Source organism: Thiorhodovibrio frisius, assembly GCF_033954835.1.
GTDB classification, from domain to species: Bacteria; Pseudomonadota; Gammaproteobacteria; order Chromatiales; family Chromatiaceae; genus Thiorhodovibrio; species Thiorhodovibrio frisius.
This window is the reverse complement of record NZ_CP121471.1, coordinates 4,974,806-5,090,148: the sequence shown is the minus strand read 5'-3', so window position 1 is coordinate 5,090,148 and position 115,343 is coordinate 4,974,806. Positions and strand designations below refer to the sequence as shown.

Here is a 115,343-nt window from a genome sequence, read left to right as displayed (position 1 = left end):
AAGATCGACAACATCGGCGAGATTCCGCCGAGTCGCTGGGACTGGCGTCTTTATTTCGACGCCGATCCAAGCACCCGCGACAAGGTCTACTCCAAATGGGGAGCTTTTCTCGATGAGGTCCCTTTCGACCCGGCCCGCTTCGGCATACCGCCCAAGTCCCTACCATCGATTGATCCGATTCAGCTGTTAAGCTTGGAGGCCGTGCGGCGCGCGCTCGCGGATGGGGGTTACGCCGACGGCGACTTTGACCGCGCCAACACCTCCGTCATTCTTGGTTTTAGCGGAGGTCTGGGCGAGCTGGGCGAGCATTATGCGACCCGTGCCGAATTGACCGGGCGTCTGCAAGGCCTGCCCGATGCGGTGTTGGACGCTTTGCCCGAATGGACCGCAGACTCCTTCCCGGGGTTGCTGCCCAATGTTGCCGCTGGGCGCGTCGCCAACCGCTTCGACTTGGGCGGAGCGAACTTTACCGTCGATGCCGCTTGCGCCTCTTCGCTAACCGCCATTGATGTTGCCGTCAGCCAACTCGACAGCGGCCGTTGCAATCTGGCCATTGCTGGCGGCGTGGATACCAAGCTCTCACCTTTCGCTTACCTATGCTTTTCCAAGACACCGGCATTGACGCCGCAGGACCGCGCCCGCCCATTCGATGCGGACACTGACGGCATCCTGCTCGGTGAAGGCGTTGCCATGGTCGTTCTGAAACGCCTTGCCGATGCAGAAGCAGATGGCGACCGAATCTATGCCGTTATTAAAGCCAGCGCCAGCTCGAGCGACGGTAAGGCATTGGGTCTGACTGCCCCGCGCGCCAGCGGCCAACGCCTGGCCTTCGACCGCGCTTACCGCAAGGCCGGTATCAACCCAGCCACACTCGGCCTATACGAAGCCCACGGCACTGGAACCCGGCTTGGTGACGAAACCGAGCTTGGGAGTATTACCAAATTATTGTCGGAGCATCAGGCGCGCGTACACGGCTGTGCTCTCGGGTCGGTTAAGGCGCTGATTGGCCATACCAAAAGCACTGCCGGTGTGGCTGCGCTAATCAAAGCCTCGCTCGCGCTCTACCATCGGGCGATCCCACCGCAACCCGGCGTGCGCCAGCCGATGGCCAGCCTGCGCGAACCGACCAGTCCGGTGTATCTGGCGCGCGAACCCATCCCCTGGCTGCGCAACGGCAGCGAGCCGTGCCGCGCCGGTGTCAGCGCCTTCGGCTTTGGCGGCACCAACTGTCACGCGGTGCTCGAGGAATATCAAGGTGCTCTGCAGCCGCCGCGCCTGGGCGGCGAGCGCTGGCCCTGCGAATTAATTCTCTTCGCTGAAGGTTCGCGCGATGCGCTCCTCAAGCGCATTGAAACCCTGCAAAGCAGACTGCAAGACCAAAGCTTCGATCTGCTAGCTCTTGCAATCGAGCACGCGGATCGAGTCGCCCGTGACCAAATGCCCTGGCGCCTGGCTGTGGTCGCAAACGACCAATCCAGCTTATCCAACGCCCTTTCTCAAGCCACTGCCGCACTAAACCAGCCAGGAAAGCCACTATCGCCGCACATCCGACTGACCGGTCCCGACGGTCCGATCATCGCGCGTGAGCCGCATCAAATCGCCTTTTTGTTTCCCGGCCAGGGCGCGCAATATCCCGGAATGGGCCGCGAGGCAGCCCTATGGTTCGAGCCCTTCCGCAGCGCATGCGAGCTGGCCGAAGGGCTGTTCGCGAACGAGTTGCCGCAGCGCTTGAGCCATTACCTCTGGCCACGCGGACAATACGATGATGATCAGCAGGCTCTAGCTGCCTTGACCGCAACAGAGATCGCACAGCCAGCCCTCGGCGCCGTCGAACTCGGTTATTTGGATTTGCTCGCAGCCCTTGGCCTGGTGCCCGACATGGTTGGTGGCCATAGTTATGGGGAGTTCATCGCCCTGGCTGCTGCAGGAGCTCTCATGCCGGCTGATATTTTGCGCCTGTCGCGTGCTCGCGGCCTCGCGATGGCCGGTGCGAAGGGCGATGGCGCCATGGCAGCGGTCCAGGCCAGTCGCGACTCGCTCGAGCCCTTGCTCGCAGGAAGCGCACTCGTGCTCGCAAATCACAATGCGCCCGAACAGTCCGTCCTCTCGGGGCCGCAGGCGGAGCTTGAAACGCTGCTCGAGCAACTTGCGCAGAAGGGCATGAAAACCCGCAGGCTACCGGTTGCCGGCGCCTTCCACTCGCCGCTGATCGCCGACTCGCAAGGCCCGCTGACCGCTGCGCTCGATCAGGTCAGCCTGGTAGCTCCGCGCATCCCTGTTTACTCGAACATTGACGCCCGTCCCTATCCGAGCGAACCCGATGCGGTGCGTGCGCAGCTCAAGCAGCACCTGCTGAGCCCGGTCGGATTTGTTGACCAGATTCAGGCTATGTACGCTGCGGGCGCGCGCATTTTTATCGAAGCCGGCCCACGCGCTATTCTGACCGGTTTAACCTCTCAAATTTTGGCTGGCACCCCACATTTGGCTGTGGCCATGGACGGAACCGGCGGCGGTCTTCGCGGCATTATGTGTACGCTTGGTGCGCTATTTGTCGAAGACGTCAATATCAACACCGAGGCGCTCTTTGCCGGTCGCCGGCCTGTCGCTCAGGAAACCATCAGGGCCGGCTGGATGGTCAGTGGCGGCGGAGTGCGCCGACGCGACGAGCCAGTCAGGATACCGATACCAGTAGATTTAGCGGCGCTGGCAGGAACCAAAATCGACAGTTCCGGCCCTCCCATTACCAATGAATATCAACACGACATGAACGCTTCGACAGCGAGCCCTGACGGTGAAACAGGGGGACGCGCATCTGCCACCGACCGACCCGGCGCGCACCAGGCAGACGCCTCCTCTGTTCTCGCAGCCTATCAGTCCTATCAAGCCACCATGCAGCAGTTTCTGACACTGCAAGAGCGGGTGATGAATCAGTTTCTTACCGGAACCGCGACGGAACTGCCCATGCCGGTGGTTCCCGATCTTGACGGCCCCGGGGAGGTGCTCCATTTTGACGAGCGCAGCGACGTTGCCGCATCAGGCAATGCACGTGGAAAATCACTCAGTTCCGCTGCGATGGCTCCAAGCATGCAGAGCATGGACAGGCGCTTTGCCGACACAAGCCAGGCTCCGGCGCCCGGTGCTGGTTCCGCTCCAACGCCCGTGCCAGACGATGGTACAGGTAGCGAGGCGGTGCTTGATCGCGCTGGATTGCTCGCTCGCGTGACCGACGTGGTCAGCAACTGCACGGGCTATCCTCCAGATATGCTCGGGCCGGACCAGTCACTCGAGGCCGAGTTGGGCATCGACTCCATTAAGCGGGTCGAGATCATCTCCAGTGTCGAAAAAGCCATGCCGCAGGCTCTTGCCGCAGCCATGCGCGCCAGCATGGATCAGATCGCCCGTGCCGCGAACCTAAATCAGCTCGTCGATACACTTTGGGGCTTGCTGACTTCGAGCTCACTTTCTTCGCACTGCGATGAAACGGAAAGTGATCCAGCTGCCCATCAAACACCGGGGAATCGCCAGGAAACCGCACTCGAGCATGATCGCCTGCTGACTATCATGGTCAGTGTCGTCAGCGATTGCACCGGCTATCCGCCGGAGATGCTCGGACCGGACCAGGCACTTGAGGCCGAGTTTGGCATTGACTCCATCAAACGGGTGGAGATCATCGCAGGTATCGAGAAGGCTTTACCGACCGACCTCGCCACTGCGATGCGCGCGCAGATGGATCAAATCAGTCGGTGCGCCACCCTTAACGCGCTTGCCGACGCCCTCTTGACCCTGCAAGCGGAAACTACCCTGCCGGAAAATACAAGCAAGCCTGCTGAACAAGAATTTCTTCAGCAACGGCCTTCCGGACAGCGAGAGAGCGAATCCGCGCGCGTGCCGGTGGAAACTCGGTCGCAGACATTAGGCCGCTATAGTATGCGCGCCATACCAGCTCCGCGACCTGAACCAAGCCCGGGATCAATTCTCGGCCAGGTGCTTATCACTGAAGACGGTCTTGGCGTCGCCAGCCTCTTGGCCGAGCAGCTGAGCGCTCGCAATATTCCGGCGAGTATCCTCAAATTCGAGGATGTCGCCTCGGAACAGGCATTGCGGGAAACACTCGATCAGGCTCGTGCCAACGCCGGTCCTTTTGGCGCGCTAGTCCATCTAGCTGGACTTGAAAGGATGGGGCTGCCCGAGACTCTGGCCAACTGGCAACGCGAGAGCAGGCGGCATATCAAACAGCTTTTCGCCTTGCTAAGCTCGAGCGCTGCGGAGTTGCGCGCACAGCAAGCCCCGGTGCTCAGTGCTTCCCTGCTTGGCGGTGCCTTCGGTCGCGATGGGCATTGCGGCCCCGGTCTGCCGCTCGCAGCAGCTGCTGTGGGACTGCTAAAGACCGCGCGCATCGAATGGCCAGAGCTGCGTACCCGGGCGATTGACTTCCCTGACGACAAACCGGAGCGCCTTGTCGAATGGCTGCTCGACGAGCTGCTCGCCAGCGATGACGCCGACGAAATTGGCTACGCCAAAGGCACGCGAGCGCTGTTTGAGGCCAGGTTAGATCCCCTCCATACATCGATAGATCCCCAGCCCCACAGATTGGCGGGATTGGAACCCTCGTCGCAATGGGTGGTTCTCGCGCTTGGCGGCGCGCGCGGGATTACGGCCGAAGTCCTGCGTGAGCTTCTGCGCCCCGGCATGAGCTTGGTGCTTGTCGGGCGCAGCCGGCTGGAGCCGGAATCGCTGGCAACACGAGGAGTCGAAGACGATAACGTCCTGCGCGCGGCACTGATCGAGCAAGTCCGCGCGACCGCCACTTCGCCCACACCGGTAGAGATTGATCGACGCCTGAAGCAACTCAAGCGCTCACGCGAGATCGCACGGAACATTGCGGATTTCGAGGAAGCCGGCGCGCGTGTTGAGTACCAGCCAATCGATGCGCGCGATCCGACAGCTTTGGTCACGCTGATCGAAAAAACCTACCAGCGCCATGGCCGCATTGATGCCCTGCTGCAGGGAGTCGGCATCATTGAGGACAAGTTGCTCCAAGACAAGCAGCCTGAGTCCTTTTCCCGCGTCTTCGACACCAAGGTCGACAGCACCTATCTGCTATGCCGTCATCTGCGCCCGGAGTCCCTCAAGCTGGCGCTGCTGTTCGCATCAGTCGCCGGACGAACCGGAAACCGCGGGCAGGCCGACTACGCCAGCGCCAATGAGGCGGTGAATCGCCTTGCCTGGTGGATGCGTGAGCAATGGCCAAAAACGCGCGTGCTAGCGATCAACTGGGGTCCATGGGCGATGACGGGTATGGCCTCCGAGGCGGTCAATCGCCAGTTCCGCGAACGTGGAGTGACCCCTATTCCACCAGCGTCTGGCCGTCGCTTCGTGCGCGACGAGCTTGCCTTTGGCGATCCAGCGCAGGTGGAGTTGATCGCCGGAATCTTCGAGGGACAGGGAGCGCCTGACACCGCTGTCCCCGCTCAGGCCGGTGGTCCGGTGCAACCATTGCTTGGCCTGCAACGTCCAGAACACCAGGCTGATGGCAGCATGAGGCTCGCTTATCGGTTTGATCTCGCGCGTGATCGCTACCTGGACGACCATCGCCTCGATGGCGTTCCAGTTGTGCCAGCCGCCGTCGCCATGGAGCTCATGGCCGAATGCGTCGCCGCCGGCTGGCCAAAGCATCTGGTGACCGGTATCCGCGATTTGCGTGTCCTGAACGGCATTAGACTCGAAAATGACCAGCCGCGCGTGCTGGAAGTCTGGACCCAGGCGCAGGAATCGCCAGCAGAAGGCATGCATGAAGTGGACGCAGAGCTTCGCGATACCGGAAACGACCGGCTCCATTATCGCGCGACGGTAATGCTCAACGCACCAGATGAGCGCAATGCAAACGTGCCAACAAGCACGCTAAAAGATTGTCATCATCTAACCGCCTCTGCGGCCTATGCGGAGCATTGTTTCCATGGCCCTCTCTTTCAATGTCTTCACGGTGACCTCCACATTGCCCCTGATGGTGTCGATGGGTCTCTGCGACCGAGCAACCCCAGCGCATGGATCGCAGATGCCGACCCACAGGCTCGCTGGCTGTTCGACCCCGGTATCGTGGATGCCCTGCTACAGACAGTCATTCTTTGGGCAAGACTGCACCATCAGCGATATCCCCTGCCTACGGGCTTTCGCCTGGTGAGCCGCGCAGCCGGTGACATTCTCGACGCCGAGCAACCCCTGCGCCTGACCAACCGGATCATCCAGGCGGGCCCGAGTGGCAGCGAGCAAAACTTCGAAGTCCGCGACAGCCAAGGGCGCTTGATCCTTGCGCTCGACGGCGTCGGCGCCAGTTACAGCGAGGCGCTCAATCGGCTAGCGCCTAGCCTTCATAGTCCCGCCGCGCCGGAGGACAACGCCTGATGTGTCAAGGAATAGCAACAGCCCAAGATGGTGAGAGTCGCCCTGGGGAGAAGCGCACTGGAAAGACGGCGTTATGAGTACAGGCCCAACGAAAGCCCCTGATATTGCTATCATCGGCCTGTCCGGAATTTTCCCAGGCAGCGCCAATACCCGCGCATTCTGGAACAACATCTTAGCCAAGCGCGATCTTATTGCCGACGCCCCTGAAGAATGGTCCAGGCCTTGGTACGACCCTAGTAGCGCACAAACCGGTTTGGATGCAGCCCGAATTAGAACCCGAAAGGTCGGTCTGATCGGGGATCTCGCCACATTCAATCCACTCGAATTCGGAATCCCACCAAATTCAATCGAAGGCGACCCGGCACACTTCATGGCGCTTCAGCTTGCCGGCGATGCGTTGCGTGATGCGGACTATTACCAGCGCCCCTTCAACCGCGAACGCACGGGCGTCATTGTCGGCCACGGCTCCAGTCCCAATCGTGGCGACATCCTCGGTACGCAATACGGGATGATTCTCGATCAGACACTGAGCATTATCGAGAAGATCATGCCTGAATTGGATGCTGATCGGATTGACTATCTCCGTTCCGAGCTCAAACGCAGCCTGCCGAACCTTGAGGTAGAGCATGCGCCAACCTTGGTTTCCAATGTCATCAGCGGGCGCATTTCAAACCGGCTGGACTTGATGGGGCCTAGCTACCTGGTCGACTCGGCCTGTTCATCAAGCCTGATTGCACTCGATCTCGGCATCCAAGACCTGCGTTCAGGCCGCTGTGACATGGTGTTGGTTGGTGGTGTCCAGGCATCGATGCCGGCGCAAATCTACATGCTTTTTCAGCTGCTTGGCGCCCTGGCTGAAACCGATATCCGCCCATTCGACGCGCGCGCGAATGGCACGCTCCTTGGTGAAGGAGCGGGGTTCGCAGTAATAAAGCGTCTCGCGGACGCCGTTCGCGACGATGATCGAATTTATGCCATCGTCAAAGGCGTCGGAGTCGCGAGCGACGGCAAAGCGATGGGATTATTAGCGCCGCGTCTCGAGGGAGAAGTCATGGCAATCCGGCGCGCTTATCAACAGACCGGAGTCTCATTTGAGTCCATTGGCCTGATCGAGGCTCATGGTACGGGTATCCCATTGGGAGACCGAACAGAAATTGCGGCCTTGAGGCAGGTTTTCGGCTCGCGCCGAGGCCGTTTGCCCTCCTGCGCGCTGGGGTCCGTCAAGTCCATGATCGGGCACTGCATTCCAGCTGCCGGCATGGCGAGCCTGATAAAGATCTCGATGGCGTTGCATGAAAAAATCCTTCCTCCCACGCTGTGTGAAGAAATCAATCCCGAACTCGGCCTAAGCCAAACGCCGTTTTACATTAATACCGAGACCCGCCCCTGGGTCCATGGCGGCTCGCTCCCAAGGCGCGCCGGCATTAACGCCTTCGGTTTCGGCGGCATTAACTCGCACGCCATCCTGGAGGAAGACCGCCCGCCAACCCCTTTGCCCCCTCCTGGTCTTGGACGGTGGCTGCTGCGAGATCAGCAGCGCACTGAGGCGATGCGGGCGGCAGGCCCAGTCACACGGGCTGGCAGCGGACGCTGGCCGAGCGAGCTGGTTTTGCTCGCGGCCCAATCCCGCGACGGCGTCCTGGTACAAATCGATGCCATGCTAGACCGCCTAAAAAGATCTTCGCAGCCGGACCTACCCGCGCTTGCAAAAGAGTGCTGGGACAACATCGGCGAAGGCCCAGCACGCGCGGCAGTCATCGCCTCAGACACATCTGATCTCCGCGCCAAGCTCGAGCAACTTCAAAACAAGTTGCCTGGACTAAAAAAAGCTAACCTCAGTTCGCGCCAAGGTATTTATTACGCCGAGCGTGAGCAACCCATGGGTCGTGTGGCATTCATGTTTACGAGCGAGGGTGCGCAATACCCCAATATGCTGGCCGATCTCGCCGTTCATATTCCGTCAATTCGACGGTGGTTTGATTTTCTCGATCACGTCTACCCCCGCGAGCCGCCGCCGAGTAACTTTGTATTTCCCCCGCCGACCACCTTGAATAAGGCCGATTCCGACTGGGCTCTCGACAGGCTTTACGCTGGCGACCTGGCTCCGGAAAGCGTTTCTATGGCCAGTCACGCCATGTACGAACTGCTTCGCGACCTTGGCTTGACTTGCGATGTAATGATAGGTCACAGTGCCGGTGAGCACATTGCTCTGATCGCTAGTGGCCGATCCCAAATTCTGTCGGCAGAGCAGTTTCGCGACGAACTCCGCGCGATGAATCAACTCCATCAACAAATGGAAAGCACGGGATTACTCCAGACAGGACACCTATTGTCCGTTGGAGCCCTTAGTCAGGAAGCGCTCACTGAAATACTCGATGAGTTTCACGACAGCGTCTACCTAGTCGCAGATAACTGTGCCAATCAAGCGCTCGTCTTTGTTGCTGACGGGGTTACTGATGGGGTTACTGGCGGGAATTACGAAACTGTATACGCCCGCATCGCTGACCTCGGCGGGATCATTGCCAAGCTCCCTTTCGACCGCCCCTATCACACCCCACTATTCGCTGAGGGTGCAGCAGCCATCCGCGAATTTTACGCAAAACATGTCGCCGTCGGTCAGGGTGACATCTCGATCTATAGCTGTAGCACGGCAGCCCCTTATCCCGCCGATGATCAGGCGATTCTGGACACCGCCGCCGAACAATGGACCAAGCCCGTGCGTTTTCGCGAGACGATTGAGGCACTCTATCGAGACGGTGTGCGGCTGTTTGTTGAAGTCGGCGCCTCAAATTCCCTGACCGCTTTCGTCGACAATATACTGAAAGACCGCGATCATATTGCCGTCTCGACAAATACCCGCGGGTCTGCGGCACTTGGGCAACTGCAGCGAATGCTGGGCCAACTTTTTGTAGAAGGGCTCCCTCTAGCACTGGACCCACTCTATGCCGACCGGATGAAAACGGGCGCTCAAGGAACCGACTCAGGTACGTCCTCGATTCAGCTCCGCAGCGAGTTACCGCAACTTTCCGTTGACGAGCAACTTGCCCAGAATATTCGAGCCTGGCGGACGGATATTGACTGCCAAAAAAATCAAAAGAATCCGCCAGAAACCCCCACCCCTGCCTGCTTCAGTCAAGCATCTCAGCCGGACGATCAAGTGTCAGCCTCTGATGTCGCTCTTAGACAACACTTCAAATTGATGCAGCAATTTCTAACTGGCCAAGAACGCATCATCGATGCACTCAGACATCATCCAGATTTCAAACTTAACAAGGAAAGGAACAGCCCAGACCTCGCCAATCACACTAGAAAAGACTAGAGGATGGTAAGACTGCTGCCACTAATCATCTTGACGATCATATGGAATTGGAAAAGGCCCAGCTTCAAGGCCTCTCACATTCCATTTTAACTCTGAGTCCGATTAAGTCGCATTTCCTTTACTGCGGCGCGGCACCCGGTGGAAAACTCATTTCTCCTCGCACGGTAGCATTCTTTGAGCATTCCCCAATCTCCAATCGCCTGCGGACAAAGACGCTGGGCATCGGAGTTGCAGGCACGCCTGAGATCCTCGCGCGAGGATCTGAATGCTGAAGTCGGGGCCGAGGATGTATTATTCTCCCCCCCAGGCGTGTGCGGGGATCCGGTGCTCTCTTGACCATCGAGTAGTATTGACAAAAAGTCGTGATCCAACCAACTTGCTCCCTTTGAGTTTCCGGTTCGCAGAATGATCAATTTTCGCGATGGAATCACAAAGAGTCGCTGCCCTCCCTGTCCGGCGGCCATTATCAGGTCCGATGGCCCAGCGTGATATATGTAACCGTTGTCTAAACGATTTTGAATCCAAGCCATACCAGCTAATTGGCCTTCGCCCGAAGGGAAGGGCCGGTTAAGCCAAACCGTCAGGCCGTAAGCAGGATTGGCCGAGCTACCGCGGAACATCTGGTCGAGATAAGCTGGTTCGATCAATGTGCGACCTTGCCATACCCCCCGATTTGCAATCAATTGACCGAGCTTAACCCACTGTCTTGGCGCGAGATGAGCGCCCGATGGCATCCTTGGATTACCTGCCGCATCTTTTACCCAATGGCCAACCTCGAGACCAATCGGATCCAACAGGCGCGAATGCAGGTAGGCCAGGGGGTCGGGATCTCGACCTTGCGCAGCAAGCTTGCGCTTCAGCCAAGCACCGAAAACAAAAAGATGACTCGGCCCATAGGCAAAGGTGGTGCCCGGTTCTGCGACCGCTGGCACGCGTAATGCCAACGCAAACTTGTCTCCGGACTCGGGGTTGCCTTGCAACTCTTTTGTCGCTGGATCCAATCCACTGGTGAAATGCAGCAATTGACGTACGGTAATGCGTGATTTCCGCGGGTCGGATTGCCATTCTTGGATGGTGTCGGCAACCCGTTCGTCAAGATCGATCAGCCCGTCCTGTGCTGCCGCGACAGCCAAAAGTCCCCAAAATGTCTTGGTGCCGCTTGCTAACCTGTGGGGCTGATCAATGCCCGCAGCTTGGCCAAAATTCTCGAACAGTACCCGGCCGTCCGCTGCAACAACGACAACCGCATCTCCTCCACTCGCGCGCGAGAGTTCCGCAGCTCGCGCCATGTTGGCCGCGCTAGGAAATTTGATAGACGACCGCGATCTGTCATCACGGATGGCAGAATCGGACGCGGGGCCCGCTGGATAATGGCTGCGGACAACATTGGATTGCGCCTGCGCGTTTTGACCATAAAACTGCTGGCCTTCAAGTGACGCGGCTCCTCCATTGCTTACCATTCTGCCAGAAGCATTCGGCTCGTCTGAAAAATCCGGCACCGTGCTGACCGAGCCGGCTGGGTCGCGCCCATAGCCGCTAACAGAACCGGCCGTCACGATAGGAGCCATTTCATTGCCCGAATCGCGACCAGTGCCTCCCTCTCCACCGCAACGCAACGGATCCAGCGCACAGCATCCGTTCAAGCTGGACAGGACAGTCAAAACGAGCAGTACTGCGAAGATATCGCGGCGCCTAATGTCTGACAGCAAGAAATGATTCACGGTTAATCCCTCAACGACTCCGGCGATATTAAAAAAACAGCTTTCCCTCGGCCATTGGACCGAGTGCATCAGCCGGGACCAAGATGAACAGAAATCAACTTAATTGAATCTTGCCGTGCAGATTAATTGCCACCGCAGCTCAACTAGCTTGGACTGCGCGCGTCAATTCTCGGCACTTTTCGACTCACGTCGACCTTCGAGTGCCTCCGATGCCGCTTTCTTGGCTGTTCGCGCCAAATTTTCCCAGCGCGATTCATCCACCTCGTCTCCTAGAAATTCCAGATCATCGAGCCCTTCGATTTCGACCTCTTGCCCGCTCGTCAGCACGGCGCCACGGTATTCCTCCATCGCTTCCTTGTGGAGACCTTTCTCTGTATAAATATCTCCCCAGAGCTTGTGAAGAAGAGCCGAAAATTGGTCGGACTCGGGCACTGCACTCAGCACGGTTTCGGCCTCGTCCAAGTGTCCCGCACAAATACAAGCCTCCGCCAGTCCGAGGCGAATGCCGAGTTTCTTAGCGTCGGGGTCGAGGTCTATTGCCTTTCGATATGCCCGCAGAGCCGGGTCGAATTCCTTTGCGAGCAGATGCAGACGGCCATTGATGGCGTGCGCTTCCGGATCCGTTGGACGAATGCGCAAAGCAGCTTTCGCCTGCGCCATGGCGTCGCTCTGGCGCCCGAGCTTCTGCAAGATCAAAGCAAGACGCTTGCGGAGCCCGACCATTCGTGGATTAAAGCTTAACGCACGAAACCAGGCGTCAACCGCCTGGTTGGCTTGATCGCTTCGCTGATAAACGAAGCCTAGAGCGGCATGTCCGATAGCGGAGCGCTCATTAACCCGCAGAACGTTTAAGAAAGCTTCGCGTGCTTTTTCGAGTTCGCCCTGCTGAAAATAGATCCGTCCACTTCGCAGGTAGGGTTGCACATGGGTCGGGTCTAGTTCTATAGCGGTCTTGAAGTGTTCAAGTGCTTCATCTAGTAGGTGATCACGGGACTTTATGCGACCAAGCGCAAAATGCACGAAAGCATTTGCCTGGTCATCCCGAACGAGAGCCTCAAACTCTTTGCGTGCTTCATCAAAGCGCTTCTCTGCCAACAGCTTCCTTCCCCGTTTGATGCTCGCCTCGGTCGCAGGAGAAGGGGTCAGACGCTTGATCGACGGTACGAAATTGCTGCTCATGGATGACTACCAATAATGGAAAGCTGATACGGTACGGGGACAGCTTCTAGAGTCTTTTTTTCTTTTAAACGCGTGTCTTCTGATCCTTCAGCTGCACAAAAAAACCGCGCTCACCCCAACGGATGAGCGCGGTTTCTTGGGCCAACAGATGGATGCCAGCTCAAATCTCGCCAGTCACCCAGTAGTCGACGCGCTTGCCGTTGTTCTCAATGTACTTATCGACGGCTTCTTCATAGGAGCTTTCTTGGGCATCGTACATGCTTGCCTGTAGGTCGTCGAGTGGAATTTGCATGCGCGAGAGGAAGCTCGCGGCTTCGATTTCGTCCTGATAAAAACCCTTGCGAGCCATTGCCATGACCCGCTCGTAACTGCCGAGCACGCCCTTGGGGTCTTCGAGGTAGCGCAGATCATAGGCGCCGAACATCCAGTGTGGGCTCCAGCCAGTGACCACGATCCACTCGTTGCGATCCACGGCGCGCTTCAGGGCGGCGGTCATGGCGGCGCCTGAGGAGATCTGCAGTTCGTAGTCCAGGTCATAGTCTTCGATGGCCTGCTTGGACAAGCGGGTCAGGCCAGCACCTGGGTCGATGCCGGTGATGGTGCCGTCGAGCTTTTCTTTGACCTCGTTTTTTTTCAGATCTTCAATCGAGCTCAGTTCATCCTCCGGAATGTAGTTGGGCACCACCCAGCCGAGTTGGGCCTCGGTGTAGAGGATGCCGAGCGGCACCACGTCATTGCAGACCTTTTCCACGTAGTCGGCATGGGTGCCAGGCTGCCAGGACATCAGCATCACGTCGATGTCACCATTGGCGACTCCCTGGTATTGGGGCGCGATGTCGGTCTGAATCAGCTCGACATCGTAGCCCATGCGGTCTTCGAGAATTTTGGCCGCCAGTTTGGTGACGAACTCGGCATCGGACCAGGCGGTCCAGCCAATTTTGATCGTGTCTTTCGCCAAGGCACCAGCGCTCAGGCCAGCGGTCAGCGCCAGCGCGAGCACGACTTTAAGAGTGTTTTTCATCATAGGGACTCCTTATCGGTTTTGGGATCGAAGGTCCGCCAGCGCGAGATAAAAGCTGCGCGTGGCCGACTCAAGAGGCGGCGCCTGCCATCATGGAGACGCCGGTGGGAAAAGTGTTTGGTTAAAAAATCAGCGAGTGGGACGGCCCGTTGGCAGCCGTGAACGGCGCGCGCTCAGGATTCGACTGCTTACCGTGAATCGCGTGGATTCATTCTTCGGGTTGGCCAGGGCCATGAGCGTTAGGTGCCAGCAGTTCCAGTACCTGCTTGGGTGCCAGCTTGAGTATCGGGGCGCCGCCCCGCCCAGTTGCGCAGCCGCTGCACCAACCCGGGGCCGGAGCGGCTGCGAATACTGCCGTAGCTCTGGGTAATACGGTCGAGCAAAATGGCCAGCAGCACCACACCAAGCCCGCCTTCGAACCCCAGACCGACGTTCAGCCGCTGAATGCCGGTCAGTACCGTATTGCCCAGCCCGCCGGCGCCGATCATGGAGGCGATGACGACCATCGACAGTGCCAGCATGATGGTCTGATTGATGCCGGCCATGATTGAGGGCATCGCCAAGGGCAATTGCACCTTAAACAGCAACTGCGAGCTGGTGCAGCCAAAGGCCTTGCCCGCTTCGACATGCTCGACACTGACTTGGCGAATACCGAGATTGGTCAGGCGCACCGCCGGTGGCATGGCAAAGATCAGGGTCGCGATGGCGCCCGGCACCTTGCCGAGACCAAAGAAAATGGCCGCCGGAATCAGATAAACGAACGGCGGCATGGTCTGCATCAAATCCAGAATCGGCCGGGCAATCATCTCGACCTTGTCGTTGCGCGCCATCGCAATGCCAATCGGAATACCGATAGCCAGCGCCACCAGACTGGAGGCGATCACCAGGGCGAGGGTGACGACGGTTTCGTCCCAAATGTCCATTCCAAACAGCAGCACCATGGCGCCGACGGCAAAGAGCCCGAAGCGCCAGCCGACGCGCCAGGTCGCCAGCAGCACGATCAACGCCGCAAGCAACAGCGGTGGAAAGACCAGCAGCAGGTTCTCGAAGGCATCGATGATCAAATCCAGACCATCGGCGATCGCATCAAGCAGCGGGGTCAGATTGTCCTGAATCCAATCGACGCCGGCCTCGACCCAGTCGCCAATCGGTATTTCGAAATTCATGCCAGATTCAGCCATCCCGGATTCAGCTATTCCAGTTTTCGTTATGCCAGATTTCGGTATCCCAGATTCGGGGATCAGGTTGTCTTATCGAGGGTTTGCAGCAGAATGGTTTTGTCGATGATGCCGCGATACTGGCCATGATCATCGACCACGGGAATCGGGTGCTCGGTGGTCGCGACGCGAGACAGCACCTCGGACAGATCCATCTCCGCCGGTGCGGGCTCCACATTCGGGATAAAGGCTTGATCCCAATGGGTGCCGTCGCCTTTCGCCGCGGCAGCAAGCGTGTTGACGCTGACCATGCCGCGATAACGATTTTCGCGATCCGTCACCACTCCCAGCGCGCGGCCGTGGTCTTGCAGCTGCGCCAGTGCGGCGCGCACATTGACGCCGGTGCGCTCGAAAACGATCAGCGCCCGATTGGAAGCAATGTCGCCGGCACTGAACACCTTGCTGACATCCACACCGTAAAAGAACGAGCGCACATAGTCGTTGGCCGGACGAGTGACGATTTCCTCCGGCGTGCCGATCTGCACCACCCGGCCGCCCTCCATGATGGCGATGCGATCGCCGATGCGAATCGCTTCGTCGAGGTCATGGGAGATAAACACGATGGTATGCGGCTTTTTGTCCTGCAAGCTGACCAGTTCATCCTGCATCTCCGTGCGAATCAGCGGGTCCAGCGCAGAAAATGCCTCGTCCATCAGTAGGATGGGTGCCTCGGTAGCCAATGCCCTGGCTAGACCAACGCGCTGGCGCATGCCACCGGAGAGCTCATCGGGATAGCTGTCGGCATAGGGCTCAAGGCCCACCGTTGCCAGGGCTTTCAACGCCTGTTCGCGCTGCTCTGACGCCGGGATGCCGGCGACATCCAGACCGAAGGCGGCATTCTCGGCTACCGTCTTGTGCGGCAATAGCGCGAAAGACTGAAACACCATGCTCATCTGGTGACGGCGCATATTGATGAGGTCTTGCTTGCTCATCGCGGTGATGTCGACGCCGTCGAGCAGGATGCGACCACGGGTCGGCTCGATCAGGCGATTGATCATACGCACTAGGGTGGACTTACCCGAGCCCGACAGCCCCATGACCACGAAGACCTCGCCCTCGCGGATGCTGAAGCTCGCCTGCTGCACCCCGACTGTGGTGCCGGTGCGGTTGAAAATCTCATCCTTCTCAAGCCCTTGATGGAGCAGCGCAATGGCTTCATCGGGAGCCGGGCCAAAAATTTTGTAAAGGTCTTCGATGACGAGCTTGTCAGTCATGCGGGAATCATGCTTATCAGCCGTGCGAAGCCGCGCATCAGGCCGGCGATCCTGGCGGCAATTCATGAATTGGAGCCAAACAATCGATGCGGAACAGTTCGCGTGGCCCTCTCGCAACCAGGCTTACAACCAGGCGCGAAAACAGGGCCGCGACTAGGCGCAGTGGATGCCAAGCCGCGCTGCCAAACCGGACTATGAATGTCGCAGACTCTAGGTCTGGCCGGATACAGCGTTGAGCACAGAATAATATCTGGATGGCTAAACTTGTGTTAACGCCAACAAAGAAAGGCGCGAGTGCCGTCTGCTAATTGATAGTGCAATGCTCATGCAGGCCACCAAGCCATTCACCCTAACAGCTCCACCGAGAGGATTCAACCGCCGGCCGGGATCACCTGAGCGATGCAACTGGGCGTGATGCACCCGAGCCGCCACATCCCTTCAAATCACTTACGGGTACCTAATGGAATGTGATTTGCATCACATTTGGGCTTTCCTGAGCAAGGTCTTACTCCAATTCGCTAGCCAGCCTCGAATGGTCCGCGCGTAAAGCACTTATTCCCCTACAAAGAGTATTGAAACTCATGGCCGCTTCGACTCAGCCGCAGATTCATCCAGAAAGCGCAAGCCTTGATTCCCTGATGCCGCACATGCCCCAAGTTAGGGCGTACAGCACCAGTTTGGACGCCCTTGCCGAGCGCTGGAATCTGCTCACACTGCTCGGGCAGATGAGCAATATCGGCATGGACATGACCGAGACGCGCGAGGGCTTTCAGAATTTGACCAAGGAGCTGCTGCATCATCTGGGCACGGAGAATCTCAAGAAAACCGTCGCTGAGATGCAAGCCAAGGCGCAGGTGGCGGTGGATATCGTCATCCGCAATCTATTTGAGCGCACCGCCGATATTGGCTTTTTGGCGACGGACGATGACTTTCGTGACTTCATCTCGATGCTCGCGGTGGAACCCAACCCACCGATACCGGACGGGTCCGACGCGGACATCGGGCTCGAGGCCCCAGCCAATCCATCCGCCAGCTACGAGGCGATCAAGACCCGCTTCCGCGAATATGTCGCCAAATACTCCGTCTATGACAACATTATTCTGTTAAGCCCCAGCGGGCAGGTGCTTGCCCAGCTTGATGAGGCCAATCCGGTCAGTCAGTCGCAAGATCCCTTGATTCGCGAGGCGATCGAAACCAGCCGCGACTATGTCGAGGTCTATCGCGCCTCCGACCTCGACCCGCGCCGCGAGCGCAGCCTGATCTACGCCTACCGCATCACCGAGAACAACTCGCCCAAATCACGGGTGCTCGGTGTGCTCTGTCTGATGTTTCGCTTCGAGGACGAGATGGCGGGTGTGTTCCAGCACCTGATCACCGCCGAGGATTGGGAGGTGCTGATGCTGCTCGACCCAGACGGGCGCGTCATTGCCAGCAGCGACGAGCACCATATCCCGGTGGGCGCGCGCATGCAGGCGCAGCCAGAGATCCCCTATTGCATCGCGCGCTTTAGCGGGCGCGAGTATCTGGCCACTACTTGTGCCACCCAAGGCTATCAAGGCTATGCCGGCCCCGGCTGGTTCGGCCATGTGATGGTGCCACTGACCTATGCCTTCGAGAAAAACCTGGAAGGCGGTGCGGATCAGATCGACGCGACAATTCTCGATGCCGTGATGCGCCGCTCCAATCTGTTCTCCGAGGCGCTGCGCAACATTCCGCGCCAAGCGGACAAAATCCAGAAAGAGCTGGATGTCACCGTATGGAATGGCAATGTGCGCATCGCCAATACTAAGTCAGGAGAAAACAGCTTCTCCAAGACCTTGCTTGGGGAGATCAGCAAGACGGGTGCGCGCACCAAAGAAGTATTCGAGGAGTCTATCGGTGATCTCAACCAGACCGTGGTCTCGTCCATTCTCGCCGATGTGCAGTTCCGCGCTTCGCTCGCCATCGACATCATGGACCGCAACCTCTACGAGCGCGCCAACGACTGTCGCTGGTGGGCGTTGACCTCCTATTTCCGCAAGAATCTAATCGATGATCACATTGGCGACGACCAACGCGGTGCCCTTGAGAGCATTCTGAGCTACATCAACAATCTCTATACGGTTTACACAAATCTGTTCCTCTACGACCGGCTCGGTACCATTGTGGCGGTGTCCAACCCCGATTTTCGCCAGGCCATAGGCACCAAACTCGGGGAGTCCTGGGTGCTGGAAACCCTGGCCATTCGCGACTCTCAGGTCTACAGCGTCTCGCCCTTTGCGCGCACCTGGCTTTACAACGACCGTCATACCTATATTTACGGCGCCTCAGTCACGGCCATCGACAATCCGCAGCAGATTGTCGGCGGTATCGGCATTGTGTTCGATTCTGAGCCCCAATTTTCTGCCATGCTGCGCGATGCTCTGCCAAAGAGCGAGCGCGGGGACATCCTCGACGGCTGTTTTGCGGTTTTTGCCGAGCCTGACCGGCGCGTCATCGCCTCCACCCACAGCCAACTCGCACCGGGCGACAGCCTGGAACTGGACCCGGCATTCTTCGCCCTGAAGCCGGGGGCTGGCGTGTCCAATATTGTCGAATATCAAGGCGCCTACTTTGTGGTCGGCGCCCGCGCGTCGCGCGGCTATCGCGAATATAAAAGCCCCGGAGACCACTACCATAATGATGTGATTGCTTTGGTGTTCATGAAGATCGGCACAGTCGCCGATAACAAAGTCGCGCCAAGCGATGGGCGTCGCGCCAGTGACCGCGCCCGCAGCGAACAGCCTATCTACCCGCTGCCCTCAGGTAACGAACTCACGACTGATATCTCCACCTTCCTGATCGGCGGTCGGCTGTTTGGCATCGAGTCCTGCGATGTCATCTGCTCCATCAACGACCAGCAGGTCACCCCACTGGTGTGCGCCAATCCGGGCTTCATCGGCGTGTTTTCTTTTGGCGGACAGACTGTCGGTGTCATTTCCATCCGCGAGCTGCTGGGCCTGAGTGACCACAGCTATCATTCAGAGAGCGACGGCATCCTGCTGGTGAAGGTCAAACCCCGTGCCGGAGTGAAGGAAGAGGAGGGCATTCTTGGCATCGTCATCGACCGCATCATGGATAGCCCCGAGATTCCCAACCGCAGTATCTCCCGCTACGGCTCGGAGCTGGCCGGTAAGTCCGTGCTGACAAAGGCCGTGGTGCGCCCCGACAGCGGCAACGAGCGCGCGACCATGCTCTCCATTCTGGATGTTGAGGGGCTCGAGGAACGCGTGGTCCGCACGCGCGCCAATGGTGGCGCCTCGGAGGTGGCGCTGCTCGGCCGCGACCCGGCGCACTAGCCGCCCTCATCCGCGACACCGCGAGCGGGGGTCAAATCGGCGCCCTTTGTTCAGCGCGAAATTGTTATCCTTAGCGGGTAACCCCCTTAGTGCTGACTGCGGACAACCCATGAGTTTTTCTCGCAATGCCGAACTGGTGGTCGAACCGCCTGCGGGTGACGAGGCCGCCCGACCACGCTGGGAGATTCCCGACCTGTTCGACTTCGACTACTATGTCGAGGCCGACGAGCACAGCAAGAGCGACACTCTGGCCGGACGCCAGTCGCTCGCCAAGCGGGATCGGGCGCTCTACCTGGACCACATCAAACCGCGCATCCAACGCCCGGAGCATACTCCGGCGCATCGCCGCCAGGCGCTGCGCCTGTGGCTAGCCGAGCGCCGCCGCGCTGAAGACCCGTCTCTGCGTGCTCTGCTTCCGGGTGCCTCCTTTGCGCGCGGCCAGCGCCTGGTCACTGTGCTGCTAATGGTGCTGGGCCTGATCACCGGCGGCACCATCGCCTCGGCCCTGTTGCAGTACGAAGGCGACCATGCGGTGAATGTGTCCTGGTACGTTTTCGTGCTGGTCATCCTGCAACTTGGCCTGGCCGGCTTTACCCTCGGCGGCTGGCTAATGCGGCGCAGCAAGTCCATGCAGCAGGCGCTGCGTGATGTGTCGCTGCTTGCACAGCTCATCCGGCCACTGTTCGCGCGCGTTGCCCATTGGGTGCAGCGCCATCGCTTGGGACAGATGCCGCCCGAGGTGCGCGACCGCGCCCAGGCGCGCCAGGGTTTGCTGCAAGCGCATTTCTCGCTTTACGGCCCGGCCTCCTACCTGCCTATGCTGGTGCCGGTGCAGGCCTTTGGCATCGCCTTTAATATCGGCGCCATTGTCACCACTGTGCTGCTGCTGTGGTTCACCGATCTGGCTTTCGGCTGGGGCTCGGCGCTCAATGTCGACCCGGCGGTCACCTATCACTTAACCCGCGTGGTCGCTCTGCCCTGGAGCTGGCTTTTTGGCGAGGGCGTCGGCTACCCGACCCTGGCCGAGGTGGCCGGCACCCGCATTCATCTGAAAGACCCGCTGTTCCTGTCAAATGCCGAGCATTTGCGCGCCTGGCGCTGGTTTCTGGTGTGCGCCGTGATGACCTATGGGCTGATGCCGCGCCTGCTGCTGTTGGGGCTTTCCGCTTTTATTCAGAGGCACGCGCTCGACCGTCTGCCCTTCACCCATCAGCGTACCCAGGCGCTCTATACCCGCCTGGTCACGCCCGATCTGGACACCGGTCTTGGTCAGACCGGCAGTGGTCCAGAAATGCCCATCCCCGGGCCGCTGAAGCCGGTCACCACGGCGCGCGCGGCGCCGCGCGGCGCGGAAACGTCCGCTGCTGCCCCGGCGCAAGCGGAGCCTGCGGAGCAGCCCAGCCAGTCGGAGCGGACCGCGACCGCAGCGCCTGCCAATCCGCCGCTGCTCGCTGAGAGAACCGCGCACAAGACCACCGCCGATCCAGCCACCGGTAGCCCGACTGCCGAGCCGACAGCCGCTCGCGAGCAGGCGCCAAGCCCGCAAAGAGCGCCACAGCAAGAGCCGAGCAACCTGGAGAAAGCGCCAGCTCAGCCGACACCCAAGTCTGAGCCGACGCAATCCCCGACACCGGCTCTTAGGCCCAAATCAGAGCCCAAATCAGAGCCCAAATCAGAGCCTAAACCGGAACCAACACCAGAGCCGACTCCGCCACCCGTTGCCAGCCCGCTGGCAAAGGCGGCAGCCCAAACCCGCATCGCCCCCGATGCCTGTGTGCTGTTGCTGCACGTTGATGTCGCCGATGTGCTGGAAGACGCCGATCATCCTCGCTTACAGCAGCGTCTGCGCCAGGCCTGCGGCTGGCGCGTGGGGGCCTCGGCCACCTTTGGCGGCGGCACCGCCATGGCGGATCAGGCCATCGCGCTGATCGAAGACTGCCAGTGGGAAGCCCCGCCACCGCGCGTCGCCCTGCTTGATGACGGTTCTCAGCCGCCCATCACCGAGCGGCTGCGTTTCCTGCGTCGGGTGCGGGCGGCGGTTGGAGATCAAGCCCAGATTGTCGTCAGCCTGATTGGCGACCCGGAAGGCGATGATCCACTGCCACCTGTTACCCCCTTTGACTTCGGCGACTGGGAGCGCAAGATCGAGCAACTCGCCGACCCCTATCTGCGTCTGACCATGCTCACCCCCGCGCCTGACAACACGGATAAATCCGCCACCACGGAGGCCGCTGACAGTGCTGCGGCCACACCCAGGGAGGACCACTGATGGCACGGGAAGATATCCCCACCCTGGCGATCATGGGGCATCCCAATGCCGGTAAATCCTCGGTGGTTGCTACTCTGACCGAGAACGACCGCATCAAGATCGACAAACGCGCCGGCACCACGACCTCCTCCGACCACTATCCGGTGGTGGTTGATGGCAAGCCCGTGATCGCTTTTATCGACACCCCAGGATTTCAGAACCCAAGCGATATTCTTGAGTGGTTCCAGACGCATGAGCAGGATGGCGACCTGGCGCGTGCCTTTGTCGCTGCCTTTCGCCATGATCCCATGTATAGCCACGATGTCGCCCTGCTCGAGCCCGTGGCCGAGGGTGCTGGCATTATTCTGGTGGTCGATGGCTCCAAGCGCATCAAGGAGAAAGATCGCACCGAGATGGAACTGCTGCGCCTGAGCGCGCGCCCGCGCATGGCGATTCTGAACAACCTGAGCAACAATCAGAAATTCATGGCGTCCTGGCAGGATGCACTGGCCAAGTCGTTTAACTCAGTGCGCGAGTTCAACGCCCACCGCGCCACCTATGCCGAGCGGATCAAACTGCTCAATGCGCTCAAGAGCATCGACCAGCGCTGGGAGCCGCAGCTTGAGGACACCATCGAGGCATTTAGTCACGACTGGGAGCGTCGTATCGATGCCAGCGTGACATCCATTATCGGCCTCCTGAAAGAGGCGCTTACCTACCGGGTGAATCGGGTAGTGCGCGTCAGTGAACTCCAGTCAGAGGCGGATCGCCAGGACATCCAGGCCCGGCTGCAACAGGCGTTTCAGGACGGGCTGCGCAAGCTCGAGGCCGACACCCAGGCCGAGGTGCGGGCGCATTTTCGCCACAACGTCTGGAACCTGCCGCCCGACTCCCTGCTGCAGAAAGACCTCTTCTCGGACGAAGTCGGCAAGGCGCTGGGTCTGAATCGGCTGCAGATGGCGCTCGCTGGCGCCGCCGCTGGTGCCACCACCGGCGTTGGCATTGACCTGTCGCTCGCCGGCGGCAGCCTGGGCGCCGGGTTGCTGATTGGCGCCACTGCAGGCAGCTTGTTAGGGGCGCTCAGCGGCGCGGCACTGGCGAAAGTCGACATTCAGCGCACCTTGGGAGTAGAGCGCTTCTCCCTCGGTCCCGTCAGTAGTCAGCGCTTTCCCTTCATCCTGCTTGACCGCATCCTGCTGTACTGCGCGCGCGCCATGAATTGGTCACACGGGCGCAAGGCTGCCGATGACAGTGCCCACAACCGAGTTCCCGAGCGAGCACTGAAGAAAAAACGCGGCTTCACCGAAGAACTCACTTCCGATCAACTCAAAACCCTGTCAAAGTTCTTTGCTGACACCCGCAAGGGCAAAGACAGCAAGTTCGAGGATGATAGCCGCCAGATTCTCGCCGAACTGCTTCGTGGGCTGTCCTCAAGCGAGATCGACAGCCGCGCGGAGCTCTGAGGCGATTCCGCCGCCAGCGCACCCAGGGCGATGCCGATGTCATCACGAACGTTTTGGTATTAGTAGCCGCTGTCAACAATCGCCTGGCCGCAGACATAGAGCTTTACTCCAGCATCCTTTAGCTTGCCGAGTAATTCGACATTCGGATTCACGCTGCCAAAGCGCGCCTTGTAGGCTTGATCCTTCAGCACCGCGCGACATGCCAACCAACTGGTTTCTGGCAGCAGCTTCAATTTCACGCCAAAAAAGCGTCATCCCAATGATGCGAAAAATGGCGATTGGGTTTAATGTTGAGGACTCGCGCCAGATCGCTCTGGAGTCTCGCCCAGGCGACTGGCTAGATCATGGCATCTCAAGCGACAGGAGCATTTTATGGATCGTCAGCAAGCCGCCAAGTTCATGCTCGACTGTCTGCGCATGATGATGGCCCGCAAGGGCTCCGACCTCTTCGTCAGCGCTGACTTTCCGCCCGCCTGCAAAATCGATGGCAAACTCACGCCGCTGAGTGAAAAACCCCTGAGCGCTGAGCAGACTGGCGTGTTGGTGCGTTCCATCATGAACGACTACCAGCTTAAGGAATACGACGCCAACAAGGAATGCAACTTCGCCATCAGCCCGCCTGGCATCGGGCGTTTCCGCGTCAATGCTTTCGTGCAACAGGGGCGCTCCGGCGTTGTGCTGCGCACTATCCCGACCGAAATTCCCGAGATCGACGCACTTGGCCTGCCACCGGTGCTCAAGGATCTGGTGCTCACCAAGCGCGGCATGATTCTGCTGGTAGGCGGCACCGGCTCGGGCAAATCCACCAGCCTGGCCGCGATGCTCGGCTACCGCAACGAGAAGACCCATGGCCATATCATCACCATCGAGGACCCGGTGGAGTTCGTGCATCAGCACCGAAACTGCCTGATCACCCAGCGTGAGGTGGGCGTGGATACCGACTCCTGGGACAACGCTCTGGTTAATACTCTGCGTCAGGCGCCCAATGTGATTCTGATCGGCGAGATTCGCCAGCGCGAGACCATGGAGCATGCAATCAACTTCTCCGAGACCGGCCATTTGTGCCTGTCTACACTGCATGCCAACAACGCCAACCAGGCACTGGACCGCATCATCAATTTGTTTCCTGAGGAACGCCGCTCACAGTTGCTGATGGATCTGTCGCTCAATCTAAAAGCCGTCATTTCCCAGCGTCTGCTGCCGCGCATTGGCGGAGGAAGGGTGGCGGCGATTGAGGTCATGATCAACAGCCCGCTGATTCAGGATCTGATCTTCAAAGGCAAGGTGCATGAAATCAAAGCCATCATGAAGCGCTCGCGCGAGCTTGGCATGCAGACCTTCGACATGGCCTTGTTTGATCTCTACGAGGCCGGACTGATCACGCTCGAAGACGGTCTGCGCAATGCTGATTCCATGAACGAGCTGCGCCTGAAAATCAAGCTTGAAAGTGCCGATGCCACCGAGGGCGATGCCTTTGGCGACACTGATGGTCTCAGGCTGGTCGGCGAGGACGAGGAAGACCTGCCCCCCGGCGAACTGGGCAATAAACCGGCGGCGGACGATGCATCTGAGAGCGCGTTCGACCTTGACAGCTTCGACCTGGCCGAGGCCTCGCTCGATTTGGAATCGGAGTTCAAGCAATAATAGGCGCTGCTCGACGGTCGCACATTGCAAGGGCTGACGCGCATAGCCTCGGCCGCCCCGGAGAATTAATCTGCTGTTTTTGCGGTAACCAACCGGACCACTTATGGATATCACCCCTTACCTGAAATTGATGGTGCAAAAGCGCGCATCGGATTTGTTCTTTACTGCCGGCACCCAAGTCAAGATCAAAATCGACGGCGTCATCCAGTCAATCGGCGATACCGTTTTTGAGCCTGGAATGTGCACTGCGGCCATTCACTCAGTGCTGACAAAAGAGCAGATTGATTTCTTCGAGAATCACCGTGAAATCGATTTTGGCATTGGCTTGTCTGGGCATGGGCGCTTCCGCATTAACGCCTTTCACCAGCGGGGCACCCCCGCCATGGTTATTCGCTTCCTGACCAGCAAGATACCCACCATTGATGAGCTTGGACTACCGGAGATTCTCAAGCGACTAGTGATGCATAGACGCGGCATCATCCTGATGGTGGGCGCTACCGGATCAGGTAAATCGACCACCCTTGCGGCCATGATTGATCACAGGAATAGCACGAAACCCGGGCATATTCTGACCATTGAGGATCCCATTGAGTATATTCACGCGCACAAGCAATCCATCATTAACCAGCGCGAATTGGGTATCGACACCAAGGACTATGCCACTGCGCTAAAAAGCTCCTTGCGCGAAGCACCGGATGTGATTCTGATCGGCGAGATCCGCACCCGCGAGACCATGGAAGCGGCCATTGAACTCTCAGGTACTGGCCATCTGGCCATCTCTACCCTGCATGCGAACAATGCCTATCAGACCATGGAACGCATCATTAATATGTTCCCGATGGAAATGCACAAAACGCTGTTCATGGATTTGTCTCTAAACTTGCGTGCCATCATCTCCCAGCGCCTGGTGCGCACTGTGGAGGGCAAGCGGGTCGCGGCCATCGAGATTTTGATGAATACCCCGCACATCAGCGATTTGATCCGCGAGGGGCGCGTGGATGAAATGCGTCAGGCGATGGCAGAAAGCAAAGAAGAAGGCATGGTGACCTTCGACGAGGCGTTGCTCAAGCTCTACCGCGATGGACGTATTTCGCTGGATGAATGCCTCGGCAATGCCGATTCGGCGGCGAATCTGGAGGCGCGGATTAACTTTGGTTAGGCGGTGTTCTGCCGAGGGCAGGGGGCAAGGACGCGGACAACTGAATTAAGTCGGCTTAGAGTACCGCCGTTAGCGCGGCCAGAAATGCCTGGTTTTCGTCCGCAGAGCCCACGGTGACGCGCAGGCAGTCGCGTAGTTGTGGATGGGCGCCGTCAAGGTTCTTGATAAGTACGCCTTGGCTTTTGAGCCCCTCAAATACCCGTCCGGCTGAGCCCACCGGCATCCGCAGCAGGAGAAAATTGGCCTCGCTTGGATACACCTGCAAGGCATTCATTGCCATTAAAGCCGCAGCCAGGCGCTCGCGCTCGGTTCGGATCATCTGGGTCTGAGCATCGAAGACCTCGGCATGGCGCAGCGCAAAAACCGCGCTGGTCTGGGTCAGCACATTGATGTTGTACGGCAACCGGGTTTTGTCGATTTCGCCGATCCATTCCGCTGGGCCGGCCAGATAGCCGAGGCGCAGCCCGGCAAGGCCCATTTTGGACACCGTGCGCAGCACCAACAGATTGGGCCAGTCGCCTAGGCGCGACAGAAAGCTGTGATCGGTGAAGGGCGCGTAGGCCTCGTCGACCACGACCAGCCCCGGGCTGGCCTCGATAATGCGCGCGATGCTGTCGGCCTCGAACAGATTGCCGGTGGGGTTGTTGGGGTAGGCGAGAAAGGTCAGGATCGGCCGGTGTTTTTCGATGGCGGCCAGTGCGGCATCCAGATCGAGTGCAAAATCCTCGGCGCGCAGGGGTACGCCGACATAGTCAAGTCCGGCGAAGGTCGCGATCATGCGATACATGACGAAGCCGGGATCAAACGACAGCAGCTTGCGTCCAGGCTCGGTGAGGGCCAGCGCCAGCATCTGGATGAGTTCGTCGGAGCCATTGCCGAGCACCAGCCCCATGTCGGCGGGTATGCCCATGGTGGCGCGCAGCGTGGTCTGTAGCAAGCTCGCCCGAGGATCGGGATAGCGATTCAGTGCCTGCTCTCCCAGCGCGGCCAGCCAGGGTTGGCGTAGCTTGTCCGGCATGGCAAAGGGGTTTTCCATCGCGTCGAGCTTGATCAGGCCGGTGGCGTCCGGCACATGATAGGCGCGTAGCGCGCGGATGGCTGGACGTACCAGCGCATCCACAGTCGGCGTCATGGATTTATGGGCCGGGCTGCCAGTCATGGAGCTTCCTGTGATTGAATTGCCGCTGATTGCGCTGCCAGTCATTGAACTGTCAGTGATTGGATGATCAGTCATCGCCAGGTGTTTCCGTCAGGGAGCATTGCCGCGCAGCTCGGCCGAGCGTGCGTGCGCCGTCAGCCCCTCGCCGCGCGCCAGGTCGCTGGCGGTGCCGGCCAGTCTGGCGGCGCCGGTCGGCGAGGCCATAATCAGGCTGGAGCGTTTCTGGAAGTCATAGACGCCCAGCGGCGATGAAAAGCGCGCGGTGCGCGAGGTCGGCAGTACATGGTTTGGTCCGGCGCAATAGTCGCCGAGGGCTTCGGCGGTGTGGCGGCCCATGAAAATTGCTCCGGCGTGGCGAACCTTTTCGGCCAGTGCCATCGGGTCTGCAACCGAGAGTTCGAGATGTTCAGGCGCGATACGGTTGGCAACCATCACCGCATCGTCCTGGTCGCGCGCCAGAATGAGCGCCCCGCGCGTGGTCAGTGCCGTGGTAATGATCTCCCGGCGTTCCATGGTTGGCAGTAACCGCTCAATGCTGGCCAACACCCGTTCGAGATAGGCCGCATCCCAGCTCACCAGAATGGATTGGGCGTCTTCATCGTGTTCTGCCTGCGAGAAGAGATCCATGGCGATCCAGTCGGGATCGGTCTGGCTATCGCACAGAATCAGGATTTCGGAGGGGCCTGCAACCATGTCGATGCCAACCTGCCCGAACACCGCGCGCTTGGCGGTGGCGACATAGATGTTGCCGGGGCCAACCACCTTGTCGACTGCCGGCACCGTCTCGGTGCCATAGGCCAGCGCGGCGATTGCCTGGGCGCCACCCAGGGCAAAGACCCGATCGACTCCGGCAATGGCGGCTGCGGCTAGTACGAGTTCGTTCAACTCCCCGCGCGGAGTGGGCACGACCATGATGAGCTCACCAACGCCCGCGACCTTGGCCGGTATTGCGTTCATCAGTACCGAGGACGGATAGGCCGCCTTGCCGCCCGGCACATAGAGGCCCACCCGGTCGAGCGGGGTGATCTTTTGCCCCAGCAGGGTGCCATCGGTATCTTTGAAGTCCCAGCTTTGCAGACGCTGATGTTCGGCATAAGTGCGGATGCGCGAGGCGGCCAGATCAAGGGCCTCACGCTGAGCGGCGGGGATTGCGGTGAGCGCTTGGCGCAAACGCTCCAGCGGCAATTCCAGTGCGGCGCCATTGGCGGGTTGCCAGCCGTCGAAGCGGGCGGTGTAGTCGCATAGCGCGACATCGCCCTGGGAGCGCACCTGTTGGATGATCTCGTCGACGCGCTGTTGCACGGCCGTGTCCGAGACCGAATCCCAGGCCAGCAGGGCATCAAGGCGGGCGTTGAAGTCCGAATCCGTGGTGGACAGGCGTTGGATGTTGAGCATTGTATTTTTTGCGGGTGGCCAGCGGTGGCCAGCAGTGGTTAGCAGAATCTTTGCGGCCTTTGTGACGAAGATTGAGTTTGTTGCCGGGTTTTATCGAGGCGATTTGTACTCGGCCCGAAACAGAAAACGCATAGGCTTTAGCGAGAATTCGCCTCTACGAATCAGCCTCAACAGCGGTGCGGATGTCGTTGATGAGTTGCATGACCCACTCGTGTTTCATCTTCCAGGATGCCTTGTTGACGATCAGGCGCGAACTGATGTCGCAGATGTGTTCGAGTGGTACGAGACCATTGGCTTTGAGCGTGTTGCCGCTTTCGACCAGATCAACAATGAGGTCAGACAGACCGACTAGAGGCGCGAGTTCCATGGAGCCGTAGAGCTTGATGATCTCAACCTGCTTGCCCTGGGTGGCGAAATAGCGCTCGGCGCAGCGGACATATTTGGTGGCGATGCGCAGTCGTCCCGGTCGCTGACGCACTGCTTCGGGCATGCCGGCGACCATCATGCGACAGCGTGCGATGCGCAAGTCGAGCGGTTCGTACAGGCCATCACCGCCATGTTCAAGCAGCACGTCCTTGCCGGCGATTCCGATATCGGCCGCGCCATATTGCACATAGGTGGGCACGTCGCTGGCGCGAATGATCACCAGCTTGACCTCGGGCCTGTTGGTGTCGAGGATCAGCTTGCGACTGGTCTCGGGGTCTTCTTGCGGCTGCACGCCAGCGGCGGCTAGCAGCGGCAGGGATTGCTCGAAGATGCGCCCTTTGGAGAGCGCGATGGTCAGTTGTTGGTTCAACCCTGGCTGACTCCCGGATGCTGGACGGCTGGTCGCTATCATCCCGTCAGGCCGCAGCGGCTGTCTCAAGCTTGGCGGACACCCGCCGCACCGTTGCACCCAGGGAGGATAATTTCTCTTCGATATTATCGTAGCCGCGGTCGATATGGTAAATCCGGTCGATCAGGGTTTCGCCCTCGGCGACCAGCGCGGCCAGGACCAGACTCGCCGATGCGCGCAGATCGGTGGCCATGACCGGGGCTGCTGTCAGGTGCTCCACCCCACGACAAATGGCCAGATTGCCTTCAAGACGGATATCCGCCCCCATGCGCTGCATCTCGAGCACATGCATGAAGCGGTTCTCAAACACGGTTTCTGTGATTGTTCCAGTGCCCTCGGCGATGGCGTTGAGTGCACAGAACTGCGCCTGCATGTCGGTTGGAAAAGCCGGGTAGGGCGCGGTATGGACATCGACAGCACGGGGGCGTCGGCCACGCATGTCGAGGTCGATCCAGTCCTCGCCCGTGTCAATTTTGGCGCCCGCCTCTTGCAGCTTGGCCAGCACCGCATCAAGCAGATCGGCGCGGGTGGCGCGCACCCGCACATGCCCGCGGGTCATGGCAGCGGCGACCAGATAGGTACCGGTTTCGATCCGATCAGGCAGTACCGAGTAGTCAGTGCCACTGAGATGTTCGACACCCTCGATAACCAGGGTGCCCGTGCCCGCGCCGCTGATACGCGCGCCCATATTATTGAGAAAATTAGCAAGATCAAGCACTTCTGGTTCGCGCGCGGCATTCTCGAGTACGGTTTGACCTTGCGCCAAGGCCGCTGCCATCATCAAGTTTTCGGTGCCTGTCACTGTGACCTGATCCATGATGAAACGCGCCCCACGCAGCCGTCCGGCGCGCGCCCGCACATAGCCGTTGCGGACTTCAATCTCGGCGCCCATGGCGCGCAGCCCGTCGATATGCAGATTGACCGGTCGCGAGCCGATGGCGCAGCCACCAGGCAATGACACCTCGGCCTCGCCAAAGCGCGCGAGCAGCGGCCCCAGCACCAGAATGGACGCCCGCATGGTTTTGACCAAATCATAGGGCGCGGCGTAAACACTCACCTTGCTAGCGTCTGCGTGAATGCGCATGCGGTCATCCACGGTTAGTCGCACACCCATGCGCCCGAGCAACTCCATGGTGGTGGTGATGTCGCGCAGATGCGGCACATTCGATAACACACAGGGCGTCTCGGCCAACAGGGTGGCCGCCAGGATCGGCAGGGCAGCATTTTTGGCCCCGGCTGCGCGTACCTCGCCTTGGAGAACCGGGCCCCCGGTAATTAGCAGTTTATCCATCTTGTCGTGGTCGGTCGTCGTTCGCCCTAGGTTGGGATTCTGGAGGATGGGTCTGGCGTTGGAATCCCGCTTTGTTACTTGGGCTCTGGTAGTTGGTGATCTGAATTCAGGCTCCGGCGGGGCCGGTCTCGCCCGGCGATTTCGGGAACTCGAGCAGTTCGGCGAGGTTGGAAAATTTGGCGATGCGCACCATGGACTCAGGCCAGTTGATGATCCGCAGCTGGGATCCGCGCGAATTGGCGCGCGCGAGCCAGTCGAGCATCAGCGCCACAGCGGCGCTGCGGGCCTGAGTGACGCCTGCCAGATCGAGTTCCAGTAGCGCCGGTTCCGGTGTTGCTTGATCGCGCCGTCGCGGGAACAGTCGCCTGGACTCGCGCGCGAGATTGGCCACTGTGTGCAGGTTTAGCTCACCTTCGAGCCGAAAACGCCCATCGCCGAGTTCGAGCAGTTGCGCCACAATCCGCTCCCGGCTCAGGTTGCGGTGCGGCTTTTGGCGCGCAATTCCTTAATCAGGCCGTCGATGCCATCGCGACCGATAATGGAGCGGAACTGGCCACGATAGTTGGAAATCAGGCTGACATTTTCGATTACTACGTCGTAGACCTTCCAGGTTCCACGCTTGTTGTGCAGCCGGTAGTCGACCGGAATGGCAGCCGCACCAGGTGCGCGCACCTGGGTCGGGACTATGACCGTGCCCTCGCGCGTGCCGGGCTTGGCGGTCTGGTAGACGATCTCCTGACCTGAGTATTTCAGCAAGGCTGTTGCATAGGTACGCACCAGGACCTCACGAAAGGCATCGACCAGGGCTTGGCGCTGCGCCGGCGTCGCCTTTCGCCAGTCGCTCCCGACGGCCGATTGGGTAATGAGCTCGAAGTCAAAATGCGGTGCCAGATTGCGCCCGACCAGTTCGTAGATCAGCTGCGGCCGGCGATCAATCTCCGCCCGCCTTGCCTCGAGCGTTGAGAGCATTGACTCCGCAGTGTTGCGCACCAGATCGGACGGTGATTGCGCCGCCAAGGAGGCCGCAGACACTGCCGTCATCAAGAGCACGCCCAAGGCGAAAAACTGTCTTCGTTTCATGTCAAGTCTCCGTGAATCAAAACCCTGACCACCCGGCCCCTTGTTTCTCGTCTCTCGCCCGTCAATCCACACCTTCTTCGGCTTTGCTGAGCAGGAAGCGCCCGATCATCTGCTCGAGCACCAGGGCGGATTGCGTGTGTTCTAGCTTGTCGCCATCGGCCAAGGCGTCCATGCTTCCGCCCGGGTCCAGTCCGATGTACTTCTCGCCCAGCAGGCCAGCGGTGAAAATATTGGCGAAGGTGTCGGTGGGAATCTCGTTGAATTGCTCCTCGATCAGCATGGTCACCACGGCTTGAAAGCGCTGCTGGTCGTAGACGATGGATTCGACCCGCCCGACACGCACGCCGGACATGCTCACGGGTGCGCGCACCTTAAGGCTGCCGACGTTGTCGAAGTAGGCAATGATGCGATAACCGTCGCCACCAGTCAGTTGGCTCAGGTTGCTGACGTGCATCGCCAAAAAGAACAGCGCCACCAGGCCGGCAACCATGAAGGCGCCGACCGCGATCTCGAGCATACGCGTTTTGACCATCATTTAGTCTCCGAACATCAGGGCCGTGAGAACGAAATCCAGCGCCAGTACCGCCAGGGCAGCGTTGACAACGGTACGAGTGGTGGAGCGGCTGATTCCGGTTGCCGTTGGGCTCGCGTCATAGCCCTCGAAGAGCGCGATCCAGGTCACGACAAAACCGAAGACCAGGCTTTTGATGACGCCGTTGAGCACGTCCCCCTCGAAGTCGATCTTTGCCTGCATCTGACTCCAGAAGGCACCGGAATCGACGCCGAGAAGGCCAACGCCAACAAAGTAGCCTCCCAGTACCCCGACCGCACTAAACAGGGCGGCAAGCAGCGGCATGGACAGAAAACCGCCAAGCAGCCGCGGGCTCAGCACCCGCTTGACCGGATCGACGGCCATCATCTCAAGCCCCGAGAGCTGCTCGGTGGTTTTCATCAGTCCGATTTCGGCAGTCAGGGCCGAGCCTGCGCGCCCCGCGACCAGCAGGGCTGTGACCACGGGACCAAGCTCGCGTACCAGGGAGGCAGCCACCATGACCCCAAGGCTTTCCGCTGCGCCGAATTGCGAGAGCACATAATAACCCTGTAGCCCGAGCACCATGCCGACAAATAGCCCGGAGACCACCACAATCAGCACCGAGAGCACGCCAATTGCAAAAAGTTGCACGAGCAAAAGTTGCGGGCGCGGCAACAGAGACGGCATCCCGGCCAGCATGCCGAGCAGCAAAAGATGGGCGCGCCCGAAGCGCGCGACCCTGTCGAGCACAGCCCGCCCCACGGCGGCGAGCGCGTTCAAGGGGGCGTTCAGAGGACCGTCGGTCATCGCCGGGGCGCCTCCAGAAAGGCATCAACCGCATCGGCGGCGGGGTAATGGAAGTGCACAGGTCCGTCCGGCAACCCGTCGACGAACTGCCGCACCCAGGATGAGGACTCACGCGCGATGTCCTCCGGAGTGCCTTGACTGATCAGACGCCCATTGGCAATGAGATAAGCGTAATCGGCGATGCTCAGCGTCTCGCGCACATCGTGTGATACCACCAGACTGGTCATGGCGCTGGCATCGTTGAGTTGGCGGATCAGGCTGACCAGCACTCCCATAGAGATCGGGTCCTGCCCGGTGAAGGGCTCGTCGTACATGATCATCATGGGGTCGAGTGCGACCGCTCGCGCCAGAGCCACCCGGCGGGCCATGCCGCCGGATAGGGCGCTTGGCATCACCCGTGCCGCGCCGCGCAGCCCGACAGCTTCGAGCTTCATGAGCACCAAACGTCGCAGTATTGATTCGGGCAGCCGGTAATGCTCGCGCAGCGGGTAGGCGACATTCTCGAACACATCCAGATCCGTTAAGAGCGCCCCGCTTTGAAACAGCATGCCGATGCGGATGCGCAACTGGAAGAGCGCGTTTCGACTCAGCGCGCCGATGTCCAGCCCGTCGACCTCAATGGTGCCCGCGTCGGGCCGCAGCAGCCCGCCGATCAGCTTCAGCAAGGTTGTCTTGCCAGCACCGCTTGGGCCCATGATGGCAGTGACCTTGCCACGCTCGATGTCAAGGTCGAGCTGATCGAAAATGACCTGCTCGCCACGCTGGAAGCTCAGTCCCCGCACCCGCACCAGCGGCTCGGAGCGTTCCGACTCGCTGGCCTCCGGGGTTGGATCAGGGGTTGGATCGGGGGCCATATCGGGCGTCAAGCGAGGACGATAGGGAGAAATGGAGGCCGCCGTCATGTCACGCGATCAGGGGCCAGCGGGAGTATTGGTGGAAGTTCCCTTGCAGCAAACTTGCGCGATTGACAGGATTGGGCATGAGAACCTGCGAGGAGAATCTGGATTGGATTATCGCTGTAGCGAACGAGTGTTCTGTTTTGGACCGGGCAGCGGTCACGGGATCCCGGCGGTAAGGATGCCGTTGTGGAGCCTCTCGGCAGCTTTGAATGAAGAGGCGCTATTGTCTGGGCTTGCTGCAGGTACGTCAAGCGAAGGCGAGCGCATGCAGCGCAATGCTGACGCAGTGAGCGTCAGTGGCTATGATAACAGGGGTGGCGTTTGGCCTGTTTCATTGCCATTCCAGCAAGAGGCGTTGCCCAAAAAGCCTGTACCCCAACAAAAAGCACTGTGCCCAAAATACAATTTGCGCCAGAAACTGGCTGCCACACAAGCACCTGCTCACTTAGCAGCCCCGCATCCAGGAGAGTCAGCCGATGCAAGATGCAATCGAACGGGCAAAAGCCATCCGTGTCGTCATTTTCGACGTTGATGGCGTCTTGACCGATGGCCGCCTGATCATCGGCGACGATGGACAGGAGTACAAAGCCTTTCATTCACGCGATGGGCACGGTATGGCTATGCTCCAGCAGACCGGCGTCAGCTTGGCGGTCATTACTGGGCGTCAATCTCAGGTGGTGCGGTTGCGTATGGAAAGTCTCGGCGTGCGCCATGTCTATCAGGGGCGGCGCGATAAAACGCCAGCCTATGAAGAACTTAAGGCGCGTTTGGAGCTTGCCGACAGCGCCTTTGCTTATGTCGGCGACGATGTGATTGACCTCCCCATTCTGTCTCAGGTCGGGCTTGGCGTCGCGGTTGCGGATGCCCATCCGCTGGTCAAGGCGCATTGCCACTGGCAGACGGAAAACCCCGGCGGCCGCGGCGCGGCGCGCGAGGTCTGCGAGTTCATCATGCGCGCCCAGGATACCCTCGAGCCCATGCTCGCTCGTTATCTCCCACCTCTTAAGGCGGTTTAGGCCGTGGCGATACTCGGTCTCCTGGTTCCAGCCACCCCGGAGGAGCAAAGCTGCTGTTTCAGGAGAGTGCTTATGATCCCGGCCACCTTAACCCTGGTCATTAAAGCGGCTGTTTCGGGGTAAGCATCCATGTTCGCCCAACCCCGTCAGTTGTTACTCGCCGCAGTGTTCGTGTTGCTCGGGCTGCTCGGGCTGTGGTTTGCCCAGCCCAGTCAACAACCGGCCTCGCCCGCTGGTTTGCAAGACGGCCGGCGTCCCGACTATGTCGTCGACGGTGTGCGCGCGCTGGAACTCGATATTCATGGACAGCCCGCCCGTCGACTTAGGGCCGAACAATTGCGTCATTACCCGGATGACGACAGTAACGAACTCGACCAGCCTCGCCTGCGGCTTTACGATGACCAGGCTCCGCCCTGGCATATCCGCTCCGAGCGCGGCTGGATCTCCGCCGGGAATGAGCGAATCGTGCTGAGTGGTGAAGTCCGTGCACGACGCGCCGCCGCGTCCGACCAGGAGGCCATCGCATTCGCGACCAGCTGGATCGAGGTCTTTCCGGATGATGAGCGCGCCGAAACTGATCGTTTCATCGAACTCGACCGCGGGGCAGACCGCATGACCGCCATTGACGGCATGCGCTTCTGGTACAGTGAGCCGATGCGCGGCGAGTTTGTTGGACGCGTGCGTTCCAGATTGGTAACAAGCGAGACGCCAGCCCCGCCACCCGCCGACCAACGTCATGACTGAATCGATTGCTGCCATGAGACTCAAGCATATTCCTGGCCCCAGCCTGGCCCTGACCCTGCTCTGTCTGACAATACTGACTGGCGCACCGGTCTTCGCGCTCGACAGCGACCAGGAGCAGCCGCTGTTTATCGAAGCCGATGCCGTCGAATTCGACGACAATACCGCGCAAAGCTGGTACTTCGGTAATGTCGATATTCAGCAGGGCACCCTGCGCATTCTTGCCGACCAGGTCGAAGTCCAGCACCGTGAAAACCGCCAGCCGCGCATTATTATTGCTGTGGGCGATCCGGCACGCTACCGACAGATACCCGAGGGCGAGACCGAACCGGTTTTGGGGCGATCGCAACGAATGGAATACGATGCGGATCGCGACGAAATCACCTTGATTGATCGCGCCGTGTTGATCCAAGGTCAGGATCGCTTTGCCAATGACCGCATCGTATACAATCGCACCACCGCGCGCGTCACCGCCGGCGCCAATGCGCAGGGCAACGAGCGCGTCAAAATCACCATCACGCCAAAGGAATGACTCCCGGTTCGCACACTCAGGCCGCTCTGGCCTTGCAGGCCGAAGGTCTGGCCAAGAGCTATCGCCGTCGCAGGGTTGTCGATGGTGTTGATATCACCGTCAGGGCTGGTGAAGTTGTCGGTTTGCTCGGTCCCAACGGTGCCGGCAAGACCACCAGCTTCTACATGATCGTCGGTCTGGTGAGCGCTGATTCCGGGCGCATTTTGCTTGCCGGCGAGGATGTCACCCTCGCGCCCATGCACGCACGCGCCCGGCGCGGCCTGAGCTACCTGGCCCAGGAGCCATCCATCTTCCGCAAGCTGAGCGCAACAAACAACCTGATGGCGGTGCTCGAAACCCGCCCAGAACTCGACGACCACCAGCGCCGCCAGTATTGCGAGGCGCTGCTCGATGAGCTTGGCATTGCGCATATCGCCCAATCTCTGGCTCTCAGTTTGTCGGGAGGCGAGCGCCGCCGCCTGGAAATTGCCCGCGCACTTGCCGTCGAGCCGAAAGTCATGTTGCTTGACGAGCCCTTTGCCGGGGTCGACCCGATCGCAGTGGTCGACATTAAAAAAATTATCACCCATTTGAGCGAGCGCGGTATTGGCGTGCTGGTCACCGATCATAACGTGCGAGAAACCCTCGATATTTGTGATCGCGCCTACATCATCAGCGATGGGCAGGTGATTGCCGAAGGTGAGCCCTCGGCCTTGCTCAGCAACACCCAGGTGCGCGCGGTCTATCTTGGCGAGCATTTCCGGCTTTGACGCTCGGCTTTGCGTCGACTTGGCAAAGATCAGCTACAATCAAATTTGCCCTATGCAAATTTCATTCATTGTCCAAGCATCTGTCTATGCCCATCCCGCCGGAGTCCCGCTGCCCGCAGCAGTTCCGTTGAAGGCGTCGCGATGAAGCAGACCATTCAACTGCGCCTCGGCCAGCAGCTGACGATGACGCCGCAGCTGCAGCAAGCGATTAAGCTGCTGCAGCTCTCGACCCTGGATCTCCAGCAGGAAATCCAGCAGGCGCTTGAGTCCAACCTGATGCTCGAGAACGCCGATGACGACCTGCCGGAGCCAGGCACCCGCGAAGACCGCCTGAATCAGGATGAGGCCAGCGCGCAGCGTCTCGAAGAGGCGCGACTCGATAGCTCGTTGCGCCCCGAGCGCGACGGCATGCCCGACGAGTTGCCCACCGACAGCGAATGGACCGACACTTTCGCCGATACCTCCGACAGCTACGCGCCAAGCAGCGGTGCCCAATCCGGTGCTCAATCTGGCAGCCAGTCCGGCGACAGCAATGATTTCGACCTCTTCGCCCAGCGCTCGCGCCCGCAGACGCTGCATGACTACATCGACTGGCAGCTCAACCTGACCCGTTTCGGCGCGCGCGACCAAGCCGTTGCCGAGGCGCTGATCGACGCCATTGACGCCGACGGCTACCTGCATCTGGACCTGAGCGAATTGCCCGCGATTCTGAACGACCCGGAACTTGAGCCGGACGAGATTGAAGCCGTGCTCCATCGCATCCAGAGCTTCGATCCGCCGGGTCTCGCGGCACGCGACCTGCGCGAATGCCTGATCCTGCAACTGCGTCAGCTGACCGATCACCAGCCGCGACGCGACCATGCCCTGAGCATCTGCGAGCACCATTTCGATGCTCTGGGGCGCAACGATCTGGACGCCATGCGCCGTGGCACCAAGCTCAGCGACGATGACTTGGGCCAGGCACTGACGCTGATCCGCTCCCTGAACCCGCGCCCAGGGTCGGCCGTGACCGAGGTGCAACCGGAATACATCAAGCCCGACGTGCTGGTGCGCCGTCGCCACGGCCGCTGGACAGTGGAGCTTAACCCGGATACCACGCCGCGAATTCGCGTCAACGAGAGTTACAGGCAGCTCATTCGGCGTGCCGATAAGGCCGCCGACAATCAGTGCCTGAAATCCCATCTGCAAGAGGCGCAGTGGTTTATCAAAAGCCTGCTGAGTCGCAATGACACCGTGCTGCGGGTAGCGACCAAAATTGTCGAGCTGCAGCAGGACTTTTTCGATTTTGGCGAAGAGGCCATGCGCCCGCTGGTGCTGCGCGACATCGCCGAGACGCTGGAGCTGCATGAATCCACCGTCTCGCGCGTGACAACGCAGAAATACATGCACACCCCCAGGGGCACCTTCGAGTTCAAATATTTCTTTTCAAGTCACGTCAACACCACTTCAGGGGGTGAGTGTTCATCGACCGCCATCCGCGCCTTTATCCGCAAACTGGTCGCCGCAGAGACGCCTAATAAGCCTCTGAGTGACAACAAAATTGCCGAGGTTCTGTCGGATCAGGGCATCAAGGTGGCACGACGAACAGTCGCCAAATACCGCGAAGCCATGGGCATCCCGCCCTCGAACGAGCGCAAGCGGCTCGCATGACGCCAGAGGTTTTCATTACAGAGGGTTTTCATACCAGGGTTCTTTTGTGATGAAATTCCCCAGTCATTGCACCGGCCATCGCCGCGTTCGACCATTCAGGAGTCATAACCTATGCAAATCAAGCTCACCGGGCATCATGTCGACATTACCGAACCACTCAAAGACTATGTCGATAGTAAATTTTCCCGCCTGGAGCGCCATTTCGACCATGTCATCAACGCCAACGTCATCCTGAGTGTCGAGAAGCTCCGCCAGAAGGCGGAAGCCACCCTGCTCGTCAATGGCGCCAACGTTCATGCCGATGCGACGCACGAGGACATGTACGCCGCCATTGACGGGCTGATCGATAAGCTCGACCGTCAGGTGCTCAAGTACAAGGAAAAGCGCCAAAGTCATCGCGCGCCCGGTGCCAAAGTGGCCAGCGCCGAACTTGCCGCTACCGACGAGGCAGCATCGGAAGCGCTTGAGGAGGACTGAGGTCAAACGCATTGCTTGACCCGTTGTCCAAATAACGAACCTACCGACATCCTTCACTGATGACCCATACCGGAGCCGGTCATGCTGGCTCCGGTTTTTGTTTCGTCCACCGGAGAGCCAGCGCACATGTTTCCCCCGCAACTTATCGTCGAGCACCGGGTGCTCGCCGGGGCCAGCATCAGCAGTAAGAAGCGGCTGCTTGAAACCTTGGCCGAGCTGTTGGTTGGCGAGCAGCCCCAGCTCAGCCGCGAGGCGGTATTCGACCGCCTGCTCGAGCGCGAACGCCTCGGCAGCACCGGCCTCGGTCATGGCGTGGCGCTGCCCCATGCGCGCGTGGCGGAGATCACGGACGCCATTGGCGCTTTCATCCAGATCGCCGAGCCCGTCCCCTTCGATGCCATCGACGACCAACCGATTGACCTGGCCTTTGCGCTACTGGTGCCTGAGGGCGCCAACGAGACCCATCTGCAACTATTGGCCAAGCTGGCGGAACTCTTCAACCAGGATCATCTCCGACAGCGCCTGCGCAGCGCCGAGAGCCCACAGGCACTGCTCGACATTCTCACCCAGGCATCTCTGTCGGCATCCAACGGAGTCGCGTGAAAGCTATCGACTCCCTGCAGCGACTTGTCGACAGCCTGAGCAAGCCGCTCAAGCTGCGCTGGGTGCTTGAGCCTCCGCCAGAGCCCATTCCTCTCACTAATCCGCCCCAATCACCGCGCCAGCGGTTGGTGGGCTCCATGAACTGCATCCGCCCGAACCGGGTGCAAATTATCGGCCCGGCCGAATCCGCCTACTTAGGCGATCTGCACCCGGACGCCCGCGCCGACATGATGACGCGGGTTTTTACCGCCCAACCCATTGCGGTCATCTTCTCTGACGGGCTGGAACCTGACCCGGAATTTCGCGCACTTGCAGAGCGGGAACAGACGCCCCTGCTGGGCTCGGGCCTGAACGACCAGGACCTTGTCGAGCACCTGCAACATGTGCTGACCTACGCCTTTGCTGAGCGCATCACCTTGCATGGCGTCTTTCTCGAGGTGCTTGGCATGGGCGTGCTGCTGGTCGGCGACCCCGGCATCGGCAAGAGTGAACTGGCGCTTGAGCTGATCGCGCGCGGCCACCGACTGATCGCCGATGACGCGCCTGAATTCGCTCGGGTTGCGCCGGAGATCATTGAGGGACGCTGCCCGCCCCTGCTGCGCGATTTTCTCGAAGTGCGCGGCCTTGGTGTGCTCAATATTCGCGCCATGTTCGGCGAGAGCGCAGTGCGCGAGACAGACCACCTGAAACTGGTCATCAGCATGCGGATCTACAACAGCAGCGAACTGGCCGGCGTCGACCGCCTGCTCGGCAGCCTGTCCGCGCGCACCATTCTCGGCATCGCAGTGCCGGAAATCACCATTCCAGTGGCACCCGGGCGCAATCTCGCGGTGTTGCTCGAGACCGCCGTGCGCAGTCAAATTCTGCGCATTCGAGGCTATGATGCCGGAGCCGACCTGGCCGAGCGTCAGGCGGAACTCTTGGCCGCCGATGCGCCGGCCTGGGAGGCCGAGTACAGCACCCGCGAGGCCTGGACCTGAATCCTGCGCCCCTGATTCCAGCACCTGACTCCAAGATAGGCCTATCCAACCATGGACTTCATTATCGTCAGTGGACTCTCAGGCGCGGGCAAGAGCGTGGCGCTCAATACGCTCGAAGATATCGGCTATAACTGTATCGATAACCTGCCGCTGTTCCTGCTAAGCGAGCTGGCTCTGGGGTTACTCCAGAGCGAACCGGTCCTGTGCCCGGAGTGCGTTGGCACCGCCGTTGGCATCGATGCACGCAGCAACCCGGACGATCTGCGCCAGCTACCACAGGTGTTGGTGTCGCTCGGCAAACAGGGCATCATCCCACGGCTGATTTTTCTCGAGGCCCAGACCGAACGGCTGATGACGCGCTTTAGCGAGACACGGCGCAAACACCCGCTGACCAGCGAGCAGCGCTCCCTGGCCGAGGCCATCGACTACGAACGCGAACTGCTCGAACCCCTGCGCCAGGTTGCCGATGCGCATATCGACACCACCCACATTAACATCCATGAATTGCGCGATCTGGTGCGTGGCTGTCTCGGTGACGGGCAAAAGCTCAGTACCTCCATCCTGCTGCAATCCTTCGGCTTTAAGAAGGGCGTGCCCGAGTCTTTCGACTTCGTCTTCGACGTGCGCTGCCTGCCCAATCCGCACTGGCAGGAGGAACTGCGCGGCCAAACCGGACGCGATCTGGCTGTGATTAACTATCTTGAAGGTTTTGAGGAGGTGGTGGCCATGCGCGATGACCTCATCGCCTTTCTGGACCGCTGGACCCCCTGCTTCGAGCGCGACGGGCGCAGCTACCTGACCATTGCCATCGGCTGCACCGGTGGCCAGCATCGCTCCGTCTACATGGCCGAGGCCGTGCGCGCGCATTTTGATCGCGGCGGGCGCCGCGCCCTCGTCCGCCACCGGGAGCTGCCGTGACTGTTTCTCTGCTCGTGATCACCCATAATCAGATTGGCGCCGAATTGCTGACCACCGCCACTCGCATGTTTGGCTGTTGTCCGCTTGCCGCATCGGCCATTAATGTGACCGAGTACGACGACCCGGATCAGCTGCAAGCGCTCGCCACGCGCTTGGCGAACGAGCTTGACGACGGCAGTGGACTGCTGATTTTGACCGACCTCTTTGGCTCAACGCCCTCAAACGTGGCCAACAGCATCCGCCAGGGCCACCAGGTGCGGGTGCTGACCGGCGTCAATCTGCCCATGCTGGTGCGCGCGCTGAATTATCATTCGCTCGATCTTGGCGCTATCACCGAAAAGGCGCTTAGCGGCGGGCGCGACGGCGTGTTGCTGTGCCAACTCGATAACGCGCCTGCCAAGACCTAAAACGCAACAACAACTGCTGACTCAACACCAAACCCGTGGTTCGCAAAGACATCGAAATCATCAATCGCCTCGGTCTGCACGCCCGCGCTGCGGCCAAGTTCGTTACCTGCGCCAGCGGTTTTGATAGCACAGTGCAGGTTGAGCGCGAAGGTCGCCGCGTCAATGGCAAGAGCATCATGGGCGTGATGATGCTGGCCGCTGCGCGCGGAACCACCATCAGCATTGAGGCCGATGGTACCGACGAGCAGGAAGTTATGGACGCACTTGAGGCCCTGATTGGCGATTACTTCGGAGAGGGTGAATGACCACCGCCTTCTGCGGGCTCGGCGTTGCCGGCGCTCGCAAGCTTGCCGTTGGCCGAGCCTATTTGCTCAAACAGGAGCCGAGCTTCTCCTCGGAGCCGGTCGAGCACCCCGACGCCGAACTGCGTCGCCTTGACGCTGCGCTCGACGCCGCCCGCCGCCATCTCGAGCGCATTCGCCAACAGATCCCGGCCGACACCCCGACGCACATCGCCGAGTTCATCGACACCCATCTGCTGATGCTTACCGACTCAGCACTGGTTGACGCCACCCGCGATTTGATTCGCGATCAAAACCTTAACGCCGGTTGGGCGCTCAAGCTACAGCGCGACACCCTGGTGCAGGTTTTCGACGAAATGGATGACCCCTACCTGCGCACCCGGCGCGACGATGTTGAGCATGTGGTGCGTCAGATTCAGGTGTTTCTGAGCGGCGTCGAGCAGGTCAACCCCGATCTTGCCACCGATAATGTCGAAGGCGCCGTGGTCGTCGCCGATGACCTGACGCCGGCCGATGCCATCCTGCTGCGCCAGCGCGGTGTCACGGCCTTTGTGACCGAGCATGGCGGGCCCATGTCGCACACGGCTATCCTGGCTCGCAGCCTGGATATTCCAACCGTCATGGGCGTGCATCGCGCTACCGAGGGCTTGCGCCATGGCGAACAACTCGTGGTCAACGCCGAGACTGGCTGCATCCTGGCTACCAGCGATCCTGAGACGCTCGAGTTTTTCCGTCGCCGCCTGAGCAGCGCCGAACATCACCGCGCTGCGCTCAAACAGCTGCTCACCCGCCCCTCGACCAGCCGCGACGGCGTGCCCGTGGTGCTGCTGGCCAATCTGGAACTGCCCGAGGACAGCGCTGCGGCGCAACAAAACGGCGCATCCGGCGTCGGCCTCTACCGGACCGAATTCTTGTATCTCAACCACACCCAGGCGCCGAGTGAGGAAGAACATCTCGCCGATTACCTTGGCATCTTAAAGGCACTGAACGGCCTGCCGCTGACCATCCGCACGCTGGATTTGGGGCTGGATAAAAACATCCAGTATCTGTCCGATCGCCTGCCGCCGCTGACTAACGCGGCGCTCGGCCTGCGCGCCATCCGCCTGTGCTTAAAAGAGCCCGACCTCTTCCTGCCGCAACTGCGCGCCATTCTGCGTGCTTCCGCAGCCGGCCCGGTGCGGCTGATGGTCCCGATGATCTCCACGCTCAACGAGGTCGACACCCTGCTGCGGCTCATCCAGACCACCAAACGCATGCTGCGCAATCAGGGGCTTGCCTTCGATCCGCTCATGCCCATCGGCGGCATGATCGAAGTTCCGGCGGCTGCACTGATGGCCGAATCCCTGGCGCGCCGGCTCGATTTTCTGTCCATCGGCACCAACGACCTGATTCAGTACACTCTGGCTATCGACCGCCTTGATGACTCCGTCAGCTATCTTTACGAGCCCCTGCATCCGGCGATGCTGCGCCTGATTCGCCACATCATCGAGTCTGCGGCCAAAACCCGCACCCGGGTGAGCATGTGTGGTGAAATGGCTGGCGATGCCCGCTATACCCGGTTGCTGCTTGGCCTTGGCCTGCGCGAACTCAGCATGCAGCCCGGCTCCCTGCTCGAAGTCAAAGCGATTGTGCGCGACAGCGACATCGGCGCCCTTGTGCGCACCATGGATAAACTCATGCCGGGGATCGATGATTTGAGCCCGCAAAGCCTGCTCGATCAGCTCGCCGAAGCCGCTTGACTGGGTACCTTGGCGCGTCACCCCAAAGGATCAAAGCCGTCGTTGCTGTCATGTCCAGACAGATGCTGATCGCGCCTACGCCCTTCAAAGGTGGCTACTCAGCCATGGCCACTATTCGTTGGTCTCGTAGGGCGTGACTCGCGCCTGGTCGATGCGGTAGCCGGCGCTGCCGAGTGCGCTGTCGACATTGTCCACCTGCATTTTGCCCTCGACCCACACGGTGTCGAAGAGTGCGCCGACATAGGGCTTGTTCTCCCGGGTGGTGACAAAGACGGTTTGATTGGCCGGTGGCGGTGGGACATGGATGCAGGCACCGAAGTAGGGCACCAGCAGGAATTGATCGATGTCTTCGGCCTCAAGGTTGACCGGCACCACGAATCCAGGCAGGCGCACCTGACGCCCGTTGAGCCCTGGCACCACCGGAGCTTCTTTCCACAGGGCCGCGAGCTTTTCCATCAGGTCCGCCGCGCGTGGGTCTTCGTCGGCGATGTCTTCGGCATTGAAGTTTTCAAGCAGTTTTTCTGGTTGCCAGTCGGCGGGCAGCAGGTCGTCCCAGGTCAGCTCCTCGGCCGATGCGCCGCGCTGTTCAGGTTCGTGCTCGCCGCAGCCCCCCATTAGGCCAGTCAGTAAAACAGCCAGCGCAACGTCAAGCAGCAAAGCCGTGCGCCCGTGTTTGTTCATGCCGTTATCTCTCATTGCCATCTGCCTCGCTTGCAGTGGACGCGACTCTTTGGGTTTCCGAGCAATAGGCGCACAAGCCAAGCACCTCGACTACCGAGCGCCTTGGCTTGAAGCCGCTGCGCGAGGCTGCCACTTGCACACTGTCGCTCAGGCTCGCGTCCTCGATTTCCGTGACCCCGCCGCAGTCGGCGCAGATGAGAAACTGGCTTGCATGCGGATGATCCGGGTGGTTGCAGCCGACAAAGGCATGCAGGGTCTCGAGTTTATGAATCAGGCCCTGCTCGAGGAGAAAATCCAGTGCGCGGTAGACGGTCGGTGGGGCCAAGGGCGCGCCGTCGCGTAACTCTTCGAGGATCTGGTAGGCGCTAAGCGGGCGCTCGCTTTGGCACAAAATCTCCAGCACCCGGCGGCGGCGCGCAGTCAGACGCGCCCCCTGTTGATGGCATCGTCGTTCGGCCAGTTGCAGCATCCGGTCAACTTCGGTTGCCTTGCCCTTGCAGCTGTTTAACGGGTGATCCGTCATGGAATGCACCGATCTGGGCTCTGGTGCCAATCACACCTGGTCATGCTGCTCTCCGGCTCGCCAGGCGCTGCCGCCGCCGCTGGCCAGTGTCGACTGCCGTCGCCAGGCTTGCCAAAGGTGCCGGGCCACCAGGGCCACAATGTAGGCGCTGCCCGCCAGCACGATGATGCTTGGCCCAACCGGCCAATCGGGTGCGTAGGACAGTGCCAGGCCGCCACTGGTTAGCAGGACGCCGAGCAGGGTCGCCAGTAGCATCATCATTGCCAGCGAGCTGGTCCAGAGTCCCGCGATGGCGGCCGGCAAGGTGAGCAGAGCGATGACCAGAATTAGGCCGACGACCTGAATCATCAGCACCACGGTAATGGCGACCAGCACCAGTAGTGCCAGATAGAGCGGCCCGACTGGAATACCGCGCAGACGGGCGAATTCTTCATCGAAAGCCAGGGCAACAAACTGGCGGTAAAAGAGGGTCAGGCTGATCAGCAGCACGGTATCGAGCAGCCCCATGAACAGCAGCTCGCGCTTGGGCACCAGCAGGATGTTGCCGAAGAGAAAGCTCATCAAGTCCGAGGTATAGCCAGGTATCGCGGCAATGAACAGAATGCCGACCGCCATGCCGATTGCCCAGAGAGCGCCGATGGTGGTGTCCTCGCGCACATCGGAATACAGGCGCACCCAGCCGATCAGCAGAGCCGCGATCACCGCTGCCACCAGGGCGCCGAGCAGCGGATCGAAACCGAAATAGACGCCGGCGCCCATGCCCGCCAGCACCGAATGGGCAATGCCGCCGGCGAGAAAGGTGATGCGCTTGACGACCACAAAGGGCCCCATCAGACCACAGCCAAGGCTCGCCAGCAGGCCGGCAAGCAGGGCTTGTTGCAGAAAGCTGTGCTGGGTCAGGGCGCCGAAGAACTCAGTCATGCGCCAATACCTGCGATCTTGCTAGGGGAGCACATCCTCTCGACCCCAGATAGGTCAGCCCAGAATGCGTTAGGGTGAAACAACAGCTTCATCCTCTGCGGTGGTGCCTCGCGATGAGCCTTAGGTTCAGAATGCGTGATCATGCAAAATCCCCCGCACTCGCTCGCCATAGAGGTCGGTGATGACGCGGCCGTCGACCGTGCCGGTGGTATGGCACACCAGGGTGCGGTTAAGACAGGCGACTCGGCTGACATAGCCGGAAATGAAGGCGATGTCGTGGGAAACCACCAGAATGGTCATGCGCGCGTTCAATTGCGCAAGTAGCTCGAAGATCTCCCCTTCCACGCGCTGGTCGATATTCGCGGTGGGCTCGTCGAGGATCAGAATCTCCGGCTCGCCGACCAGTGCACGCGCGAGGAGAACCCGCTGCAACTGGCCGCCGGAGAGCTTGCCGATGGGACGGCGGGCGAGGTCTTCGGCCTCGACCTCGCGCAAGGCCCGGGTCACGGCCGCGCGGTCCTGGGGCGCATAGCGCAGCATCAGTCGCCGGGTACCCAGCCGACCCATCAGCACCGCGTCGGCCACGGTGATGGGGAAATCGCGCGCGAAGGCCGGGTACTGTGGTACATAGCCGATGCGCCGTCGCGCTTGGCGGGGTGCCTGACCCAGCACCCAGAGGCGCCCGGCGGTCGGCTCGAGTAGGCCAAGAATCAGCTTGAGTAGGGTGCTTTTTCCACCGGCATTAGGGCCGACCAGGCCAAGAAACTCGCCGCGTCTGACATCCAGCGTCACGGCATCGAGTACGCGCACGGCATCGTAGGAGAAAGACAATGCCTGCGCGGAAATCACCACCTCGGCGTCAGCGCTGTGTTCAGGCTCAGACTCAAGCTTGGGAGCCGTGTTCATTGTGATTGCCTATCAGCCAACCGCTAATCGTCATCCGCCGTTGGCTGACCGGCAATGACCCGCGCGAGCGCGCGCAGGTTCTCGGCATAATTCACCGAGAGCGGATCGACACTGGCCAGGCGCCCGCCGATGGCTTGCGCCACCCGCTCGGCTGCGCGCTGGTCGAACTGGGGTTGTACCACCACGGCCTCAATGTCGAGAGCCTGCGCCTGTTCGATCAGGGCTGCCAACTGGCGTGCCCCTGGCTCCTTGCCCTCGAACTCCACCGGAATCTGTTGCAGCTGATAAGCATCGGCAAAATAGCCCCAGGCCGGGTGATAAACCAGAAAGGCGCGTTGTTTGAGCCCCCGCAGCTGCTCGTCAAGCTCCGCATCCAGCGCCGCGAGTTCCTGATCGAAGGCCTGCTGATGCTGCCGGTAGTTATCGGCATGCTCGGGATCAAGCGCGCTGAAGCGCTCGCGAATGCGCACCGCCATCTGGCGAGCCAGGCGCGGACTGGTCCAGACGTGGGCATCGAGTTCCTGACCATGCTCATGATCGGGCGCGTGCTCTGGTGCGGCGTGCGGCTCAGCCTGGGTTGCATCTGTGTCGTTGTGGTGATGCGCAGCCATCGGGCGCAGCTCAAGGCCGTCGCGCAGGTCCAGGACCTCCATGCGCGGATTAGCGGTGCGGATGCGGCGCATCCAGGCGTCTTCAAAAGGGACGCCGATGCGCAGGTAAAGATCGGTCTGCGCCAGGGCCGCGACCTGTTGCGGGCGCGGCTCGTAGGTGGCCGGACTTTGTCCCGGCAGCACCATGACCTCGACCTCCACATCATCCCCGCCGACTCGCTGCGCGAAGTATTGGATTGGCAGGACGCTCGCGAACACGCGCAAACGCGCAGCCGGCTCAGCCATGGTGCTGGCAGGCCAGACGGCAGCTAGCAAGACTATTAGAAGGGCAAAAGGTAGAAGGGCGAAAGGCTGAAGCGCCAAGGTCAGCGATTGGTGCGTCCGGCGCGGAGCGCATGGAGGCGGGCTAGAGGGCAGGGCAAAGACACTGGCCCGGATGCAACCTCCTTGAAGCCTGAGATTGATGATCACGACAACTCCCCCCGCAAGGACTCCTGATCTGCAAAAGTACGAGAAAGCATCCCGCAAATTGTTATTGTATAACAGATGAACATGGGTACGCGCGCCCCAGCAGGGCAACATGCGAACACCCCGCTATATTTTCTGCTCGTTGACCCCTATGTATAATCGCGGGCATGTATAATCACGCGCCAGCGACGGGAACCTCAGCAGCCAGACTGGCGGTCAGGTCAGCTGATGAGCGGGACATGAACAACGCACAAACAAGCCAAATCATCACAGACCGGCGCTAGCAACAGCAGCCCGGCAACTGATAGCAAACCGACATCAACCTAAACAACGAGAACGCAGTGCGGAATTTGTGCGCCAGCGGCACGTCACCATTGCTGGGTCACCGGAGGTCCGCCCCGGTCCATGGCTGGCCTAATTCTGCAACAGACGCGAGTAAGCTGATTTTTCTGACTTGGGAGGATATTTGCAGTGGCCAAGACAATCATGGTGGTTGACGATTCCGCCTCGTTACGGAATGTCGTCTGTATCGCGCTCAAAGGCGCTGGCTACGATGTGATCGAAGCCGGGGATGGAAAAGAAGCCCTGTCCAAGCTAAAGGGCCAGAAGGTGCATCTGATCGTCAGCGATGTGAACATGCCCAACATGGACGGCATCACCATGGTGCGCGAGGTCAAAAAGCTCGACGCCTACAAGTTCACGCCGATCATGATGCTGACCACGGAAAGCCAGCCGGAGAAGAAAGCGGAAGGCAGAGCTGCCGGTGCCAAGGCCTGGCTGGTTAAGCCCTTCCAGCCACCCGTGCTGCTTGACGCGGTCTCGAAACTGGTGCTGCCCTGATGGGCAGGGTGAGGCTGGCGAGCCTGATGAACGTGCTGGGTGGGCGATGCTCAGCCAGATCGCGGGCTTGTGGCTATTAAGCGACGAACCTGATCTGTTTTCGCGCCCGCGCCACTTAAGGGCGCGGTAAAGGTCGAAAAACCGTCTATGCTGTAACTAGGCTTTTACAAGAGGCTGCCTCGCGAGGTCTCCGTTTGACTCGAGCGCCTAACTGAGCCCCTAACTGAGCGGGAAGCTCCCAGTCAACCACCGGCCCAGGGCACACTAGCCGGGATTGTCTGCCGAGCTTACCGACACAATGAGAAGAACCCCAAAACGGCGAGGCTGACCCAAGCCACTGCAAGGATCATAGGCCTTCGGAGCTGCTCGACATGACGACCGACCAACCCACACCCTCGGCGGACACCCTTGTCTACGAAGGCGAGATGACCATCTATAGTGCGGCAGCCAACTTTCAGCGGCTGAAAGAAGTCCTCGACCAACGCTCCCCGATCCACCTCGATCTGTCCCAGGTGACGGAGATTGACAGCGCTGGACTGCAACTGCTGCTGTTCGCCCAGTCTGAGGCTGACGCCCATGGGCTTGCGTTCTCAATCGCCAGTGTCAGCGAAACAGTCGACGATATGCTCAATATGCTGTTCCTCAAGCGGACCTTTGGAGTGCCGACGCCTGCTCAGCCGGAGGCCAGCACATGAACATGGATGCCGCCCGGCAAGCTTTTCTCGAGGAAGTCGAGGAACTGCTGCACACAATGGAGGACGCGCTCTTCGCGCTCGAATCCAACCCCAGCGATAACGAATCGCTGAACGCAGTTTTCCGCGCCATGCACACGATTAAGGGCACTGGCGGGGTTTTTGGCTACACGCCCATCGTCAATTTCACCCATGAAATCGAGTCGGTCATGGAGGAGGTCCGCTCCGGGCGCGAACCTATGACCGACCAGCTGGTCAGCATTCTGTTCGAATGCCGAGACCATACCGGTAATCTCGTCGAAGCCATCGTTTCCAGCGATGGCGAAGAGAGCTTGGAGTTGGATCCGGCGCTGATCGAAGCTGGCACCACGCTGGTGGAAAAACTGGCCGCGCGCAACGGCGGCGGATCGGGCACCGCTGCCAGCGGCTCCGCCAAAGGCGCGTCAACACAAGATCCAGCGGCCGCGAGCGCGAGCGACGACAGCGACGCGCCCAAATATCTGCCGATGGCCAGCGATGCCTGGATCATCGCGCTGGACTTTGGCCCCGATGCCTTGCGCAACGGCATGGACCCACTGTCGTTTCTGCGCTATCTAAGCTCGCTCGGCAATATTGTCGATGTCGCCACCATCCCGATCTGGCCCCCGAATCCTTCCGACATCGACCCCGAGAGCTGCTACCTGAGTTTCCGCATCAGTTTCCGTAGCGAGGCCGACAAGGCCGCCATCGCTGATGTGTTCAACTTTGCCGAAGATGACTGCGACATCCGCATCTTGCCCCCCGAGACAGCGCAGGACAAGTATCTCGAGATGCTGCATCGCCTGCCGGACGATCAAATCAGCCGCATCGGCGAGATGTTGGTCGAGATCGGCGCGCTGACGCAACAAGAACTTGACCGTGGTCTCGCCCTGCAAGGGATCGGCGCCCCCACCGAGAGTGAAGAAGAGACCGCCGCAGAGAAGCGCCCCTTGGGTGAGATCCTGGTTGAACAGGGCGCGGTCAAACCGGCGCTGATGGAGCAAGCGGTCAAGACGCAGGAAGCCGCGCGCAAGCGCCAGGATGAAAACCGCTTTATCCGTGTCGATGCCGAACGCCTCGGCCACCTGATCAACCTGGTTGGCGAGCTGGTCACCAGCAGCGCCGCCATTCGGGTGATGGTCGAGCGCCATGGTATCGAGGACATGGCAGAGGTCGTCGATGGCGTCGACTACTTGGTCGAGGAAATCCGCGACAACGCCCTGCAATTGCGCATGGTGCCGATCGGCGACAGCCTGTCACGCTTTCGCCGGGTGGTGCGTGACTCCAGCAAGGATCTTGGCAAGGAGATCGACCTAGTCATCACTGGTGGTGAGACCGAACTCGACAAAACGCTGATTGAAAAAATCACCGATCCGCTCACCCATCTGATCCGCAACGCTATTGACCATGCCATCGAGTTGCCTGAGGAGCGACAACGCGCCGGCAAGCCGACCGCTGGTACCATCCTGTGCAATGCCTTTCATGATTCAGGCCATATCGTCATTGAGATCAAAGACGATGGTGCCGGCCTTGACGCCGAACGCATCCGCGCCAAGGCGGAGGCCAAAGGGATGGTCAAGCCCGAGGATGTGCTGAGCCATGAGGAAACTCTGCGACTGATCTTCGAGCCCGGCCTGTCCACCAAGGATACCGCCAGCAACCTGTCCGGGCGCGGTGTGGGCATGGACGTGGTGCGGCGCAACATTGAGGCCCTGCGCGGTTCGGTGGAGCTTGAAAGTGAAAGGGGCAAGGGCACCAAGATCACCATCATCCTGCCGCTGACCCTGGCGATTATCGATGGCTTCTTGGTCGGGGCTGGTAGGGAACAATATGTGATCCCGCTGTCTCAGGTGTCGGAATGCGTGGAGGTCGATCCAGCCGCCACTACCAACCGCAATGGCGAGCATTACGTCAACCTGCGCGGCGAAGTGCTGCCCTTTATCCGCCTGACTGAGCTGTTCCGCTGCAATGCTGACGAACGTAAGTCCACACGCGAGAGCCTGGTGGTGGTACGCTTTGGCCATCATAAGCTCGGTTTGGTCGTGGACACCCTGCTTGGAGAGCTGCAAACCGTCATCAAGCCCCTTGGCAACCTGTTCGAGAACCTCCATGGTATCGCCGGAGCCACTATTCTTGGTACCGGCGATATCGCGCTCATTCTGGACGTGGGCGAATTGGCGAATATCGGTCAAACGCATCGGCGAACTGCCAACTAGTCAGTTTGCCACCACTGGTGGCCTGGGCGGGATCTATTACCAGAACCCGAGTCGCTCCCGGTGTTAAACACTTAACCCTTTCATGATTTGTCTGTGTTATTCCTAATTAGAGCCGGAGAATTCGATGCTTAGCTCCTTGACCATGGCCAAAAAACTCATTCTTGGCTTCGGTATCGTCCTGGCCCTGCTCGTCATCGTGAGCGGGTTTGCGTACGTCACTATCAACAACGCTTCGACCGACTTCGGCGAGTATCGCCGCAAAGCCCGAAACGCGAACCTTCTAGGCGAGTTGCAGGCAGCCATGCTGATGGGCCGCATGAACGTCAAGGACTTCCTGATCACCAAGGGCAGCGACAAGGACAAGGCCGAGTTCCACCAGTACGCGCAGGAGACCGTGCGTCTGCTCGGAGAGGCCGAGGGCCAGATCAAAAATCCCGAGCGCCAAGCAAAGATTCGCGAAGCTCAGACACAAATCGAGACCTACATTACGACCTTCAAAGCGGTTGAAGTGGAAATGGCCAACCGCAACCGCCTGGTTAATGAGGTCTTGGCCAAGCTCGGACAGGAAATTGAGCAGGGCCTGACGGAAATCTTCGAGACCGCGTTGCGCGATGGCGACCCGGAATCCGCAAGCGATGCGGCTGCGGCCTTGCGCCACGTCCTGCTTGCACGTGTCTATGTGATGAAATACGTCGATGATAACCTCAAGGAAAGCCAGGACCGCGTGCGCCAAGAGTTGGAAAAGGCGACGCAGACTTTCGACGTGCTCGACCGAGGACTGCAAAACCCCACCCGGCGCAGCATTCTCGCCAATATCCGGACGCTGGAGAAGGAATATGCTTCGAACTTCACCGGTCTGGTGACAGCCATCGACACGCGTAACGACCACGTGGTCAACACGCTCGACGTTCTCGGCCCCGAATTTGCGGCCCTGCTCAATGAGATCAAGGTCGCGATCATCAAGGAGATGGACGAGCTTGGCCCCAAGGTCCAGGCCGCCAACGAGCGCGCTGTCTTTATCATCTCAGTGCTGTCTGCCATTGCCCTGTTGTTCGGCATCGTCATCGCCTGGCTGATCATCCGCGGCGTCATGGCACAACTGGGCAAGGACCCTGCCGTCATCGCAGATGTCACCAAGCGCGTTGCCAACGGCGATCTCGGCATCGAGTTCGACCAGCAAGGCTTGCGCGGTGTTTATGGCGACATGCACGGCATGGTGCAGCAACTCCAGCAGATTGTCGGCGAGGTGCGGGTCGGTGCGGATAACCTCAGTTCCGCCTCTAGTGAAGTCAGCTCCACCGCCCAGGCGCTTAGCCAGGGCGCGACCGAGCAGGCCGCGAGCGTCGAGGAAACCACTGCCAGCATCGAGCAGCTCAATGCCTCGGTGCAGCAAAACACCGAGAACGCTCGGGTCACCAACGGCATCGCCAGAAGCTCGGCCGACGAAGCCCGCCAGGGCGGCGAGGCGGTCACCCGCACGGTCGCGGCGATGAAGGAAATCGCCAGCAAAATCGGCATGATCGAGGAGATCGCCTACAAGACCAATCTGCTTGCGCTCAACGCCGCCATCGAGGCCGCGCGCGCCGGTGAGCATGGTAAGGGCTTCACTGTGGTGGCCGCCGAGGTGCGCAAGCTCGCTGAGAACAGCGGCGTGACGGCGCAAGAAATCAACCAGCTCGCCACCAACAGCGTCTCCATTGCCGAGGACGCGGGAAAAGTGCTCGAGCAGATGGTGCCCAACATCGTCAAAACCGCCGAGTTGGTGGAAGAAATTACCGCTGCCTCCGGCGAGCAAGCCTCGGGTATCGGGCAGATCAACGAGGCCATGGGGCAGCTCGATAAGGCCACGCAACAAAATGCCTCCTCCTCTGAGGAGTTGGCAGCGACGGCCGAGGAACTCAGCGGTCAGGCCGCGCAGTTGCAGGAGACCATGGCCTTCTTCAAGCTCTCCGCTGGCGGTAAGCGCCAGAGCTCCGCGGCCAAAAAAGCCCCGGCGCCAAAGCCTGCTGCCGCTTCGCGTGGCGATGATGGCTTCTCGAGTGGCGGTGACGATCTGGACTCCCAGGACTTTGAGCGCTTCTAGGCGGAGAACCCGATGACAGCTACCGCAACCAAGAGGCCCGGCAGCGATCAGACTGGCGTCGCTGAAGACGCCGCCCAGTATCTGACTTTTTCGGTGGCCGAGGAGCGGCTGGCGATGTCCATTGATGCCGTGCAAGAGATCATCGAGACGCCCAGAGTCACCCAAGTACCGATGACGCCGGACTATATTCGAGGCGTCATTAACCTTAGGGGCAATGTGGTTCCGGTGGTCGATCTGGGCGCGCGCCTCAATCGCGGCGCGCTGACTGTCTCCAAGCGCAGCTGTGTTGTGCTGGTCGAGGTCAAGACGCACAGCGACGGCGACAGTCATGTGCTCGGCATGTTGGTCGATGAAGTCAACAATATCCTTGATATTCCGCGCGACGATGTTAAACCGGCACCGGAGTTCGGCTCGGAGATCCGCACCGACTTCATCGAGGCCATGGGTCGGGTCGATGATGTGTTTGTGATTATTCTGGCCATCGATAATGTGCTGTCGATCCAGGAGCTGGCCGCGTTGAAAAAGATCGTTGAGGGGGCAGGCATGGATGGCCAGAATGTGGGGAGCTGATCGCAATACGGCCAAGCAAGACAACCCGGCGATTGAGGCATTGGCCGAACTCGACCCAATCTCCGATAAAGCCTTTGAACGGTTCCGCCAGTTTATTTACGAGAAGGCGGGGATTAACCTCGCCCCGCACAAGCGGCAACTGGTCAGCTCGCGCTTGCAAAAGCGGCTGCGTCACTACGGGTTGCGCAGCTATGATGCCTATATTGACCTCATTTCTCAGGCTGGCAAGGAAGAAGAGCGGCGGCGTTTGGTCGACCTGCTGACCACCAACGAGACCTATTTCTATCGGGAACCCGCGCATTTCGACTATCTGCGTGCCAAGATTCTGCCTCAGTATCGCAATCGCACCCTGCATCTTTGGAGCGCGGCCTGTTCGACCGGCGAGGAAGTCTATACGCTCGCCATGGTTCTGGCCGAGACGCTGGGGCGCAGCGACTGGGATATTCTCGGCTCCGACATCAACTCTCAGGTGGTGGCTACCGCCAAACGTGGCATGTATCCACTCGAGCGTGCCAAGAATCTCCCGCCCGAATGGCTATCAAAGTATTGCCTGAAAGGCGTGCGGGCGCAGGCGGGCAATCTGCTGGTTAGTCCCAAGCTCAAGTCGCGCACCCGCTTTGAGGAACGCAATCTGAAAAAGCCCCGGGATGATGGCCGGCGCTTCGAGATTGTATTTTTGCGCAATGTACTCATTTATTTTGACGTGGCCACCAAACAGCTGGTGCTCGACTGCCTGAGTCGCTCTATTGCTCCGGGCGGGTATCTGTTTATCAGCCATGTTGAATCCTTGCACGGCATTAAGACCGACCTTACCACCATTGGGCCCTCGATCTTTCGCAAGCCGGTGCATTAGTTTCTTGCCTGATCGCATGCTTATTCATTCTGCTCCGCATGAACGCAGCAACATCCCCCGCGCACAAGAAACCGATTGAAAAGCGCGTGATTCACGCCGGAGAGTATCATGTGTCGCGCAACCCCATTGTGCTCTCGACCCTGCTCGGTTCTTGTGTCTCGGTCTGTCTGTACGACCCGGTAACGCGCGTGGTTGGCATGAATCATTTTCTGCTCGCCACGCGCCACCCGAGCCAGGAGGCCCCGCTGGCCTCGGATGCCGGGCGCTATGGTCTCGGCGCCATGGAGTTGCTGATCAACGACATGCTGAAAATTGGCGCTCGTCGCGCCAATCTGCGTGCCAAGGCCTTTGGCGGCGGCAATGTGCTCGCCACGCGGCTGAATGAATTGCCGGATCGTTTCAGCATTGGCAAGATCAATATCGATTTCGTCCAGCGTTTTCTGGCCCAGGATCGTATTCCCCTAGTTGCGCAGGACTTTGGCGGCGACATGGGCCGACAGATTCGTTTCGAGAGTAGCGATTTTTCGGTGTACTTAAGACGCATTCCTATTAAGCGCGCCAGCCGCATACTGACTGAAGAAAAGCAATACTTTGACAAGGAACTCAAACATCAACACGAGAAAAGCAGCGTCGAGTTCTGGTAATTCAATGCAAATGCACATGATTCTGGTGCTCCAGACCCTCATTAAAGGAGCAACCTTCGCATGACCATTAAGGTGTTTATCGTTGACGACTCTGCTGTCGTCCGGCAGGTGCTGACCGAGCAGCTCAATACGCTGACCGGCATTGAAGTGATCGGCTCCGCGCGCGACCCAATTTTCGCGCACAAAGCATTCGAGAAAGGTTGGCCTGATGTCATTGTGCTCGACATCGAAATGCCGCGCATGGATGGGCTGACCTTCCTGCGGCAATTGATGAAAGAGCGTCCGACGCCCGTGATCATCTGTTCCACGCTGGCTGGCAAGGGTGCTGAGATCACCATGCAGGCCATGAGCGCTGGCGCGGTGGACATCATCACCAAACCCACGGTGGGCCTGCGCCAGTTTTTGGAAGAATCCAAGACCCAACTCGGCGATGCAATTCGCGGTGCCAGCCATGCTCGCATGGATAAAGTCACGCGTCACGGGGGCTCGGCAGCGGCGACGCTCAAGCCCACGCCCAAGTTGGCCGCGGATTCTGTCGTCGCTGATCGCGCCTTCAAACCGCTCGCAACCACGACCGACCGGGTTATTGCCATTGGTACCTCGACCGGCGGCACCCAGGCGCTTGAGTATGTGCTCACACGCTTGCCGCGTACGGCACCGGGCATTGTGGTGGTGCAGCACATGCCGGGGGCCTTCACCGCTGCTTTTGCCGAGCGCCTCGACAGCTTGTGCCAAATTCATGTGCGCGAGGCCAAGAGCGGCGACCGGGTGATTGCTGGCCAGGCGCTGATCGCCCCGGGCACCTCTCACATGCTGCTGCGCCGCAGTGGTGCTCAGTATGTAGCCGAGGTCAAGGGCGGGCCACTGGTCAGCCGCCATCGCCCGTCGGTGGATGTACTGTTTCGCTCAGCCTCGCAGTCGGCCGGCCCAAATGCCATTGGCATCATTATGACCGGCATGGGCGACGACGGTGCCCGTGGCATGCTGGAAATGCACGAGGCCGGCGCCCTGACCATCGCCCAGGACGAGGCCAGCTGTGTGGTCTACGGCATGCCGAAAGAGGCAGTCAAACTCGGCGGCGTCGATGCCATCGTCGGCATTTCCGCCATCCCCGGGATTATCGTCAAGGCACCCTCTCGGGCGGCCTATCTTCACCATGGGGCACGTTGAACCGGGCATCTGAACCGGCCATCCCATTGAACAGGGCGTCAGACTGAACTGGGGATCAGACTGAGCTGGATATCACATTGATCTGGTGACTGAATCTGGTACGCCAATCTCGCGCGGCCAGTTTTCCAGCGCATTGAGCAGCTGTTCGGTCGCGGCATTGCCGCGATGCTCGTCGCGGAGTTCCCGAATACGCTGGCGATACTGACGCAGGCTCGGACCGCAGCCGCTGGATTCGTCTGCTAGCTGTCGTATGCGCCATGCATCCCAGGTCGCGCGCTCCGTCGGGCTCAGGCTATCAGGCCAGTTGCGCGCCCGATAGCGAAATAGCAAGACAGGCAGTCGCGGGTCCTGAAACTTAAGCCGCGCTCCCGCCAGCTCCGCCGGTGACATGGCCCGCACCCGCCCCATTAGGCGCTGATCCGCGGGCGGGAAAAAGCCGGCGTAAAGCGCGTGGTCAGGATCTTGAGCCGCATCCAAACCATGTCGTGCAAAGGCCGCGCGCACCCTCTCTGCTACCCGTGCTACAGCCTCGGCATTGGCATGAAATGCCTGCCAGCGTTGCTTGACTTGGGTGGGATCGATCAACCATCGCTCGGCTGCGTCCGCGCGCAGGGTTGACAGTGGCGCGACCATGGGCGAGGCATTCAGGCGCAGCTTCTTAAGCGGCAGGCGCCTGATACCAGGCGGCAAATCCTCAGCGCGGGTGAAGACGCGTTCGCGTATCTCTGCAACCTCGAGTGCAAACAGCTCGGCGGGGTCTTCGCGCAGATCCCACAAGATGACACCACTGCGGTCTTCGGCGCTCGTGGGCGCTACTACCATGACTGGCGCGATACAGCCGCGCTCAGCGGGATATCTGGAGGAGACATGCAGCACCGGCTGGCCGGGTTTGAGCAGCTCGCGCACCCGCTCCTTGTCGCGCAGCTCAAGGCCATAGTGAAATAGCCTCGGCTGGGCGTCACGCAACAGCCTCGCCAGCGCCAAGGTGGCGCGCACATCGGCCAGGGCGTCGTGGGCGCCCTGGTGTGCGATGCCGTTGGCTGCGGTGAGATGCTCAAGCCGGAAGGACGTCGCTCCGCCCGGATGCCGGGGCCATTCGATCCCCTCGGGGCGCAAGGCATGGGCAAGACGGACCAGGTCGATCAGATCCCAGCGCGAGGTGCCGTCGCGCCAGCTGTGCCCATAGGGATCGAGGAAATTGCGATAAAAGAGGGAGCGCGTGACTTCCTCGTCGAAGCGGATGCTGTTGTAGCCAACCGAGCAGGTGCCCGGACGAGCGAATTGCTGCTGGATGTCGGCGGCAAAAGCGGTCTCGCTGACGCCCTGCTGCGCGGCCAGTTGCGGGGTGATGCCGGTGACCAGGCAGGCGTCTGGAGCGGGTAGAAAGTCATCCGCCGGTTGGCAGTAGCGCACCAGCGGTGGCTCGGCTGGGCCGAGTTCGTTCAGCTGCGCATCGGTACGCAGTCCGGCGAACTGGCAGGGGCGATCACGCCGGGGGTCGGAACCCCAGGTTTCGTAATCGTGCCAGTAGAAGGTCTCTGGCAGTGGCACGCTGGATGCCGGACTGGAAGCCGCAATGGCGCCAGCGCAAGCGACCTGGGACCCTTAAGCCTGACTGGCCGCCATTGCTGGAGCGGCGTGTCAGACCTTTTCTTTGATGCGTGCCGACTTGCCTGAGCGATCGCGCAGGTAATAGAGTTTGGCCCGGCGCACATCGCCGCGACGCTTGACATTGATGTCGGCAATCGCCGGGCTGTAGGTTTGGAATACTCGCTCGATGCCCTCGCCATGCGAGACCTTGCGCAGTGTGAAGGCGGAGTTGAGACCGCGATTGCGCTTGGCGATACAAACGCCTTCAAAGGCCTGTAGACGCTCGCGGTTGCCTTCGGTCACCTTCACCTGCACGACCACGGTGTCGCCTGGGGCGAAGGGCGGAATCTCGCGCGTCATCTGCTCGCGCTCAAGCTCAAGAATTACATTACTCATGGTTCGATTTCTCCTGAATCCAGCGCGGCGGCCTGCCGAGCTTGAATAAAATCCTGCAGCAACTGCTGCTCGTCGTTATCAAGTGTCATTTTCGCGAGCAAATCCGGGCGCCTCAGCCAGGTCCGTCCCAGCGCTTGCTGACGCCGCCAGCGCGCGATGGCGCCATGGTCGCCACTGAGCAGAACCTCCGGCACCCGCAGACCGTCGATCTGTTCCGGACGGCTGAAATGCGGACAGTCCAGCAGCCCATTCATGTGTGAGTCCTCGCACGCCGAGCGCTCATGTCCCAGAGCGCCCGGTAGCAGGCGGATCACCGCATCCATTACAACCATGGCCGGCAGTTCGCCGCCACTTAGCACATAATCGCCAATTGACCATTCCTGATCGATGCAGCTTGCAAGCAAGCGCTCGTCGATGCCCTCATAGCGCCCGGCGAGCAGAATCCAGCCAGGCGCCGAGGCGAAGTCAATCATCGCTTGCTGATCGAGCGTTCTTCCCTGAGGCGACAGATAAGCCACTTGCGCGCCCGGCGAGGCCGCACGCGCTGCGGCGATGGCTGCCGCCAGCGGCTCGAACAACATCACCATGCCTGGTCCGCCACCGTAGGGCCGGTCATCGACCCGCCGATGCGCACCGAGCGCAAAATCGCGCGGATTCCACAGATGCAACTCGGCAATCCCGCTGCCCAATGCGCGCGCTACCACGCCTTCGCCGGACAGGATGCGAAACTGCTCCGGGAACAGCGTGATTACGTCAAAACGCACGTCAGAAGTCCCGCTTCAGGAATCTGGATTAACAGATCCGGTGTCAGAAGTCAGGATCCCAATCGACGCTGATTCGCCCGCGCTCGAAATCCAACTCCCGGATGACTCTGTCCCAGACAAAGGGTATCAGCCGTTCCCGTTCACCACGAATCACCAGCACATCGTTCGCGCCTGTTGCCAGTAGGTGGTCCACCACCCCGAGCGAGTCGCCAGCAATGGTCTCGACGCTCAGTCCCTCAAGATCCGTCCAGTAAAACTCATCAACCGCCGGTGGTGGCAACTGACTGCGCTGCACGGCGATTTCAGCTCCGACGAGCGTCTGCGCTTGGTCGCGGTCGTCGCAATCCTTAAGGCGGACAATCAAGCCCTTGCGGTGCCGCTGGCTCTGCACCACTCTCCAGCCGGATGCCTTTGGTTCAGCGCCGGGGATCACACCACCGGGGATTCCATCACCGGGAGGGCCGCTGAGCAACCAAGGAGAGTAGGTCAGGATATTCTCAAGCGGTTCGGTCTCAGAGAGTACCTTGACCCAGCCGCGGACACCGAAAACGCCAACGATGCGCCCTAAGACGACTCGGCGATCAGAATCTGGAAACGCGCTGCCCGGAGCCATGAAAATGTGTTTTCAGTGCCTATAGCGCAGCGGGCATTCCCAGTCGCCATTTCCAATCCCGTTTCCAGATCCCGTTTCCAATCCCGTATCCAATCAAGGGGCCCGGTGTTGATCTCCCGGCACTCGTTAGATCAATCGCTGATGGAACCCTGGGCGATAGAAACCTGGTCGATCAAGTGCGGTCGATCAAACGCAGGGCGGCTCATCCGAGCGCGGCTGCAAGGGGCAAATGACGAGACAGGGTTTAAGCCGCTGCTTGCACCTGTTTGGCCGCTGTTTTCAGCAAATGCGCGACCCGCTCTGTTGGTTGCGCACCCTGGCCCATCCAGTGCTCGGCTCGCGCGCGATCAACCCGCAGCCGTTCCTCGCCACCCTTGGCGCCGGGATTGAAAAAACCAATGCGCTCAATATACTTGCCATCACGCGTGCAGCGGATGTCCGCTACGACGATCTGATAAAATGGCCGTTTCTTGGCACCACCACGCGACAAACGAATCTTGACCATGAGTCCTCAACCTGTAGGAATCGACAACCGTACCCATCGGCCCTGGGTAAACCGGAGCCGTAGGAAACCCTGAATACGTCAAACCATCCAGTTTACCTCGACAGGCGAGATAAAGAAACATTAAAATTGCCCTTCTTGCCGCGCCCGGTTCGCCGGCCTGGGTCGCCCCCCATGGGCATCCGGCCAATGAGAAGCAGGCCCATGAGAATTCTGGCCCGGAGAATCGGGTTAAGAACCTCCCGGCTGGCATAGCCTTCGCATCTGCCTTATCATGCCGCGTTCGGTCGCGACGGTGGTTGTTCGCCCTGTTGCTGATGGTCCGGTGCGAATGCCCCAGTGCTTAAACCATGGACCTCAAGCAAGGTGACGCTCTTTTCCAGAGGTTCCCAGCCACTATCGTCGCAGCTCTCATAAAGTTAACCCCGAGGGTGTTTTACCAACTGCAAACGGGTTTTCGGTTTTGGGCCGGGTGACGGCCACGGGGGTCTCGGCGGCCCTTGATCGGATCAGGGATGCCGCCGGGAAGCCTACAGGGAGGTATTCACGGCGTCCCCCGTGGCCGTCACCCGGCCCAAAACGAGCCGAAATCTCAAAGGGTTTCGGTATACCTGACCCAACAGGTTCAGTCCCCGGGGTGGCGCGGCGCCATAAGCGTTAATACCTGCCCCAGGCATGGACAATGGTCCGCAATTCGCAACGGTTTCAGCGAGGTCGCTAGATGACGCCCCTGAAGAACGCCAAGGCATCCACAATGATGGATTCGCCTCTCCGTCCAGGTACTCTGCCGCCTGCCCAAGGTCTGTATGACCCGGCACATGAGCATGACGCCTGCGGTGTCGGCTTTGTCTGCCATATTAAGAACCAGCAAAGCCATCAGATCGTCCAGCAGGGGCTGGAGATTCTGCACCGCCTGACCCATCGCGGCGCGGTAGGTGCCGACCCCAAGGCCGGCGATGGTGCCGGCATTCTGGTGCAGATGCCAGATGCCTTCTTTCGCGCCCTGGCAGAGTCAAAGCAACTCGACTTCGAACTGCCAGAGCCTGCGCACTATGGCGTCGGCATGGTGTTCCTGCCGCGCGATGACCAAGCCCGGCAACAGATGCAGGCCACGGTCGAGCAGCATCTGAGCGACGGCGGCCAGACAGTGCTTGGCTGGCGCGATGTGCCGGTGGATAACAGCGATCTGGGCGAGAGCGTCTTGCCTTCGGAGCCGGTCACGCGCCAGGTGTTTGTTGCCTGCGGACCCAACTGTAAAGATCAAGATGACTTCGAGCGCAAGCTGTTTGTTATTCGCAAGCGCATGGACAACGCCATACGCGCCGCTGGTTTCGACAAGACGGCCTATTACGTGTCCTCCATGTCCTCGCGCACCATCAATTACAAGGGCATGCTGCTGGCCGATCAGGTCGGCAATTATTACCTTGATCTTCAGGACGAGCGCTTTGCCTCGGCGCTGGCGCTGGTGCATCAGCGCTTCTCGACCAACACCTTCCCCACCTGGGACCTGGCGCAGCCTTTCCGCATGATCTGCCACAATGGCGAGATCAACACCTTGCGCGGCAACGTGAACTGGATGGCGGCGCGCCGTCACACCATGCGCTCGGATGTTCTCGGCGAAGACCTCGACAGCATCTGGCCGCTGATCCCAGAAGGCCAATCGGACTCGGCCTGCTTCGACAACGCACTCGAGCTCCTAGTGATGGGTGGCTATTCGCTGGCTCATGCCATGATGATCCTGATCCCCGAAGCATGGTCCGGCAACAAGCAGATGGATGAGGAGCGGCGCGCCTTTTACGAATACCATGCCGCCCTGATGGAGCCCTGGGACGGCCCGGCGGCTGTGGCCTTCACCGACGGACGCCAGATCGGCGCCACGCTTGATCGCAACGGTCTGCGCCCGGCGCGCTATCTGGTGACCAACGATGACATGGTCATCATGGGCTCCGAGATGGGTGTGCTCGACATCGCCGAAGAGCGCATCATCAAGAAGTGGCGCCTGCAGCCAGGCAAGATGTTCCTGATCGATCTCGAACAGGGCCGCATCATTGATGATGCCGAGATCAAGCACGAATTGGCAAACGCCCAGCCCTATCGCGAGTGGCTCAACCGTACCCAGATTCGTTTGGACTCCCTGCCGACCGATGTCGCCCCCATGGCGCCGACCGAGGACGTGCTGCTCGACGCCCAGCAGTCCTTTGGCTACACCCAGGAAGACATCAAGTTCCTGCTCACGCCCATGGTCCTGACCGGGCAGGAGGCCATTGGCTCCATGGGCGCGGACAACCCGCCTTCGGTGCTCTCGGCGCGCTCCAAGCATCTGTCGACCTACTTCAAGCAGAACTTCGCCCAGGTCACCAACCCGGCCATCGACCCCATCCGCGAGGAGCTGGTCATGTCGCTGGTGTCGCTGATCGGCCCGCGACCCAATCTGCTTGGCATTCAGGAGGCGGGCGAGGACGGCAACTGGCATTGGCGTCTGGAAGTCGACCAACCCGTGCTGACCAACGAAGACCTTGAGCGCATTCGCCACATTGAGGACAACTCGGGCGGCGCCTTCCGCACCAAGAATCTCGACATCGTCTACCCGGCGACCGAGGGTGCCGACGGCATGGGCGCGGCGCTGGAACGCCTGTGCGACGAGGCCGGACAGGCGGTGCTGGCCGGATACAACATTCTGATTCTGTCCGACCGTGCCTCCAATCGCGATTTCATTGGCATCCCGGCGCTGCTCGCCACCTCTGCTGTGCATCATCATCTGATCCGCCGCGGTCTGCGCACCAGCTCAGGCCTAGTGGTAGAAACCGGCGCGGCGCTCGAGGTGCATCACTTCGCCACTCTGGCCGGTTACGGCGCCGAGGCGATCAATCCCTATCTGGCCTTTGACACCATTGAGGCCATGCTGGCACGCCTGCCGGCTGGCGCTGGCGCCCCGGACAGCTTCGAGGACGCCCAAAGCCGCTATATCAAGGCCGTTGGCAAGGGGCTGAAAAAGGTCATGTCCAAGATGGGCATTTCTACCTTCCAGAGCTACTGTGGCGCGCAGATTTTCGACGCCGTGGGGCTGAACCAAGGCTTTATCGATCATTATTTCACCGGCACCGCAAGCCAGGTGGCAGGTGTGGGCTTAGCCGAGGTGGCTGAGGAAGCAGTGCGTTGGCACCAGCAAGCCTATGGCAACGATCAAGTCCTGCTGCGCCAGCTCGACGCCGGTGGCGACTACGCCTACCGCCTGCGTGGCGAGGATCACGTCTGGACGCCGCAAAGCATCACCCAGCTGCAGCACGCGGTGCGCGGCAATGATGCCAAGACCTTTGCCGACTTCGCCCGCCAGATCAACGAACAGAACGAACGCCTGCTGACCTTCCGCGGCCTGATGGACTTCAAGTGGGCGGATCAGCCCATCCCCATCGACGAGGTCGAGCCGACCAAGGAAATCGTCAAGCGCTTTGCCACTGGCGCCATGAGCTTCGGCTCCATCAGCTACGAGGCGCATTCCACGCTCGCGAAGGCCATGAACGCCATTGGCGGCAAGTCCAACACCGGCGAGGGTGGCGAGGAGCCCGAGCGCTTCAAGCCGCTGCCGGATGGCTCTATGAACCCCGAGCGCTCGGCGATCAAGCAAGTCGCTTCGGGCCGCTTTGGGGTGACGGTCGAGTATCTGGTCAATGCCGACGATATTCAGATCAAAGTCGCCCAGGGTGCCAAGCCGGGTGAAGGCGGTCAGCTGCCGGGCCATAAGGTCAATGCCCAGATTGCGCGGGTGCGTCATTCCACCCCAGGCGTGGGGCTGATCTCACCGCCGCCGCATCACGATATCTATTCCATTGAGGATCTGGCCCAGCTGATCCATGACCTGAAAAACGCCAATCCCAAGGCACGCATCAGCGTCAAGCTGGTCTCTGAGATCGGCGTCGGTACAGTGGCTGCGGGCGTTTCCAAAGCCCATGCCGATCATGTCACCATCGCCGGCTACGACGGCGGCACCGGTGCCAGTCCGCTTACCTCCATCAAGCACGCCGGCTCTCCATGGGAGATCGGCCTGGCCGAGACCCATCAGACCTTGGTGCTCAACCGCCTGCGCGGGCGCATCGCGGTGCAGGTCGACGGCGGTCTGCGTACCGGTCGCGACGTGGTCATAGGCGCCCTGCTCGGGGCGGATGAGTTCGGCTTTGCCACCGCGCCGCTGATTGCCGCCGGCTGCATCATGATGCGCAAGTGCCATCTGAACACCTGCCCGGTCGGGGTGGCGACGCAAGACCCCGAACTGCGTCGACGCTTCACCGGCCAGCCCGAGCATGTGATTAACTTCTTCTTCTTTATTGCCGAGGAAGTGCGCGCACTAATGGCCAAGCTTGGCTATCGGCGCTTTGACGACATGATCGGTCAGATGGATCGGCTGGAAATGCGCCGCGCCATCGACCATTGGAAAGCGCAGGGTCTGGATTTCTCGCGCATTCTTGCCAAGCCACAAGTCGGCCCCGAGGTGAAGATCTTCAACAGCGAGACCCAGGATCATGGGCTGGAAAAAGCTCTGGACCACGAGCTGATCCGTCAGGCCGCACCCGCGCTGGAGCAAGGGCAAGCGGTGCGCATCGAGACCGAATTGCGCAACTTCAATCGCACCGTCGGCACCATGCTCTCAGGCCGGGTGGCCGAGCGTTATGGTTATCAGGGCCTGCCGGAAGACAGCATTTTCATCAGTGCGCGCGGCATCGCCGGCCAGTCCTTCGGCGCATGGCTGGCGCATGGCGTGACCATCGAACTGCAAGGTGAGGCCAACGACTATGTCGGCAAGGGCCTCTCTGGCGGGCGGTTGATTATCTACCCACCGGCGAATTCAAGCATCGAGCGTGCCGAGGACAACATCATCGTCGGCAATACTGTGCTCTACGGCGCCATTAGCGGCGAGTGTTTCTTCCGCGGCGTGGCGGGCGAGCGCTTCTGCGTGCGCAACTCAGGCGCTGTCGCTGTGGTTGAGGGCGTTGGCGACCATGGCTGTGAGTACATGACTGGCGGCATCATGGTCTGCTTGGGGCCAACCGGGCGCAACTTCGCAGCCGGCATGTCAGGCGGTATCGCCTATGTGCTCGACGAAGACGGCACTTTTGCTGAGCGGTGCAACTTGGCCATGGTGGAGCTTGAGCCCATTGAGGCAGAAGACGAGGCACTCGAGATGAGCGCACATCAGGGCGGTGATCTGGAATCTTTGGGGCTGGTGGACATCAGCAGCGACATGACTCGCCATGACGCCGCGCGGCTCAAGCAACTCATTCTCAAGCACAAGCATCACACCAACTCGGCGGTGGCGGCGCATATTCTTGAGCACTGGGAGGAGATGCTGGGCAAGTTCGTCAAGGTGATGCCGGTCGACTACCGCCAGGCGCTCGAGCAGATGCAGTCGAGTCAGCGGCACCCGCCAAGTCCGTCCAAGCCACACCCCAGCGCACTTCACAAGGGGGTTGTCGAACATGGGTAAGCCAACAGGTTTTATGGAATATGCGCGCGCTGAGCTTGGGCTTCAGCCGGTCGGTGATCGCATTGTCCATTATTCGGAGTTTGCGCTGCCACTCACGGACAGCGAGCTTAGCATCCAGGGCGCGCGTTGCATGGACTGTGGCATTCCCTACTGTCATCAGGGCTGCCCGGTCAACAACATCATTCCGGATTGGAACGACCTGGTCTATCGCCAGGACTGGCAAACCGCGATTGAAGTCCTGCACTCCACTAACAACTTTCCGGAGTTCACCGGTCGTATCTGCCCGGCGCCCTGCGAGGCGTCCTGCACGCTCAATATCGACGACAACCCAGTCGCTATTAAAGCCATCGAGCGCGCTATTGTAGATCGCGCCTGGGAGGAAGGCTGGGTCAAACCCCAGGTACCCGCCCATCGCAGTGGCAAGAAGGTGGCGGTGATTGGTTCCGGCCCCTCGGGACTGGCCGCAGCGCAGCAACTCGCGCGTGCCGGCCATGCCGTGGCCCTGTTCGAGAAAGAAGACCGCATCGGCGGTCTGCTCCGCTATGGCATCCCCGACTTTAAACTGAGCAAAACCCTGATCGACAGGCGCATGAGCCAGATGCGCGCCGAGGGCGTGGAGTTCCACACCAACTGCCATGTTGGCGTCGATATTCCGCTTGAGGACCTGAAGCGCGACCATGACGCTCTGGTGCTCTGCGGTGGCTCCGAGAAAGCGCGCGATCTCGATGTGCCCGGGCGCAGCTTCGATGGCATTCACTTTGCTATGGACTTGCTGCGCGCCAACTCTAAGCGGGTGCAGGGCGTCTTTGTGCCAGACGAGGACTTCATCAGCGCCGAGGGCAAGCATGTGGTGGTCATCGGCGGCGGTGACACCGGCTCTGACTGCATTGGCACCTCCAACCGCCATGGTGCCAAATCCATCACCCAGATCGAAATCCTCGACCAGCCGCCAGCCAAGGAAGACAAAGGCCTGACCTGGCCCAACTGGCCAAACAAGATGCGCACCTCTACCTCGCAGGAAGAAGGCTGCCAGCGCATGTGGAATGTGCTCACCAAAGCCTTCGTCAGCGACGGTGAGAACCGCGTCAAGGCGCTGAAATACGTCCTGGTGCGTTGGGACAAGGACGACAGCGGTCGTTGGCAGATGAGCGAAGTGCCAGGCTCCGAGGCCGAGATGCCGGCTGATCTGGTGCTGCTGGCCATGGGCTTCGTTCACCCAGTGCACGAGGGCATGCTTGAGGAACTGAAAGACAGCGCCGGCCTCGCACTCGACGGCCGTGGCAATGTCCAGGCCAGTACCGAGGGCGAGCACGCCTATGCCACCAGTGTCGAAGGCGTCTTCGCCGCCGGCGACATGCGTCGTGGCCAGTCCCTGGTCGTCTGGGCAATCCGCGAAGGTCGCCAGTGCGCGCGTGCTGTCGATGAATGGCTGATGGGACGCAGCGACCTGCCGCGCTGAAACAGACCTTCGGGGATGATCTTATCCCCTCGACTTAGCGGGCCTGTCAACCGAGCTGGCTGTGGTTGGCATGGCCGCGCGACGCAGAATGACTTCTTTCGTTGCAGTAAATGTCCCGTCCCACCAGCTCGCCAGCGTCTCTCGCGTATGATTCCGTTGCAGGCTGAGGGTCCGGGCCAAGACGTGCAGTGGGGCGCGTTCATCCAACCCTTACCCGAGGAACATCATGGACGGAGACACCAAGCAGAGTGGACAGGTGAATCAGGCGTTACGCGCCGAGGTACCGCTCATTGTTGTCTTGGCGACAACGCTGGCTTTTCTGGCGTTCGGCAAGGACTGGCTTTCCGACCTGAGCAATCCTCTATGGCTTGCCCTGATGTTTGGCTGGCTGTTTGCGGTCATTCTTTGGGCCGCGCTCAAGGTGGTGCACCATGCGGATTGTCTGGCACTGAAGCTCGGTGAGCCCTATGGCACCCTGATTCTGACTCTGTCGGTGATCTCCATCGAGGTGCTGATGATCGCCGCGCTCATGCTGGGTGGCAGCAATAATCCTACCTTGGCGCGCGATACCATGTTCGCCGTGATCATGATTGTGCTCAACGGCATGGTGGGGCTCACCCTGCTGCTCGGCGCGCTGCGCCATGGCGAGCAGTCCTACAACCTGCAGGGCGCCAATGCTTATTTGTCAGTCATTATTCCGCTGGCTCTGCTCACCCTGGCGTTGCCCAATGTGACTGTGACCACCGCAGCGCCGACCCTGAGCGGGTTTCAATCTGTCTTCCTGATTTTCATCTGCGTTGCGCTCTACGGGACCTTCCTTGCCATCCAAACTCTGCGTCACAAGCACTATTTTACCGATCCGGCGGCCCAGGCCGTCAGTGGGGACGCTGAGCATGGGCACGGCATATTCCCGCTGCGTTCAGTACCTTTCCACGCCCTGCTTCTGCTAGCCTACCTGATCCCTGTGGTCCTGCTGGCAAAAAAGCTTGCTGCTCCGGTCGATTATGGCATTGAAGAACTGCATCTGCCGGCAGCACTCGGCGGTTTCATTGTCGCGGCTTTGGTGTTGACGCCAGAGGCCGTGGGTGCGGTCCAGGCGGCGCTCGCTGATCGGCTCCAGCGCGCCGTCAATATATTTCTCGGTTCCGTGATGGCGACTATCGGCTTGACGGTGCCGGCGGTGCTGGTTATCAGCCTGGTCACCGGAAAAACGGTCGAATTAGGATTGCAGGGCGCTGACATGCTGATGCTGGTGGTCACCCTGATGGTCTCCATGGTCACCTTCAGTGCCGCGAACACCAATCTCTTGCAGGGCGTTGTCCATCTCACCTTGTTTCTGGCTTACCTGATGCTGATTTTCGCGCCTTAATCCTGGCGAGTCAGCATTGCCTGGGTGGCTAGCCTGACAAGGCAATGTGCGGTCTTTGAGCGCGGGAGTCCGTTCATTATGGCGGCAGAAATGTCCCCAAAGCCAGGGGCTTATCAATGGCTCTTGCATGCCGAGGCCGCGCAGGCGCTGGCCGCCTATCGCGAACATCTGGCCGCGCAGGGGCCAACCAGGGCTGGCGGTTATCTGCGCGCGGAACTCGGCGGTGATGCCGCCGCTGCGCTCAGTGATCGGGAATTCCTGCAACGCTTGGTCAACACCAAACGGCCGCAATACTTCGCTGAATCGGCCGTTTATGGCGACGGGCGCGATTGGAATGCAACCGAGTTGTCGCTGCTCGGCGATCTTGGCCTGGCCGTGCCGGTGCAGGTTTTTGATGACGGTCGCCACCAGAGCCCAGAGATTCACGACCAGCCCCTGTTCGCGACCCTGCTTTTCATTCCAGGTGCGCTGTTGCGTAACGGCCGTGGGTGCAGGCCGGCCGACTGGGACGCGGTTACCCGGGATAATGCGATTGATCCAGTCGGCTATAACGCCCTCTATGAGCGTCGGTTGCTGCCGTTGCTTGAGTACGCCGATGCTGATGCCGCTAAACGCGGGCAAGCGGCAGTCGTAACCCTGCCAGGGCTAGGCTGTGGCCAGTTTGCCGGTCCTTTTGCTGGTTCACTCGGTGCACGGTTGCAGGAGGCGCTCGTCGCGCTGCTGCAACGCCATGCCGCAAAGTTAAAACACATTAAGCTGGTTTACTACGACCCCTACATTGAATGCACCAACCAGCAGGTCGAGTTCGCTAGCCTGTCACTGCGGGTGCGGCCTTTCCTGCAGGGCAATGCCGACAAGCCCCAGCTTTGTGCTCCCGAGCGCTATGCCGAGCCCGGGGACGATTTCAGCCAGTGCCGCCTCTACAGTGTGGTCGCCTGGGATCCGGTCTCCTGGCCAGGCAATGACTTCTGGGCCGGAGTAAGAGTCACGGACGATGGCGTCAAAGCAGCCGCAACCGACTTGATGTCCGTCATCACCGGGATATCAGGGCAATATGACCGCCGTCACCACAGTTACCAGGCACCGCCACCCTACCCAAACTGGGAGGCGCTGGTGCAGGATCAGGGCATCCGGCTTCAGGTGTAAAGGCCCAGCAGCCCAGCCTTGCTGACATGATCAAAATGGTTCGATATCGATCTCGGAGATGACGTTCGGCATTACAGCTTTAGTGCTTTTTGAAAAAGACCACCTCGGGCAGTCCCAGGAAATGATCATCCGAAGTGATTAGCGCCGCCTGATGATACCGGGCAGTGGCGTAGATGATTGCATCGGCAAACGATAGCTTGTGGGCTATCGATAGGTCGGCCGCCAGCGTGTCTTGGTGGCAGCCGACCCATTTGTATCACTCGAATTGTACCGATGTTGGCGTGATCAGGCGCTCGGGATGGTCGAAATAGGGCCTGAAGTCATCGCGCAGCACACCATCTGTGAGCCACCCAATCCAGCCACAAGTATCGATCAAATTCACGGCGCCGAGTGTTCCGAACGGTCACGATAGTCCATTGGCGCGTCGCTGAGACCAGCAAGCAGTCCACGTGCTTGCTGCAGCGACTGTGTCGGTACCAACTCGATGACCCGCCCTCGCGCCACCACCACGAATTGCTGCCCAGGTTCGAGCCCCAGTTGTTTATGCGCGGTCTTGGGGAACGAGAGCTGCAAATTGCTAGAGAGTGTTGCGTGTATTATGGACGTTTCTCCAGCCGTTTAGCCGACCGACGGCAGCCCCGCCAGTGCCATGGCCACTTCGGACTCATCGTAGGTCAGATCCTTCAGCTTGCCGGCCGTGTAGTCCATGTAGGCCTGCATGTCGAAGTGTCCATGGCCGCAGAGGTTGAACAGAATCGCCTTGGATTCGCCCGATTCGCGGCATTTCTCGGCCTCATGGATGGCGCCGCGCACCGCGTGGTTGGCCTCCGGCGCAGGCAGGATGCCTTCGGCCTTGGCGAAGGTAATGCCGGCGGCAAAGCACTCGAGCTGATTGTACGAGCGCGGGTTGAGCAGCCCGAGCTTGCTCAGATGGCTGATCTGCGGTGCCATGCCGTGGTAACGCAACCCGCCGGCATGAAAGCCCGGCGGTACGAAGCCAGAGCCGAGGGTGTACATCTTGACCAATGGCGTTAGATGGGCGGTGTCGCCAAAGTCGTAAGCAAAGGCGCCCTTGGTCAGGGTCGGGCAAGCCGATGGCTCCACGGCGATGAACTCGATGTCACGTCCTTGTCGCAGGCGTTCCTCAAGAAACGGGAAAGCCAGCCCGGCAAAGTTACTGCCGCCGCCGGTGCAGCCGATGACCATGTCCGGATAATCATCGGCCATCGCCATCTGCTCTTTTGCCTCGATGCCCGTCACTGTCTGGTGCAAGAGCACATGGTTGAGCACACTGCCGAGCGCATACTTGGTGTCATCGCGCTGCGCGGCGAGTTCGACCGCCTCGCTGATGGCAATGCCTAAGCTGCCCGTGCTGTCGGGATGCCCGGCGAGAATGGCACGTCCAGCCTCGGTCGTATTACTGGGGCTCGCGATACATTGGGCGCCGAAGGTCTCCATGAAGGCGCGCCGATAGGGTTTGTGGTCAAAGCTGACCCGCACCATGTAGACGACGATCTCCAGTCCAAAAAAAGTTCCGGCCAGCGCCAGCGACGAGCCCCACTGCCCGGCACCGGTCTCGGTGGTGATGCGCTTGACCCCTTCCTGCTTGTTATAGAACGCTTGGGGAATGGCGGTGTTGGGCTTGTGGCTACCAGCGGGGCTCACGCCCTCGTATTTGTAATAAATACGCGCCGGGGTATCGAGCGCCTTTTCCAGTCGACGGGCGCGAAACAGCGGCGATGGCCGCCATTGCCGGTAGACCTCGCGCACCGGTTCGGGGATTTCGATCTCCCGCTCGGTGCTCATTTCCTGCTCGATCACCGCGCGCGGGAAGATCACGGCCAGATCATCCGGGCCAATCGGCTGCTTGGTGCCAGGATGCAGCACCGGGGCCATGGGCTCGGGCATGTCGGCGTTGATGTTGTACCAGGCCTTGGGCAGGTGCTGTTCGTCGAGCAGGTATTTGACGGTGTCGCTCATGGTTCTTGTTGGTCTCTTTTTGATGGTGAGAGGTTTGCTGCAGGATGCATAAGGCGATTTTGCCTCAATCGACCAGCGCAGCGCCATTGTGAACTCGGGCGATGGAGCTGCCGGGTTTGGATCCGTGCAGTCTTCCTGGGGTTCTTAACCCGCGCTTCTGCGTTATATTGCACCTTTTGGGGAGCGGTATGCCGCTGCTGGTTGCGGTCGCCGCTATGACACTGGATGCCTGCGCCTTTGGGCGCGGGCCAACGGCGTGGTCAGGATGCGAGTGATCGCTGGCCAGGCTTGAGGTGACTGTCGATGACTGAAACTGTGCGGTGGCTGAGCGAGTTGGGCATGTCGGACGTGCCTGTGGTGGGCGGCAAGAATGCCTCTCTGGGCGAGATGATTCAGCACCTGACCAAGGTCGGGGTGCGGGTGCCGGGTGGTTTTGCCACCACGGCGCAGGCGTATCGGGATTTTCTTGCTGTCGATGGGCTGGATGGGAAAATTGCCGCCGAATTGGAGAGCCTGGATGTCGAGGACATTGCCGCCTTGAGCGAGGCCGGGCCGCGCATTCGTGGTTGGATCATGGATCAGCCCTTTCCGCCGGCATTGGAGCAGGCCATTGATGATGCCTATGCGACTCTGACCGCCGATGCCGGCTCGGGTCCGGGCGAGGCTTCCTGGGCCGTGCGCTCCTCGGCCACGGCGGAAGACTTGCCCGATGCCTCCTTTGCCGGTCAGCAGGAGACCTTTCTGAATGTGCAGGGGCTTGACCACATCAAGCATGCCATCAAAGAAGTCTTCGCCTCGCTCTACAACGACCGCGCCATTTCTTACCGCGTGCATCAGGGCTTCACCCATGCCGAGGTGGCGCTCTCGGCCGGCGTCCAGCGCATGGTGCGCTCCGATCTGGCTGCCAGTGGCGTCATGTTCACCCTGGATACCGAATCCGGCTTTCGCGATGCCGTATTTATTACCGCAAGCTTCGGCCTGGGCGAAATGGTGGTACAGGGCGCAGTCAACCCGGACGAATTCTACGTGCATAAGCCTACGCTGGCCGCCGAGCGCCCGGCGGTGCTGCGGCGCGAGGTTGGCGACAAAGCGGTGCGCATGGTCTACGCAGAGCCTGGCAGCAAGCCGCCGGTGCGCACCGAGGATGTGCCCGAAGATCTGCGCGGGCTTTTCTGTATTTCTGACGAGGAAGTCGAGGCGCTCGCCCGTCAAGCGGTGCTCATTGAGCAGCACTATGGCCGCCCGATGGACATCGAATGGGCCAAGGACGGGCAGGATGGCCAACTCTATGTGGTCCAGGCGCGCCCGGAGACCGTGCAGAGCCGCACCGGCGGCGTGCTGGAGCGCTACCGGCTGTTACAACAAGGTACAGTGGTCGCGAGCGGGCGCAGCATCGGTAACCGCATTGGTGCCGGTCGTGCGCGGGTGGTGACCTCGCTCGCCAACATGGACCAGGTGAAGGCGGGTGACGTGCTCATCGCCGACATGACCGACCCGGACTGGGAGCCGGTGATGAAGCGCGCGGCGGCCATTGTCACCAATCGCGGCGGGCGCACCTGCCATGCTGCCATTATCGCGCGCGAGCTGGGCGTGCCGGCTGTGGTCGGCTGTAACGACGCAACCGACCGCATCGCCGAGGGCGCCGAGGTGACCGTCTCCTGCGCCGAGGGCGACACCGGCTATGTCTATCAGGGGTTACTGGAGTTCGAGCACAAGCAGATCCCGCTTGAGAAAATGCCCGAGGTGCCGGTGAAAGTCATGATGAATGTCGGTAACCCGGAGCGTGCCTTCGCCTTTGCCGGTACGCCCAATGCCGGGGTCGGCCTGGCGCGGCTGGAATTCATTATCAACAACATGATCGGCATCCATCCCAAGGCGCTGCTGGAATATGACCAGCTCCCCGCTGAGCTGAAAGCCGAGATCGCCCCGCGCATCGCCGCCTATCCGGGGCCGCGCGAGTTTTTTGTGATGCGCCTGGTCGAAGGGATTTCCACCCTGGCCGCCGCCTTCGCGCCCAATCCGGTGATTGTGCGTATGTCGGATTTCAAATCGAACGAATACGCCAATCTCATCGCCGGGCCGCGCTACGAGCCACACGAAGAAAACCCCATGATCGGCTTCCGCGGCGCCGGGCGCTATCTGTCGCCAGACTTCAAGGACTGCTTCGCGATGGAATGCGAGGCCCTGCGTACCGTGCGCGAGACCATGGGCTTGAGCAATGTGCAGATCATGATTCCCTTCGTGCGCACCCTGGCGCAGGCCAAGGGAGTGACCGAGGCCCTGGCCGCGCAGGGGCTGAAGCGCGGCGAGCAGGGACTCAAGCTCATCATGATGTGCGAGCTGCCCTCTAATGCCGTGCTGGCCGATGAGTTCCTGGAATACTTCGACGGCTTCTCCATCGGCTCCAACGATATGACTCAGCTCACCCTGGGCCTGGATCGCGACTCCGCGCTGGTGGCCGAGTCTTTCGACGAGCGCGATCCGGCGGTGAAGAAAATGCTCGAGATGGCCATTACCGCTTGCAAGTCACAGGGCAAGTACGTCGGCATCTGTGGCCAGGGGCCGTCGGACCATCCCGATCTGGCTGACTGGCTGGTCAAACAGGGCATCAGCAGTGTGTCGCTCAATCCCGACACCGTGATCGACACCTGGCTGTATCTGGCCGAGAAAGGTGGGTGAGAGGGGTGGCCGGCAGCGGCGAATGGATTCGCCAAAGCCGGCATTAAGGATAGGGAGATAAAGCGTTTTTGGAAAACTCTCTAAGCCGAATCCAACCCCGCGATCATTGCCTTGAGTTCGTCAACCGACAACCAGCGATCATTGCTGTCGCTGGCGTAGCGAAAACCCTCGTCACACCAGCGCCCGCCGCCGGTTAGGCGCGGATCAGTCGCCGAACGCCCGCCGTTGTGGCGATGTAGCGCAAAATAATCTTGAAATTCAATGGCGTTGCGGGAGTCATCCTCGGGAAGCAGCACCTCGTGCAGTTTCTCCCCGGGGCGAATGCCGGCTTCCTCGATCTGGCACTCCGGGCAGATGGCCTGCGCCAAGTCAAGGATATTCATACTCGGGATTTTGGGGATGAACACCTCACCGCCCTGCATGCGTTCGAGGCAGGCCAGCACAAAATCCACGCCCTGATCGAGCGTAATCCAGAAACGCGTCATCCGCCTGTCGGTCACCGGCAGGCGGCCTTCACTCTGTAGACGCTGAAAGTAGGGGATGACACTGCCGCGCGAGCCCACCACATTGCCGTAGCGCACCACCGAAAAACGCGTGGTCTTTGGACCTGAGAGGCTATTGGCCGCCACAAAGAGCTTATCCGAGCAAAGCTTGGTTGCGCCATAGAGGTTGATCGGGTTGGCCGCCTTGTCGGTGCTGAGTGCGATCACCTTGCCGACATGGAAGTCGATCGCAGCATCGACGACGTTAGAGGCGCCGAGGATATTGGTGTTGATGGCCTCAAGCGGGTTGTACTCGCAAGCCGGCACCTGCTTGAGCGCGGCGGCGTGGATGACGATATCGACGCCATCGAAGGCTCGGTGCAGGCGCTCCTTGTCACGCACGTCGCCCAAAAAATAGCGAATGGCCCGGTAGCGCTGCTCGGGAAACACCTGGGCCATTTCGTACTGCTTGAGTTCATCACGCGAGAAGATAATTAACTTGCGTGGTTTGTAATCCTTGAGCACCCGCCGGGTAAAGGCGGTCCCGAAGGAGCCGGTGCCACCGGTAACGAGAATGACCTGATCATCAAGCATGGCTGTTTGTCCTTTGTGCTGTCCTTGGCCTGTCGCGGATCGTTCGCGTTGCTGATTTTTTCTGCGGCGGTTCAAATGCGGGCTCAAACAACACGGGTCATCGTGCGCTCGATCACCGAGATGACCTCATCCTGTGCAGCCTCGCTCAGATCCGGGAAAAGCGGCAGGGACAGGGCGCCAGCATAAAACGCCTCGGCCCCCGGAAACTGCTTGGGCTGCCAGCCGCGATTGGCGAACAGTTCTAGCCGATAGAGCGGCTGGTAATGGACCTGAACGCCAATTGATGCGCGCTGGAAGGCATCATACAGCGCTCGTCGCTCGGCGCTGCTGGCGCATTGCACGCAGTATAAATGCCAGGCAGAGTGTTCATCGGCATCCGTCGGCGGCAACTTGAGCCTGGTGCCGGTCAGGCGCCCATGGTAACGACACGCCAGCGCGCGGCGGCGCTCGAGCAGAGTGTCGATGCGCCCGAGCTGACTCCGCCCGAGGGCGGCCTGGATGTCGCTCAGGCGGAAGTTATACCCTGGATTTTGAATCTCATAGCGCCAGTCGGGCTCTTCGCTGGCATGTGTGCGTTGAATGTCATGACTGCGCAGCCGGGCGAGGCGCTCGGCCAGCAGCGGATCATTCGTCATCACCATGCCGCCTTCGCCGGTTGTCAGCAGCTTGACCGGGTGAAAGCTGAAGACTACCGCATCGCTATGGCGAGCGTTGCCGATGCGGCTGTTAGCGTCTTGCAATTCGGTCGCGCCTAACGCATGAGCCGCGTCTTCAATCACCGCAAAGCCAAACTCCGCCGCCAGCGCGCCGATGGCCTCCATGTCGCACGGGCGCCCGGCATAATGGACGGGCACCAGAACGCGCGGCAGGCGACCCGCGCGCCGGGCTTGCCAGAGCTTGTCCTGAAGCGCTGAAATAGAAAGAAGGCCGGTATCTGGCTCGATATCGACCAGCTCAATGCGAGCCCCGCAATGTAGACCACAGCTTGCCGAGGCAACGAAGGTAAGCGCCGAGGTCCAGAGACTGTCGCCAGGCTTGAGTCCCAGCGCCTGGCAGGCCAGCAGCAGGGCGGAACTGCCAGAGTTGCAAGCAATGCCATGCGCCGCGCCGCAGTAGGCGGCCAGTTCGCGCTCGAAGCCAGCCGCCTGCTCGCCCTGGGTCAGCTGGCCATGGCGCAGCACCGAGACGACAGCGGCGATGTCGTCTTCGGTAATCTGATGCCAGCCGTAGGGGATGCGGGTTTGGGTCAAAGGCGGGCGTCCATGCACCTGGATACCAAAAGATGCGGCCCCGGGACGGCGATTATCCGAGCGCTGGTGTCAGCCGACTGCTCGCCGAGAAAAAACCGGCGGAAAGCCGAGTTGAATTAGATGAAATTAAACAATGACAGGCGGTTCACCTGAACATAGGACTGTTGTGCAGCCTCAAGTGCTACCTGCTGAAATTTAAAGCGGCTAATGGCCTCGGCATAGTCGAGGTCTTCAAGTTCCGAGAGCGTGGAGCGCAGATCAAGCTTACGGCCTTCGTTCAGTTCCGTCTGATCATCGATCACCTGTAAGCGGGTACCCACAGTCGCGCGGACTTCGCTCAGATGATTGAAGCTCGCGTCTATATCGGCAATGCCGCGATTGACTGCGTTGGTCAGATCCGCCCGGCTGCTCGAACCACCGACCGGGGTTTCGAACGCAGTGGCGATGGCGTCGAGGGTTTGAAATAGAGAAACGTTATTAGCGGGGCGGGAGGTGACGGTGTCACTAACGTTGGGGTCGCCGCTCAACACCAAGGTGCGCCCGGCAAATTCGACCGGGCTGCCGGAAGAGTAATCCGTCCAGGCGATGGGAAAGCCACCGGCTGTTTTATTTTCGACCTGATATTGCAGGTTCCCAGTTACCGGGTCCGTCTGGAAGCTGATCTCGAATTCATCTGTGGCATTGGTACCAGTTAAAAAATCATCTAGATTACTGACCTCAGTTTTTTCGATGACCAACGAGCCGCGCGGTGTCGCGGCTGCCCGATTCACATCCGCCGATACCCGTCCGTCATTCTCCGTGATATTCATGAAGACATCGGCGCCATTGTCCCCGATGGCAACCTTTCTGATCGGCGTGATGGCAACCTCGCGCACCGAACCTTCGCCGTCGGCGCCGACGTAAGAAATCACGTTATTGCCGTCAATCTCGAATGGTGTGGCAAGGGATTCGGTCCCGGCAAACAGATATTCGCCATTCGGGTCCTTGGTGTTGGAGACATCGAAAATGGAGTCGCGAATCTCGCGGATTTCCCGCGCCATGAAGCCGCGCGTTTCATTGGTCTGGCTGTCATTGGCGCCCTGGATCATCAGCTCTCGCACTCGCTGGAGTTGATCAGAAACACCGGCAATCGCCCATTCCTCCTGCTGCAAGCGAGGCTGAGCAAGATCAGTGTTGCGTTGAAATTGTTCAATGGATTGAATGATTTCACGGAACTGAGCGCTTTGAGTAGCACCAGCGGGGTCATCGGAGGCGGTCAGAATGCGCTTGCCGGTCGAGAGCTGCATGCCCGTTTGATTCAATTCTGACTGAGCGCGCTGCATCGACTCAGTGCCGGAGCGGAATATCTGTTCGGTGGAGATACGCATCACTCGTCTCCCGGTTGTTAACGGCCTATCGCGGCGAACAGACTATCGAAGATTCGGTTGCCGACCGAAATGGCCTGGGCGGCGGCCTGATAGGCCTGTTGATATTTGAGAAGATTTGCGGCTTCTTCATCGAGATTAACACCGGAGATTTGGTCGCGCTGCACCTGGGCTTGATCACGCAGCGCAATGCTTGAATCACGAAAAACCTGAGCTTGGCGCGTGCGAGTGCCGACTAGCCCCAAGGTGCTATTGTAGCTATCGGCAAAAGATTCAGAATCTTCGATCATTGGTTGCTCAGCCAGGCCAGCCAACGAAAGCATATTCCTATTGTCGCCTTCTCGGCCCCGCTTGAGTTCTACCCCAAAGGTATCGCCCTCGGCCGGGGTTCCAAAAACATCCAGTTCCCAACCGTAACCAGTCACAATTGTCGGCGGCGGCTGGTTAGCCGCTGGAGCTGTTGTGGACTGTTGGGTAATATTGAAAGATGCGGTGTCGACAGGTACTCCGCGTATTTTCATTTCCCAGCCATCAGCGTTGATCGTTGTGGTGCCGCTTGGGTCGAGCGGTATCGCAGTTGCGCCGACATTAAACACCTTGTTTGTACCGTCATAAGTGACTGCTCCGCTAACAAAACTGGCGGCATCGGTAATCTTGAAGCCTTCTACAGTTGAGCTCCCGTTGTTTGGTGCTCCATATTCTGGACTGTATACATCGAAATTCCCGCCGGTGTACAGCACAGCCGCTGGCACTCCGACGTTTTCAGGGTTTGCGGGCGCTGGGTTGTCACGTCGAAGATCCATCATCCGCGCACTGCCAGTATTGTCAGGTCCAACAGTCGCCCCTGCCGCCGCAGCGACTTTTTCCGGGTTAACCATTTCCATGCCAATTCTTTCAGCCGCGAAACGGGTTGGCTGGATGATCCATTCGTCCTTGTCGGCCGCTCCGGCAATTGCGGTCGTATCTATGATTAAGCCATCAGCCTGTATTTCCGATCCGAGCGCCCCGGTCTTAACGATTTCATTATCACTCAAACGTAACAGTTCAAAGTTGCCGGCATTTCTTTTAAGTATGTAGTCGCTCGCTGTGAGGTCAGTAATTGCTCCCTCGTTAAAGGTTACAGTGGGATGGCCCGCAACCCCGTTTCCAGGTACGGCACCAACATAAAGGTCCGGGCTTGAGAAAATATCCTCGCCCGTCTCGCCATTCAGGTCGAGTCCCAGGTTGTTTTGCTGGTTCATTGTGGTACTCAGGACTACGGCTATTTGCCCGATGCCATTTTGCGCGGAGTCCAGCACTTGTTCGCGAATCTCTAACAGTCCGCCGAGTTCCCCGCCGGTCATGAACTTGGTAATGTCGTCGGATTGACCCCCGGCGGTCTTGAAGCCGATGCCATAGTTGCGAATATCGCCTAACATGCTTCCCACTGTCAGGGAGTTGTTGACTCCGCCGATGACTAGTGGCTGGCCATTGCCAATAAATACATTAACGGATCGGTCTTCCTGCTCCAGTGTCTTGATATCGATTCGTTTGGCTAACTCGCCCAGAACGCGACCGCGTTCATCTAATAAATCGTTCGGTGCCCCTCCCTGGCTTGCAGCCGCGCCATAACCCTCTACGATTCGGCTGTTCAAGTCTTTCAGCGATTCGGCGAGGGCGTTGATTTCATCGACATTGAGCTTGATATCCTTATTGATCATGGTTCGCTGTTCTTCGATTCGCGAATTCAGCTCGCCGAATCGCTGGACCATGGACTCGGCTTCACCGAGAAAGACCGTCCTAGCCGTCGTGGAAGTTGGATCACTCGAGACGTCATTAGCCGCATTGAAAAAGGTGCGCATCGCCGGCGCCAGACCTGTTGAGGCGTCACCTAGCAGGCGGTCAATCCGCTCGGCATACTCTGCGCGAACCTCGCCGTTGGCGGCGTCGGAAATACTGTTGCGCAACTGCACATCGACGAACTCGTCCTGCATGCGTCGAACAGAGGAAATTTGCACTCCCTGGCCGTAGAAATTTCCACCGAGCATCTGCGGATTGCGCGCCTCAAGGGATACGCGCTGACGGCTGTAGCCGTCCTTGGTGGAGTTGGAAATGTTATGGGAGGTAGTCGCGAGCGCACGCTGAAATGCCAGCAGCCCGGATGTACCTGTGCTCATAATGCCCATGCTTGTTGCCTGTGATGCGCGATTTGCTCGACTATGGCTTGCCGCTTAATTCTAGCCCTGTTCAAGAGGAACGGCTGCGGAAGCGATTTCTTGAGTGGAATCCTTGGCCATCATGGTGTTTAGCCGGTTATGGATGGACAGGATTTTGTTGGCGTAGTTCGGGTCCGTGGCATAGCCGGCGCGTTGCAGGCCGCGGACGAACTCGCGGCTGTCGGGGCTGGCCAGCGCATCGCGGTAGCGCGGGTTGCGGTGGAGAAACTCGACATAATCCTGAAAGGATTCTGCGGGGCTTGGGTAGGCCCGAAAAGCCCAGCGCTCGCGCTGGGCCACGCCGTTGCGGTACTCGAGCGTGCCGACCGAGACCCTGTCGCCAGTCCAGCCGCCATGTGCCTTGATGCCAAACAGGTTGTAACTGCTGCTCCCGTCGGCATGACGCGGGACACGGCGCCCCCAGCCGGTCTCGAGCGCGCTTTGTGCCAACAGCACGTTCGGATCGAAGCCCAGTTTGGCTGCGGCTGCCTCGGCCTGGGGGCGCAGCACGCGCAGAAATTCCTCGGGCGAGGATGGCGGCCAGTCGCTGGGGTCGAGTGGTGGCGCCTCGACTGAGGCGGTGGTTTTTTGCCACGATTGTGCGCTTTCTGCACTGTCGCCAGCCCCTGCAGCAGAAGAAATGCGGCGCATCGGACGCAGGTAAGGGTTGCGTTCTGGAACGGGCAAATCAGCGGGATCAACCGCATCCGCGTTGATCGCCTTGTTGCCGCCAAGTTGTCGCATTAGCAGATCCCGAAAGCCAAGCCCGGGACCCTCGCTGACAGATTGTGCCATCTCCTGATCGAGCATGTCGCGATACATATCGCTCTGGGCGGAGTCGAACAGGCCATCACCCAACGAGGTCGCACGCATCTGCTTGAGCATCTGCCCGACGAGCATCGCCTCGAAGGCGCGGGCAGTCGCTTCCAGCCCTTCACCGTCGCCAGAGGTGGCCTGTCGGCGCAGGTCATGCAGGCCGGCGGGGTCGGTTGCCAATGCTTTACTGGCCTGATGGGCGGCCAGTGCCGTAATGCCAGTGTCGAGCTCGCGCATGACAGTAGATCCGTATTACCGTGACGAGGGGCGCTCAGATCACCACCAGCTCTGCACGCAAGGCGCCAGCCTCGCGCAGGGCCTGGAGAATGGCGACCAGATCACCGGGTGCGGCGCCAACGTTGTTCACAGCACGCACGATCTCATCGAGCGAGGTGCCAGGATCGAACAGGAACATACGGCTGTCACCCTGAGTCACGTCGATAGCGGTCTGGGGTGTCACCACGGTCCGCCCACCAGCGAATGCCTCGGGCTGAGTGACAGTTGGATCCTCGCTAATAGTGACCGTCAGGTTGCCGTGAGAAACCGCTGCTGGCATCACCCGCACGTTGGCGCCCATCACGATGGTCCCGGTGCGTGCGTTGATGACGACCCTGGCTGGCGGCGTACCTGGCTCGACCGGCAAGTTTTCGAGCGCCGCGACAAAGGCAACTCTGTCGCTTGGGCTGGTTGGCGCACGCACCTTGACCGACGCTCCGTCCAGCGCTTGCGCGACTCGTCCACCAAAGGCATCGTTAATGACATTCATCATGCGATTGGCGGTGGAAAAATCGGGCCGATTAAGGTTCAGCACTAGCGAGCCACCCTGTGAGAATGAACTCGGCACTTCGCGCTCGACCGTGGCGCCTCGTGGGATGCGCCCAACACTCGGAATATTGATAGTGATGCTGCTGCCATCAGCGCCATCAGCGCTTAAACCGCCAACAACCAAATTACCCTGCGCAACAGCATAGACCTGACCATCCGCGCCCTTTAGCGGTGACATCAGCAAGGTGCCGCCGCGCAGGCTGGACGCGTTGCCGAGTGAGGAGACAGTCACGTCAAAGCGCTGGCCTGCTTTGGCAAAAGGCATCAGATCGGCCGTGATCATGACTGCCGCAACATTCTTGGACTGCGGACTCTCGCCGGCCGGCAAAGTGACACCGAGCTGGATCAGCATATTGTTCATGCTCTGGCTCGTGTATGATGTACGACCACCGTCGCCGGAGCCATCAAGTCCCACAACGAGCCCATAGCCGACCAACTGGTTGTCGCGCACTCCAGCGAAGTTAGCGATGTCCTTGATACGCTCTTGCCCTGGCGCGGCTGTCGGGATGGAATTACCCGAAAGTACGGGCAGGCTGACCAGCATGCCGATCAGGGCCGAAAGCCAGAGGGTGGTGAAGGTGGAACGGCGTTTCATGGGTGACCTCGTCAATTTTTTGGCGACTTCTTGGCGGTTTGCCAGACGCTAGCCGGGTTCTCTATCGATATAAGCAATCCTTGGACCAACAAAAACTGCTGCGCCTGACTAGCTCTCATAGCTTCGGCCACCCCGGACAAGAACGCTCCTGTTTCGGGGCAAGCCCACCTAGAAGGGCATGATCGCGCTGATGAAGAAGCGCATGATCCAGCCCATGGCATTGCTGTCGGCCACCGCACCGGTGCCACCGTAGTAAATCTGGACATCCCCGACCTGAGTCGAAAGCACGGTGTTCTCGGCTGTGATATCTACCGGCCGCACGATGCCACGCAGGCGGACATATTCTTTACCCTGATTTAAGCCAAGCCATTTCTCGCCCTGAATGACCAGATTGCCGTTGGGCAGTACTTCAGCGACCGTGACCGAGATATTGCCCTCCAGACTGTTGCTTTGCTCGGAATCGCCCTGGCCATCAAAGCTGCGCTTCGCGTCGGAATTGATACCAACGAGGCTGCCCAAAGGAGAGACAGGAGTGCCATTAAAATCCAGGCGCGCGACATCGATATCGACGTTGGAATCCTTGGTTGCTGATGTCTTGGCCGTCTTGCTGGCGTCGGTCTTTTCGATCAGAATCACATTGAGCAGATCGCCAACCTGCCGGGCTTTATAGTCCTCGAACAGCCCCCGGCTTTGCGCTGCCTGAAAAATGGCGCCGTTATTATATTGTTGCGGCAGTGGAGCCGGTGCGGAGGCGGCCAGAAAGTCTGGATCATCCCCGCGATTAACCGGCATGGAATCGCAACCAGCGAGAATCGCTGCAGACAGAGTCATTGTCAGTATCCTGTTAAGCATCATGGTGCATTACTCTTTTGCTCAGTCTTCGTCTTAGCGGGCAAGGTTGTTGTTCGCGAACTGAATCATCGAATCGGCCGTTGACAGCGCCTTGGAGTTGGCCTCATAAGAGCGCTGGGTCTCGATCATATTGACTAATTCCTCAGCGATATTGACGTTGCTGGTTTCAAGCGCGCAGTGGACAATCTGCCCCAAGCCATTCGCCCCTGGTGTTGATTCCTGCGCAGCTCCGGATGCTGCCGTTTCTAGAAACAGGTTCTCTCCAATTGGCTGCAAACCAGCCGGGTTAATAAAATCGGCAGTTTGTATTTGCCCAAGCTCCTGCGGGTCCACCTGGCCTGGCAGTTGCACTGTGATAATGCCATCTTGACTGATGCCAATTGTCTGGGCTTCTTCTGGAATGACCACTCCTGGCTGCAGTGGATACCCATTTGACATTACTACTTCACCCTCGGAATTGATCTGAAAGCTACCGTCACGGGTGTAACCCATGTCGCCATTGGGCATCAGAATCTGAAAGAATCCGCGCCCTTCGATGGCCATATCCATGGAGTTATGGGTTTGAACGAGGTTGCCCTGCTGGAAGAGTTTCTCGGTCGCCACAGTGCGCACACCAGTACCGATCATCAAACCGGACGGCAATTGGGTGTCCTGCGTGGATTGCGCCCCAGGCTGGCGGCAGGTCTGGTAGATCAGATCCTCGAAAACCGCGCGCCCTTTTTTAAACCCGGTGGTATTGACGTTGGCGAGGTTATTGGAAACCACACTCATCCGTGTCTGCTGCGCATCGAGGCCGGTTTTCGCGACCCAGAGTGCTTGATTCATGATCTATTCCCTCCCTGCGGGCAATGCGTGCCGCGAGAATTCGCTCTATGGTTCTGGCCTGGAAGCATGCACGACACGACTCGCGCCTAGCTGATTCCAAGCAAACGATTGTTGGTTTTGCCCAGATTGTCTGCGGTGCTCATCATCTTGACCTGGGTCTCGTAATGTCGGGTCAGCTCCATCATCCGCGTGAGCGCGCCGACTGTGTTGACGTTACTGGTTTCGAGCATGCCCGATGCTACGCGAACATTCGCGTCCGCCGGAGCCGGATCGCCATCGCGCCTGCGGAACAGTCCATCCTCGCTGCGAATCAGGTCCTGGGTTGGCGGATTCACCAGGCGCAGTCGCTCGATGGCGGCGAGACCTTGCGGGGCGCCCCCCAACGGGCGGATGGTGACGGTGCCGTCGGCTCCGATCAGGATGCTTTCGGCAGGCGGTATCGAAATCGGTCCACCATCTCCGAGTACTGTCAAGCCATTGCCCAGTCGCATGATGCCCTGGGCGTCGATGTGCAGATCTCCAGCGCGGGTATAGCCTTCGGTGCCGTCCTCGGCTTGCACCGCCAGAAGTCCGTCACCTTGAATTGCAATGTCCAGATCCCGTCCGGTCGCCTGCATGGCGCCCTTGCAAAAATCGATGACTTCATCCGCTACTTGAACATAGTCACGCGAGTCGTAGACCGGTCCGCGCAATGGTTCCGTGTAAGCATAAGCCAAGGATTGGCGAAAGCCATGGGTATTCGCATTGGCCAGATTGTTGTTATTGACCGCCTGCGCATACATTGTCTGCTTGGCACCGGTCATTGCCACATAAAGCATGCGGTCCATTTAGCACCTCGAGCCGGAAAGTCTTTTTTAAGCTTAACTCCACATTTCTTCAACATTAAGCTTTACCTGATGATCTGAATTAACGTTTGAGTCATCTGATCCGATGTAGAGATTGTCTTGGAATTAGCCTCAAAATTTCGCTGGGCTACTATCAGGTTGACCAACTCAGCAGCAAGATCAACATTCGATGTCTCTAACGCGCTCGATTCGATAAGCCCAAGGTTCCCCGTCCCGGCAGCGGAGTATACTGGATCACCTGCCGCGAAGGTCGCAGCCCAATTATTGTCCCCCAACGGCTGCAAGCCCTGCTTGTTGGTGAAGCTGGTCAGAGCGACCTGCCCCAATACCGAAGACGTGCCATTCGTATAACGGGCAAACACACGGCCTTCCGCGTCAACATCGATTGTGGAAATCCGACCTGTTGTGTAGCCATCCTGTGTGAGATCGTTAATATCGAACTGAGTTCCATACTGTGTTGTCCCCTCGCCCGCATTTTGCGGATTGGTCGCTCCAAAATTAATAACTGCCGCCAAATCATTCGCCCCATTAGGAAAGGGAGTTCCATCCGGATTGGTTACAGTCCAAACGAAAGCGTTGTTATCTAGAGGAATGGGCTCCGGGTTGGGCATAGCCAGGTAACCCTCAGGCGTAAATTGTAGCCTGGCAGCTGCATCGGCCCAGGCTGGCACTGGCGGACGAGCAGTCGGGTCTCCACCGTACGCGTTTCGCATATACATTCGTCCATCGTCACCTGGTACTTCCATCCCCATATAAACATCCCATTGCAAAGGTGATGGCGCACCAGCTCCATCATCAGGTTTGACAAAATACATCGTCAGCGTGCGCGGAGTGCCAAGTGAGTCGTAGACTGTAACCGCAGTGGAGTAGTTATATGAATCCGGATCTGGCCTCGTATCACCTCCGGCAACAGTGGGATCTGGCCATGCCCATGGAGTTGTGGGTAGTTCTGCATCAGACGGTAAGTTCACCACAACGTCGATTTCTTCAGTCGCCTTCGGGACAGCGTTGCCGGTTTCTAACTGCAAGTCCGATAACTCGCCAGTTCTGAAACCCGTATCAATATTGCCGGGTTCATCTGGCAAAAAACCCTGCAGAAACTGACCATTTGAGTTTACTACATAGCCTTCACGGTTTACCTTAAACTCCCCGTTTCTGGTGTATTCGAGCCCCTCACTTCCCGAATCCCTCATGACAAAAAAACCTTCGCCACTGACAGCTAGGTCCATTGGATTATCCGTAAACTCGATAGTCCCCTGCGTATGCTGCTGAGCGACATCAAGGACACCCACCCCCATGCCCGAGCAGTTACCGCACGAAGCAGCGCTGCGCGCAAAGAGATCACCAAATTCCGCACGAGACTGTTTAAATCCCGTGGTGTTCACGTTGGCTATATTGTTTCCCGTTACATCAAGATCTTTGGATGCAGCGTTCAGTCCGCTGAGACCTATATTAAAAGCGCTCATTTTTTACTCCGTTTTCTTTAAATATCGAGGTTAGCTAATCCGTCGCACGTCTGAAAACCCGATTGATTCCATACCTGGAACACTAAGCTCTAGGGTTCCGTCCTCGCTTATAGCGACGGTCTCAACGCGCTTGTTCAGAAAGGTTTCCGCAGCCTCGGTGCCCTCATTTCCAACCACAGTTGCGCGGAATTGATAGACACCCGGAGGCGCGGGAACTCCATTGCTGAGAAGGCCATCCCATTCGAACTGCTGCAAACCCGCACCGGTATTTTCAAGTGCTAAGGTGCTTACAGTCGCTCCGCTCGCATCCAAAACTTCTATCGAGGCGGATGTGGCAGAGGTTTGAAGGTCAATGGCGCCGGAAATTGTTCCTCCCTCGGCGAGTTGACTAAACTCTGCCGGGATCAAAACGTCATGGCCTACGAGAGTCGCCGCCTGGAGTGCCTGACCCTGACTCAGGGACTGCGACAGGGTTTCGAAAGACTGGGTTAAGCTTTCAATGCCGGTTAAGGTCGAAAACTGTGCCATTTGACCGATAAAGTCGGTGTTCTCGACGGGCTTCATCGGGTCCTGAGTCGAAAGCTGGACGCTCAGGAGTTTCAGGAAATCCTCCTGGCCTAATTCACCGCGCTGTTCAGTATTGACCTGGGGAGTCGGTGCGAGGCCAAGTGACTGCAAGCTCTCTGTAGAAAAATCTGACATGGTTCGGATTCCTTATTGCTGCCCGCCAATCTGCAGCGTGCGCTGCAGCAACTGGCGCGTGGTGTTCATGACTTCGACATTGGCCTCAAAACTGCGCGAGGCCGACATCATGTTGGCCATTTCCTGGACCACATTGACTGCGGGCCGAAACACATAGCCCTCCGCGTTTGCCTGTGGGTGGTGTGGCTCATAGGTAATGATGGGCTCGTCTGGTCTGTCGACGATACCGGCGACTCGCACCGGCGTATCTGCTCGCTCCGGGTTGTTACGATCAAGTACCGTCTGGAAGACCACTTCCTTGGGTTGATAGGTTTCCTCGGGGGTCGGGGCGCCGACACTAGAATTGGCCAGGTTAGACGCCACGGTGTTGAGCCGTACCGACTGTGCGGTCAGCGCTGAGCCCGAGGTATTAAAGATGCTGAAAAAGTTGCTCATTAGCTGCCTCCGGATTGCAAGGCGGCTTTCAGACCAGATACCTTGCGGTTGAGGAATTCGACGCTGCTTTGAAACTGCATGGCATTCTCGGCAAAGGCGGCGTGCTCAAGCTGCGGATCGACGGTATTGCCGTCCAGTGCCGGCTGAGCGGGCACGCGATAAAGGCGTTCTGGCGGCATGTCGATCGCGCCGGCATTGCGGGGTGGCAAGTGCTGGTCGTTGGTGCGTTTGAGCGGCAAATTATTGCCGCGTCCAGCCGCCTGTGAGAGCGCGTCGCGAAAGTCGATGTCGCGCGCCTTGTAATTGGGGGTTTCCGCGTTGGCGAGATTGGACGCTAAGAGTTCGGTGCGATCCGCTCTGACCAGAAGGGCTTGCGGCGAGATGCCTAATGCTTTGTCGAGTGAGAGGCTCATGGCTTGTCCTGCATGGCTGATCCAATGTCTTGGCCGTGAACAAGCAATGCCCGTGCCAGGCTAGGCAGGGCGGAGAACCCGGGGAGGTCGATGGGAAATCGCGCGTGGGCGCGATCAGAGCAGGTCAGACCCGGCGCAGGACCGAGCCGCGCGGCGTGCGCTGAACCTCGAAGGCTTTGGTGTAGGGGGAGACCGACTCGGAGGCGCCGATAAAGAGATAGCCGCCCGGGTCCATCTGCCGGGCGATACCGTCAAAAACCCGACTCTTGGTTTCGGCGGAGAAGTAGATCAGCACATTGCGGCAGAAGACAATGTCGAACTTGCCCAGCGTGGCGTAGGAGTCGAGCAGATTGAGTTTCTGGAAGCGTACCTGACGCTGGATTTCGGGCTTGATTTTGTGCCCGTTCTCGACTGTCTCGAAAAAGCGGTCGCGCCTTTGCTGGCTTAGGCCGCGCACAATGCTCAGGCCGTCGTAGATGCCGGTGCGGGCCTCGGCCAGGGCGGACTCTGACAGGTCGGTGCCGATGATATTGGCACTGGGTGCCTTGAGCGGATTGGCGCTGGCGTATTCGCTCAGCACCATGGCGATGCTGTACGCCTCCTGTCCGGTGGAGGCGGCGGCTGACCAGATGCGGATGGAGCGTTTGCTGGCCGCCAGATCCGGCAGGATGATGTGCTGGAGCATTTCGAAGGGATAGGCGTCGCGAAACCAGGAGGTTTCATTGGTGGTCATCGCATCGATGACGCGCGACTTGAGCTTGGGCTGCGCCGAGCTGCGCAGGGCGCGCAGTAGCTCCTCGACGCTGGCAAAGCCGAATTCCTCAAGCAGACGTGACAGGCGGCTCGAGACCAGATACTGGCGGTTCGATCCCAGCACCAGGCCGCAGCATTCGCTCAGGAAGCGGGAAAATTCAGTATAGTCCTGGGGGTCGATCACTTTGTTCTGGCACGTTGGAGTCTGGGTACTTTAGAGTCTGGCGCGTCAGGCCTGATGCGAAGCCTGGTCGCGAGTATAGTGCAAGATGGCGGCGGCAAGCTCGTTGGGGTCGAATTTTGGCAGAAAATGATCGGCGCCGGCGCGCTTGACCAGATCGGCGTTGAACTGACCGCTGAGCGAGGAATGCAGAATCACATTGAGAGATTGCAGATGCTTGTTTTCGCGAATTTTTCGCGTGAGTGTGTAGCCATCCATGCGGGGCATCTCGATATCGGAAATCACCAGCGCGATCTGCTCTTTTGCGGGCAGCGCAGGGTCCAGGCTTTCAAGATAATTCAGTGCTTCGAGTCCGTCCGAACGCGCCTCGACGGCGAAGCCGAGATCGGCGACACTGCGCTCAATCTGTCGGCGGGCGACCATGGAGTCATCGACTACCAGCACGCGTGATGCGCCCTCGCCCTGGGTATCTTCCGCTTGGTGTTTGAGCTCTGGTGATACCTCGGGTGTCAGCGGATTAATCTGCACGAACACCCGCTCGACATCAATGATCTCAACCCAGCGGTTGTCGATTTCAGTGACCGCCACCAGAAAGCTCTCGCGTTCGGTTCCGCGTGGCGGGGGTTTTACTTTCTCCCAGCTGACATTCACGATGCGATCCACATCCGAGACCCAGAAGCCCTGCACCGAACGATTGAACTCGGTCACAATGACTTTGGCATTCGCATCCGGTTCAATCTTCTGGGCGCCAAAACCAATGGCTAGGGCAAGATCAATGATGGACACTGTCTTGCCGCGAATGTGGGCGACACCGCAGACGATGGCCGCTGATCCCGGAAGCTGGCGCAACTCCGGCCGCGCGATGACCTCGCGCACCTTGAATACATTAATGCCGAAAGTCTGCTTGCTGCCGAGATGGAACAGCAGCAGTTCCATCCGGTTCTGCCCGACCATCTGCGTGCGTTGATCGATATCGTCAATAAATTGACTCATTTACCCTCCAGACGGGCAGCCTTCAGCACCTCACTGTCATTTTTAGGATCATAGCCTAAAAGCGACGAAAAGGCTGAAGCCATTGATGGGTTTTCTAGAAGATTGCCCTACAGGATAGCCGGCGCTCCTTTCGCCCCCAAGCGTCGGGGCATCTGGTCAGTGAGCGCGATAAGCGGTGTGAGAAAGCTGGTCTAGGTATTGCTTCCCCATGCAGCAGATGAAGATCCGGCTCGGGCGCGCGGGCTGATCGCTAGCGCCGATGATGTCCGAGATGCTCCTTAGCCTTGAATCACGAAGATTCATGACTTTGGAGTGCTTGGGAACCTGAACATCTTGAACGGCCGGAGCCACGCAGTCCCCAGGAGGCAAGCATGCTGACAAGTCATCAAGAAATCTCACGCCCGGCGCCCTACTGGCGACGTCTTGCCGGCCTGCTGTGCCTGTGCGTGAGCCCGGCAGTCCTCAATCAGGGACTATTCGCCGAGGCTGAAGCGGCCAATGTCGCCGCCACCGAGGAGATTGAGCCCGTGACTAACATTCAGCGCGCGGCCAAGACTTTTCTGCATCGCGAGGCTGGCGGCGAGAACGGCGCAACAGTCAAGATTAGTGTTGATCCGGTTGACCCGCGCCTGCGCCTCAAGCTTTGCGATCATGATCTTCAAGCGAGCTTTGCCCCGGGCGCGAACAAAACGGGTAACACCAGCGTCAAAATTCAGTGCCAGGGGCCGGTGCGCTGGTCGTTGTTTGTTTCCGCCCGAGTCGAGCGCTTTGGCGAGGTTGTTGTGGCCGCGAGCCCCATGAGCCGGGGCAGTATGGTGACGCCGGCGGATGTCAAACTTGAACGACGTGAGACCGGCGGATTGCTGAGCAGCTATTTTGACGACCTGAGCGATGCTGTTGGCATGCAGGTGCGCCGTTCGCTGCGCCCCGGTGATGTAGTGACCGACTCGCACCTAAAAACGCCGTTGTGGGTTGAGCGCGGTCAGTTGGTACGGATCTTGTCCGAAAATCCCAGCATTCGCGTTAGCATGAGCGGCGAAGCGCTCGAGGATGGCGGCGCAGGTGATCGCATCCGCGTGCGCAACCGCTCGAGCCAGCGGGTGCTGGAAGGAATCATCGAATCCCCCGGGGTGGTGCGGGTTCCCAACTGAGGGGGCAGCCTGAAACCAGGATGTCATCCTCCGAGGTGGTCAGAACCAAGCCTCTCAGGTTTGCGCCGCCGGGGCCAGGATGCCGATGCTCTGCCCCGAGGGGCTTTTCAGTTACCCTTGCCTTCGCCGTTAGGCTAAGATTCGGTAGAAGGTTCTAGCGTTTTGATCGCATGATGACCGATGGACATCAAAAACCTGGGAGTTAACAAAGGACGCGCGGAGCGCACGGGGTCAAGTTCGGCTTCGCGATCCTCCAGTTCCGCTGGCACCAGTTCCGCTGGCAAGAGCGGCGCTGCGGGCAAGGCAGCGGCTCAGTCTGCTGGCGCAGGCCAGGGTGAGTCCATTGAGCTGACAGCCATTGCGCGTGCGCTGAGCGCGGCTCAGGCTGATGCTGCCAATCCGCCTTTCGATGCCGAACGGGTGCAGGAGATTCGCGACGCCATCTCCGAGGGCCGCTATCCCATCGATAATCGCCGCCTCGCGGACAAGCTGATCGAACTTGAGGGGCTGTTAGACTAAAGCACTGGTGTGGACGAAAGCCTAAGCCGGAACTGTAACTGGAACCGGAGTTGTCCAGCGTCACTGGAGGTTTGAGGCATGAAACAGCAGCCTTGTCGTCCGGGGGATGTGGCCATTAGCCTAGAAATTACCGCCTCATTCTCTGGGGTGGCCGGGACCATGAGCGTTAGCCTTACCATCAAACAAGGCTTCCACCTGCCGGGGTGGACCTGACAGGAGTGTCAAGATGTCACAGCATCAAGCCTTTGCGTTGGCTCTGGAGCAGGCGATTGATCTCACCAGCCAGCTGGAAACCTTGCTGCTTGAGGAAACCGCCGCCGTCGACGGCCGCGACCCCGAGCATCTGAATGCCTTGGTGGAAAACAAGCAGCAAGTTCTTGAGCAGATCGAACAAGCCACCGCGACCTTGCAGCGCAGCGTTGAAGAGGCTGGCCAGGCTTTCACCCCGGACGGGCTGGAAGTCTTTTTGCGCGCCAGTGACGGGACCACCGAGGAACGGGATCACGCCAGCGCGCGCTGGAAGCGCCTGCGCGAGCTGGCCGCCAGTTGCGAAATCATGAACCGCGCCAATGCCGAGGCGGTCGAACGCAGCCGCCTGCGCGTCACGACCGCGCTGAAAATTATCCGTGGCGAAGATGACAACGGCAACACCTACTCGGCGCAGGGGTATTCCCAGTCCAGCACCGTGCTGGGGCGCACCCTGACCCAGGCCTGATTTGGCTCTCTGGCCCGCCGGCGCTTTGCCTGTCGGTCAGTTTGCCAAAGTCTCGGATGCTGGCGCCAAACCAAACCCCACCGGAGTCTGCTCCGGTCACACCCAGGCCGCGCGATGACGGATCCAAGCCAGGTCAACGCCCGCGTTAACACCGGTTCTCTGCCGGCGCGGGTTCCCGATACTTCGGGCGCCGCGCAGACCGCGCGCGCGGCATCGGAGCAGGCGCGCGAGACCACCACTCGCCTGACGACCGGCTCGCGGGTCGATGTGCAGGTGAAAGCGGTGCAACAATCCGGCGATCTTGAGGTCCGCCTGCGGACTCAGGGCGAGGGCACCCAGCGCGGCCAATGGTCCCAGACCATGCGAGTAGGGGTGACCGACAGCCTGCGCCCGGCGCTGCTTGATGCGCTGCGCACACTCGCTGCAGGCCAAGGACGGGGAGGTATGTTGAGCGCCGAGGTGGTCTCTTTAACGCCACGGGTCATGCTGCGCCTGATGCATTCCGATGGCGAAGGCGCGCCTGGAACCAAAGCTTGGTTTAACGCGCAGTTGCGCAACCACCTGCCTGGTGCGCGGCAACTCAGCACTACCTTTGCTGACTGGACTCGCGGGTTGCGCGAGGCCGGGGTTGATCGCGGCGCACCGTCGCCACTCGCGCACCAGCGGGAACTGACCCAGTTGGTTAAGCAAGTGCTTGAGCGCCTCGCCAGCCCGCGTGAGCTGACCGATCCTGCCCGCCTGGCCGAGAGCCTGCGCAATTCCGGCATCTGGCTAGAGGCCCTGCTGGCCCGAGCCGGCTCTCAGCAAGGCCTATCGTTGGACGCGGACCTGAAAGCGCAACTCCTGCGTCTGGCCGGCAAGGTGCGGTTGCAGCAAGGCCCCGACCTTCCTGCGGCAGGGGCGGATCGTCTTGCGCATCTCTCCGCAAGCCTTTCGCGCGAGGTTGATGGCATGCTCAAGCAACTGGTCACACTGCAACTGCAAAACGCAGAGAACGGCCCCGATCAGCAGCGCTGGACGGTGGAGTTGCCTTTTCAGACCAGTGCCGGATTGTTGACACTCGATGCCGACATTCAGCGCGAAGCCGAACAGGAGGCCGACCAAGGCGAGCACTGGAGCATGCAGATTCGCCTCGATCTGCCAGTGCTTGGCCCCTTGCTGATTCGCCTTGGCCTCAGAGACAACCGTCTGCACGCGAGCCTGGTGGCCGAGCAGGGTGCCAGCGCCGCGCTGCTGCGTGAGCGCCTGCCAGAGCTTCGGGCGCAGCTAGAAGGTCGCGATATTGAGATCGCTAGCCTGCATGCTCGCGAAGGCCGCACTGAACGCAAGCCGCCGGCGCGTGCGCCCCTGCTGCGAGAGCAGGCATGAGCGAAAAGCGCGGGCGCGAGCACCGCAAGGCCGTCGCCTTGCGCTGGGATCGCGCGCATGCGCCGCGCATCGCTGCCACCGGCACCGGCATGACCGCCGAGGAAATCCTGCGCATTGCCGACGAGCATGACATTCCTTTACAGCAGGATCCGGCGCTGACTGAGGCGCTGGCGCAAATTCCCCTAGGCGAGGAAATTCCGCCCGCGCTCTATGTCGCCGTCGCCGAAGTGCTGGCCTTTGTTTTCATGCTGGCCGGTATCGATCCGCGTCGGGATCAATCTGAAGATAGCTCGGTTGTTACCGAGAGCGTCAAGAGTCAGTCATCTTGACCGTTGTTCTGGCCCAGGGCGATGCCTTGTCCGTGTAGATTAAACAGCAGATCGACTTCGGACTCGGTTAGCGAGCAAAGCTTACGCACCTCGGCGCGTGGCTGGCCGTGGCGAATCAACTGGATGGCCTGGGTGTAGGGACTGCCGTCGGCGTCGCGCAGACGCATTTCCATGCGCGTTTGCTGATTGAGTTCGCCGAGCCGCTCAACCGCCCGGCGCACACCGGCAAGATCCTCGCGATGGGTCACAGCCTCACCCGAGAGCACCTTGACCCCGCCCTGAATGGCCAGCAATGTCTGTGTCTGCTGCTCCATGACCAGCTGCATCTGCGCCAGGCGCCGGCGCAACTGCATTAGCGCCAGCAGCGCCAGCAAGGCAATCCCGGCGGCTAGCAGGGACAGGATATCGGCGGTGGTGATGAACACCCGTTCGCGTCGGTTCGGTTTAACAGAAGCTGATTGAGAATAGACTTGGGCGCATTGGCGCTAGATGCTGCGCACCAACTCCCATTCCTCGTCGGAAAGCAGTTTTTCCAGGCTGATCAGAATGGTGAGTCCATCTGGACTGCTATACACGCCAAGGATAAATCGGCTGCTTTGATCATTGCCAACGGCTGGCGCCGGATCAATGTCTTTCGCCGCGATCTGGACGACCTCGGCGACCGAGTCGACCAGGATGCCGACATTCTGCTTGTCGACGTCGATGATGACAATGCGTGACTGCTCAGTCGCGGCATGATCCGGCAGGCCCATACGGCGACGCCCGTCGATGACGGTTACCACATCGCCGCGCAGGTTGATGATGCCAAGGATGTAATTCGGCACCCCGGGCACCGGGGCGATTTCGGTCACCTTCAGCACCTCTTGGACCTGAAGCACATCAATGGCGTAGGTCTCTTCAGCCAGGCTGAAGGTGACGAAGGACGAGGAATTGTTGGACGCGCCATCCGGCCCTTGTTGTGGTGCGGTCATGTCTTGTTACTCTTGTTTAAGGCTGCGGCATTATGCGGATTGTTACTGTGAAACGGCAGATTCATTCTCCGGGGTAGCCGGGGCTATGAAGCTTACCGTGGCACAGCAGATTCATTCTCCAGTTTAGCCGGGGCTATGGACCTTAGGTCGTTACGCCAAGTGGCCAAATCAGCAGAAGCCCTTGACCAGTGCTGGCCCGACCTCTGTGAGTGTCAGAATATCATCCGCCAGACCGGCTTCGGCAACTGCTGCCGGCATCCCATAAACCACACAGGAGGCCGCATCCTGCGCCCAGATTTTCGCGCCCAGCCCTTTCAGCGCGCGGGCGCCCTCGCGACCGTCCGCGCCCATGCCGGTCAGCACCACCGCCAGCACCTGGCCGCGCAGCGCCGCTACCGCCGACTGAAAGCTGATATCGACACTGGGTTTGTAGATGGTGCCGGGCTCGCTGTCGGTGATCTTGATTCGGGTGGCTGAACCGCCCTCAAGCAGCATCTGCATGCCGCCCGGGGCCAGCAGCGCCAAGCCGGGTTTGAGCATGTCGCCATTGGCGGCCTCGCGCACTTCGATCTGGCAGAGTTTGTTCAACCGCTCGGCGAAAGCGGGCGTGAAGCTGGCCGGCATGTGTTGAATCAGCACGATGGGCAGCGGAAAAGTTTTGGGCAGATGCTTGAGCACTTCCTGGAGCGCCACCGGGCCGCCGGTGGAGGTTCCAATCAGTACAGCGCGCGCGGATTTCAGCTTGCCTGGATTGATGTCCGAAGCTTTGGATACTTGCTCTGCCGGACGTGCCCCGCTGGCGGGCGGAGGCGTGGCGGACGGGCCTGATGGGCGCGCGGGCGTTCCCCCCGGTGCGGGTCTGGCTGTGGTGCCTGGGGTGGATGCACGCACGCGGCTTCGCGCCAGGGTGCGCACGCGCCGGCGCAGCATTGCTTTGGCGCTCTCCTCGTCGCCGGCCATCTCGTTGAAGCGCTTAGGCAGAAAATCCATCGCACCGGCATCGAGCGCATCGAGCGTGGCCTGAGCACCATCGGTGGTCAGGGTGGAGAACATCAGGATCGGGCAGGGAGTGTCCGCCATAATGTGCCGTACTGCGGTGATGCCGTCCATGACTGGCATCTCGATATCCATGGTGATGACATCCGGCTTGAGTTCCTTGGCGAGCTTGATCGCCTCCTGCCCGTTCGCCGCCGTCCCTACCACCTCAATGCCGACATCGGCATTGAGGATCTCGGCAATACGTCGGCGAAAAAAGCCGGAATCGTCAACTACAACCACACGACACGCCATTATTTAAACCCCCGCAGCTACTGCCCGGCTGTGCGCGCCGCGGCTGATCAATCCACCCTTGCCCATGGTGCGCATGAGTTCGGGAACATCCAGTATCAAGGCAATGCCACCATCTCCAGTGATGGTGGCACCAGCCAGACCGGGTACATTGGTTAAACCAAGCCCCAGCGGCTTGATGACGACTTCCTCTTGGCCGACGAGCCCGTCCACCACCAGCCCGACCTTGCGCTGGCCAAAATGGACCACCACCACATGCGCCTCTTCGCGGGGATCAATGGGGACATCCGGGCGAATCCAACGCCCCACGTAAACCAGCGGCAGTGCGTGATTGCGCACCATGATTGTTTCCTGGTCATCAACGAAATGACTTTTGGTCAGATCAAGATCCAGAATCTCGGACACTGAGGCCAGCGGAATGGCAAAGCGCCTGTGGTCGAGAATTACCATCAGCGCGGGAAGAATCGCCAGCGTCAGCGGCAGGCGCACTTGCAGGCTGGTGCCACGACCGAGTTCGGAGTCGATTTCGACCGTGCCGTTGAGCTGTCCGATGCGGGTCTTGACCACATCCATGCCGACGCCGCGACCGGAGACATCGGAGATGACCTCCTTGGTGGAGAAACCGGCCATGAAGATCAGGTTGAAGGCATCACGATCAGACAGGCGTTCGGCCATCATCGGCTCGAGCAGGCCCTTAGAGACGGCTTTCGCGCGCAGCACGTTCGGGTCCATGCCGCGGCCGTCATCCTCGATGATGAGTGCGATATGGTCGCCTTCCTGCGCGGCGCCGAGTACCACCTTGCCCTTGCGCGGTTTGCCATGGGCCACACGATCCTCGGGGGACTCGATGCCGTGGTCCACAGCGTTGCGCACCAGATGCACCAGGGGGTCGGCCAGGGCCTCGACCAGGTTTTTGTCCAGGTCGGTCTCCTCGCCGAAGGTCTCGAGGTCAATTTCCTTACCCAGGTTGCGCGCCAGATCGCGGATCACACGCGGGAAGCGGCCGAAGACTTTCTTGACTGGCTGCATGCGGGTTTTCATTACCGCAGTTTGCAGATCGGCCGTGACCAGCGCCAAGGAACCTATGGCCTTGGACACCTCGTCATCGCCCATCTGGGAGCGCAGCATGCTGAGCCGGTTGCGCACCAGCACCAGTTCGCCGACCAGGTTCATGATCTCGTCGAGGCGATGGGTGTCGACGCGCACCGAGGTTTCTACCTGTGCATTGGTTTGGTTGCGCGCGGGTGCTTTGGCAGCCGCCGCACTGTCGCCCGGGGCAGACTTTTGCTCCTCGGCTGGCTTGACGGGCGCTGGCGTCGGTTCTGGTTTAGGCTCTGGCTTTGGTTCAGCTTTGGGCGGGGGTGCCGGCTCGGATGCGGATGGCGCGGATGCGGATGGCGTTTCCGCCGGCTTCTCGGGCTCTTTAGCGGGCGGGGGCGCCTCGACCGGCTTGGGCGCTCCACCGGAACCGTGTAATTGATCGAGCAGTGCCTCGAATTCGTCGTCCGAAATCTCATCGCTGTTGCCGGGTGCGGCCACCGGAGCAGGCGTTTCGGCAGCGGGTGCGGTTGCCTCAGGCGTCGCCTCGCTGCCGGGCTCACCACTGATGGCGGCCAGCAGGTTGTCGTACTCCGCGTCTGTGACCTCACCCGTGTTACCAGCGGCCTCGGCCTTTGTGGCTGTTTGCCTAGTGGGTTCGGGGGTGGGTTCGGGGGCAGGTTCGGGGTCTGCTTCCGGTTCCGGAGTTGGCGCTGTCGCGGCTGCGGGCGGGCTGGCATTGCCCGGCACGGCAAGTGTGTCGAGATCGGTGAGCAAGGCCGCAGGCGGCGGCTCGGGGTCCTGCCCGGACTTGATGTCGTTGAACATGACGTTCAATACATCAAGCACGCGCAGGATGGAGTCCATCAAAAAGCCGTCAATGCGCTTTTCGCCGTTGCGCAGCAGATTAAAAATATCCTCGGCACGATGGCAGACCGACACCATGGGATCGAGGCTAAGAAACCCCGCACCCCCTTTGATGGTGTGAAAACTGCGAAAAACGGCGTTGAGCAGCTCCTTGTTGTCGGGATCCTGCTCTAGGTCGATCAACTGCTCGTTGAGACCCTCAAGCAGCTCGCCGGCTTCGACAAGAAAATCCTGGAGAATTTCGTCATTCGGGTCGATGGCCATGACCATTACTCTTGCTGGTGAAGCTCATGCAGGCTAGCGGTTTCAAGCGGCATCCGGCTGAACGCAGGCTCAGAATCCGAGGCTCGAGAGCAGGGCATCGACATCGTCCTGACTGGCAACCACGTCGGCTTCTGTATCTTTGGTGTTGGGCACGGCAGGCCCTTGCGCCGCTAGCTGGTCGTCAGCGGTTTTGGCGCTTGCGGCACTCTTGGCACTTGCGGCAGCGTCTGCCGACTGGATTTTCTCCGGCTCCAGGCGCTCGCCGGAGAGTCGCACCAGTCCGACCAGGCTATCCTCGACCTCCTGCACCAGGCGGATGACACGGGCGATAATCTGGCCGGTCAGATCCTGAAAATCTTGCGCCATCATGATCTCTGACATCAGATGGCCCATGCGCTTGGTTTCATCGGTGGCGTCGCGCAGGAATTCATCAAGCTCTAAAGTGAGTTCGCGAAATTGGGTCACGTCGAGTTCGCGACCGCGGAACTTGGCCCAGCTCTCGGCAAAGCGCGCCGATTTCGCGTGCAGTGCCTCGGCAATGGGCAGGCCTTCTTCGACGGCATTCAGGGTGCGGTGCGTTGCCTGTTCGGTCATGGTGATGACGTGATTCAGGCGCTCCTTGGCATCCGGAAAATCGGCGCGCGTCAGCTCAAGCAGCCGCGAGTCGTCGCGGAAGCTGCGCAGGGTGTCATGGAGTTCGCGCGTCAGACGCCCGAGTTCCTCGAACAACTCGCGTTCATAGGGCGCGCCCAAGCGCTGAATGGTCAGACCTGCCGCGTCGATTTGCCCCGATTCGAGCTGTTCGATTAGCAACCGCGCCAGTTCAAGCTGTAGCGTCTGCTCTGCATCTTGTTGTGTTGACATAGATTGATTGTCTCACGTCGGCACGACCAGTGACACCAAGGCGCCCGCGTGGCGCGACGATCAGCCTTTGAGCCGTTCGAAGATTTTTTCGATCTTTTCTTTCAGCGTTTCGGCCGTGAAGGGCTTGACGATATAACCGTTTACGCCAGCCTGGGCCGCCTCCATGATCTGCTCGCGCTTGGCCTCGGCCGTCACCATCAGTACCGGCAATTCTTTGAGCCGTTCGTCGGCGCGAATCGCCTTGAGGAGTTCAATGCCCTGCATGATCGGCATGTTCCAGTCAGTGACCAGAAAGTCGAAATCCCCGTTTTTCAACATGGGTAGCGCAGTGCTGCCGTCGTCGGCCTCCATGGTGTTGTTGAATCCCAGCTCGCGCAAAAGATTTTTAATGATACGCCGCATCGTGGAGAAGTCATCCACGATGAGAATTTTCATGCCTTTGTCCACTTTCAGCTCCCTATCAGCCCAGTTAGCGATCAGAACCGCGACTTAAAAAATCGTTGTGCGCAAGCTTAGGTCTCAGTGCCTGAGCCGATCCACTCCTGCAGACGCGCCCGCAGCCGGTGAACGGATTGACTCCGGATCTGGCACACGCGGGACTCGGTAATCCCCATCACGGCGCCTATCTCGCGCAAATTCAGCTCTTCATTGTAGTAGAGCGCCAGCACCAGCCGTTCCTTTTCTGGCAGACTTTCCAGAGCCTTAGCCAGCGCCTCGCGAAAGTCGTCGCGCTCGAGTGCCTCGACCGGGGTCGAACCATCGGCCGGCAGTAGTCGATCCGGATCGCGATCCTGACCGAAAAGCTCATCAAGCCCAAGCAAATGCACGCCGGCGTTGTCTTGCAGCATGGCATGGAAGTCATTGAGACTGACATCAAGCTCAGCTGCGATTTCTCGGTCGCGCGCGCCGCGCCCCTCGCGCGCCTCGATTGTCTGAATGGCCTCGGCAATCCGGCGACTGTTGCGATGTACCGAACGCGGTGCCCAGTCCGAGCGGCGCAGTTCGTCGATCATGGCACCGCGAATCCGAATACCGGCGTAGGTGGCAAAGGTGGCTCCCTGCCCACCCTGAAACTGACGCGCCGCTTCAATCAGGCCAATCATACCTGATTGAATCAGATCGTCGACCTGCACGGACGCCGGCAACCGCGCCATCAGGTGGTGCGCAATGCGCCGCACGAGGTCAATATGTTCGGTAATGAGCTGCTCAGGCGACTGCGCGTCCGCATCGCTTTGATAGCCCTGAAGGGGTCGCTTCGCAGTCATGACGGATGCAAGGTCACGCCTCCCAGTGATCGACTTGATCGAGCGCCAGCCTCAATTATTGTCGCTCGGAACCAAGGTCACAAGCGCAAGGGTAACAGTTAGGCTGACGCTGATGCCTCCCTCCCACTCCGAATGATCAATCGGCTGTTTCACGCTATGGTCGCGCCAGTCACTTATGCCTGTTCAAGCATGCGCTCAACAAAGAAACCAAGGCCGCCGCTTACCCCGCGCGCGGTCTTCCATCCGTCGACGCGCCTTGCCAGCTCGCCAAAGGCGCGCGCCGCAGGGCTGCCAGGATACAGGCTTACCACCGGCACGCGCTTTTGTACCGCGCGGCGCAGATGCTCATCAAGCGGGATGGTCGCAGAGACATCCACCACGACCTCGGGCAAATATTGCGTCAGAACAGCTGAAAGTTTTTGCGCCAGGCGGCGCGCGGCATCGGCGTTCGCCATCATGTTGCAGACCAGATGGAAGCGGCGCAGGCCGTGATCCTGATGCAGCACCTTCATCAGCGCGTAGGCGTCGGTCATGGATGCCGGCTCGTCACAGACCACCACCAGCACCTCCTGTACCGCCTTGCAAAAACTGGTGACGGATTCTTGCAGGCCGGCAGCGGTATCGACGATGAGCACGTCAAGAGGGTCGCGATAGGAGCTGAAGGCACGAATCAGTCCGGCATGCTCGGCCGGGGTCAGGTTAGCCATGGAGGCGATACCCGAGGCCGAGGGGATCAGCAGAATGCCCTCAGGCCCCTCGATCAGGACGTCTTTCAGCTCCTCGACCTCGCCACTGACCAGATGATGCAGGGTGCGCTCGGGGCGCAGGCCAAGCAGCAGATCGGCATTGGCTAGCCCCAGATCGGCATCGAACAACATGACGCGCCGGCCCAGCCGGGCCAGAGACACGGCTAGATTGACCGATACATTGGTTTTGCCAACGCCACCTTTGCCGCTGGCGATGGCGAGAATTTTCAGCCCTGACTCATAGGCCGACATGAGCGCTCTTCCTGAATGGAACCACGGACTCGAGAATCATACCCTGATCCAACGGGCCAAGGCGATCAGCGATGGCGGCCGAGCCCAGCGGGCGGGCCGGCGATTGCTGTGCTGGTGCACGGATGGGAGCGCTGCGCGTCAGCGGTGTTTCGCGCAGTGCCAGGCGCGTCAGGTACAGGGTGTCGATGGCGTGCAAGTGCTCGGCCAGCCCCTGACCGTCGCTATAAAAGGCCAGTCCCAGGCGCTGTTCGAGCAGGACTGACAGGGTCTCGCCGAGCTGCTCGGCCTCGTCGACCTTGGTCAGCACCAGCGCGCTCGGGTCGCTGCCCTGAAAGGCATGCAAGACCTGGCGCAGCACCCGCCCCTGATGGGTGGCCGCGATGACCAGCCAGGTTTCCAGATCGATTTCGGAGCGAATCTGGGCGAACAGGCGTTGCTCGGCCACATCGCGCGCGGCCTGCCCGGCGGTATCGACCAGCACTAGGCGCCCGTCGCCGGCGCGCACTGCCAGATCGGCCAGTTCGCGCTCGTTTTCTAGCAGCATCACCGGCACTCCGGCCATTTGGCCGAAAGCCTGGAGCTGCTTATAGGCGCCCAGGCGCTGGCGATCAAGGGTCACCAGGCTGATGGCGTCGCGTCCCATGCGGCGAATCTGGCGCAGTGCCAGACGGCTGATGGTGGTGGTTTTGCCAACGCCTGTGGGTCCAACCAGGGCCAGCATGCCGCCGCGCTCGAGGATGTCGGGTTGCTCGGTGACCAACGCCGATGACAGGCGCGCACGTACCCGCGACCAGGCGGTTTCGATGTTGGTGTCCTCGGGAATGCCGCCAGCAACGCTGCGCGCGAGTTTTTCATTGAAGCCGCACTCATTCAGACCCGCCACTAGCTCAGCTGCCAGCGGATGACGTGCGGCCCACTGGGCGCTCTCGCTGGCGCCATTTTGCTGGACCAGCAGATGGCGCAGATCGGTGAGTTCGCGACGCATGGCGTCAAGGTCCGAATCGACCGAAACCTGGCCGCGTCCGCCTGCGGACCGGGCTGCGCTTGAGCGCCCGGCAGAGCGTGCCGGCGCCGAATGCGCGCTCGGCGCGTCCTCAGTGTCAAGCGCCGCCACGATCTCGAGCATCCCCTCCACCCGGCGACTGGAGAGGATCACAGCGTCCGCCCCCTGTTGCTCGCGCACCTGCCGCATGGCATCGCTCATATCCTTCGCTCGATATCGCCTGACATTCATTTGTGCTCTCCATCAAGCTCCAAGGGGGTGAATCTCACCAGGGCCGGTTAAAGCCCATCGCTAATGTTTCCTCGCTTTCAGGCGGCGCGGGCATCGTTTTGTCCGACGGTCGCGACCACTCGAATGCGTCTGTTGTCCGGGATCTCGGTGAAGGCGATCACGGTTAAATTGCGCACCGCACCGCGCAGCCAGCTCGAGATCCAGGAGCGAATTTCCGGTGCCACCACCAGCACTGCCGGCGCGCCTTCTACTTCCTGGCGGCGGGCCGCGTCGGCTACCGCACGCTGCACTCGCTCGGCCAGGCTGGGTTCGATCCCGATAGTCTCGCCCTGACTGGCTTGAAGGGACTTATGCAAGAGCTGTTCCAAGGATGGGTCGAGCGCAATCAGAGGCAGCTCATCACTGGGGCCGACCAGGTCCTGCACGATGGAGCGCGCCAGCGCGACCCGCACGGTGGCGGTTAAAGTGTCGGGATCTTGACTGGTCTGGGAGCGTTCCGCCAAAGTTTCGGCGATGGTGCGGATATCGCGGATGGACACCTGCTCGGCGAGCAGATTCTGCAGCACCTTGAGCACCGCGCCGAGCGAGAGCTGCTTGGAGAACAGGTTCTCGACCAGCTTTGGTGAGCGCCGTCCGAGCTGATCGAGCAGATGCTGGACTTCTTCATAGCCGATGAGCCGGTAGGCGTTCTCGCGCAGTACCTGTGATAGATGGGTGGCGATGACGGTGGCGGCGTCCACCACGGTGTAGCCCGCACCCTGAGCCGCGTCGCGATCAGAGGGGTCGATCCAGAGTGCATCGAGATTAAAGGTTGGGTCTTTGGTTGGGGTGCCAGGTACCTTGCCAAACACTTGTCCGGGGTTGATGGCCAGCTCGCGATCCGGGAACACCTCGGCATTGGCCACATTCACCCCAAGAAGCGCAAGACGATATTGATTGGGGCCAAGCTCCAGGTTGTCGCGAATATGCACTGGCTGAATGAGAAAACCCAGTTCCTGCGACAGCTTGCGGCGCACGCCCTTGATGCGGCCCATGAGCTGTCCGTCCTGGCTGCGGTCGACCAGCGGAATCAGCCGGTAGCCGACCTCGAGCGCGACCAGGTCCACCGCTGGCACATCGTCCCATGACAGATCGCGCGTCTCCTCCGTGGGCACCTCAACCCCAGGTGGTAGCGCCTGCTGGGCTTCCTCGACCTCCAACTCGCGTGCGCGCCGGCTGATCTGATAGCCGGCGCCGCCGAGCATGCTGGCCAGCCCCAGGAACACCAGGTTTGGCATGCCGGGAATCAAACCCAAGATGCCGATGACCCCGGAGGATACATAGAGTACCTTGGGGTTTTCGAACAACTGCTTGCTCACCTGGCTGCCCATGTCCTGCGAGGTAGACACGCGGGTGACAATGAGCGCGGTGGCCGAGGACAGCAGCAGCGATGGCAACTGTGCGACCAGACCGTCGCCAATGGTCAGCAGGACGAAGTTCGACGCCGCATCGTTGAAGCTCATGCCGTGCTGCGTCGTGCCGATGATGAGCCCGCCAATAATGTTAATAAACAAAATCAGAATGCCAGCCACCGCATCGCCGCGCACGAACTTGCTCGCACCGTCCATGGAGCCGTAAAAGTCTGCCTCTTGGGCGATTTCTTCGCGCCTGGTGCGGGCGGTTTCCTGATCAATCAGACCCGCATTCATGTCCGCATCAATGGCCATCTGCTTGCCGGGCATGGCATCCAGAGTGAAGCGGGCGCTGACCTCTGATACACGACCGGCGCCCTTGGTGACCACCACAAAGTTAATGATGACCAGAATGGAGAAAACCACCAGGCCGGCGGCGAAGTTGCCGCCGATGACAAAGTCGCCAAAGGCCTGCACCACCCGTCCAGCTGCGCCCGTGCCATCGGCGCCGTTGAGCAGAATCACCCGGGTCGAGGCCACATTGAGCGCCAGACGCAACAGCGTGGCGATCAGGATAACAGTTGGGAAAATGGCAAAGTCCAAGGGTCGCGGGGTGTAGATCGCGACCATGATCACGACCAGCGACAGGGCGATGTTGAAGGTGAAGAGAATATCCAGAACAAAGGGCGGCAGCGGCAGCACCAGCATTGACAGCAGCGCCATCAATAGTATCGGCGCTCCGAGCCCGAAGCCGCGCAGGGATTGGAGGCGTTCGGCGATGGTGGGCATTAGCGAGCCTTGCGAGCCTGGCGCGCGGCGGCCGGGTCAAGATACTCGTCCGGCACCGGCAAGTCGCGCGGCATGGTCGGGCGCGCATCCGGACGCTTGAGCTGATAGACATAGGCGAGGATGCGCGCCACGGCGACGAAGAGTCCACCGGGAATTTCCTGCTCCAGCTCAGTGGTAAAGTAAATCGCGCGTGCCACCCTGGGCGCCTCGACCGCAGTGATCAGATGCTCGCCGGCCAGCTCGCGAATCTTAAAGGCCACCTCATCAACACCCTTGGCCAGCAGTCGCGGCGCACCCATGACACCTGGCTTATAGGAAATGGCCACGGCGTAGTGCGTTGGGTTGGTGATGATCACATCGGCCTTGGGCACTTCCGACATCATGCGCCGTTGCGCCATTTCCATCTGCATCTGGCGGATGCGACCCTTTACCTCGGGCTTGCCCTCGGTCTCCTTGTGCTCGTCCTTGACCTCCTGCAACGTCATCTTGAGCTGCTTGTTGTGGTTCCACAGCTGATAGGGCACATCGATTAGCGCGATCAGAATCAGCACTGCGGAGACCATCAGAAACACCCAGGCGGCCAGATGGGCGGCATGCACAATGGCCTGCTTGACCGGTTCATCGCCAAGCGTCAGCACCTCATCGACAATGGTCGAGAGCACCAGCGCGGCCACACCGCCCACCAGCACAAACTTGCCTAGCGCCTTGCCAAGCTCCATCAGCCCGGTCGGTGAGACGAAGCGCTTCATTCCCTTGATAGGGTTGAGCTTGCTGAACTTGGGCGCCAGCGCTTTTGACGAAAAATTGGCACCGCCAATAATGACCGGGCCGATCATGGCTGCCGCCGTGAGCAGCCCCAGCAGGGGGGCGAGGTTCAGCAACGCACGGCCGAACTGGGCGCCGAAATAGCCCGGAATCGCCGCCGGGTCGAACAGCAGCTCGCGCTCCAGTGTTAGTCCGTCGGCGAACTGATTGGCCATTCCGATGCCGATATAGGAGCCGAACAGCAGCATGAAGGTGCTGGCCACGATCAGCTCAATAACGGTGTTTAGCTCTTTTGAGCGCGGAACCTGGCCTTTCTCGCGGGATTCGCGGACGCGTTTGCCAGTGGGTTCTTCGGATTTTTCTTGGCCGTTTTCGTTTTCGGCCATCTTGATTCTCCGGTCGATTCTCCGCAGGGAGCGGGTGGTCCGATACAGCTGTGAGTCAGAGTCTGATCAAACGCTGAATCAACTCAAAGCCCAGTGTCATTAATTCGCCAAGTCGAGCAAAAACGCTCGGCAGCAGAATACTCAGTAGCACGAAACCGGCCAACATCATGACCGGAAAACCGACCGCGAAGATATTGAGTTGCGGGGCGGTGCGCGCGACAACCCCCATGGCGAGATTCACCATCAGCAACCCGGCTACCGCTGGCAGCGCAATCAGCAGGGCGCCGCCAAACATGGTGGTGCCAAAGTTAAGCAGCGTCCAGAAATCGTCCGGAGTCAAACCCCCGTCGCCGATCGGCATGGAGGAAAAACTCAGCAGCAGCATCTCGAGGAGCACCAGGTGGCCGTTCATGGCCAGGAACAGCAGGGTGGCGATAATGACAAAAAACTGCGACACAATGGGCACTTGAACCCCGGCGGCCGGATCAACCACGGAGGCAAAGCCGAGCCCCATGGACAGGGCGACGCTTTCGCCCGCCTGGGTGAGCGCCGAAAACACCATCTGCAGCACAAAGCCCATGGCGATACCGATGAGCACCTGCTGCATTGCCACCACCAACCCCTGCATGCTGAGCACATCGATCAACGGCGGCGCCGGCAACTGAGGTGCGATGACCATGGCAATCAGCAGTCCCATCCCCATGCGCATTCTGGCGTTGACGCCGCGAGCACCGAAGATGGGCGCCACCAGCAGCATGGCGCTGATGCGCACAAAGGGCCAGATCAGAGACAGCACCCAGGTCATGATTTGATCGGCCGAGATGCTGATCATCGCGCCCGCGCGTTCCTGTCATGACCCAGTCGCCGCCGCATCAGCCCACCAGCGTTGGAATACTGTCGTAGAGACCGGTGGTGTAGTCGGTAATGGTCGCCAGCATCCAGTGACCGGAAATGAGCATGGCGGTGAAGACCCCGAGCAGCTTGGGGATGAAGGTCAGGGTCATTTCCTGTACCGAGGTCGCGGCCTGGATCATGCCAACCAGCACGCCGATAGCCAGGCCCGTGAGCAGCGGCGGGGTGGCCAGCAGGACCAGTACGGTCCCTGCCTCTTTGCCGATATCTAAGACCATTTCAGGCGTCATTGTTGCGCACTCCAGTGGTGTTTGTTATCGAATTGCCGCCGCTTAGCTGTAAAAGCTGCGCGCCAGGGTGCCCATGATCAGCGACCAGCCGTCGATCAGCACAAAGAGCATGATTTTAAACGGTAAGGAGATAATCATGGGCGAGAGCATCATCATACCCATGGACATGAGCACGCTGGCCACGACCATGTCGATGATCAAGAAGGGAATCAGAATCAGAAAGGCCATTTGAAAGCCGGTTTTTAGTTCGCTGGTCATAAAGGCCGGCACCAACAGATTGAGCGGGATGGCGTCCGGTCCGTCGAAGCCATCAACGCCATTGATGCTGGCAAACATGGCGAGATCGGTCTCGCGCGTTTGCGCCAGCATGAAGGTGCGCAATGGACCGAGGCCCGCGCTGAGCGCCTCCTCGGTGCCAATCTCTTCGTTCTGGTAAGGCACGATGGCCTCGCTGTAGATGTCCTGAAATACCGGGCCCATGATGAACAGCGTCAGAAAAAGCGCGAGCCCGAGTAGCACCTGATTCGAGGGCGTCTGGGAGGTGCCCAGGCCCTGCCGCAAAATGCCAAGTACGATCACAATACGGGTAAAGGAGGTCATCATCACCAGGGCTGACGGCAGCAGGGTCAGCAAGGTGGTGATGATCAGCACCTGCAGGGTGAGCGAGTAGGTCTCGCCGCCATTGGGGCCGGTGGTCACCGTCAGCGCCGGTAGGCCGCCCGCCTGCGCCCAAGCCTCGGGTGCGAACAGCACGCCGGCCGGCACAAGAAATGCGGCGAGGAGGAAGGTCGATGGTTTCGGGCTCATGCGTCTGTGATTTTACTCATCTGCTTGCGCAGCAGTGATGCAAAATCGACGCCAGTTTTGGGTTCAGCTTTGTCCCCCGCTGGGGTTTCTTCTGGGTTTTGCGATCTGGCTCGTGATGAGGCTTTCGATGGAGGGGGTTGAAGAGGCGTTTCGAGCCGGTGCAGGGTGCGCATGCCGGCCGGGGAAACGCCGATCAGCACTTGTTCCTCGCCAACCTTGACTAGCATCAGACGCTCGCGGGTACCAACAGAGCGAACTGCCAGAATTTCGATGGCTCGGGGGATGCCAGCGCTGGAGGTGCCAGAAAACCGACGCATGAACCAGGCAAAGACCAGGATGGCTATGACCACAAAGGTCAGCCCGCCAATGAGTTGCGCCAGATACCCACCGGCGCCATAACTGCCGGTCACATAGCCACCGGTGGCCGGAGGTGCCGAGCCAGTTGCCGGTTCACTCGCTTGCAGCGTCTGCGCCACAAGTGCGCACAGCAAGGCAGCCAGCGGCAGGAAGCCAAACCGGTGCCATCCACCGCGAGTGCGCATCACTTGTTAATCTTCCTGATGCGCTCGCTGGGGCTGATGACATCGGTCAGGCGAATGCCGAATTTTTCATTGACCACCACCACCTCGCCGTGGGCGATCAGGGTGTTGTTGACCAGCACATTCAGAGGTTCGCCGGCAAGACGGTCGAGTTCGACCACCGAGCCCTGGTTGAGCTGCAGCAGATTGCGAATTGGAATTTTGGTGCGGCCGATTTCCATGGAGATGGTGACAGGAACATCCAGCACCATGTCGAGATTAACCGAATCCACCCCGGAGGGCATTGCTTCGGAAAACTCCTCGGGCTGCATGGGTTGTGCCGCGCCAGGGTCGATACCACCGCCGAGCCACTCGGGCTGTCGGACGCCAGAAGCCGGTTCGCCGGCTGCTGCCATGGCGGCATCGACATCGGCCTGCGGGTCGGCGCCATCCTTCTGCTCTTCATGACGCTGTTCTTCAAGCGCTGCCGCCCAGTCGTCAGCGGCGGATTGGCCGTCCTCGGCATCCTGCGCATCATCCTCGGCTGGGTTCTCGTTGTCCTCGCTCATGGGTGGGGCTCTTTGGGTTGAATTGCTGTCTTGACTCCCCGCCGGGGAGCGCGCCGCTGGTCCAGATCAACGATGCAGAATTTCTTCGATTTTGATCGCGTTTTGTCCGTTGAGTGTTCCGTATTTTCCACGGAAAAGCGGCACATCCTCAACATTCAGCACAACGTGATCGGGTAACTCTATCGGAATAATGTCGCCTGGCCGCACTCTGAGCAATTCCTCGACGCTCAGCGTCGCCTCGGTCAGCATGGAGCTGATCTCCACCTCCGCGAGCTGAACTTCATCCTGCAGGGCGTGCAGCCAGCGCTGGTCGACCCCTGAGCGGTCCGACTGTAGGCCGGTATCGAGATGCTCGCGGATGGGCTCGATCATCGAGTAGGGCAGGGTCACATGCAGATTGCCACCGCCGCCATCGAGATCGACGTGGAAGTCGTTGATCACCACGATCTCGGTGGGGCTGACGATGTTGGCGAACTGCGGATTGACCTCCGAGTTGATGAACTCGAATTTCAGCTCCATTACCGGCTCCCAGGCTTTCTCCATGTCGCGAAAGGCGGTGTTGAGAAGATTCTGGATGACGCGCAATTCCATCGGCGTGAAATCGCGCCCTTCGATGCGGGTGTAGAAGCGCCCGTCTCCGCCGAAGAAATTGTCGACCAGTACGAACACCAGCTTGGGATCGAACACGAAAAGAGCAGTCCCATGCAGGGGCGCTACCCGCACCAGATTCAGGCTGGTGGGTACGAACAGCGAATGCACATAGTCCGCAAACTTGGTCAGCCGGGTGCCCACCACCGAAATCTCGGCCGAACGACGCAGCAGATTGAACAGATGCACCCGCAAGTAGCGGGCAAAACGCTCGTTGATCATCTCGAGCGTGGGCATGCGCCCGCGCACGATGCGCTCCTGGGTCGCAAAGTTAAATTCCCGTGCCTCGCCATCGGCGGGAAAGGGGTCAGTCTCTGTATCGATATCGCCGCCATCGACACCGTGTAAAAGGGCGTCAATTTCGTCTTGGCTGAGGATATCGGTCTGCTGGGCCATGGCGCGTGCTTCCTTTCGTTAGATGCAGGGGGCTACTGCATCACGATCTCGTCAAAAAAGACATTCTCGATACCGGCCGGGGAGCCGGTGCGGACCAGGATTGCGGTGACAGTTTCGTGGACCTGCTCGCGCAGGGCTTCTTTTCCTTCCGGGGTGTTCAATTCAGCAAAGGTTTGATTGCCAAAAAGGGCAAGCAGATCATTGCGGATAATGGGGGTATGCAGCTCAAGTGCATCAATGACGGCCTGATTCCGGCTAGCTAAGACCACATTGACCCGCAGGTGGTTGGCCGGTTCATCGGGGGGCAGAGTCGCAGTGATGGGTTTGGCCAGTCGAAAGTAGATCAAAGGCGAGGGGCCAAGTTCCTGCTCAACGACCGGCTCATCGCTTCCGCTCAGCAGGAAAAACCAGGCCGCCGCACCACCGCCGCCGAGCAGGATGAGCGCCAGAAGAATCATCACAATCAGCTTGGTTTTGTTGCTGCCACCTTTGGCCGCTGCCTCGTCTTTTTTTGCCGGTTTCTTTGCCATGCGCGATTGTCCTGTCGGATGATCTCTGGATCGGGTTGTCTTTGGGTCAGATTGTCTTTGGCGTGGAGTTTAGCAAACCTGCATCCAACAGGATGCAAGGTACAACCGATTTTCGCGACACCCAGCCCGCAGCCACACTAGGGTAGCGCCAGAACGAGCCGAAATCTCACAGGGTTTCGGTATAGAATTCGGGCTGGCGATGTAACGCCATCCATGGCCGTTGCAAATCCTATCGCGAAGCTGCGGTCCACTCCGACATCGATTAGCGACAAATTGGCGACCATGAACAAAGACCAGATCAATAACCTGACTATCCTGCTGATGACGCTCGGCATTAGCGCGCTGTTTTTTAGCATGATCCATCAGTTTCTGATGGTCATGTTCCTCTCCGGGCTGTTCAGCGCTCTGGCCCGGCCGTTTTATCTGCGCCTTGATCTCTGGTTGGGCGGGCGGCATCACCTGGCCTCCCTGGTGACTCTGCTGGCGATGGTGTTCATTATTCTGATCCCGCTGGTCAGCCTGATCGGTATTGTGGTCGCGCAGGCCATTGATGTCAGCCAGTCGGTTACCCCATGGGTAAAAAAGCTGAGCGAACCAGGCGTGTTCGCCGCAGAAATCACCCATCTGCCCTTCTATGACGACCTGCTGCCTTACCGCGATTTACTGATTTCAAAAGCCGGCGAAGCCGTCAGCATGGTGAGCAAATTTTTGGTGGGCGGGCTGTCGTCTCTCACATTGGGCACGGCCAATGTGGTTTTCATGGCCTTTGTGATGCTTTACACCATGTATTTCCTGCAAATGGACGGCGACAAGTTGGTCGAGCGGATTCTCTACTATCTGCCGCTCAAAAGCAGTGACGAGCATCTGATGCTCGATAAATTCACCTCGGTGACCCGCGCTACCCTGAAAGGCACCATGCTGATCGGCGCCATGCAGGGCACTCTGGCCGGCATCGCCTTTGCTGTGGCTGGCATCAACAACGCGGTATTTTGGGGCACTGTGATGGCTGTGCTGTCGGTCATTCCCAGTGTGGGCTCGGCGCTGGTGTGGATTCCGGCAGTGATCATTCTGATGGTGCAGGGACAAATGGCCAATGCTGTCCTGCTGGCCCTTTTCTGCGGCCTGATCGTCGGCAGCCTGGATAATGTACTGCGCCCGATTCTGGTCGGTAAGGACATAAAAATGCACGAGCTGATGATTTTTTTCAGCACCCTGGGCGGCATTATGATGTTCGGTATTCCCGGGATTTTCATCGGCCCGCTGATCGCCTCGCTGTTCATCACTATCTGGGAAATGTACGGAACCACTTTCAAGTATTTGCTGCCGGCGGTGGAGTGGACCCCGACCGCGCGGCCGCTTGGCCAGCCTGAACCCGCAGCCGATACCGACACCAATGCAACAGATACCGCAGACGCGCCCGACCCCCAAGTGACACAAGCGCCTGCCGTGGAATCAGACGCAGCCGACTCAGCGCGGGAGCCTGGACATGCCTGAGATGGGAGCTGACGGTCTCGGTGGCAGCGCCAACCGAAGCTTTATGGGAGCGCTGATTTATTCATCATTTGAAATTTGAGGCATCGGCGAATCAGCCGCTTACCTGGCGGTCAAAGCCAAGAATTCGAATAAATCAGCGGTTCCTTAGCAACTGCGTTTTCGGTTTTGGGCCGGGCAGCGCTCTTGGGGGCGCTGCCCGGCCCAAAAGAAGCCGAAAATCCCTGTCTGCCAGGAATAGTTTCCTCAGGCGCTTTTGGCCTTACCTGCTGCCCGTGCCGCTAGGGCGATGAACAAGTAAGACCAGCCGTTAAAAATCAGCTCAACGGCCACGAACAGACCGATTACCCAGAAACCGGACTGAGGCCATTGGGCGATGATGAGACCGCCTAGCAGCAGCGAGATCAGGCCGGAGATCAGCGGCCAGTACCAACCCGGCGATGGGCGCATCTGAATACCAAGCATGATTCGGGCGATGCCGACCACAATGAGCACGGCACCTAGTGTCAAGGTCAGGGTGATGGCCGTGAGGATGGGATTGAGGACAATCAATAGGCCAGCGATAACATAGAACAAGGCAATGAGGACATGCAGCAGAATACCGCGCCAGCCGTGGCACTTGATTGCCTGCATGATTTGAAATACCCCGCCTAGAATCAGCAGCGCGGCAAAAAAGCTCAGGCTCGCCTCAGTCAGCAGGAAGGTCATGCCAAGGCCGACGGTGCCAAGCAGGATCGAAAAAATTCCAAACGCCATCAGCCAACCCCAGTTCTTTTCGAGTTCACCAAAGAGCCCGAGCGGAAGCGTGGCACCTGTCGGCGCGGCTTGATTGTCAGTCGTCATCTTGCATCTCTCCCATTTTTGTCAATTGGCATTGTTGTCAATTGGCCGTTGTCAAACGGATGTTGTCGTCGATTGAGGCTAGGTTACACCGCTCGCTCGACACTCAGATTATCAATCAAGCGCGTGTGGCCAAGATAAGCCGCCGCGAGAATCACCAGCGCACTGTCGCTGGGACGGGGTGAGGCCAGATCCTCCGCCCGCCGCACGCTGAAATAATCGACGCGCAAGCCGATGGCATTCAGGCGCGCCAGTCCTCCGGCTTCAACTCCAGCCACCTCGGCTCCCTGCCGCAGAGCCTGGGCCGCTTTTTGCAGTTGCAGTTGCAGGTGCGGCGCGATGGCGCGTTCTTCGGCGGACAGATAAGCATTGCGGGAGCTCATTGCCAGTCCATCGGGCTCGCGCACTGTGGGGCCAGCGAGAACCTCGACCGGCAGGTTGAGATCCCTGACTAGGCGCCGGATCACCACCAGTTGCTGAAAATCCTTCTCGCCAAAGATGGCCGCATCCGGCTGGACTGTATTGAATAGCTTGGTGACCACTGTTGCCACGCCGTCAAAAAATCCAGGGCGGCTTTGGCCACAGAGCATCTCCGAGAGCCCGGGCACATGCACTCGCGTCTGGCCCTCGCGACCCTCGGGATACATCTGGGCATCCGGGGGCGCGAACAGGGCATGCGCGCCTTGCGCCTCAAGCTGCTCGCAATCACGCGCGAAGGTGCGCGGGTAGCGGTCAAAATCTTCATTGGGGCCGAACTGCAAGGGGTTGACGAACAGGCTAACAACCACCCTGTCACTGCTCTGCCGCGCCAAGTCCACGAGCGATAGATGTCCGGCGTGCAGGGCGCCCATGGTTGGCACCAGAGCAATGCGCAAGCCAGCATGGCGCCAGTCGGCTATCTGGGCCCGGGCGGTGGCGATCTCGGTGAAAATTTGCATGCTTGAATCCCAGGAGCTGAATAACATCAGAACAGAATTTGCTCAGGTCCTGGAAAGGTTCCGGTTTTGACCGCAGTGACATAGGCATCGACCGCGCCGCGCAGCCCATGGCTTTGCCCTGTGAGAAAATCCCGGCTAAAACGCGGTTGCCCGGTCACACTGGCACCGAGCAGGTCGTGCAGCACCAGAACCTGGCCATCGCAGTCGGCACCGGCACCGATGCCAATCACCGGCAGGCTGAGACTTTGGCTCAGTTCGGTGGCCAGCGCCGCCGGCACGCATTCGAGCACGAGCAATTCAGCGCCCGCCTGCTGTAGCGCGAGCGCGTCGGCGCGGATGCGCTCGGCCGCGGCAGCATCGCGTCCCTGATAGCGATAGCCGCCAAGGCGATGGACCGACTGCGGCAGCAGACCCAGATGGGCGCACACCGGGACGCCGAAATCGCTCAGCAGCCTGATAGTGTCTAGCACTTGACTACCGCCCTCGAG

At 59.9% G+C, this 115,343-nt stretch carries 100 protein-coding genes and 1 pseudogene (2 of these 101 running past the window's edge); 38 read left to right on the top strand and 63 right to left on the bottom strand.

All coding sequences use genetic code 11. The annotated features are described in order from the left end of the window. Together Thiofri_RS23160 and Thiofri_RS23155 are read left to right on the top strand one after the other, a co-directional pair. Positions 1-6,402 carry the 3' portion of a type I polyketide synthase gene (locus Thiofri_RS23160; RefSeq protein ID WP_051023857.1) on the top strand. 1,917 nt of this gene lie to the left of the window's left edge, so only the last 6,402 of its 8,319 coding nucleotides appear in the window; the start codon falls outside the window, past its left edge; the stop codon is at positions 6,400-6,402. A 73-nt stretch (positions 6,403-6,475) separates the two neighbouring features. Continuing rightward, entirely contained in the window at positions 6,476-9,721 is a 3,246-nt protein-coding gene (locus Thiofri_RS23155) for a type I polyketide synthase (RefSeq protein ID WP_009148900.1), read from the top strand. 86 nt (positions 9,722-9,807) lie between these two features. On the opposite strand, the gene Thiofri_RS23150 is transcribed toward Thiofri_RS23155, so the two are convergent. The 5 genes from Thiofri_RS23150 to proV all read right to left on the bottom strand — a co-directional run bounded on the left by Thiofri_RS23150 (position 9,808) and on the right by proV (position 16,073). Next, positions 9,808-11,442, bottom strand: a complete 1,635-nt coding sequence (locus Thiofri_RS23150) for a serine hydrolase domain-containing protein (protein WP_190275811.1) — start codon at positions 11,440-11,442, stop codon at positions 9,808-9,810. 162 nt (positions 11,443-11,604) lie between these two features. Then, a complete protein-coding gene (locus Thiofri_RS23145) occupies positions 11,605-12,621 on the bottom strand; it encodes a tetratricopeptide repeat protein (protein ID WP_009148896.1) in 1,017 nt (338 codons plus the stop codon). A 160-nt stretch (positions 12,622-12,781) separates the two neighbouring features. Next, the gene (locus Thiofri_RS23140; protein ID WP_009148894.1) at positions 12,782-13,645 is read right to left on the bottom strand and encodes a glycine betaine ABC transporter substrate-binding protein; all 864 of its coding nucleotides are present in this window, start codon (positions 13,643-13,645) and stop codon (positions 12,782-12,784) included. Between the two features lie 236 nt (positions 13,646-13,881). After that, on the bottom strand, positions 13,882-14,808 hold the full coding sequence (locus Thiofri_RS23135) for an ABC transporter permease (RefSeq protein WP_009148892.1): 927 nt from the start codon (positions 14,806-14,808) through the stop codon (positions 13,882-13,884). Between the two features lie 74 nt (positions 14,809-14,882). Then, positions 14,883-16,073, bottom strand: coding sequence for a glycine betaine/L-proline ABC transporter ATP-binding protein ProV (gene proV / locus Thiofri_RS23130; RefSeq protein ID WP_040856809.1), 1,191 nt, complete (start codon positions 16,071-16,073; stop codon positions 14,883-14,885). 581 nt (positions 16,074-16,654) lie between these two features. On the opposite strand from proV, the gene Thiofri_RS23125 reads away from it, so the two are divergent. The 3 genes from Thiofri_RS23125 (at position 16,655) to Thiofri_RS23115 (ending at position 23,101) form a co-directional block, all read left to right on the top strand. Next, positions 16,655-19,390 carry a chemotaxis protein CheW gene (locus tag Thiofri_RS23125; RefSeq protein WP_009148888.1) on the top strand — a complete coding sequence of 912 codons (2,736 nt, stop codon included), beginning with the start codon at positions 16,655-16,657 and terminating at the stop codon, positions 19,388-19,390. A gap of 109 nt (positions 19,391-19,499) precedes the next feature. After that, positions 19,500-21,659: a DUF2868 domain-containing protein gene (locus Thiofri_RS23120; RefSeq protein WP_009148886.1), complete on the top strand. Its 2,160-nt coding sequence runs from the start codon at positions 19,500-19,502 to the stop codon at positions 21,657-21,659. After that, positions 21,659-23,101, top strand: a complete 1,443-nt coding sequence (locus Thiofri_RS23115; protein ID WP_009148883.1) for a GTPase/DUF3482 domain-containing protein — start codon at positions 21,659-21,661, stop codon at positions 23,099-23,101. The genes Thiofri_RS23120 and Thiofri_RS23115 overlap by 1 nt, the downstream gene beginning before the upstream one ends. A 59-nt stretch (positions 23,102-23,160) precedes the next feature. Here the strand turns inward: Thiofri_RS23115 and Thiofri_RS23110 are convergent, their stop codons facing one another. After that, the gene (locus Thiofri_RS23110) at positions 23,161-23,340 is read right to left on the bottom strand and encodes a DsrE family protein (protein ID WP_040855827.1); all 180 of its coding nucleotides are present in this window, start codon (positions 23,338-23,340) and stop codon (positions 23,161-23,163) included. Between the two features lie 133 nt (positions 23,341-23,473). On the opposite strand from Thiofri_RS23110, the gene Thiofri_RS23105 reads away from it, so the two are divergent. Then, positions 23,474-24,745, top strand: coding sequence for a PilT/PilU family type 4a pilus ATPase (locus tag Thiofri_RS23105; RefSeq protein ID WP_009148882.1), 1,272 nt, complete (start codon positions 23,474-23,476; stop codon positions 24,743-24,745). Between the two features lie 103 nt (positions 24,746-24,848). After that, positions 24,849-25,904 carry a PilT/PilU family type 4a pilus ATPase gene (locus Thiofri_RS23100; protein ID WP_009148880.1) on the top strand — a complete coding sequence of 352 codons (1,056 nt, stop codon included), beginning with the start codon at positions 24,849-24,851 and terminating at the stop codon, positions 25,902-25,904. A 55-nt stretch (positions 25,905-25,959) separates the two neighbouring features. On the opposite strand, the gene hisC is transcribed toward Thiofri_RS23100, so the two are convergent. From hisC to Thiofri_RS23055, 9 genes are all read right to left on the bottom strand, one after another. Beyond that, entirely contained in the window at positions 25,960-27,063 is a 1,104-nt protein-coding gene (hisC, locus tag Thiofri_RS23095; protein ID WP_009148877.1) for a histidinol-phosphate transaminase, read from the bottom strand. A gap of 90 nt (positions 27,064-27,153) precedes the next feature. Further along, on the bottom strand, positions 27,154-28,458 hold the full coding sequence (gene hisD, locus Thiofri_RS23090; protein WP_009148875.1) for a histidinol dehydrogenase: 1,305 nt from the start codon (positions 28,456-28,458) through the stop codon (positions 27,154-27,156). A 154-nt stretch (positions 28,459-28,612) separates the two neighbouring features. Beyond that, complete coding sequence (gene hisG, locus Thiofri_RS23085; RefSeq protein ID WP_051023855.1) at positions 28,613-29,296, bottom strand: ATP phosphoribosyltransferase; 684 nt, start codon at positions 29,294-29,296, stop codon at positions 28,613-28,615. A 4-nt stretch (positions 29,297-29,300) separates the two neighbouring features. After that, positions 29,301-30,584, bottom strand: a complete 1,284-nt coding sequence (murA, locus tag Thiofri_RS23080) for a UDP-N-acetylglucosamine 1-carboxyvinyltransferase (RefSeq protein WP_009148871.1) — start codon at positions 30,582-30,584, stop codon at positions 29,301-29,303. Between the two features lie 106 nt (positions 30,585-30,690). Next, on the bottom strand, positions 30,691-31,041 hold the full coding sequence (locus tag Thiofri_RS23075; protein WP_009148869.1) for an STAS domain-containing protein: 351 nt from the start codon (positions 31,039-31,041) through the stop codon (positions 30,691-30,693). Between the two features lie 14 nt (positions 31,042-31,055). Next, positions 31,056-31,664: an MlaC/ttg2D family ABC transporter substrate-binding protein gene (locus Thiofri_RS23070; RefSeq protein WP_009148867.1), complete on the bottom strand. Its 609-nt coding sequence runs from the start codon at positions 31,662-31,664 to the stop codon at positions 31,056-31,058. Between the two features lie 61 nt (positions 31,665-31,725). Then, positions 31,726-32,196 carry an outer membrane lipid asymmetry maintenance protein MlaD gene (mlaD, locus tag Thiofri_RS23065; RefSeq protein WP_040856788.1) on the bottom strand — a complete coding sequence of 157 codons (471 nt, stop codon included), beginning with the start codon at positions 32,194-32,196 and terminating at the stop codon, positions 31,726-31,728. Positions 32,197-32,199: 3 nt separating this feature from the next. Next, positions 32,200-33,003 carry a lipid asymmetry maintenance ABC transporter permease subunit MlaE gene (gene mlaE, locus Thiofri_RS23060; RefSeq protein WP_009148863.1) on the bottom strand — a complete coding sequence of 268 codons (804 nt, stop codon included), beginning with the start codon at positions 33,001-33,003 and terminating at the stop codon, positions 32,200-32,202. Next, the gene (locus tag Thiofri_RS23055) at positions 33,000-33,857 is read right to left on the bottom strand and encodes an ATP-binding cassette domain-containing protein (RefSeq protein WP_009148861.1); all 858 of its coding nucleotides are present in this window, start codon (positions 33,855-33,857) and stop codon (positions 33,000-33,002) included. Before Thiofri_RS23055 ends, mlaE begins: the two co-directional genes overlap by 4 nt. Positions 33,858-34,378: 521 nt before the next feature. On the opposite strand from Thiofri_RS23055, the gene kdsC reads away from it, so the two are divergent. The 12 genes from kdsC (at position 34,379) to ptsP (ending at position 44,016) form a co-directional block, all read left to right on the top strand. Beyond that, positions 34,379-34,918 carry a 3-deoxy-manno-octulosonate-8-phosphatase KdsC gene (gene kdsC, locus Thiofri_RS23050; RefSeq protein ID WP_009148857.1) on the top strand — a complete coding sequence of 180 codons (540 nt, stop codon included), beginning with the start codon at positions 34,379-34,381 and terminating at the stop codon, positions 34,916-34,918. A 129-nt stretch (positions 34,919-35,047) separates the two neighbouring features. Next, positions 35,048-35,662 carry an LPS export ABC transporter periplasmic protein LptC gene (gene lptC, locus Thiofri_RS23045; RefSeq protein WP_009148855.1) on the top strand — a complete coding sequence of 205 codons (615 nt, stop codon included), beginning with the start codon at positions 35,048-35,050 and terminating at the stop codon, positions 35,660-35,662. Continuing rightward, the gene (lptA, locus tag Thiofri_RS23040; protein WP_009148854.1) at positions 35,655-36,191 is read left to right on the top strand and encodes a lipopolysaccharide transport periplasmic protein LptA; all 537 of its coding nucleotides are present in this window, start codon (positions 35,655-35,657) and stop codon (positions 36,189-36,191) included. Before lptC ends, lptA begins: the two co-directional genes overlap by 8 nt. Further along, complete coding sequence (lptB, locus tag Thiofri_RS23035) at positions 36,188-36,940, top strand: LPS export ABC transporter ATP-binding protein (RefSeq protein WP_009148853.1); 753 nt, start codon at positions 36,188-36,190, stop codon at positions 36,938-36,940. The genes lptA and lptB overlap by 4 nt, the downstream gene beginning before the upstream one ends. 141 nt (positions 36,941-37,081) lie before the next feature. Beyond that, complete coding sequence (locus tag Thiofri_RS23030; RefSeq protein WP_009148851.1) at positions 37,082-38,590, top strand: RNA polymerase factor sigma-54; 1,509 nt, start codon at positions 37,082-37,084, stop codon at positions 38,588-38,590. Between the two features lie 111 nt (positions 38,591-38,701). Then, positions 38,702-39,067, top strand: coding sequence for a ribosome hibernation-promoting factor, HPF/YfiA family (gene hpf, locus Thiofri_RS23025; RefSeq protein WP_009148850.1), 366 nt, complete (start codon positions 38,702-38,704; stop codon positions 39,065-39,067). A gap of 126 nt (positions 39,068-39,193) precedes the next feature. Further along, complete coding sequence (gene ptsN / locus Thiofri_RS23020) at positions 39,194-39,670, top strand: PTS IIA-like nitrogen regulatory protein PtsN (protein ID WP_040855819.1); 477 nt, start codon at positions 39,194-39,196, stop codon at positions 39,668-39,670. Next, positions 39,667-40,650 carry an HPr(Ser) kinase/phosphatase gene (gene hprK, locus Thiofri_RS23015; protein ID WP_009148847.1) on the top strand — a complete coding sequence of 328 codons (984 nt, stop codon included), beginning with the start codon at positions 39,667-39,669 and terminating at the stop codon, positions 40,648-40,650. Before ptsN ends, hprK begins: the two co-directional genes overlap by 4 nt. 51 nt (positions 40,651-40,701) lie before the next feature. After that, a complete protein-coding gene (gene rapZ, locus Thiofri_RS23010) occupies positions 40,702-41,568 on the top strand; it encodes an RNase adapter RapZ (RefSeq protein ID WP_009148846.1) in 867 nt (288 codons plus the stop codon). Further along, positions 41,565-41,975 (top strand): PTS sugar transporter subunit IIA, encoded by a 411-nt coding sequence (locus tag Thiofri_RS23005; protein ID WP_009148844.1) that lies wholly within the window; start codon positions 41,565-41,567, stop codon positions 41,973-41,975. Before rapZ ends, Thiofri_RS23005 begins: the two co-directional genes overlap by 4 nt. Before the next feature lie 35 nt (positions 41,976-42,010). Continuing rightward, on the top strand, positions 42,011-42,280 hold the full coding sequence (locus Thiofri_RS23000) for an HPr family phosphocarrier protein (protein ID WP_009148842.1): 270 nt from the start codon (positions 42,011-42,013) through the stop codon (positions 42,278-42,280). Beyond that, complete coding sequence (ptsP, locus tag Thiofri_RS22995; RefSeq protein ID WP_009148840.1) at positions 42,277-44,016, top strand: phosphoenolpyruvate--protein phosphotransferase; 1,740 nt, start codon at positions 42,277-42,279, stop codon at positions 44,014-44,016. Before Thiofri_RS23000 ends, ptsP begins: the two co-directional genes overlap by 4 nt. A 111-nt stretch (positions 44,017-44,127) precedes the next feature. Here the strand turns inward: ptsP and Thiofri_RS22990 are convergent, their stop codons facing one another. The 5 genes from Thiofri_RS22990 to Thiofri_RS22970 all read right to left on the bottom strand — a co-directional run bounded on the left by Thiofri_RS22990 (position 44,128) and on the right by Thiofri_RS22970 (position 47,943). Further along, entirely contained in the window at positions 44,128-44,697 is a 570-nt protein-coding gene (locus Thiofri_RS22990) for a DUF3299 domain-containing protein (protein WP_040855816.1), read from the bottom strand. 4 nt (positions 44,698-44,701) lie between these two features. After that, positions 44,702-45,220: a transcriptional repressor gene (locus tag Thiofri_RS22985; protein WP_009148837.1), complete on the bottom strand. Its 519-nt coding sequence runs from the start codon at positions 45,218-45,220 to the stop codon at positions 44,702-44,704. Between the two features lie 30 nt (positions 45,221-45,250). Then, the gene (locus Thiofri_RS22980; protein ID WP_009148836.1) at positions 45,251-46,141 is read right to left on the bottom strand and encodes a metal ABC transporter permease; all 891 of its coding nucleotides are present in this window, start codon (positions 46,139-46,141) and stop codon (positions 45,251-45,253) included. A 126-nt stretch (positions 46,142-46,267) separates the two neighbouring features. Then, a complete protein-coding gene (locus Thiofri_RS22975) occupies positions 46,268-47,047 on the bottom strand; it encodes a metal ABC transporter ATP-binding protein (protein WP_009148835.1) in 780 nt (259 codons plus the stop codon). Positions 47,048-47,070: 23 nt separating this feature from the next. Then, positions 47,071-47,943 carry a metal ABC transporter solute-binding protein, Zn/Mn family gene (locus Thiofri_RS22970; protein WP_143741884.1) on the bottom strand — a complete coding sequence of 291 codons (873 nt, stop codon included), beginning with the start codon at positions 47,941-47,943 and terminating at the stop codon, positions 47,071-47,073. Between the two features lie 654 nt (positions 47,944-48,597). Here Thiofri_RS22970 and Thiofri_RS22965 point away from each other — a divergent pair. The 8 genes from Thiofri_RS22965 to Thiofri_RS22930 all read left to right on the top strand — a co-directional run bounded on the left by Thiofri_RS22965 (position 48,598) and on the right by Thiofri_RS22930 (position 57,212). Continuing rightward, complete coding sequence (locus Thiofri_RS22965) at positions 48,598-48,966, top strand: response regulator (RefSeq protein ID WP_009148831.1); 369 nt, start codon at positions 48,598-48,600, stop codon at positions 48,964-48,966. Between the two features lie 371 nt (positions 48,967-49,337). Further along, on the top strand, positions 49,338-49,661 hold the full coding sequence (locus tag Thiofri_RS22960) for an STAS domain-containing protein (protein ID WP_009148829.1): 324 nt from the start codon (positions 49,338-49,340) through the stop codon (positions 49,659-49,661). After that, complete coding sequence (locus tag Thiofri_RS22955; RefSeq protein WP_009148828.1) at positions 49,658-51,892, top strand: chemotaxis protein CheA; 2,235 nt, start codon at positions 49,658-49,660, stop codon at positions 51,890-51,892. The genes Thiofri_RS22960 and Thiofri_RS22955 overlap by 4 nt, the downstream gene beginning before the upstream one ends. Before the next feature lie 124 nt (positions 51,893-52,016). Next, positions 52,017-53,975, top strand: a complete 1,959-nt coding sequence (locus tag Thiofri_RS22950; protein WP_009148826.1) for a HAMP domain-containing methyl-accepting chemotaxis protein — start codon at positions 52,017-52,019, stop codon at positions 53,973-53,975. Positions 53,976-53,987: 12 nt separating this feature from the next. Next, positions 53,988-54,545 (top strand): chemotaxis protein CheW, encoded by a 558-nt coding sequence (locus Thiofri_RS22945; RefSeq protein WP_009148825.1) that lies wholly within the window; start codon positions 53,988-53,990, stop codon positions 54,543-54,545. Then, entirely contained in the window at positions 54,532-55,398 is an 867-nt protein-coding gene (locus Thiofri_RS22940) for a CheR family methyltransferase (RefSeq protein ID WP_009148823.1), read from the top strand. Before Thiofri_RS22945 ends, Thiofri_RS22940 begins: the two co-directional genes overlap by 14 nt. A gap of 38 nt (positions 55,399-55,436) precedes the next feature. Beyond that, a complete protein-coding gene (locus Thiofri_RS22935) occupies positions 55,437-56,042 on the top strand; it encodes a chemotaxis protein CheD (protein WP_009148822.1) in 606 nt (201 codons plus the stop codon). 60 nt (positions 56,043-56,102) lie between these two features. Beyond that, on the top strand, positions 56,103-57,212 hold the full coding sequence (locus tag Thiofri_RS22930; RefSeq protein WP_009148820.1) for a protein-glutamate methylesterase/protein-glutamine glutaminase: 1,110 nt from the start codon (positions 56,103-56,105) through the stop codon (positions 57,210-57,212). Positions 57,213-57,284: 72 nt separating this feature from the next. On the opposite strand, the gene sbcB is transcribed toward Thiofri_RS22930, so the two are convergent. The 5 genes from sbcB to rpsP form a co-directional block, all read right to left on the bottom strand. After that, positions 57,285-58,763 carry an exodeoxyribonuclease I gene (gene sbcB, locus Thiofri_RS22925; protein WP_009148819.1) on the bottom strand — a complete coding sequence of 493 codons (1,479 nt, stop codon included), beginning with the start codon at positions 58,761-58,763 and terminating at the stop codon, positions 57,285-57,287. Between the two features lie 90 nt (positions 58,764-58,853). Further along, positions 58,854-59,198 carry a 50S ribosomal protein L19 gene (gene rplS, locus Thiofri_RS22920; RefSeq protein WP_009148817.1) on the bottom strand — a complete coding sequence of 115 codons (345 nt, stop codon included), beginning with the start codon at positions 59,196-59,198 and terminating at the stop codon, positions 58,854-58,856. Beyond that, the gene (trmD, locus tag Thiofri_RS22915) at positions 59,195-59,962 is read right to left on the bottom strand and encodes a tRNA (guanosine(37)-N1)-methyltransferase TrmD (protein WP_009148816.1); all 768 of its coding nucleotides are present in this window, start codon (positions 59,960-59,962) and stop codon (positions 59,195-59,197) included. Before trmD ends, rplS begins: the two co-directional genes overlap by 4 nt. 43 nt (positions 59,963-60,005) lie before the next feature. Beyond that, entirely contained in the window at positions 60,006-60,575 is a 570-nt protein-coding gene (gene rimM, locus Thiofri_RS22910) for a ribosome maturation factor RimM (protein ID WP_009148814.1), read from the bottom strand. Between the two features lie 244 nt (positions 60,576-60,819). Further along, positions 60,820-61,080, bottom strand: coding sequence for a 30S ribosomal protein S16 (rpsP, locus tag Thiofri_RS22905; protein WP_009148813.1), 261 nt, complete (start codon positions 61,078-61,080; stop codon positions 60,820-60,822). A 754-nt stretch (positions 61,081-61,834) separates the two neighbouring features. Here rpsP and gltB point away from each other — a divergent pair. From gltB to Thiofri_RS22885, 4 genes are all read left to right on the top strand, one after another. Beyond that, positions 61,835-66,556, top strand: coding sequence for a glutamate synthase large subunit (gene gltB, locus Thiofri_RS22900; RefSeq protein ID WP_040856765.1), 4,722 nt, complete (start codon positions 61,835-61,837; stop codon positions 66,554-66,556). Beyond that, the gene (locus Thiofri_RS22895; RefSeq protein WP_009148810.1) at positions 66,549-68,015 is read left to right on the top strand and encodes a glutamate synthase subunit beta; all 1,467 of its coding nucleotides are present in this window, start codon (positions 66,549-66,551) and stop codon (positions 68,013-68,015) included. Before gltB ends, Thiofri_RS22895 begins: the two co-directional genes overlap by 8 nt. A 226-nt stretch (positions 68,016-68,241) precedes the next feature. Continuing rightward, complete coding sequence (locus Thiofri_RS22890; RefSeq protein ID WP_009148808.1) at positions 68,242-69,384, top strand: calcium:proton antiporter; 1,143 nt, start codon at positions 68,242-68,244, stop codon at positions 69,382-69,384. Positions 69,385-69,474: 90 nt separating this feature from the next. Further along, positions 69,475-70,530, top strand: coding sequence for a hypothetical protein (locus Thiofri_RS22885; protein ID WP_143741882.1), 1,056 nt, complete (start codon positions 69,475-69,477; stop codon positions 70,528-70,530). A 79-nt stretch (positions 70,531-70,609) separates the two neighbouring features. On the opposite strand, the gene Thiofri_RS24900 is transcribed toward Thiofri_RS22885, so the two are convergent. Continuing rightward, positions 70,610-70,708: a PIN domain-containing protein gene (locus Thiofri_RS24900; protein ID WP_407702952.1), complete on the bottom strand. Its 99-nt coding sequence runs from the start codon at positions 70,706-70,708 to the stop codon at positions 70,610-70,612. A gap of 440 nt (positions 70,709-71,148) precedes the next feature. Further along, a complete protein-coding gene (locus Thiofri_RS22880; RefSeq protein ID WP_040856757.1) occupies positions 71,149-72,510 on the bottom strand; it encodes a TrpB-like pyridoxal phosphate-dependent enzyme in 1,362 nt (453 codons plus the stop codon). A 303-nt stretch (positions 72,511-72,813) separates the two neighbouring features. Between Thiofri_RS22880 and ppsA the strand changes: the two genes are divergently transcribed. After that, positions 72,814-75,189 carry a phosphoenolpyruvate synthase gene (gene ppsA / locus Thiofri_RS22875; RefSeq protein ID WP_009148801.1) on the top strand — a complete coding sequence of 792 codons (2,376 nt, stop codon included), beginning with the start codon at positions 72,814-72,816 and terminating at the stop codon, positions 75,187-75,189. A gap of 80 nt (positions 75,190-75,269) precedes the next feature. Here ppsA and pseB read toward each other — a convergent pair whose 3' ends face one another. From pseB to Thiofri_RS22800, 15 genes and pseudogenes are all read right to left on the bottom strand, one after another. Further along, entirely contained in the window at positions 75,270-76,265 is a 996-nt protein-coding gene (pseB, locus tag Thiofri_RS22870) for a UDP-N-acetylglucosamine 4,6-dehydratase (inverting) (protein WP_009148799.1), read from the bottom strand. An 83-nt stretch (positions 76,266-76,348) separates the two neighbouring features. After that, positions 76,349-77,515, bottom strand: a complete 1,167-nt coding sequence (pseC, locus tag Thiofri_RS22865) for a UDP-4-amino-4,6-dideoxy-N-acetyl-beta-L-altrosamine transaminase (protein WP_009148797.1) — start codon at positions 77,513-77,515, stop codon at positions 76,349-76,351. 116 nt (positions 77,516-77,631) lie between these two features. Further along, complete coding sequence (gene flgL, locus Thiofri_RS22860) at positions 77,632-78,882, bottom strand: flagellar hook-associated protein FlgL (RefSeq protein WP_009148795.1); 1,251 nt, start codon at positions 78,880-78,882, stop codon at positions 77,632-77,634. A 17-nt stretch (positions 78,883-78,899) separates the two neighbouring features. After that, positions 78,900-81,044, bottom strand: a complete 2,145-nt coding sequence (gene flgK, locus Thiofri_RS22855; protein ID WP_009148793.1) for a flagellar hook-associated protein FlgK — start codon at positions 81,042-81,044, stop codon at positions 78,900-78,902. 51 nt (positions 81,045-81,095) lie between these two features. Then, positions 81,096-82,127: a flagellar assembly peptidoglycan hydrolase FlgJ gene (gene flgJ, locus Thiofri_RS22850; protein ID WP_009148792.1), complete on the bottom strand. Its 1,032-nt coding sequence runs from the start codon at positions 82,125-82,127 to the stop codon at positions 81,096-81,098. A 34-nt stretch (positions 82,128-82,161) separates the two neighbouring features. After that, positions 82,162-83,259 (bottom strand): flagellar basal body P-ring protein FlgI, encoded by a 1,098-nt coding sequence (locus tag Thiofri_RS22845; protein WP_051023916.1) that lies wholly within the window; start codon positions 83,257-83,259, stop codon positions 82,162-82,164. Between the two features lie 219 nt (positions 83,260-83,478). After that, positions 83,479-84,048: pseudogene (locus Thiofri_RS22840) on the bottom strand (flagellar basal body L-ring protein FlgH); the annotation flags it as partial. Between the two features lie 147 nt (positions 84,049-84,195). Continuing rightward, positions 84,196-84,987, bottom strand: a complete 792-nt coding sequence (flgG, locus tag Thiofri_RS22835) for a flagellar basal-body rod protein FlgG (RefSeq protein ID WP_009148786.1) — start codon at positions 84,985-84,987, stop codon at positions 84,196-84,198. A gap of 86 nt (positions 84,988-85,073) precedes the next feature. After that, positions 85,074-85,814 carry a flagellar basal body rod protein FlgF gene (locus Thiofri_RS22830; RefSeq protein ID WP_009148784.1) on the bottom strand — a complete coding sequence of 247 codons (741 nt, stop codon included), beginning with the start codon at positions 85,812-85,814 and terminating at the stop codon, positions 85,074-85,076. A gap of 62 nt (positions 85,815-85,876) precedes the next feature. Then, positions 85,877-87,298: a flagellar hook protein FlgE gene (gene flgE, locus Thiofri_RS22825; protein ID WP_009148781.1), complete on the bottom strand. Its 1,422-nt coding sequence runs from the start codon at positions 87,296-87,298 to the stop codon at positions 85,877-85,879. Between the two features lie 30 nt (positions 87,299-87,328). Next, the gene (locus tag Thiofri_RS22820) at positions 87,329-88,000 is read right to left on the bottom strand and encodes a flagellar hook assembly protein FlgD (RefSeq protein WP_009148779.1); all 672 of its coding nucleotides are present in this window, start codon (positions 87,998-88,000) and stop codon (positions 87,329-87,331) included. A gap of 12 nt (positions 88,001-88,012) precedes the next feature. Beyond that, the gene (gene flgC, locus Thiofri_RS22815) at positions 88,013-88,435 is read right to left on the bottom strand and encodes a flagellar basal body rod protein FlgC (RefSeq protein ID WP_009148777.1); all 423 of its coding nucleotides are present in this window, start codon (positions 88,433-88,435) and stop codon (positions 88,013-88,015) included. Beyond that, on the bottom strand, positions 88,435-88,848 hold the full coding sequence (gene flgB / locus Thiofri_RS22810) for a flagellar basal body rod protein FlgB (protein ID WP_009148775.1): 414 nt from the start codon (positions 88,846-88,848) through the stop codon (positions 88,435-88,437). Before flgB ends, flgC begins: the two co-directional genes overlap by 1 nt. A 124-nt stretch (positions 88,849-88,972) precedes the next feature. Next, on the bottom strand, positions 88,973-89,785 hold the full coding sequence (locus Thiofri_RS22805) for a CheR family methyltransferase (RefSeq protein WP_009148773.1): 813 nt from the start codon (positions 89,783-89,785) through the stop codon (positions 88,973-88,975). Positions 89,786-89,830: 45 nt separating this feature from the next. Continuing rightward, positions 89,831-90,775: a chemotaxis protein gene (locus Thiofri_RS22800; RefSeq protein ID WP_009148771.1), complete on the bottom strand. Its 945-nt coding sequence runs from the start codon at positions 90,773-90,775 to the stop codon at positions 89,831-89,833. A 371-nt stretch (positions 90,776-91,146) separates the two neighbouring features. Between Thiofri_RS22800 and flgA the strand changes: the two genes are divergently transcribed. The 5 genes from flgA to Thiofri_RS22775 all read left to right on the top strand — a co-directional run bounded on the left by flgA (position 91,147) and on the right by Thiofri_RS22775 (position 94,857). Then, the gene (gene flgA / locus Thiofri_RS22795) at positions 91,147-91,926 is read left to right on the top strand and encodes a flagellar basal body P-ring formation chaperone FlgA (protein ID WP_009148769.1); all 780 of its coding nucleotides are present in this window, start codon (positions 91,147-91,149) and stop codon (positions 91,924-91,926) included. Positions 91,927-92,106: 180 nt separating this feature from the next. Beyond that, positions 92,107-92,445: a flagellar biosynthesis anti-sigma factor FlgM gene (flgM, locus tag Thiofri_RS22790; RefSeq protein WP_009148767.1), complete on the top strand. Its 339-nt coding sequence runs from the start codon at positions 92,107-92,109 to the stop codon at positions 92,443-92,445. Between the two features lie 226 nt (positions 92,446-92,671). Further along, complete coding sequence (locus Thiofri_RS22785; protein ID WP_009148762.1) at positions 92,672-93,160, top strand: flagella synthesis protein FlgN; 489 nt, start codon at positions 92,672-92,674, stop codon at positions 93,158-93,160. A 114-nt stretch (positions 93,161-93,274) separates the two neighbouring features. Further along, positions 93,275-94,528, top strand: coding sequence for a flagellar hook-length control protein FliK (gene fliK, locus Thiofri_RS22780; protein ID WP_009148760.1), 1,254 nt, complete (start codon positions 93,275-93,277; stop codon positions 94,526-94,528). Continuing rightward, positions 94,525-94,857 (top strand): EscU/YscU/HrcU family type III secretion system export apparatus switch protein, encoded by a 333-nt coding sequence (locus Thiofri_RS22775; protein WP_009148758.1) that lies wholly within the window; start codon positions 94,525-94,527, stop codon positions 94,855-94,857. The genes fliK and Thiofri_RS22775 overlap by 4 nt, the downstream gene beginning before the upstream one ends. On the opposite strand, the gene Thiofri_RS22770 is transcribed toward Thiofri_RS22775, so the two are convergent. The 18 genes from Thiofri_RS22770 to Thiofri_RS22685 all read right to left on the bottom strand — a co-directional run bounded on the left by Thiofri_RS22770 (position 94,845) and on the right by Thiofri_RS22685 (position 111,586). Further along, positions 94,845-95,282, bottom strand: coding sequence for a DUF2802 domain-containing protein (locus Thiofri_RS22770; protein ID WP_009148756.1), 438 nt, complete (start codon positions 95,280-95,282; stop codon positions 94,845-94,847). The genes Thiofri_RS22775 and Thiofri_RS22770 overlap by 13 nt on opposite strands. 60 nt (positions 95,283-95,342) lie before the next feature. After that, entirely contained in the window at positions 95,343-95,828 is a 486-nt protein-coding gene (locus Thiofri_RS22765; protein WP_009148754.1) for a chemotaxis protein CheW, read from the bottom strand. Positions 95,829-95,996: 168 nt separating this feature from the next. Continuing rightward, positions 95,997-97,118: a protein-glutamate methylesterase/protein-glutamine glutaminase gene (locus Thiofri_RS22760; RefSeq protein WP_009148752.1), complete on the bottom strand. Its 1,122-nt coding sequence runs from the start codon at positions 97,116-97,118 to the stop codon at positions 95,997-95,999. Between the two features lie 3 nt (positions 97,119-97,121). Continuing rightward, positions 97,122-99,284 (bottom strand): chemotaxis protein CheA, encoded by a 2,163-nt coding sequence (locus Thiofri_RS22755; RefSeq protein ID WP_009148749.1) that lies wholly within the window; start codon positions 99,282-99,284, stop codon positions 97,122-97,124. A 69-nt stretch (positions 99,285-99,353) separates the two neighbouring features. Then, on the bottom strand, positions 99,354-100,148 hold the full coding sequence (locus Thiofri_RS22750; RefSeq protein ID WP_009148747.1) for a protein phosphatase CheZ: 795 nt from the start codon (positions 100,146-100,148) through the stop codon (positions 99,354-99,356). A 60-nt stretch (positions 100,149-100,208) separates the two neighbouring features. Next, positions 100,209-100,595 carry a chemotaxis response regulator CheY gene (cheY, locus tag Thiofri_RS22745; RefSeq protein WP_040855804.1) on the bottom strand — a complete coding sequence of 129 codons (387 nt, stop codon included), beginning with the start codon at positions 100,593-100,595 and terminating at the stop codon, positions 100,209-100,211. Positions 100,596-100,660: 65 nt separating this feature from the next. Then, positions 100,661-101,413 (bottom strand): RNA polymerase sigma factor FliA, encoded by a 753-nt coding sequence (locus tag Thiofri_RS22740; RefSeq protein WP_009148743.1) that lies wholly within the window; start codon positions 101,411-101,413, stop codon positions 100,661-100,663. Between the two features lie 173 nt (positions 101,414-101,586). Next, positions 101,587-102,411, bottom strand: coding sequence for a MinD/ParA family protein (locus Thiofri_RS22735; protein ID WP_009148741.1), 825 nt, complete (start codon positions 102,409-102,411; stop codon positions 101,587-101,589). Continuing rightward, positions 102,398-103,645 carry a flagellar biosynthesis protein FlhF gene (flhF, locus tag Thiofri_RS22730; protein WP_009148739.1) on the bottom strand — a complete coding sequence of 416 codons (1,248 nt, stop codon included), beginning with the start codon at positions 103,643-103,645 and terminating at the stop codon, positions 102,398-102,400. Before flhF ends, Thiofri_RS22735 begins: the two co-directional genes overlap by 14 nt. 77 nt (positions 103,646-103,722) lie before the next feature. After that, on the bottom strand, positions 103,723-105,825 hold the full coding sequence (flhA, locus tag Thiofri_RS22725; protein WP_009148737.1) for a flagellar biosynthesis protein FlhA: 2,103 nt from the start codon (positions 105,823-105,825) through the stop codon (positions 103,723-103,725). After that, entirely contained in the window at positions 105,825-106,976 is a 1,152-nt protein-coding gene (gene flhB, locus Thiofri_RS22720) for a flagellar biosynthesis protein FlhB (RefSeq protein WP_009148736.1), read from the bottom strand. Before flhB ends, flhA begins: the two co-directional genes overlap by 1 nt. Before the next feature lie 55 nt (positions 106,977-107,031). Then, the gene (gene fliR, locus Thiofri_RS22715; protein WP_040856740.1) at positions 107,032-107,805 is read right to left on the bottom strand and encodes a flagellar biosynthetic protein FliR; all 774 of its coding nucleotides are present in this window, start codon (positions 107,803-107,805) and stop codon (positions 107,032-107,034) included. 43 nt (positions 107,806-107,848) lie between these two features. Further along, complete coding sequence (gene fliQ, locus Thiofri_RS22710) at positions 107,849-108,118, bottom strand: flagellar biosynthesis protein FliQ (RefSeq protein WP_009148734.1); 270 nt, start codon at positions 108,116-108,118, stop codon at positions 107,849-107,851. 42 nt (positions 108,119-108,160) lie between these two features. Further along, positions 108,161-108,925, bottom strand: coding sequence for a flagellar type III secretion system pore protein FliP (fliP, locus tag Thiofri_RS22705; RefSeq protein WP_009148733.1), 765 nt, complete (start codon positions 108,923-108,925; stop codon positions 108,161-108,163). Beyond that, positions 108,922-109,467, bottom strand: a complete 546-nt coding sequence (fliO, locus tag Thiofri_RS22700; protein WP_009148732.1) for a flagellar biosynthetic protein FliO — start codon at positions 109,465-109,467, stop codon at positions 108,922-108,924. The genes fliP and fliO overlap by 4 nt, the downstream gene beginning before the upstream one ends. Continuing rightward, positions 109,467-110,012, bottom strand: a complete 546-nt coding sequence (gene fliN / locus Thiofri_RS22695) for a flagellar motor switch protein FliN (RefSeq protein WP_009148731.1) — start codon at positions 110,010-110,012, stop codon at positions 109,467-109,469. Before fliN ends, fliO begins: the two co-directional genes overlap by 1 nt. A gap of 66 nt (positions 110,013-110,078) precedes the next feature. Beyond that, positions 110,079-111,056, bottom strand: a complete 978-nt coding sequence (gene fliM / locus Thiofri_RS22690) for a flagellar motor switch protein FliM (protein WP_009148730.1) — start codon at positions 111,054-111,056, stop codon at positions 110,079-110,081. A gap of 32 nt (positions 111,057-111,088) precedes the next feature. Continuing rightward, positions 111,089-111,586 (bottom strand): flagellar basal body-associated FliL family protein, encoded by a 498-nt coding sequence (locus Thiofri_RS22685; protein ID WP_009148729.1) that lies wholly within the window; start codon positions 111,584-111,586, stop codon positions 111,089-111,091. Between the two features lie 282 nt (positions 111,587-111,868). On the opposite strand from Thiofri_RS22685, the gene Thiofri_RS22680 reads away from it, so the two are divergent. Then, positions 111,869-113,080 (top strand): AI-2E family transporter, encoded by a 1,212-nt coding sequence (locus Thiofri_RS22680; protein ID WP_040855801.1) that lies wholly within the window; start codon positions 111,869-111,871, stop codon positions 113,078-113,080. A gap of 243 nt (positions 113,081-113,323) precedes the next feature. On the opposite strand, the gene Thiofri_RS22675 is transcribed toward Thiofri_RS22680, so the two are convergent. The 3 genes from Thiofri_RS22675 to panB form a co-directional block, all read right to left on the bottom strand. Continuing rightward, the gene (locus Thiofri_RS22675) at positions 113,324-113,920 is read right to left on the bottom strand and encodes an HdeD family acid-resistance protein (RefSeq protein WP_009148727.1); all 597 of its coding nucleotides are present in this window, start codon (positions 113,918-113,920) and stop codon (positions 113,324-113,326) included. 83 nt (positions 113,921-114,003) lie between these two features. After that, complete coding sequence (panC, locus tag Thiofri_RS22670; protein WP_009148726.1) at positions 114,004-114,855, bottom strand: pantoate--beta-alanine ligase; 852 nt, start codon at positions 114,853-114,855, stop codon at positions 114,004-114,006. Between the two features lie 26 nt (positions 114,856-114,881). Further along, positions 114,882-115,343: the 3' portion of a 3-methyl-2-oxobutanoate hydroxymethyltransferase gene (gene panB, locus Thiofri_RS22665; protein WP_009148725.1), read on the bottom strand. The gene runs 339 nt beyond the window's last position; the window shows 462 of its 801 coding nt (coding positions 340-801); the start codon falls outside the window, past its right edge; the stop codon is at positions 114,882-114,884.

Coding starts and splice junctions, on each gene's coding strand:
- Thiofri_RS23155 (WP_009148900.1), top strand. CDS start 6,476: ATGAGTACAGGCCCAACGAAAGCCCCTGATATTGCTATCATCGGCCTG.
- Thiofri_RS23145 (WP_009148896.1), bottom strand. CDS start 12,621: ATGAGCAGCAATTTCGTACCGTCGATCAAGCGTCTGACCCCTTCTCCT.
- Thiofri_RS23140 (WP_009148894.1), bottom strand. CDS start 13,645: ATGATGAAAAACACTCTTAAAGTCGTGCTCGCGCTGGCGCTGACCGCT.
- Thiofri_RS23135 (WP_009148892.1), bottom strand. CDS start 14,808: ATGAATTTCGAAATACCGATTGGCGACTGGGTCGAGGCCGGCGTCGAT.
- proV (WP_040856809.1), bottom strand. CDS start 16,073: ATGACTGACAAGCTCGTCATCGAAGACCTTTACAAAATTTTTGGCCCG.
- Thiofri_RS23125 (WP_009148888.1), top strand. CDS start 16,655: ATGGCCGCTTCGACTCAGCCGCAGATTCATCCAGAAAGCGCAAGCCTT.
- Thiofri_RS23120 (WP_009148886.1), top strand. CDS start 19,500: ATGAGTTTTTCTCGCAATGCCGAACTGGTGGTCGAACCGCCTGCGGGT.
- Thiofri_RS23115 (WP_009148883.1), top strand. CDS start 21,659: ATGGCACGGGAAGATATCCCCACCCTGGCGATCATGGGGCATCCCAAT.
- Thiofri_RS23105 (WP_009148882.1), top strand. CDS start 23,474: ATGGATCGTCAGCAAGCCGCCAAGTTCATGCTCGACTGTCTGCGCATG.
- Thiofri_RS23100 (WP_009148880.1), top strand. CDS start 24,849: ATGGATATCACCCCTTACCTGAAATTGATGGTGCAAAAGCGCGCATCG.
- hisC (WP_009148877.1), bottom strand. CDS start 27,063: ATGACTGGCAGCCCGGCCCATAAATCCATGACGCCGACTGTGGATGCG.
- hisD (WP_009148875.1), bottom strand. CDS start 28,458: ATGCTCAACATCCAACGCCTGTCCACCACGGATTCGGACTTCAACGCC.
- hisG (WP_051023855.1), bottom strand. CDS start 29,296: ATGATAGCGACCAGCCGTCCAGCATCCGGGAGTCAGCCAGGGTTGAAC.
- murA (WP_009148871.1), bottom strand. CDS start 30,584: ATGGATAAACTGCTAATTACCGGGGGCCCGGTTCTCCAAGGCGAGGTA.
- Thiofri_RS23070 (WP_009148867.1), bottom strand. CDS start 31,664: ATGAAACGAAGACAGTTTTTCGCCTTGGGCGTGCTCTTGATGACGGCA.
- mlaD (WP_040856788.1), bottom strand. CDS start 32,196: ATGGTCAAAACGCGTATGCTCGAGATCGCGGTCGGCGCCTTCATGGTT.
- mlaE (WP_009148863.1), bottom strand. CDS start 33,003: ATGACCGACGGTCCTCTGAACGCCCCCTTGAACGCGCTCGCCGCCGTG.
- Thiofri_RS23055 (WP_009148861.1), bottom strand. CDS start 33,857: ATGGCCCCCGATCCAACCCCTGATCCAACCCCGGAGGCCAGCGAGTCG.
- kdsC (WP_009148857.1), top strand. CDS start 34,379: ATGCAAGATGCAATCGAACGGGCAAAAGCCATCCGTGTCGTCATTTTC.
- lptC (WP_009148855.1), top strand. CDS start 35,048: ATGTTCGCCCAACCCCGTCAGTTGTTACTCGCCGCAGTGTTCGTGTTG.
- lptA (WP_009148854.1), top strand. CDS start 35,655: ATGACTGAATCGATTGCTGCCATGAGACTCAAGCATATTCCTGGCCCC.
- lptB (WP_009148853.1), top strand. CDS start 36,188: ATGACTCCCGGTTCGCACACTCAGGCCGCTCTGGCCTTGCAGGCCGAA.
- Thiofri_RS23030 (WP_009148851.1), top strand. CDS start 37,082: ATGAAGCAGACCATTCAACTGCGCCTCGGCCAGCAGCTGACGATGACG.
- hpf (WP_009148850.1), top strand. CDS start 38,702: ATGCAAATCAAGCTCACCGGGCATCATGTCGACATTACCGAACCACTC.
- ptsN (WP_040855819.1), top strand. CDS start 39,194: ATGTTTCCCCCGCAACTTATCGTCGAGCACCGGGTGCTCGCCGGGGCC.
- rapZ (WP_009148846.1), top strand. CDS start 40,702: ATGGACTTCATTATCGTCAGTGGACTCTCAGGCGCGGGCAAGAGCGTG.
- ptsP (WP_009148840.1), top strand. CDS start 42,277: ATGACCACCGCCTTCTGCGGGCTCGGCGTTGCCGGCGCTCGCAAGCTT.
- Thiofri_RS22990 (WP_040855816.1), bottom strand. CDS start 44,697: ATGAACAAACACGGGCGCACGGCTTTGCTGCTTGACGTTGCGCTGGCT.
- Thiofri_RS22985 (WP_009148837.1), bottom strand. CDS start 45,220: ATGACGGATCACCCGTTAAACAGCTGCAAGGGCAAGGCAACCGAAGTT.
- Thiofri_RS22980 (WP_009148836.1), bottom strand. CDS start 46,141: ATGACTGAGTTCTTCGGCGCCCTGACCCAGCACAGCTTTCTGCAACAA.
- Thiofri_RS22975 (WP_009148835.1), bottom strand. CDS start 47,047: ATGAACACGGCTCCCAAGCTTGAGTCTGAGCCTGAACACAGCGCTGAC.
- Thiofri_RS22970 (WP_143741884.1), bottom strand. CDS start 47,943: ATGGCTGAGCCGGCTGCGCGTTTGCGCGTGTTCGCGAGCGTCCTGCCA.
- Thiofri_RS22960 (WP_009148829.1), top strand. CDS start 49,338: ATGACGACCGACCAACCCACACCCTCGGCGGACACCCTTGTCTACGAA.
- Thiofri_RS22955 (WP_009148828.1), top strand. CDS start 49,658: ATGAACATGGATGCCGCCCGGCAAGCTTTTCTCGAGGAAGTCGAGGAA.
- Thiofri_RS22950 (WP_009148826.1), top strand. CDS start 52,017: ATGCTTAGCTCCTTGACCATGGCCAAAAAACTCATTCTTGGCTTCGGT.
- Thiofri_RS22945 (WP_009148825.1), top strand. CDS start 53,988: ATGACAGCTACCGCAACCAAGAGGCCCGGCAGCGATCAGACTGGCGTC.
- Thiofri_RS22940 (WP_009148823.1), top strand. CDS start 54,532: ATGTGGGGAGCTGATCGCAATACGGCCAAGCAAGACAACCCGGCGATT.
- Thiofri_RS22935 (WP_009148822.1), top strand. CDS start 55,437: ATGAACGCAGCAACATCCCCCGCGCACAAGAAACCGATTGAAAAGCGC.
- Thiofri_RS22930 (WP_009148820.1), top strand. CDS start 56,103: ATGACCATTAAGGTGTTTATCGTTGACGACTCTGCTGTCGTCCGGCAG.
- rplS (WP_009148817.1), bottom strand. CDS start 59,198: ATGAGTAATGTAATTCTTGAGCTTGAGCGCGAGCAGATGACGCGCGAG.
- rimM (WP_009148814.1), bottom strand. CDS start 60,575: ATGGCTCCGGGCAGCGCGTTTCCAGATTCTGATCGCCGAGTCGTCTTA.
- rpsP (WP_009148813.1), bottom strand. CDS start 61,080: ATGGTCAAGATTCGTTTGTCGCGTGGTGGTGCCAAGAAACGGCCATTT.
- gltB (WP_040856765.1), top strand. CDS start 61,835: ATGGATTCGCCTCTCCGTCCAGGTACTCTGCCGCCTGCCCAAGGTCTG.
- Thiofri_RS22895 (WP_009148810.1), top strand. CDS start 66,549: ATGGGTAAGCCAACAGGTTTTATGGAATATGCGCGCGCTGAGCTTGGG.
- Thiofri_RS22890 (WP_009148808.1), top strand. CDS start 68,242: ATGGACGGAGACACCAAGCAGAGTGGACAGGTGAATCAGGCGTTACGC.
- Thiofri_RS22885 (WP_143741882.1), top strand. CDS start 69,475: ATGTCCCCAAAGCCAGGGGCTTATCAATGGCTCTTGCATGCCGAGGCC.
- Thiofri_RS22880 (WP_040856757.1), bottom strand. CDS start 72,510: ATGAGCGACACCGTCAAATACCTGCTCGACGAACAGCACCTGCCCAAG.
- ppsA (WP_009148801.1), top strand. CDS start 72,814: ATGACTGAAACTGTGCGGTGGCTGAGCGAGTTGGGCATGTCGGACGTG.
- pseB (WP_009148799.1), bottom strand. CDS start 76,265: ATGCTTGATGATCAGGTCATTCTCGTTACCGGTGGCACCGGCTCCTTC.
- flgL (WP_009148795.1), bottom strand. CDS start 78,882: ATGCGTATCTCCACCGAACAGATATTCCGCTCCGGCACTGAGTCGATG.
- flgK (WP_009148793.1), bottom strand. CDS start 81,044: ATGGGCATTATGAGCACAGGTACATCCGGGCTGCTGGCATTTCAGCGT.
- flgJ (WP_009148792.1), bottom strand. CDS start 82,127: ATGCGCGAGCTCGACACTGGCATTACGGCACTGGCCGCCCATCAGGCC.
- Thiofri_RS22845 (WP_051023916.1), bottom strand. CDS start 83,259: ATGCTGGTCAGCCTGCCCGTACTTTCGGGTAATTCCATCCCGACAGCC.
- flgG (WP_009148786.1), bottom strand. CDS start 84,987: ATGAATCAAGCACTCTGGGTCGCGAAAACCGGCCTCGATGCGCAGCAG.
- Thiofri_RS22830 (WP_009148784.1), bottom strand. CDS start 85,814: ATGGACCGCATGCTTTATGTGGCAATGACCGGTGCCAAGCAGACAATG.
- flgE (WP_009148781.1), bottom strand. CDS start 87,298: ATGAGCGCTTTTAATATAGGTCTCAGCGGACTGAACGCTGCATCCAAA.
- Thiofri_RS22820 (WP_009148779.1), bottom strand. CDS start 88,000: ATGTCAGATTTTTCTACAGAGAGCTTGCAGTCACTTGGCCTCGCACCG.
- flgC (WP_009148777.1), bottom strand. CDS start 88,435: ATGAGCAACTTTTTCAGCATCTTTAATACCTCGGGCTCAGCGCTGACC.
- flgB (WP_009148775.1), bottom strand. CDS start 88,848: ATGAGCCTCTCACTCGACAAAGCATTAGGCATCTCGCCGCAAGCCCTT.
- Thiofri_RS22800 (WP_009148771.1), bottom strand. CDS start 90,775: ATGAGTCAATTTATTGACGATATCGATCAACGCACGCAGATGGTCGGG.
- flgA (WP_009148769.1), top strand. CDS start 91,147: ATGCTGACAAGTCATCAAGAAATCTCACGCCCGGCGCCCTACTGGCGA.
- flgM (WP_009148767.1), top strand. CDS start 92,107: ATGGACATCAAAAACCTGGGAGTTAACAAAGGACGCGCGGAGCGCACG.
- Thiofri_RS22785 (WP_009148762.1), top strand. CDS start 92,672: ATGTCACAGCATCAAGCCTTTGCGTTGGCTCTGGAGCAGGCGATTGAT.
- fliK (WP_009148760.1), top strand. CDS start 93,275: ATGACGGATCCAAGCCAGGTCAACGCCCGCGTTAACACCGGTTCTCTG.
- Thiofri_RS22775 (WP_009148758.1), top strand. CDS start 94,525: ATGAGCGAAAAGCGCGGGCGCGAGCACCGCAAGGCCGTCGCCTTGCGC.
- Thiofri_RS22765 (WP_009148754.1), bottom strand. CDS start 95,828: ATGACCGCACCACAACAAGGGCCGGATGGCGCGTCCAACAATTCCTCG.
- Thiofri_RS22760 (WP_009148752.1), bottom strand. CDS start 97,118: ATGGCGTGTCGTGTGGTTGTAGTTGACGATTCCGGCTTTTTTCGCCGA.
- Thiofri_RS22755 (WP_009148749.1), bottom strand. CDS start 99,284: ATGGCCATCGACCCGAATGACGAAATTCTCCAGGATTTTCTTGTCGAA.
- Thiofri_RS22750 (WP_009148747.1), bottom strand. CDS start 100,148: ATGTCAACACAACAAGATGCAGAGCAGACGCTACAGCTTGAACTGGCG.
- Thiofri_RS22740 (WP_009148743.1), bottom strand. CDS start 101,413: ATGACTGCGAAGCGACCCCTTCAGGGCTATCAAAGCGATGCGGACGCG.
- Thiofri_RS22735 (WP_009148741.1), bottom strand. CDS start 102,411: ATGTCGGCCTATGAGTCAGGGCTGAAAATTCTCGCCATCGCCAGCGGC.
- flhF (WP_009148739.1), bottom strand. CDS start 103,645: ATGAATGTCAGGCGATATCGAGCGAAGGATATGAGCGATGCCATGCGG.
- flhA (WP_009148737.1), bottom strand. CDS start 105,825: ATGCCCACCATCGCCGAACGCCTCCAATCCCTGCGCGGCTTCGGGCTC.
- flhB (WP_009148736.1), bottom strand. CDS start 106,976: ATGGCCGAAAACGAAAACGGCCAAGAAAAATCCGAAGAACCCACTGGC.
- fliQ (WP_009148734.1), bottom strand. CDS start 108,118: ATGACGCCTGAAATGGTCTTAGATATCGGCAAAGAGGCAGGGACCGTA.
- fliP (WP_009148733.1), bottom strand. CDS start 108,925: ATGAGCCCGAAACCATCGACCTTCCTCCTCGCCGCATTTCTTGTGCCG.
- fliO (WP_009148732.1), bottom strand. CDS start 109,467: ATGCGCACTCGCGGTGGATGGCACCGGTTTGGCTTCCTGCCGCTGGCT.
- fliN (WP_009148731.1), bottom strand. CDS start 110,012: ATGAGCGAGGACAACGAGAACCCAGCCGAGGATGATGCGCAGGATGCC.
- fliM (WP_009148730.1), bottom strand. CDS start 111,056: ATGGCCCAGCAGACCGATATCCTCAGCCAAGACGAAATTGACGCCCTT.
- Thiofri_RS22685 (WP_009148729.1), bottom strand. CDS start 111,586: ATGGCAAAGAAACCGGCAAAAAAAGACGAGGCAGCGGCCAAAGGTGGC.
- Thiofri_RS22680 (WP_040855801.1), top strand. CDS start 111,869: ATGAACAAAGACCAGATCAATAACCTGACTATCCTGCTGATGACGCTC.
- Thiofri_RS22675 (WP_009148727.1), bottom strand. CDS start 113,920: ATGACGACTGACAATCAAGCCGCGCCGACAGGTGCCACGCTTCCGCTC.
- panC (WP_009148726.1), bottom strand. CDS start 114,855: ATGCAAATTTTCACCGAGATCGCCACCGCCCGGGCCCAGATAGCCGAC.